Here is a 112428-nt window from a genome sequence, read left to right as displayed (position 1 = left end):
ATAACAAGGAATTCAGCCGGTCCTTTCGCGGGTACGATGAAGACGAAGTCAACGAATTTCTCGACCAGGTGATCAAGGATTACGAGGCCCTGATCCGTGAAAATAAAGAGCTGCAGAACCAGCTGCTGACCATTCAGGAACGACTCGACCATTTTGCCAATATAGAAGAAACACTGAGCAAGACGATTATCGTGGCGCAGGAAGCGGCGGACGAAGTTAAGCACAATTCGAAGAAAGAAGCGCAGCTCATCATCAAGGAAGCGGAGAAGAATGCGGACCGCATCATCAATGAGTCGCTGTCGAAGTCGCGCAAGATCTCCATGGAGATCGAAGAGCTGAAGAAGCAGGCTTCCATCTACCGCACCCGGTTCCGCACGCTGATCGAGGCGCAGCTGGAGCTGCTGAGCAAGGAAGACTGGAGCTCGCTGGAGCGGACGGAAGTCGAGCAGCCGTAACGAAACAGGCGGCCGGCCCCATATAGAGGGAAGGCACATGAAGGATGGTCGATACGGCCGGGGACGTACCCAAAAGTTGACGTCAGACCTGCTATCGGCTATACTCCATATAAAGTTAACATGAGCGAAAGCGATGACCGGGACGAGTAGTCCGTGTTCTGACCGAAGCCAGCGAACCGGGGAATGGTGGGAGCCCGGTCTTCGGCGCCGGATGAAGATCCCCCGGGAGCATCTCTTGAAAGCAACCAGTAAAGAGTATCGGCCGATCCCGTTATCGATCAAGGAGTGAAGACACTCCTGTTTCGCTCTGCGCATACAGATGTGCAGCTAGGCGATTTGGGGAGTTCTTAATCAGGGTGGTACCGCGAGACTTCTCGTCCCTATGGGATGACGGAGTCTTTTTTTGCTGCCAATGGGCAGCGGGGGAAGCCGATACGGACAAGTTGAAGGAGTGGAAGCAAGATGGATTATGGCAAAACACTGAATCTGCTGCAGACGGACTTCCCGATGAGAGGGAACCTGCCGCAGGCGGAACCGAAGATGCAGCAGCACTGGGAAGAGACGGACATCTACCGTCAGGTCCAGGAGAGCCGCAAGGGCAAACCGAAGTTCATTCTGCACGACGGGCCTCCGTACGCGAACGGGGACATTCATATCGGCCATGCGCTGAACAAAATCCTGAAGGACATCATCGTCCGCTTCAAGACGATGCAGGGCTATAACGCGCCTTATGTACCGGGCTGGGATACGCACGGTCTGCCGATCGAGCAGGCGATCGCCAACGGCGGCAAGGTCGACCGCAAGAAGATGAGCGTGTCCGAATTCCGCGACTACTGTAAGGCGTATGCGCTGGAGTGGGTGGAGAAGCAGAAAACCCAGTTCAAGCGACTAGGAATCCGCGGCGACTGGAACAACCCGTATATCACGCTGCAGCCGAAGTATGAGGCCCAGCAGATCCGCCTCTTCGGCGGGATGGTCAACAAGGGCTATATCTATAAGGGCCTGAAGCCGGTCTATTGGTCCCCGTCCTCGGAGAGTGCCCTGGCCGAAGCCGAGATCGAGTACAAGGACAAGACGTCCTCTTCGATCTATGTCGCCTTCGACGTAGCGGACGGCAAAGGCAAGCTGCCCGAGGACGCAGCGATCGTCATCTGGACGACGACTCCTTGGACGCTGCCGGCGAACCTCGGCATCTCGCTGCATCCGGACTTCGACTATGTTACGGTCGAGACCGGCGGACGCAAGTTCGTACTGGCGCAGGGCCTGCTCGAAGCCGCTGCGAAGGAGATCGGCTGGACCGACGTCAAGGTTCTCGCGACACATAAGGGCAGCGAGCTGGAGCTTGTGCTCTGCAAGCACCCGTTCTATGACCGCACGTCGCTCGTCATGACCGGAGAGCACGTTACGCTGGAAGCCGGTACGGGCTGCGTACACACGGCGCCGGGCCATGGAGAAGACGACTTCGTGATCGGCCAGCGCTACAACCTCGGAGTGCTCTGCCCGGTGGACGACCAGGGGCATATGACGGCCGAAGCGCCGGGCTTCGAAGGCCTGTTCTACGACAAGGCCAGCAAGGTGGTCATCGAGAAGCTACAGGAATCGGCGCATCTGCTTCACCAGGCGACGATCCAGCACCAGTACCCGCATGACTGGCGGACGAAGAAGCCGGTCATCTTCCGGGCAACGGAGCAGTGGTTCGCTTCCATCGACAAGTTCCGCAGCGAAATGCTCGAAGAGATCAAGAAGATCAACTGGACGCCGGAATGGGGCGAGATCCGTCTGCACAACATGATCGCAGAGCGCGGCGACTGGTGCATCTCCCGTCAGCGCGCCTGGGGTGTGCCAATCCCGATCTTCTACTGCCGCAGCTGCAACGAGCCGCTCGTGAACGAAGCGACGATCGAGCAGGTGGCGAAGATCTTCGAGGAAGAAGGCTCCAACGCCTGGTTCCTGCGCGAAGAGAAAGAGCTGCTGCCGGCAGGTACGGTGTGCACCAAGTGCGGACATGATCACTTCCGCAAGGAGACGGACATCATGGACGTATGGTTTGACTCCGGTTCGAGCCACATGGCTGTGCTTGAAGCGCGTGAAGACCTGCAGTGGCCGGCCGACCTGTATCTCGAGGGCTCCGACCAATACCGCGGCTGGTACAATTCCTCGCTGATCACCGGTGTGGCCGTGAAGGGGCAGTCCCCTTACAAGGGCATCCTGAGTCACGGGTTCACGCTCGACGGCGAAGGCCGCAAGATGTCCAAGTCGCTCGGCAACACGGTCGATCCGAACCAGGTGTGCAACAAGCTGGGAGCGGATATTCTCCGCCTGTGGGTATCCTCGACGGACTACCAGTCGGATGTCCGTATCTCCGATAACATCCTGAACCAGACGTCGGAGGGCTACCGCAAGATCCGCAACACGCTGCGCTTCCTGCTCGGGAACCTGTCGGACTTCAGCCCGGCGGCAGACCGCGTCTCCGTGCAGGAGATGAGCGAGCTCGATCGCTATGCGATGCTCCGTCTGAACCGGCTGATCGAGCGTGTGGTGGCGGCGTATGAGAAGTACGAGTTCCATGTGGTGTACCAGGCCGTTCACCATTTCTGCGCGGTCGAGATGAGCGCCTTCTACCTCGACATTCTGAAGGACCGGCTCTATGCCTCCCTTCCGCAGGATCCAGCACGCCGCGCCGCACAGACGGTATTATACGAAGCGCTCACGGTTATAACTAAACTGATTGCGCCGATCCTCCCGCATACCTCCGACGAGGTATGGAAGTACATTCCGGGAACGGACCTGCCAAGCGTTCAGCTGGCCTACATGCCGGAAGTGGACGCTTCCGTCTTCGACGAAGCGCTGGAGCGCAAGTGGGAGCAGCTTGGAGCGATCCGCGACGATGTGCTGAAGGCACTGGAAGAAGCGCGCAAAGAAAAGCTCATCGGCAATTCGCTCAGCGCCGCGGTTCATCTCTATCCAACCGCAGACACTGCCGCATTCCTCGGCGGCTTCGAGCGTCTGGATCTGCTCTTCATCGTCTCGGCGGTGGTCGTTCATGAAGCAGGCGAAGCAGCCCCTGAGGGAGCCCATGCGTTCAAGGGACTGTCGGTTCAGGTTGCGACAGCCGAAGGCGAGAAGTGCGAACGCTGCTGGATCGTGACCCCGGAGGTGGGTCACAGTGAGCAGCACCCGGCACTCTGCAAGCGGTGCGCCGGTGTGATCGAAGAGACGGCAGGCGTATAAGCGCGGAAGTCCAGGCAGGAAAGTAAAAAAACGAGCCGTTTCCCGGCGGGCCCGCTGACAGCAGCGGGCCCGGGAGCAGCTCGTTCTGTTGTTTTACCCCGGCACAGCTCAGGCCTGCCGGGACCTGGAGGAGGGATGCTTCCATGGAGTCGAACCGCATCGTACCGAATTCCGACACGCAGCGGCCCCCGCAGCCGGTAAGGCAGCAGGAGCTGCTGGAGCAGGTGCACGACAAGGTCACCGAGATTGCAGCCGGCATGGAGAAGAAGCAGATTGCCGAATATCTGCAGCTCATGAATGATCCGAAGCGTCTGCTCTGGCTGAATCTGATCAGCGGAGTGGCCCGCGGTGTGGGTATCGCCTTTGGTATCACGGCCTTTACCACGGGGCTCCTCTATTTGCTTAAAGGACTGGGAGCATTGGATCTGCCGATTATCGGCGGATTCATAGCCGATCTTATCGAGCATGTGCAGTACCAGATGCGCAGATACTGATATACGGGTTCCTTAGGCATCCTTAGAGGCATGTGCAGCCTTTACTGGTAGCTGTCCTCATCCTCGGGATCGGGCTCGAGGAGGCCGTACCCTTCACCATTGCGCATATAATTCCTGTAGGTGCCGTTGCGGACAACCGTAACCGCCTGGCCGTAAATGTCGGTGGCTACGAAGCTCTCGAACGCTTCGACGTAGCCGGCATTCTCATCCGCTTCAATCTCGATTTCGTTATAGCTGTCCGATTCGTTCGGATTCTCGGCATACGCCGGCGAGGTCGAGGAGCCGTAGCTCTCGAGGATCTGCCAGGCATCCTCTCCGTCAAAGCCGTTCTGGTCAGGCTGATCATCCATCGATGTACGGCCGAAAGGCGGATTCAAGAACTGCTCTTCCACCGGTCTCTCGAGCGGCTCCGGAGCCGGATGGGGGACGTGCTCGACGCAGAACATGGTTGTCGGTATCGCCTGCAGACGTTCGAAATCGATCGCCGCACCGCAGGACCGGCAGGTGCCGTATTCTCCGGCAGCCATCCGCTCCAAGGCTTCGTTCACGCCGGTGAGATGGCGCTCGGCATTCTCGAGCAGGGCGATGTCCTTGGACCGCTCGAACATCTCGGTTCCCATGTCCGCCGGGTGGTTGTCGTTCGTCGAGAGCTCGCCGGTCTGCACGCGGACGGAATCGCCGAGTCCGAAGTGTTCGTTCTCGTTCAGATGCTGCTGGAGCCAAGCCTGCTCTTCTTGGAGCTTGCTTTTCAACTGCTCAAACTGATCACGGGTCAGTGTGGGGTTCGGTTGATGTTCAGTCACCTTCAGCGCCTCCTTCAATACACTCGCACTGCCGTTATTTTTCACAGACCGGGCCCGTTTTACAATGCCAGATATTATGTCCTGGCGGGAGGGCGGCGGCCTTCTCTTCACAGGGAAGCATCGGTTTCACACCAGTGCCTGGCAGTTCACCTTGGTAAGGAGTTGTTATTTTGAAATACTACATTTACGCATTCATTGTGCTGCTTGTGGATCAGGCAACGAAGTGGATGATCGTGAGCAACCTGACGCTGGGCGAAACCGTACCGGTCATCGGGGAGTTCTTCCAGATCACCTCGCACCGCAACCGCGGCGCGGCCTTCGGGATTCTCCAGAACCAGCGCTGGTTCTTCCTGCTGATCACTGTCGGCGTAGTTGTCGGCGTTGTCTGGTACCTGCGCAAGATGCTGCGCGAAGGCAAGCGCCTGCTGCCTTTTGCCCTCTCGCTGCTGCTGGGCGGGGCCCTGGGGAATTTTATTGACCGGGCGCTGTTCGGGGAAGTCGTGGATTTTCTCTATTTCCACTTCCGCTTCTCCTTCTTCGGCTACCCGGTGGATTATCCGTACCCGATCTTTAACGTGGCCGATATGGCGATCGTGACCGGGGTGGGGTTGATCTTCCTCGATTCGATCCTGGCGTGGCGCCGGGAGGCACGGGAAGCCAGAGAGATGAGCGCAAGACAAGCGGAAAGCGGGGACATTCAGCCATGAGAGAACAAAACGAAGATGAACTTCAGATAAGCGGGCAGTGGGCTGAGGAAGGCGAAGGTGCGCTCGAGTGGAACGTTGGGCCGGAGGAGGCAGGTGAGCGGATCGACAAGTTCCTCGCCGAAATGCTCGAGGACGGACTTGACGTCTCCCGTACCCAGCTCCAGCAGTGGATCAAGGACGGTCACGTGACGATCAGCGGCCGTACGGTGAAGCCGAATTACAAGCTGGCCGAAGGAGATCTGCTGAAGCTCGTTGTACCGGAGCCGCAGGAGCTTGAGCTGACGGCCGAGAATATTCCGCTGGACGTCGTCTATGAGGATTCCGACGTGATCGTCGTGAACAAGCCGCGCGGGATGGTCGTCCATCCGGCGCCGGGGCACTACAGCGGCACGCTCGTCAACGCGCTTCTCTATCACTGCAAGGATTTGTCGGGCATCAACGGCATCATGCGCCCGGGCATTGTCCACCGGATCGACAAGGACACGTCCGGCCTGCTCATGGCCGCCAAGAACGATCTGGCCCATGCCGGACTCACGGAGCAGCTCAAGGAGCACAGTGCGACGCGCAAGTACATCGCCCTCGTACATGGAAACGTCCCGCATGAGAACGGAACGGTCGATGCGCCGATCGGCCGTGATCCCAAGGACCGCAAGCTCTATACGGTCACGGAGAAGAACAGCAAGCATGCCGTCACTCATTTCATCGTGCTGGAGCGGTTCGGCGACTACACGCTGCTGGAGCTCAAGCTCGAAACCGGGCGGACGCATCAGATCCGTGTGCACATGAAGTTCATCGGCCACCCGCTGGTAGGGGATCCGCAGTACGGGCCGTCGAAGAGCAAGGGGATCCCGATGGAGGGACAGGCGCTGCATGCGGCGGTCCTTGGCTTCAAGCATCCGCGGACAGGAGAAGAGCTGCTCTTCGAAGCGCCGCTGCCGGATGATATGAACCGGCTGCTGGAAGTGTTGAAAATGAGGTAGAGGCGGGGAACGTGAAGTCATGGGAGAGCTGGAAGAGTATATTAATCCGAGACTCAAGGAGATTCAAATCTCGGGAATCCGCAAAATCGCCAACAAAGTGGCCGGTTATCCGGACGCGCTGTCGCTGACCATCGGCCAGCCGGACTTCCCGACGCCGGATCATATTCTGCGCGCGGCGGAGAAGGCGATTGCGGATCAGCGGACGGTCTATACGCCGAACGCGGGGCTCCCCGAGCTCCGCAAAGCTGCCGCGGCGTTCATGGACACCAAATACGGCCTGCAGTACGATCCGGTGGAGGAAGTGATCGTGACGGTCGGCGCCAGCCAGGCGCTCGACATCACGCTCCGCACGATTCTGCAGCCTGGAGCGGAAGTGATTCTGCCGGGGCCGATCTATCCCGGCTACGAGCCGCTCGTAAGACTCTGCGGAGGCACGCCGGTCTACGTGGACACCCGGCAGAACGGGTTCAAGCTGACGGCCGAGCTGCTCGAGCCTCATCTCACCGAGAACACCCGCTGCATCATTCTGTGCTATCCATCGAACCCGACGGGACGCGTGATGAGCGAGCGGGAGCTGGCCGACATGGCGGCGTTGCTGCAGGATCGCAAGCTGTTCGTCGTCTCCGACGAGATCTACAGCGAGCTGATCTACGATGCGCCGCACCGCTCCATTGCTTCGCTTCCGGGGATGCGGGAGAAGACGATCGTGATCAACGGATTGTCGAAGTCCCACTCCATGACCGGCTGGCGGATTGGCTTTACCTTCGCTCCGGCGTACCTGTCGCAGCATATGGTCAAGGCGCACCAGTACAACGTGACGTGCGCCAGCTCCATCTCGCAGTATGCGGCGATTGAAGCGCTCACGGCCGGCCGGGACGACGCGCTGCCGATGAAGGCCGAGTACATGAAGCGCCGGGACTTTGTCTATGATCGGCTGCAGGGGATGGGCTTTGACCTCGTGAAGCCGGAAGGGGCGTTCTACCTGTTCCCGTCCATCGAACGCTTCGGCATGCCTTCGATGGAGTTCACCCTGCGGCTCCTCGAGGAGAAGCGGGTGGCGGTTGTGCCCGGGGATGCGTTCTCGGTGTACGGCGAAGGACACATCCGGATCTCATACGCATACGCAATGAATGTGCTGGAGTCTGGGATGGAACGGCTGGAAGCCTTTGTGAAGGGGCTGTAAGGCTGCCTGCGCGATTAGCCATAGAGAAGCCGAGATTTAAAAATTCATGCAAAAACACCACACCATGCAGTGGAGCTGCTCGGTGTGGTGTTTTTGGTATATACAGTTAAGCGGAAAGAGGGGGTTCGCGTGAGGGTCCTCCGCTTCTACACTACTCTGCGGATCTCCACGTCAGATAGTCTGTCATCACGCTGACCGCCAGATCGATCGCCCGCTCGTCCGGCTCAATCTTCCCATGGTGCAGTCCGTACGGCGTACCGACGCCGAGCCAGAACATGAAGCCGGGTACGGCTTCGAGGAAATAGCCGAAGTCTTCGCCGGTCATCGCTTCCGTGCATTCGATGAGCTGAACGTCGCCGGCGCGCGTCTCCCGCAGCCAGGACATGAAACGCTCAGTGACCTTCGCTTCGTTGAACACCTGACGGTAGTTCGACCCGTAATCGATCTCGGCCCGGCAGCCGAACGAGGTTTCAATACCGGAGACCACCGCTTCGATCCGGGATTTCACGAGCTTCATCGATTCGGCGGAGAGGGTGCGGATCGTCCCTTCCAGACGCGCTTTCTCGGCGATGATGTTCTGCTTCGTGCCGGCTTCCATCCGGCCGATCGTAATGACGGCGGAGTCAAGCGGATTGATATTGCGCGAGATGACGGTCTGCAGCTGGCCGACGAGCTGGCAGGCGGCAACGATCATGTCGTTGGCGTTGTGCGGGAACGCGGCATGCCCGCCTTTGCCGATGAGGTCGATGAAGAGCTCCGAGGTGTTCGCGAAGAGAATCCCCGGCTTGGTCGCAATCGTACCGACCGGATATTCCGGAGCGATATGGAGCGCGAACATTTCGTCGGGCATCCAGTCCCGCAGCTCCTCGCTCTGCAGCATAGGCAGCGCGCCCCCCGGTCCTTCCTCGGCAGGCTGGAAGACGAATGTCAGGTTGTCTCGTATCCGGTTCCGGACGAAGTGGGAGAGGACGCCGAGCCCGATGGTCATGTGCAGATCGTGCCCGCAGGCGTGCATGAAGCCGGGATGCTCGGAGCGGAAGTCATAGCCGGTCTCTTCCTCGATCGGCAGGCCGTCCATGTCGGCGCGATAACCGTATCTCCGCTGCGGGTTCTTGCCTTTGACGTTCACCAGGATGCCGGTACGCCACGTGCGCACCTCGATGTGCTCCTGGGGAAGGGCTGCGATTGTATCCAGCAGATAGCGCTGGGTTTTGAATTCCTGATAGCCGGGCTCCGGAATGCGGTGCAGATCCCGGCGGATCTTCACGGAATCGAACGGTACGGTGGTCATAAGAGCTGCCTCCTCTGGGAGCTGGAGTAGTCGGGCCGGGTCAAGGATGCAGGGTTGGGGTTCACATCCTCGGGAAGCCTGCCGGCTTTCTGGCTCCATTATTTGCAAAAGGCCCGGCGCACGGGGCGTCAGGCCTTCTCTTGGAGCGGTTATAAAAGCGAAGGGAAGTTACAGCGTGCGCAGGTCCTTCAGGATTTCGGTCTTGGACTTCGTCTTGTCGTCAACCTTCTTGATGACGCGGGCTGGCGTACCGGCCACAACGCTGAACGGAGGCACGTCTTCGACAACGACGGCGCCAGCGGCTACGACAGAGCCTTCGCCTACGCGTACGCCTTCAAGGATAACGGCATTCGCGCCTACAAGCACGTCGTCTTCGATGACGACCGGCTGGGCGGATGGCGGCTCGATGACGCCTGCAAGGACGGAGCCTGCGCCGATGTGGCACATTTTGCCTACCTTGACACGGCCGCCGATGACAACGCCCATGTCGATCATCGTGCCTTCGCCGATGGAAGCGCCGATGTTGATGACCGCGCCCATCATGATGATCGCGTTATCGCCGATGCCGACCATATCGCGGATGACCGCGCCCGGCTCGATGCGGGCGTTGATGCCCTTGAGATCAAGCAGCGGAATCGCGGAGTTGCGGCGGTCGTTCTCCACCACATAGTCCTCGATCTTCGAAGCATGCTCGTCCAGCACGCTCTTGATGTCGGTCCATTCGCCGAACAGCACGCCGCTTGGGCCGGATACGAAAGCCTGGATGCCTTCAAGGAAAGCGATGGAAGCAAGGTCGCCCTTGACGTAGACTTTGACAGGGGTTTTCTTTTTGCTTGTCTTGATGAGGTTAATAACTTCTTCCGTATTCATTTCGATAGACATGAGGGGGTTACAGCTCCTTATGTAATAGTACGTACCAGGAAGCGAACCGGACCGGATGCGGCGGCGCTTCGAACCGCTTAAGATCAGCAGCGGGAAGGCCAGGGTTCGCGAACTACATCTTTTATAGCACAAAACACCCTTAATTGACAACTTATTCAGAAACCCCTTTTACTTTGGGGTTTCTTTCTTGTATGAAATCAGGGCGCTCACATCTCTGCTCACAATGCCGAAATATAAATAAGTTATCCACAGGTTTTGTTGGATTGAAGCTCATATTTCAAAGAAAGATCTGTGAATACTATGAGCAGCTTCGGTTCTCATTTTAGGGAGCACGTGAGCGTAAGTGGTAAGGACCGTCTCCACCTTGTCGCCTAAGATTTCAGCTACAGAGTGGACAGGGATGCCGCTGGCTAAGAGGGTTGTGGCGACGGTATGCCTTATATCATGGAACCTAATGGGAGGCAGTTTACTCGCTGCTATATCTTTTTGGAACACTTCCCGGACTGCCTTCGGATCCATCGGCTTATTAACTCGATTCGTGAAGAGTGCCGGTGTGCCTGGTTTAGGTTTTATCTCCAGAAGGAGCTGCGTGAGCTTCGGATGGATTTCAATGCTTCGAATTGAGTTCTCCGTCTTTGGATCATCGAACACCAATCCAACACCCCTCAGCTTCTTGAGAGCGCGCCTAACATGGACCTCATTTGTCTGTGGTGTTATATCGGAGTGGTATAAACCAGTAATCTCACCGATCCGCATGCCGGTTGAAAATGCGAGTGAATAAAAGGCATGCCGCTCCGTCCCTTTCATCGTCATCAAAAAGTGATTGACCTGCTCTGGCAGCCACACGTTCATCCGTGGGGGCTTATAAGCAAAGGGCTTCACTTCTTTAGCAACATCATACATTATAAGTCTTTTTATCATTGCGTGCTTGAAAGTTTTTCGGAGCACCATGCATACGTTTTTTATTGTGGCCTTGCCACGACCTTCGTCCAACAATTTTTTGTATAAGTTTTCAATATCGTCGTAACTGATTTTATCGATCCGCTTGTCGCCGAGTTTCGGAATGATCAAAGATACCATATGCATTTGCTGGTGGAAGGTGGGAGGGCGAACATCATACTTCACAACTTCTTCGTAATACCTCGTTATAAATTCCCCTAAAGTAACACTTCTTATTTTCTGCCCCAGCTGAATGTTCCGATTGATCTCTATCAGGGCCTGTTCGGCATCGGCATAAGTAGCCCTCGTCCCCGTTTCCTGCATTCGCTTCCCCGTCACTGGATGCCGACCTACGTCGATTACATACTCAAATTTGTCACCGCGTTCGCGGATCGTGCCCTTCAGTTTGACGGCCATCGAAAATTACCTCCACATTGAACAATATATCCTACGTAAAATTTGATGGTATCGTGTGTGTGCCATCTCTGGATCTACTCTGAATGTAGTTGCGATAAGTTCGATCGCTGAATGTTGGTCTCTCGGGAGTTCCATTTTACGAAGCAGGAGGAAAGGTATGCTCGCGTAGAGTACAAAGTTTTCTGCATCCCATTCTTGCCATTCCCGCATGAGAGGGTGCATATGTATTTGATTCCCCTCATGTCTCATTGCGTGGCCAAGTTCATGAAGGAATTCTTTAAAGTGATCACTTGGAGGGAGATTAAAATTCAAATAAATAATGAAACGACCTCCACATTCGTCGCTACAGCTAATAGGCGCGTAATCAACCCGAATCCCCAAAGCTGTTGAAATATACTCAACAGTCAATTGCTCTGGGCTAGAAACGTTGAGCCTTCGATAAAGCTCGTCCACGAAGTCTTCCAGGTGCGTGGTCTGATACTTTGTCAAATTCATGATCCACCTCGGCAGCGAGTCGTTTTTCGAATATACGTTCGCCTTTTGCTATAAAAGAAAAGCCCGAAGGCTTAGATTATTGTAAATTCAACTTGATTGTTTCCTTGGAGAAGAGATTCCATTTATAAATGACTTGGAGCTTAGGGTCTCCGATCGGTTGTTCAAAAACCAATTCCCCAGTGACCTTCCCGCCAGGAATTAACTTTCCAGTTTCTAAATTTGATGAGTGTGGATTGGTTATCTGTCCTTGGCTATTTAAAATGTCGAACAACCAAGGGTCATATGAAATTTCCTCATTGCTGCCATTCTCTATAGTCACGCTGACAATAACGAATTCTTTGCCCTTTGCCGGCTTCTCAAATTCGTTGATACGGGATTCTTTTCTGATGCTATTTACTTTGACTTTATGACCATGTATTACTCCGGTTTCACCGAGAGCATAGCCGTTAGCTGCTTTTTCTTCTTCGGCTTTTTTCTTAGCTTCTAATTCGGCGGCAGCTTTTGCTGCTTTTTCTTTTTCTTCATTCTCTGTCTTTATCTTCTGGGCTACTTCTTCAGGAGTTGGTTGGTAAGTGGATGTGGTCTCTACATCATCTTTACCGAGAGACATGAGCACGATGACGACCAAAATAATCGCGGACCAGGCAACAAAGTTCAAACAACCAGGTGTTTTTACTGGCTGCTTTGATTCTTTTGGTGGGCCTTCAACTTTAATAGGTGCGTGCTCAATTTTTCTTGTATTGTGATTTTCCAATTCGGCACCTCAATTATTTTTATTGCGCCTATCTCTTTCCTCAGCTTCTCTGATCATTATCTTGGCCCTAAAGAATGCCTTTATCTCCTCCTGATCCTCCGGGGACAGTTTATCCCATCCATTAAATTGGATGTTTCGACTCGGATCATCCAGGGGGTCGGTTGTAGTCTGGGCTGAATATTCAGATCTCCCTAGTAGGTAATCTGCCGACACTTCATATAGGTCTGCTAATTTCTTAAGGGTTTCGGTATCAGGGTCTCTGTAATCTCTTTCGTAATTAGATAGGACGGTGTTTGTTATTCCTAATTTCTCGGCAACGTATAGTTGCGACCAACCATTCCTCTCACGCTCAATCCTCAATCTTTTCCCTAAACTCATATACATTCCCGCCCATTGTTTTCATTTTCGATCCCCATTTTCTTTTCCATATGATATCAACAATTCACTTTGAGTGAAATAAAATCCACAAGAAGTTAAAATTATGGTTGACTTCCACGTTTAGTGAAACTATAATTTGGTTAACGGATTCCACGAAACGTGAAAGAGAGGCGGTGATAGAAAGATGTTGCTGCATGAAAAAATCAGAGCTCTTAGAAAATCCAAGGGGATGTCTCAAACCTTTATTGCAGAAAGACTAGATATGACTGTATCAAGCTATAACATGAAAGAAAACGGGAAAAGACCGATCAGTACTACCGAATTAGAGAGTATTTCTCGTGTTTTGGAGGTTCCAGCAACGGTTTTTTATGAGGAAAACTTCCACGTAAAGTAGAACACTTTTTTTGTTTAAGGGCGGTGACCTATGAAAGACGTTCAAACAGCGTGGTCAGTAGTCGAAGCGAAGTGCCAGGCGCTTCAAGTCATGGTAGGGCTTCAATCAAATCTGAACCGAGGCTACACGATCGAGGACGCGGTGGTGGACCTGGAGGAACTGCTGGAGATGCTGGACGGGATCGAAAGTGGAGCACGTATGAAAGGAGATGCGATTAGAGATGGCGCAAAATCAACCAACGATTTACGAGCATAAGGTGATGGAGCTATTGGGGAATTTGGCGGAGATGCTTCTTAAAAAGGAGCAGCCGCGGGAGCCATTCGCAGATTATCCGGATCTGCTGTCGGCGAACGACATCATTGAAATGACACGTTGGTCCACCAGCCACACATACTCGGTGATGAATCGGCCGGACTTTCCGCTGGCTAATGGGGGAGAAAAACCATACTGCGTACTCAAAGTGGATTTTATCAACTGGTTGAAGCGGGAAGTGCCTTGAAGGGTAGAGGAAAGCCCGTCTCCTAGGGCGACGGGCTGTGGGGGGAGGTGAGGGGGATGTGATCTGATAAACCAATCATAACCCCTCGGCTGACAGAGTACCATGCGGATTCAGCATAAATGGGAAAGGAGGTGAGCGCGATGATCTCCACACGGGAGGTAAGCGAAAAACTGCGCCAGCTCCGCATGAAAGCCCATTACTCGCAAGAGCAGCTGGCCGATTACCTAGCTTTGACTCAATCAACGGTTAGCCGGATCGAGAACGGAAAACAAGTTCCGGACGCCGTAACATACGAAAACTGGATGTGGGTGTGCAAGAACCCACCAAAACGATACCAATTCTATTATGACAGGGGGAACGCCCAATGCGTGAACTGATGACCGAAAACGACTGGCGTAAACAGATGCTCGCCTGGAAAAAGAATGTGACGGTAATCGAAGGCATGGAGCTGATCGACGTTCTGATCGCTGAATCCGATCGCGAAATGGAGCAGGCGGCAGAAATAGAAAAGACTCGCCTTGGGGGGCGAGCCTCGTTGAGATCCCGGTTAAGAGTCCTCGTGCTGTCATTTTACCACAGAACGGCTGTTCGTGGGAAGGGGGCGGCGCCGGATGCCTGACTCGATCATTTATGACTTCTACGAATGCCAGGAGTGCTGCCTGGGATATGCGATAGAAGCTGGCGAGATTGAAGAACCAGCTTGCCCCAGCTGCCAAGAGACGAATGCGCGTTACGTGATCACACGTGAAATCAAAATGAGCGAAGGAGTTGCATCCAAATGAGAATGGCAACCGGCATTGTAAGAAAGGTCGACGAGCTTGGAAGAATCGTGATCCCGATCGAGCTGAGAAGGACCCTTCAAATCGGCCTCGGCGATTCACTTGAAGTATTCACCAGCGAAGGCGAAGTAATCCTGCGGAAGTACTCCCCAGGGTGCACGATCTGCGGCGGTTTGGGCAAGCCCATGAAGGAGTACGCACCATTCAAACGGATATGCACCAGGTGCTCCAAGGCAATAGCTGATGATGCTTTCTATAGAGCGGATGAGAAAATCATCACCTCCGCAGTTTGACCATATCTGGTGAGGGTCCGGTACGCCGGACCTTCGGAGATGCGGCCAAGCCACATCGCAGTACATAGGGAAGGGTGAGAACAATGTAACGGGCTCGGTACTTTGACCGGGGCCGGACGGCAGATCCTCTGATAGATGGGGATCCCGGCCAATAAAAAAAGCCCGCTGGCAGGCGGGCCTTCGCAAAAATCAACTTGCCGCCAGTGTAACATGCTGGCGGACTCTACATCAAGGGGTTGAAAAATATGCCACTCAGGCAATCAAAATCCGATCTCATGAATCGCCTCGAAACTACGCTCGATGAGAACGAAGAGTACATTGGCAGCACTGTTTGGAAAGCTTTGGAGGCAGCATTTGACCATGTCGATGACGAGGCCGATGAGCTCGAGAGAGAGCTTGAAGAAGCACAAAACCGAATCGAAGAACTGGAATCCGCATTGGAGGCGCTAAGAGATGAAATCCGTTAAGGCAGTTAGTTGCAAAGCCACTGCAAAGCCGTTCTTTCTCCAAGGGAAGTCTTACCCGGTAGACGAGCAGTACGACAAAGTGCTCGTGCTCATCGATGAGAAGGGCAACTACCATCATGTGAATACTGACGGCGAGTACTTCGCCGATCACCTCAGACTGGAGGCGTAGCCAATGCAAGCTCTCAAGCTGGCCCGTGTGAAGGACATGCCAAAGGAAGACTGGCTCGAGTTTCGCAGAAAGGGAATTGGCGGCAGCGACGTTGCCGCGATCTGCGAGCTCTCCAAGTACAGATCGCCGATGGCGGTCTACCTGGATAAGATCGGCGAGCTGCCTCCCCTCGAGGATAACGACAAGATGAAAGCCGGACGGATGCTCGAGCCGCTGATCGCCAAATGGTTCACCGAAGAAACCGGGATCCGCGTCATGCAGCAGCACTCGATCTTCCAGCACCGGGAACACGACTTCATGCTGGCGAACATTGACCGCTGGGTTATCGGGAAAAACGAGGGGCTCGAGATCAAAAACACCTCCGAATACAACCGTGACGAGTGGGCCGGCGAGAAGGTACCTGTGGAGTACATGCTGCAGTGTAATCACTACATGGCCGTCACCGGGGCGGTTCGCTGGTATGTGGCCGTCCTGATCGGCGGCTGGGACTTCCAGTGGCGGGTCATCGAGAGGGATGAAGAACTGATCGGGAACCTGATCGAGATCGAGTACAACTTCTGGCATAACCACGTATTGGCCAAGCAGCCGCCCGCTTACGGACACCAGGATACAGGACTCCTCAAGGATCGGTTTCCAGAGTCGCGGCCCGGTTCGAATATCGAGCTCGGTGAAGAGAATTACGATCTCATGCGGATGGTCCTGGACAGCAAGAAGGCCCTCAAGAACGCCGAGGAGACTCACGAGACGGCAAAGAACCGCATGAAGGCCGTCATGGGTGATCATGAAATGGCCTGGTTCCAAGGCGAACCGGTATTCTCCTGGAAGTCCAATAAGAAGGGCGTCCGAAGCTTCAAAATTGTCGGAGGTGACGAATAACCATGGCAGCACCCGCTAAAGCAACAGATCAGAAAGACCTCAGCAAGGCACTGGCCAACAAGGCCGCGGCAGGAAATGGCCAGGGTAAGACGATTGCCCAGCTCTTCGATGAGATGAAGCCGGCTATCGCCCAGGCTATTCCCAAACACCTCACGCCGGAGAGGTTGTTGCGCATCGCAACGACCTCCATCCGGACCAACCCCAAATTGAAAGTATGCACCCCAGAGTCCCTGCTCGGCGCAGTTATGCAGTGCGCCCAGCTGGGCCTGGAACCCTCCATTTTAGGACATGCCTACCTGGTACCCTATCGCAACAAAAAGAAGGAAGGGAACAAGGAATACTTCGTCGACGAGGCGCAGTTCCAGATCGGTTACAAGGGACTGATCGAGCTGGCCCGCCGGACTGGCCATATTTCCAGCATCATGTCTCAAGCGGTTCACGAGAAGGACCTGTTCGAATACGAATACGGCATCAATGAAAAGCTCCGTCATGTGCCGGCGGACGGTGACCGCGGACCCGTTACCAAGTACTATGCTTACGCGAAATTCAAGGATGGCGGCTACTCCTTCATGGTTATGAGTAAACGGGACATCGAGCTTCACCGTGACAAGTTCTCGAAAGCTAAGTTCGGACCCTGGGTGGACCACTTCGATGAGATGGCGAAGAAGACGGTGCTTAAGGCCCTGATGAAATACATGCCAATCTCCGTGGAGTTTCAGAAGGCCGTATCGATGGACGAGACGACGAAGCGAGAGGTATCCGATGACATGTCTGAGGTTATTGACGTAACCGACTGGAGCGACACTGCTGAGGAGGCCGTCAACAACGGTGCGATCGATGTGGAAAGGGATCCCGATACTGGATTCCCGAAAGACGGAGCCGGCGACCTGAGTCAAGAGTTCTTGGACTTCGAAGATGGAAAGACAAGCTGACGTTTCTTTCGACGGACCACCCGTCATGAAGTCGATGATCCGGCAGGAACTCTGGGAGTTAGTGAAGGATCAACCGCAACGCTTCAAGCAAGAGGTCAAAGATTATTTTGCCCGGACTTACCCAGGATTTACGGTGGTCCGGGCTCATTATCCCTTTATTTATTTGCGGGATGACCGCGGGAGGAACTCATGAGCATTCTTAATGACGTTACGGTATTTGACTTCGAGACATCCGGACTGGATGCAGAAGGCTGCAGAGTAATCGAAATGGCCGCGATCCGCTGCACCAACGGCGAGATCGTTTCGCAATTTAATACGATTGTCCGTCAGAACATCCCCGGCGGACTCAGCCCCAAAATCATCGAGCTGACTGGAATTACACCTGGTCTACTCTCAGGTGGTATGGACGAGCTGCTCGCCTTCAAGATCCTGAGAAACTTGATCGGTGACAGCCTCCTAGTCGCACATAATGCCGCATTCGACCTGGCATTCCTCCACTACTCACTTATGCGGCTCTCAGGCAAGACATACAGTAATTCCTTCATCGACACCTGCACAATCAGCCGTGACAGGCACGTGTACCCTCATAAGCTCACTGACATGTGCGATCGCTACGATATTGCCCTCACAGGTGCTCACAGGGCGCTGAACGACGTTATGGCAACCTGGGAGCTGCTGAAGGCCATGGATGCTGAAGAGAGCGTTAGCGGGTATATCAATCGTCTCGGATACCTTAAGAAGTACGGGCCGCCTTCCTGGTCTCCTGATTACGCAACACTGGTACCTACAAACAACAGGTACGCGGGGTGATATGAGTGCCAGGCAGCTACCCCTTTCCAATATTCTCGGGTTTATTGGAGCCAACACACTACAAACAAATAGGTTCAGCACTGTGGCTATTCCTATGGTGCATTAGCTCCACGACCAAGGATATAGAAAGGGATGGAGTTACCTGGGGCGTGGTGCTAGGGAATAAGCCAATCCAGACGACTGAACTTTCCGAGATATTCGATGTGAACGAGAAAACCATCCGACGGTGGATCAAAGACCTGGAGACCCACGAATACATCAAGGTGACTCGAGCTCCAAATGGCCTGATTCTTACCGTCAAGAATTCGAAGAAATTCGCGGACAAAAATGTCCGATCACAAGTCGATGATAGGACAAAAATGTCCGATCAGTCCAGCAGTGATCGGACAGAAATGTCCGATCCCCCGGACAAAAATGTCCGATGCAATAAAGATATTACAGAGATATTGATTGATAGACTGATAGACGATCTCGACGATGAATTTTTGAGATCAAGGTGCGGGGTTCCGTCGTCCGTTGCAGCTTCCTTGTCTGCAAGCCAAATACACCTTGATCCAGAAACCATCGCACAGAGAGCCAAGACCCTTGAGGATTACTTCAATCAGCGCCGGAGGCGTTTGATCGGAAGTAACGCCGACTGGGAATCTGCTCTCGAGGTGGCACGCAAGCCCATTCCGCTGGAGTTTGCACTGTTTGGGATTGATCTAGCCTTCGCCAAGCACAACAAGTACAAGAAGCGAGTCCGGGAAAGCATCCGTACCTTCGCCTATTGCAAGACCGTAATCCTGGAATCATGGGACTTTGTTCAGGATAGCTTGAACCAGTCCTACGATCCGAGCGAGGTGGAAGAGCTCCGTCCTTCCGCACCGAAACCGGAACGTAAGAGCAAGCAGCAGAGGCAGCTAGAAGCACTCAAACGATTTGGTGAGGAGGAAAAAAAACGTGGACAAGCTTGAGTTATCGCAATTGCTTGTGAGAATTCAGCGGCGTTACCCGAATTACGAAGTTCCTGTCGATGATGACGACCTGGTGGAGTTCATCGAAGATCTGCACAGTGACCTGAAGGATACGCCGTATGATGTGGCCCTCTCAAACCTGAGACGATATGTCATCGCGGGAAACAAGTATCCGCCAGCGATAGCGGTGCTTATGCAGCCACTAGAACCTGAGCCAGACGAAATTGGACGCTACCACGATGCGCTGAAGCGAGAAGCACAGGAGCATCTGGCCAATCTGAAAGAATGGACCGCCAAAGCGGTACCTTGCCCGGACCACGTTCGGGAGGAAGTGAGGAGGGTACTGGATGCAGCACGCGAACGGCAACGGCTACACTGAGCAGCATTACAGCCTGGAAGCTGAGCAGGCTGTCCTAGGCGCAGCCCTTATTGATCCAGATACGATCGTCACGCTGATGGAAATTATTCAGCCAGATGATTTCTTTCTGGCAAAGCATCGCACGATCTATGAGTCCATGCTGGATATCGCCGATGCCGATGATCCGCTTGACGTGATAATCCTTGGAGATCGATTGCATCGCCGGAAAATGCTTGAGGAGATTGGCAACGTCTCGTACCTGACTGATCTGGCCAAAGCAGTGCCAACGGCAGCCAACGTTGAACACTACGCAAATATCGTCCGTGAGAAGGCGATCCAAAGACAGGCCAGGTCAGCCATTCGGAAGCTGGGTGCAGACGAGGAGTCAAACGCTGACGAGCTGATTGCTAACCTGCAGGGGACGGCCGAAGCGCTGTCTGAACGCAAGCCAAAGGGTAAGGCGTTCCGCATGATATCTGACGTAGCCGCAGTGGCCTTTGAGAACCTGGAGGTCCGCTACATGAACCGCCAGGCCGGAACCGGAGAAGTCACTGGCATCCCGTCGGGCTTCCCGGATCTGGACCGTATGACTTCCGGATTCCAGCGGTCTGATCTGATCATCGTCGCGGCCCGGCCGTCGGTCGGTAAGACTGCCTTCGCCTTGAACATCGCACAGAGCGCCGGCATCAAGACGGGCGAAACGATTGCTGTTTTCTCTCTCGAAATGGGGGCAGAGCAGCTTGTGCAACGGATGATCTGCGCCGAAGGAAACATCGACGCCAGCCGCGTGCGGTCCGGGAACATGGAGGGTGACGATTGGGAAAAGGTCACCATGGCCATTGGTCGGTTGGCTGGAGCGAATATCATGATCGACGACAGCCCATCTCTCACAGTGGCGGAGATCCGGAGCAAATGCCGGAAGCTCAAGAAGGAGAAAGGACTCGGTATGATACTGATCGACTACCTGCAGCTCATCTCAGGGACAGGCAAGCAGGAGAACCGTCAGCAAGAGGTATCCCAGATCTCCCGCACCCTGAAGCAAATTGCCCGCGAGCTGAACGTGCCGGTAATCGCCCTCTCCCAGCTGAGCCGAAACGTCGAGCAGCGTCAGGACAAGCGGCCTATGATGTCGGACATTCGGGAGTCGGGTTCGATCGAGCAGGACGCGGACATCGTCGCCTTCCTGTACCGGGATGACTACTACGACAAAGAGTCCGAAAAGAAGAATGTCATCGAGATCATCATCGCCAAGCAACGGAACGGCCCGACTGGAACCGTGGAGCTGGCCTTCCTGAAGAACTACAACAAGTTCGTCACCCTGGACCGTTCTCATCAGGATCAGGCGAAAGAGCAGCCAAAGTCACCACCACGGAAGCCGCCGGCAGGCACACCTAAGCGGCGGACATGGGGTGCGTAGAATGGACAAGATTCAGCTTTACTGGATTGCCGTCGATCCGGTGCATGACTTAATGGTTCGCTATGAGGCTGCGCGAGAACTGCAGCAAACTCGATCGAAAGGAGAATCTCAATGTATAGACTCACGTTCAACGGAAGACCGTTCGGCTCCCCCTATCACAACGAGCAAGCTGCCTGGGGTGCTTACCTCCGGATGAGGCAGTGCATCCAAGGACTTTGGTACAAGAAGGTGGACGCATGATTGACCCATTGTTCCAGACGAAATATCGATTTGTGATCCACATCGATGGGACCCCGCTCGGGGAAGTATTTGTTCTCGGCGGCAGGTATATCTTAGCGCGGAAAGTTCGGCGCGGGCTCAGCTGCGTAAGGGCGGTGGGAAATTGAGGCCATACAAGTTCAGGGCTTGGGACAAAACAACGGGCATGATTCACTTTGACTTCGATGACCTGTATTACAACACGGCAACGATTAACCATGGCGTTTACGATGTGCCGGTTATGCAATTTTCTGGTGTCATAGACCAGGAAGGGAAAGAGATTTTCGAAAGGGACATCATTATCTGCGCTTGGGGCAAGTCTTCCGAAGTCGGTGTCGTGGAATTCAAGGACGGCTGCTTCAAAGTGACCGGATTGAAGAGATTCTTGGATATCCCGCTCTACTTGCGGTACCCGGATCACAAAGTTATCGGAAACATCTATGAGAATCCTGAGCTGCTGGAGGTGAAACCGCATGGATCCGAATTTGAAGGCGGCCATCAAAAGAGTGATCGATGATCTCGAGACTAAGGCACGACGGCAGGAAAGGCAGTTAATTCCTGGCGAGTCGGTCGCTTACGCCAATGGTTTTATGACCGGGAAGATGTCCGGCATGATGCTAGCTGTCTTGGAGCTCGAGAAGGTGCTGCAGGATGCCTAGATACATTGGGCTTGACCCCAGCACGAAAACCGGATACGTGGTCCTGGATGAGGACGGCGAGATCTGGGAGGCCCGCGAAATTGAGGGAGCGGGAAAGGTGGATCCGGGAAGGATGCATGACCTGATTTGCCAGGTGAGCCGGCTGATTCAGCCAGGCGACCGGGTTGCGATAGAGGGTTTCGGATTTGCCAGCCAGCGCGGCTTTGAGATGGGCGGCATTGGCTGGGGAATCCGGCTCAACCTCTTCGCCAGAAAGATCGGATATACCGAGGTAGCTCCATCTCAGCTGAAGAAATTCACGGGTTCCGGGGGGAACGCCGGGAAGGAAGCGGTCGCGGTGGAGGTATACAAACGCTGGGGATTCCAGCACAAGAGCAACAACGTCACCGACGCCTATGTGCTCGCTCAGATCGTCCGGGCAATGCACGAGCCGGTGAAGCTGATCAAGGTCCAGCAGGAAATCATACAAAAATTGAGAGGATGATCACCATGTTCGCAAATATCAAAGCCAAGCTGCTGAAAGTAGACCTTAGAAAAGGTGGCAAGAAGATCCTGGTGTTCGAGAGCACCGTCCGGATGAGCGCTGGCGAGCTGGAGGCCTTCAACGAGATGATCGACCAGGAGGTAGCGCTGGCCGTTGACTCTCAGGTGATCTCCTACCGGGTGCGGATGAATGCGAAGACCAACGAGCCGGTCGTCAAGTACAAGGTGGACGAAACGGGTGTCGTCAGCGAGGTCAAGGAGGAAGGCAAGCAGGTAGAGATGGACCTGGGCCTCCCGCCAGAGAAGCAGCAGATCAAAGAAGAAGCGGCGGAGCTCCCGCGCAGCGTCGTTGAGGAATTCATCATCGCGGGCCTGGCGCCTCAGTACTCCGATTTGAACTATGACTTCATCGAGATCGTAACCCGGCGAGCAGACGGCGACAGTTACCTCCGCCTTGCTTCCGACCTGAACGTGTCGACTGGCCGCCTGGCCGAGATCCTGGACGAGTACTGCGGCCGTGTGGCTCCCCTTGCCGCTAAGTGGAACGAGTGGCGAGAAGGTAGGCTACAGGCTGAGAGAGAGGTCGCTCAAGCGGTGGAAGAGGTCATTGAGCAGACCACAAAGCAGGATCAGCAGCCGGCGGAAGACGGTGCTCCGGACGAATCCGGACAGGCTTCCGAGGCCGTCAGCCAGGAGGCAGGCGCTGGTGATGCAGCTGCCGGCGCCGCTGACGACGGATCGGAGCCAAGCAAGGAAGCCATCGAGGATTACATCCTGCAGGAGAAGCCCCGCTTCGATGACGTCGAATTCGACCCGGAGCTCTTCCAGTACAAGAAGGAATCCGGACGCACCTGGATGGAGATCGCCGCTCAGTACGGCGTAAACTCCTCGAAACTGCAGTCTGATTGGGGACAGTACAAAAAGCGTGTGGCCGAGAAACTGAAACAGAACGGAGCGGCGTAAGTGGAGAACGATAAGAGGATCGAGCAGCGGATGCTCAGTATTCAGGAGAAAGAAGAAGATATCATCTGGATCAAAGGGCAGCCATTTTTGGTCCAGCGAGCCACTCCGGATGATGTCGATAGAGTCAACAAAGGCATGATCTTCGACTAAGGAGGGTGCGCTATGAAACAGCTCAAAAAGCCGTCACGAGCACAGAAGAAGTTCATCTCTCAATCCAAGCTGAACCCTGATAACTGGTTCATTGAACGAGACTCCTCAACGGAAATGGTTCTGGTTCACCGGCACACATCGACTCTGAAACGGATCCGAAAGACAGGCTAGGGTAATTCAATATCACAGCGGGAGGCGCCAGCCTCCCCAGGAGGTGCGCTATGAAGCGGCAGCTCTCAGCAAGAGAGGCAAAGGTACTGGAACTCGTACGCATCCACAAAACTCAATCTGGGGTGCGCAAAATTACAGGGGATAACTCTAAAGCGATAAATACTCTTCTGAATCGGCTCGTTAAGTTTGGCATGCTTGAAAAAAGCGGTGTTCGTAAAAAAATGGAGTACCGAGTGTTGGATGTCCCCTATGAGGTTATTGAGAAGCGCATACCAAGGGTACCGGCGGATCGCCCTCGGAACCTGCCGGTTAACGAAGTATGCCTAACGGAACTGGTCGGCTCGTTCAGTCTAACAGAGAAGCAACGGTCTGACCTGCAGGCTTATAGATACACCGAAAGTCGTAAGCAGCTCGCCCGCCGGCTCGGTATATCGAAGACGCATCTCAATTTTGAGCTCATGAAGATCGGAGGTACCAAATGAACAACGAACAGGTGCAAGAACTGAAGGAAGGACTCCAGGTGATTATCTCGCAGGGACTCGTGCTTCAGCTCGTTAAGGTCTCTGAGCTGCAGGAGATGGCGGACACGATCGAGCGGCAGGCGAAGGAGATCAAGCGCCTCTCCACCATCGAGCAGGCACTCCAGGATTACTTCCCACGAGAAACCGGTACAGCACGGGACGTGTTCAACTGGGTCGAGTCGGTAAGTGGGTACCTGGAGGAATGACCGTGGATGCATTCCATCTTCCAGCTTACCACAACGTGAGCGGTACTGGTGGTTCTGGCACTGGTCCTCGCCTTTCTCATCCTCTTACTGAAGATGGGGGTCAAGGATACTAAAGACGAGGATCCCGATATTTAAAGTTATCTCGCTGAAACGAGGGGTTCCAATGCAGCTGCTTAGAGAAATTGTGGTGGATAACTTCGCCGGCGGCGGCGGAGCGAGTACAGGCATTGAACTAGCGATCGGTCGCAGCGTTGATGTAGCAATTAACCATGACCCTGCGGCGATCGCCATGCATGAGGCAAATCATCCGGAGACCGAGCATTATTGTGAATCGGTATGGGACGTGGACCCGAGGCAAGCAGCAGCTGGTCGTCCGGTAGGGCTTGCCTGGTTCTCACCTGACTGCAAGCACTTCAGTAAAGCCAAGGGCGGCAAACCAGTAAACAAGAATATTCGGGGCCTTGCATGGGTTGCATTGCGGTGGGCTGCAACTGTCCGCCCGCGGGTGATCATTCTCGAGAACGTCGAGGAATTTACATCTTGGGGGCCGTTAAAGGACGGTCGGCCGGACCCGAAGCAGAAGGGCCGTACTTTCAGGTCATTCGTCAATGCCTTACGCCGGCAAGGCTACGAGGTGGAATGGAGAGAGCTTCGAGCCTGTGATTATGGAGCACCAACTATCCGGAAACGACTCTTCCTGATCGCCCGTTGCGACGGTCGCCCGATCGTCTGGCCGCAGCCTACACACGGGAACCCGGAAAGCCTGCCGGTGAAGGCGAAGAAGCTGAAGCCATGGCGAACAGCGGCGGAAATCATCGATTGGTCGATTCCATGCCCCAGCATCTTCGAACGGAGTAAGCCGCTTGCCGAGAACACTTTACGTCGAATAGCCCGGGGCATTCAGAGATTTGTGATCGACAACCCGGAGCCGTTTATCGTTCGCATCGGCCAGACTGGTTTTGGTGGTGATCGGCTTCAGTACAAGGTGAACGATCCCCTAACTACGGTAACGACTAAGGCAGAGCACCTTCTTATCAGCCCATCCCTAATACAAATGGGGTACGGGGAGAGAAAGGGTCAAGATCCCAGAGTACTGGACCTCGACAAACCGGTGGGCACAGTTACAGCCGGGGGAAATAAATTCGCGGTAGCTGCAGCGTTCCTCGCCAGGCATTTTGGTGAATCGGTAGGCAGCTCTATGAAGGAGCCGACCGGAACCGTAATGGCCGGCGGCGGAGGCAAAACAGCCATCGTCACAAGCAACTTGATCAAGCTACGCGGGACCTGCCAGGACGGCCAGCCGGTAACCGAACCTATGCCAACCATTACGGCAGGGGGGCTGCATGTAGGAGAGGTCAGGACCTTCCTGATGGCCTATTACGGTACCGGAATTGGCCAAGAACTCAAGGACCCACTGCATACAGTGGTGACCAAAGATCGGTTCGGCTTGGTTACAGTGGAAGGACAAGATTTCCAGATCGTCGATATCGGCATGAGAATGCTCGAGCCTCAAGAGCTCTTTGCGGCACAAGGTTTCCCGAAAGAGTACATCATCGATCGGGATGCAGTCGGCAAACGATATCCGAAGTCAGCCCAGGTTGCACGGTGCGGAAACTCAGTGCCGCCTCCGTTCGCTGAAGCCCTCGTGAAAGCAAACCTGCCGGAACTCTGCAGATCAGAGGTCCCTTACAAAGGAAGTCATCAACTGGAAATGCAGCTAGTGTAAGAAAATGAGCGCTCAAATACATGGGGAGGGAAAAAGGTGAAATTAGTTCAATACAAGATCATTCTTAAAAGCGGACAATCGATAATTTTTGAGAATGAAAATAGTATCGATAAGATGCTATCTAATATCTCTCTGAAAGAGGGAGCCGCGCTTCATGTGGGATCAAGGATGGTCATTATGTGTTCAGAAATTGCTGCAATAATTCAAACATCGGAGTAACGGACAAGTTTGAATACGGAGGGACATGGGAGGAATCCAATGCGAACGATCTATAAATATCCAATCGAGCTCCAGAACAAGCAGCTGCTTGAACTGCCCAAAGGTTCACGAGTACTCTCGGCCCAAGAACAGTATGGCGGGATCAATATCTACGCCCTGGTCGACACCGATCTGAAAGAAACCGAGAAGATCGTAATTTTACTTTATGGCACAGGGCACCGCATTACAGAAGATATCGAGGAATATCGGTTCCTGGACACGGTCAGCATGCACGGCGGGAATTTGGTAATACACGTTTTTACAGAGCAACTTTGACAACTGAACAAAGGGAGGCTTTTGTATGAATCACGTTAAGAACTTTCAGATCGAGGATATCGATGGTTGCGAGTTTGTTAAGTGCTCGTCGGTAGGCAACATGATGATCTCTTTTCACCGGGATGAAGACGGTTATGAGACTGGACATATCAGAACGGTGTATCCCGATGGATCACATGGATGGGTAACTCCGGAAAAAGCACAGAGCAAGCTTGATAGCGGCGAGTGGAAGGTCTACCGTATCGATAAAACAAGTCGGCAGATTCTTAGAGCAGCGGGATTCGAAGAGCACGTGATGGATCAGTGGTCTGACGCAGAGTGCGACGAGCAGCTCGAAGCAATCCAAGAATATCCGGAGGGATGAACAATGAAAGTGAAATCGAAGAAGCCAGTGGCGGCGGCCCTGAACAATACCGTAGTGGCCATGGTGAGTAACGGCAGCCTAACGATTTTCGAAGCACAGCAAGAGTTTGAAGGTGAGCAGGGCGCGGTGGTTCCAGCCAAGTCTATCTGGCTTAACACCTGGCACGCCAAGGTGCTGCGGGACTTCTTGCACGAGCATTTCATTTTCGAGGAGGATGGCAAATAATCATGTACACCATCGTATACCACAAGCATGCAACAGGAAACTACATCGCTAAATTCGAGAATCAGTCCGTCCTGGTCCTGCAGGGCGCCTTCCGGTCAATCACCGGCGTGAGCCCGCAGTCCTCCAGCGGCTGGACCGAAGTCGAGAAGCGGGAGCTTTCGAAGCTCGGATTCATCGTTAGATAAAAAAAGGCCCCGTCGATCTTGGGAGGATCGGCGGGGCTAGGATTTGAGTAGTAACGCACAACCACAGTATATCATACGGTGAGGGGTGCGGGGGATGAGTCAGATAAAGATCAAGAAGGGTACATTCCATCATGTGGAGTCGGAGCTTGCTGCTTACCACGAGACTAGAAAAGAGATCGTCCGGGTAAAGAACGAGCTGCTGAATGAGAAGTCCCCCGGATGCCCCGGGACGATGATCATGAAGCACCGGCAACTCGAGCAGATGCAGATGATTGTGGATGCAATCGAAGGCGTAGTCTTCCGGTTGACTCCGGACAAACAGGAGCTGGTGAAGCTCCGGTACTGGACCAACCCGCAGCTGCTTACCTGGGATGGGATAGCTCATAGATTATTCTGTAACCGAACGACGGCGATCCGGTGGCGCGACGAGATCGTGGCCGCCGTGGCCGAGCGTATTGGCTGGCGATAAAGATGCGACTTTTATGCGACTTTTGAAGGCAAATTCGTTGGTAACATGGCATTACAGCAGCTGATTCACCGCTGCGGGTAATGCCTAATGGACCCATATCACCTCAGGCACTCGGTCATGCTGTGGGACTTGTTCCTTAGACGCCAGTCGTCAGGGGTGTGATATGAGGTGGGGTGAAATGCCCCACTTTAGGGATCGACTTGTCTCCCTAAACAAGGGACTTTGTCCCTTGCTCAGTGACGGTGGATCCACTGAGGAAGGGATAAAGCAATTTTTAGAAACCAAGTTAGAAGGTTTTTCCTCTTGATTGTCGAAGACAATCGTAAAAGGGGAGATAGACTTGGAAAATCAGGAGAATAGTCAGAAAAAATCTCAGGAAATAGAGAAGATAATAATAACCTCGGAAAAACGTTGGCGAACACAAGACTGGGTTTGGCTAGTCTGTTTTTTACTCTACGCTCAAATTTTTACGGTGTTTTACAAAGAAATGGTAATGACCGTAGTCTCATTTGTATCCACGTTTGTATCCACAGCTCTCGGTGCAGTCGCAATTTACATTTCAGTAAGAGAAGCGACTAAGGGTGACGAAGTAAAGGACCAGATTAATCTTATCTTGGGTGAGTTACGAGAGAAGGTAAATCAGATGGATACAAAGCTAAATAATTTCGACCCTCGTGAATTTAATAAGGAAAAGGATTTGAAAATAGACGAAATTAAGAACAACATTAAAAGCGAGCTGGAAAAGGGGTTGTCTGAGGCGAAAACCATGAGCAAAGAAGATATAATGCTCATTGTTAATGATAAAGTCGAAGAGGCGACCAATGATCTTAAGACTTCTCTCACCATTAGGAATGATAAAGACCGCATGCAGCAAGCGTATCGGGATTACTTAAATAATGTTATTAGGGTTCGAAATGTAATAAAATCTCTGCCTCCGGGTACCAAAATAGGCACATCAAAAATTTACAATGCATTTCAAGGTTTATATAACATAGACGTAAGTATAGATATGATAAATGAGCAGGTGAAGAAGAGTCTAGAGGAAGGAATAATTATTCAACGAGAAGACGGTTTATATGTACGGAGTAATGAGTGATGCTTTCCGGCACCCAAGTGGGTGCTTTTTTCTTTTTCCTGGAGGTGGAGGTGAGAACCGTGAAGTCCCATATACGCTGGGAGTACATTTGCAAGTACAATGGCGAGCATGTCCTCGCGCTGTATGTGTGGGGGAAGTTCATGGGGCTGATGACAGGAAAACGAGCCCCGAGAATCGATTCTAAGGCGTGATGCTTGCCAATCTTATACATGTCCGATTTTACGTAGAAACGAGGAAATAGGCCTAGTTCTGAATGTGAGGTAACATCAATCGGAGGTGGTGATTCGTGTAAATGGATGCTGCTGAAAAACAACCCCATGCAAGATGTGGAGCCAAGACAAGAGGTGGCGGAACGTGTAAGAATGGCGCGATGGAAAATGGCCGTTGCAGGATGCATGGAGGTAAGAGCACCGGCGCACCGAAGGGCAACAAGAACGCCGTTTCCACCGGCGAGCATGAAGCGATATGGCTGGACGCACTCGAGGAAGATGAGCGCGTCTTTTTTAATTCAGTCAAGATCGACCCGCTCGAGCAGATCAACAACGAGATCCGCCTTCTCGAGATCCGGGAGCGGCGCATGCTGCAGCGGATCGCCAAGGTGGCTGGCGGATGGGAATCTGATGAGACCCAAAGTAAGCAGCAACTGGTGGCGGGGGCGGACGGCGAGACACTCAAGACCACCGAGAAGACGATCCGCAAGCGCTCGAAGCTGGACCGGATGCTGTCCATCGAAGACGCTCTGACCCGGGTGCAGAACAGCAAGACGAAGCTCCTGGAGATCAAGATCAAGCTGCTGAGCTCCGACGTACAGGATGAGGAGCTGCAGGATGACGGCTTCCTCGAGGCGCTGCGTGGCCAGGTGAGCGAGGTGTGGGACGATGGCGATCAAACGTAAGCAGTCCACCTTCCGCTGGAAACCCTTCTCCAAGAAGCAGATTCAGGTACTTACCTGGTGGATGAAGGGGAGCCCACATGCCGACAAACACGCGGTGATCTGTGACGGATCTGTCCGGGCCGGCAAGACGGTGGCCATGTGCTTCTCGTATGTCGCCTGGGCGACGGAAAACTTCGACGGGCAGCAGTTCGGCATGGCCGGCAAGACGATCGGGGCCCTGCGGCGGAACGTGGTCGGCCCGCTCAAGATGATTCTGCGAGGCCGTGGGTATAACGTCACCGATAAGCACGGCGCCAATTATCTCACGATCAGCAGGGGCGGCGTCTCCAATGACTTTTACCTCTTCGGCGGTAAAGACGAACGTTCCCAGGATTTGATTCAGGGCGTCACGCTCGCCGGCATGTTCTTCGACGAGGTTGCGCTGATGCCTGAGTCCTTCGTCAACCAGGCGACAGCTCGATGCTCGATATCGGGGGCTAAGTTTTGGTTCAACTGCAACCCTGCCGGCCCTTATCACTGGTTCAAGGTTGAATGGCTGGACAAGCTCGAGAAGAAAAATGCTCTCCATATTCACTTCACAATGGATGACAACCTTTCACTCGACGCTGAAACCAAGAAGAGGTACTTCAGCCAATATACAGGGGTCTTCTACAAACGTTACATCCTTGGGCTGTGGGTGATGGCCAGTGGCGTAATCTACGACATGTTCGATGCAGAAGTGGGCGGAAAGCACGTCGTGAAGACGGTCGAACGCCGGTATATGAAGTACTATGTCAGCTGCGACTACGGCACGCAGAACCCGATGGCTTACGGCTTGTGGGGCCTCTCCCAGGGCGTTTGGTACAAGATCGATGAATTTCACTATGACGGCCGCAAAGAAGGCAAACAGAAGGACAACGAAGAGTATTATGCAGAGCTAGTCAAGTTCGTTGGGGATGCTCCGGTGAAAGGCATCATCATTGACCCATCGGCTGCCTCCTTCATTGCCACAATCCAGAAGCACGGCCGCTTCGGCGTGATCAAGGCAAAGAACGACGTGCTCGAGGGCATCCATGCGGTGGCCATGGAGCTGAACGCCGGCACGATCAAATACAACGATATTTGCAAGGAGACGATCCGAGAGTACAGCTCCTACATTTGGGACGAGAAGGCTGCGGATCGGGGCGAGGAGAAGCCGGTCAAGCAGAACGACCACCATATGGACGGAGACCGGTACTTCGTTTACACGATCGTCCACAAAGGAGCCAACCCGCTCGATCGCATGCGGCGGCTTTCGGCATCATGACAGGAGGTGAGACTTTGAGTAGGGAAAAAGCAGAATTTAGGCTCGACAACATGCGGAGCGGGTACAACGCCTACCGCACCGACTTCCTGGTGGGCCACGGCAAGGGCGGCACAAAGGATGCCCTCACCCGGCAGCGCATTAACATGAACCGGCGCAAGCTATCTCACCAGGAGCTGCTCAACTACTATGCATCGAATCAAATTGTCCAAAACATCGTGGATATCCCATCCGAAGACATGACGCGAAGCTGGATTACCATCAAGATGAAAGACCTAAGCCTGCAGGATAAGCTCATGCGGAAGATGAGAGATCTCAAATGCAAGGAGTGTTACTGTGACATGCGGCGGTATGAACGGCTGCACGGTGACGGTTTCGTCTCTATCGGTGCGTCTCAAAAATCGCCCTTCACCCTGGAACAGCCGCTCGAGGAGAAGCAGCTGCTTCGCATCGATTACTTGCATGCCTTCAGCTCCTACAAGGTCAACAATTTCATCCTCAACGAGGATATGTTCTCGCCAGGCTACGGCCAGGTGGAATACTTCCAGATCAACCGACGGAGCAAGATCGGAGAGCAGATCCTTGCCGGCATTGATACGAGCGGGGAAATTCACCGCAGCCGAGTATTCCATGATCAAACCCGCCGCTTGGAGGATGAATACCAAGGGCAATCCATCTTAGAGCCGATGTGGGACGTGCTGAGCGTGTTTGATACGGCGCTTTGGTCTGTCGGTCAGATCCTCTACGACTATACGTTCAAGCGGTATAAGTCCGACGGCGTGAACCAGATGACCAGGGAAGAAAAGGCCGAGTTTCAGATGCTTGCTGACTTTATGTTCCGCACTGAGGCGCTCGCTATCATAGGCGAGAACGAGGATATTGATAAGGTCACCACGAACGTGACCGGCATCAACTACCTGTTAGACTTCGTGTGGGAGTCGCTGAGCGGTTCGGCCAAGATGCCGAAGAGCGTCATCAAAGGGCAGGAGGCAGGCACGATCGCCGGCGCGCAGTACGACGTCCTGAACTACTATAGCCGGATCGCAGCCGCCCAGGAGACGGAGCTGCGGCCGCACATCGAGCGGCTGATCCGGTACCTACTGATCGCCGACGGGGAGCTCGGCGGCTCGATCGACCCGGACTCCCTTGATTGGGAGGTCGTCTTCAACCCGCTCTGGAACGTGGACCAGGAGACGGACGCCAAGATCCGCAAGCTGCAGGCGGAAACGGATGAGAAGTATATCGCATCAGGAGTGCTGACAGAAGACGAGGTCCGGCAACGGCGATTCGGCAGCTTAGGCGGGGCGGCACCAGGAGCGGAGACGAAGGATACGGAAGTGCCCGAAGAGAAGCAAGACGGCCTTTCGGAGGAGGAATGGCGCACCCTGATGGATAACCACGACGCCAGGATGCGGGATCGGGGGTGACACCGGTGGCAAGACGACGGCTTAAGCCCATCCCCACCCGCTTCCCTGACATCGTAGCCCGGAGCCATGCGGCTGCCGTGTCCGGCCTGATCAGGGAGATGCACAGCGGCACGCTGGACATTTTCAACCGCATCCTGAAAGAGGAAGTTCGCCGATACCAGCAGGATAGCGCCCGCTATGACGGCCCGCTCGAAACGATCTTGGCTGCTCTGCAGCTTGCCAAGGATCGAGCGAAGACCTTCATATTCACGCCGCAGCGCATCACAAAGCTGGCCGAGCTGTTCGTCGGCCGAATCAACCAGTACAATAAGCGAAACATCGGAGACCAGGTGCAGCGGGTGGTTGGAATCGATCCAACCGTCCAAGAGCCCTGGCTCGATTCTTTTATGCGGGCATCGGTGACCGAGAACGTCGGGTATATCACCAAGATCATGGAGGACTACTACGCCAAGGTCGAGGCAGCTGTCCTGCAGGGCGTGAAGAATGGCCAGAGCCTGCGGCAGCTCACCGGCGAGATCAAGAAGGCGGCCGACGTCAGCTACAGCAAGGCCAAGTTCATCGCTGTGGACCAAACGGGCAGCATCCTCGGTCAGATGACAGCCAAGCGACACCAGGCAGCCGGGATCCGCAAGTTCAAATGGTCTACATCCCACGACGAGCGGGTCCGGCCGGAACACCGTGGATACGATGGTAAGGTGTACGAGTATGGCAAGCATAAGCTTCCCGGTACCGACTACCGCTGCAGGTGCGTGGCGATACCGGTCTTCGATGATGACGACGAGGATGTAGTCGCGGCGGCGGATTCCCCGCAGGAGACGGAAAGTGATATAATAAAGAACGCCCGTGTCTTCCAGACAGCCAATGAGGTCAAGGAATGGGAGAAGAAAGTCGCGCCTGCCTACCTGAAGAGCCTTAATGCACTAGAAACCAGCGCCATAACGAAATATACCGGCAGCGCTTATTCGACGATCAACAAGAGCCTGCGAGCGGGGAATCCGCCTGATGATCTCGTGAACAACATCAGCTCGGGGCTGCGGAAGTTCGAGCTGGAAGAGCACATCACTGTTTACCGCGGACTTTACAGCAACATTTTCGGACCTGTCGATGAAATGGTAGGCCTTGAGGTAACAGATCCGGGTTACATGAGTACCAGCTTGCTCAGCTCAACCAGTTTCTCGGGCACAGTGAAGATGGAGATCAAGGTGCCGGCCGGATCAAGGGGAGCCCTCGTAAATCCGATTAGCCTGTTCCAGGATTCGGAGTATGAATTCCTCCTCGATAGGAACAGCACAATAAAGATCGTCGAGGCTTCCAAGGACGCATCGGGCGTTATACAAATCCTAGCGGTGGTGAAGAAGAATGAGTGAACATGAAGTACCGAACCCGGACAAATTCATGTGGAAGAGTGCGGAAGGTTTGATCATCAAACGGCCAGAAAAGAAGCCGAAAGACGAACCGCCAAAAGATGATAAGAAGGAATGAAGGTCGCCCAAAAGGAGCGGCCTTTTTTGTTGCCCAAAAACCAGGAGGGATAACGATGATCAGCGTTCGAATTTCCCAAGTATTAGGTGAATACGAGACAGAAACCTGGACAGAGATCCATGATTCGTCTCCGGAAGAAAGAAAGGAGATTATTGAGAGTATCCGTAGATCACTCCTCAATATCTACCCGCCTAAGGAGATAACCATCAGTACCGAAGATATGACAGCGGAAGAGCTCACGGAGCTGAGGAAGCCTTGGGTCGGAACATTAAAGCCATGGGAAGACGCACCCTCCTTGGGTAAAATGCATGTCGGTGAAGCTATTATCCCGAAAGGAGGTGAAACAACGATGGAAGAATTAGCAGTAGGACGCCTTGTTCACTATGTCATGCCTGATGGTAAAACACATCGGCCGGCAATGGTCGTGCAGGTGTGGAACAAAAAAGGTATGTCGAATCTGCAGGTGTTTACGGATGGTCAAAACGACTATCAAAGACACGGACTCCAATTCCGCGGTAATCTCGCTTGGGTTGGGTCCGTTTCTTTTTCTGAAGGAAAAGAGGCTAATACCTGGCACTGGCCGGAGCGGGCCTAATATAAGTAGTTGCAGGGGAGGTGACCACCTGACATGAAACCAACCGTAGGACGGATTGTCCATTACCAAAGCTATGGCACTCCGGGCGGAGAATACAAAAGCGAGCCGCGCGCAGCCATTATCACCGGCGTCGTGGATGAGAAAATCGTGCATCTTTGCGTGTTGAACCCTACCGGTCAGTTCTTCAACCTGAACGTGATTCAGGGAGACGGACCAGGCCAGTGGAATTGGCCGCCGAGAGTATAATCCCCCGCCCTGAAGGGAGGTGATAACCAATCATGAAGCTGCAAAGATATGACCGCGCCATGGTGCTCGACTATCAGGAAGACGCTGCCGGCTACTTAACGGTGCAGGCTGCTATCACCCGCCCCGGGGTGTTTCCCTACCGGCGCGGCGACGGTGGGATTCAATTCGAAGCCAAGTTACCGGAAGACATCCTCTCAGAAGCCGTCGTACAGAGCGCTCGAGCTAAGCCGGTCACCGATGAGCATCCTCCCGAGCCCGTCACCCTGGATAATATCCAGAAGTACTCCCGGGGCATGAGCCATACGGATAGTCGCGTGGACGAAGATAAGATCAAAGTGACGTTGACGGTGACGGACAGGGCACTGATTGAAGGAGTACGCAGCGGGAAGAAGCGGGAGATCAGCATTGGCTTCGAGACCGACCTGATCCAGGAGCCCGGGGAGTACATGGGCCAGCGTTACGACGCCAAGCAGACGAACATCGTGATCAATCATATCGCGATCGTGGCCCGGGGCCGCGCCGGCCCGCAGGTGGCAATCCGCGGGGATTCCGCCTTTGAGATTGATGAAGAAGACATTAACGAAGGAGGCCAAACGATGGCAAAGTACACGATTGACGGCAAAGAGTTTGAGGTGCCGAGCGAGGTGAAGAGCAAGCTGGATGCCTTGGAGGCCCGCCTGGACGCAGCCAACACGAAGGTCGGCGAGTACGACAAACTGCAGGGCCGTTATGACGCTCTGGAGGCAGACCTGACGACGACGAAACAGCAGCTCGAAGAGGCAAAGAAAACCGCCCTGACGGAAGACAAGCTGGACGCAGCTGTGGCCGCTCGTGTTGCCCTCCTGGATGGAGCGCGCAAATTCCTTGGCGACGCCTTCGACTTCACCGGCAAGAGCGACCGTGACGTGAAGGTGGCAGTAATCCAGAAGGTCAAGGGTGCTGACTTCAAGGCCGACGGGAAGAGCGACGATTACATCAACGCCTTCTATGATGCGTCGGTAGAGCGGGCGCGCACTGATGGCTTCTCCTCCACCGGCGCGAATAGCGTGTTCACCGCCACGGTCAGCACTGATGCGCAGGATGAGATCGCCAGACTGCGCGCAGAACGCCTGAATATCAAAAACAAGGAGGCGAATTAATCATGCCTATCACGAATTATGACCAGTACATGCCCGAGGCGATCGGTAAAGGCCGTATCGCTCAGTATCCTGAGCACCGTGCGGACACCCTGGGCGCCAATGGAGTGATCGGCTGGGGCCGTGCTGTGCAGCACACAGCGACGAACAAGAACCGCGGTGAGGTTTACAACGGTACCAGTAAGGTCGTAGGCATTGCCATTGCCAACCATTATGGCGAATACCGGGTGACGAACCTCCATAACGAGATCACCGGCCAGTATGAGAACAACGACGCTGCCTCCGTGCTGCGCAAAGGTGTGATCTGGGTCCAGGTGCTGGAAGACGTCGTCAAGGGCGACCTGGCCGTCGCAGATAATGCGACTGGTGACTTCCGGCCGTCCACCACGGCAACTGCCGGCAAGTCCGCAGTCATCGGGGAGTTCAAATCCTCGGCCACGGCCAACGGCCTGGCTCAGCTCGAAGTAAATCTGCCAAACCAATAATGGAGGTGTTCCCTGAATGATTAACCAAGTAGCATTCCGAGGCATGGACCTCGAGGCAATCGACCGCACGATCTATATGCCGAAGGCTGAAGAGCTTACCGCCCGCCGTCTCATCAATGTGAAGAGCGACATCCCTGCCGGTGCTGAAACCTATGCATATGACGTCATGACCCGCTCCGGGGTGGCTAAGATCCTGGCGAATAACGCCGACGATGTACCCCTCGTCGATGTAGACATGCGGAGGGAGTATCAGCGCATCTACTCGATCGCGACTTCCTTCGCATACAACGTCCAGGAGCTGCGCTCCGCTCAAATGACCGGGCAGCCGATCGACGCAACGAAAGCGGGTGTCGCTCGCCGCGCCGTCGCTGAGAAAGAGAACCGCCTGGCCTGGATCGGCGACGCCGACTTCGGGATCCAGGGTCTGATCAATGCGACTGGCATCCAGACGACAAACGTTTCCCAGAATGTTAATGGCACGAGCACCAAGTGGAAGGACAAGACGGGTGAAGAGATCGTGGAGGATGTTCGTATCGTCCGCGCGCTGATCTCGGTGCTCCCCGGGCACATGACGTCTCCGCTGACTATGGCCGTTCCTCCGACACAGTACGAGATGCTGAACAGCCGCTACAACGAGTTTGATTCCCGTACGGTCCTGCAGGTGATTCAGAGCTACAACTGGTTCAGCTCGATCGACCGGGCTCCTGAGCTGAAGGGCGCCGGCACGGGCGGCACGGACTCCCTGCTGATCTTCGACGCTTCCCGCGAAGTCATGGAGCTGCTGATTCCTATGGACATGACCCGTCATGATCCGGAGTGGAAGTTCCCACGCTGGAAGTTCGCCGTGGAAGAGCGCTGCGGCGGGGTTGTAATCCGCTATCCTATGGCTATTGCGAGAGGAGATGGAATCTAATGCTGGTTCATAACAAAGGAAATTATGTACGCAATCAAAACGGAATCCGTCTGGTGCCTGGCGTCAACAACATCTCTGAAGAGGACTGGGAAGAGTTTATCTCCCACCCGCTCAATCAGAAGCTGGTGGATGAGGGCGAGCTCGTTCCGCAGCAAAAGATTGTGGAGCGTGTGGAAGGTGCGACGGTTACGCGGGAACTGAAAACGGCAGGCCTTGTAGATATGACTGCAGCTGATGCCGTCGCTCTTATCAAGGACACTCACTCCCGAGATCTGCTCGCTAGTCTCCGGGAAGAAGAGGCTGCCGGCCAGAACCGCAAGACGGTAATCACAGCTATCGATAAGCAGCTTGCCGATATCGAGAAGTCCTTTGAGGAAGCCCGCAACAAAAAGGACGAAGCTGATCAGGACGAAGAATAGGAGGATGATGGCTAATGCCAACAACTCCAGATAGGGTGCGGGCGATCGCTTCGCACCTTGGCGCCCTGACGGATCCGCAGCTGCAGCTCTTCATTGATGACGCCATGATCGAGATCGCAGCCTTCCCGGCTGAGAAGATTGTCGGCTATGAGGACCGGCTGCCACGGTACCTGGCTGCGCACCTGGCGAGTATGAACGTCCGCCGCTCGACCTCCCAGCAGGTCGGGGACATGAAAGTCACGTACGACTCCGGTACTGGCGCCAAGGGCGAAGGCCTAGCCTCCACGCCATACGGCCAGGAGTACCTCCGGCTGCTGGATCTCTTGGACCTGAAGCCGCCGGAGACTGGCCCGGGGCTCGGGCTGATGGTGCTCTGATGGCCAGGGTTACGATCAAGGACACCAACCGGATCCCGGACGTTATCCGGACCATCCGGGCATTGAACAGGAAGGCTATCGAGATCGGGGTGTTCGGATCCGACAATTCGTTCATGGCCATGCTGGCCAGCGTCCACGAGTTCGGCCTGACCATCAAGGCGAAGAAGCGGTTCCTGACGATCCCCACGGCTCTGGCCGGGGATAAGAAGGCGCGGGACTTCAATGATTTGAGATTCGTGCCCATCGACGGAGGTCGTAAGGGTCTTTTGGTGCGGGATCGACAAAGGAGCGGGAGGAAAGGTGCCCGGTCGGAGATCATGTTTATCTTGGTCCCGTCGGTGAAAATCCCCGAACGCTCCTTTATTCGTTCCACCACCGACGCGAAGGAGCCGGAGTGGAGCAAGCTGGCCGGGAGGTTCCTGGCCGATGTGCTGGACGGGAAGATGAGTGTAGATACGTTCTATGAACGGCTCGGGGCCCGCATCGTCGGGGACATCCAGGAGGCAATGCGAGACATGGAGCCTGAGAACACCCCGATAACCCGCTCCAGGAAGAAGAGCAGCAGCCCGCTCATTGATACCGGCCGACTGCGGCAATCCGTAACGTGGAAGGTGGTGAGCACCTGATGCCGCATTTTGATTTTGCTGAAGTGTTCGGCGAGTGGGGGAAGAAATTCCACCGCTTCCCCAAAGGCGGGGGGTATTACGACTATGCCGACGGCGGGAAATGGGTGCCGGGGTATGGCGCACCGGTAGAGATGGAAGGGATCATCGTTCCAATGTCATTCGAAGAGCTGCAGCTGGAGACTGGCGGCACGTACACCCGGGACGACCGGAAGATCTACGTGCGACTGCCGGCTGAGCTGGCCATCGATGACCGGATTATGCATAAGGGCTTGGAGTACCGGGTGCTCGAGGCCAAGCCCTATGATGAATATTCCGATCACCGGGTCTATATCGCCAAACGAGTAAGCACGAAAGGACGTGGGCCGGATGCTTGATCTAAGAGCGATTCGTTCGATGATCGTGGCCGGGCTGCATGCCAAGCTGCAGCAGCCCGTGATCCGCGCCGACGAAGATGGAGAGGTTCCGCCCTACCCTTATGTTGTGTACAGCCTGACATCGCCTTACATCGATATTTTCGGTAAGGATATCGAGCAAGTCGTCGGCGAGAACCTGGAGCGTGTGCGCACGGTGGAGCTCGTCGCCTCCTTTACGGTCTACTCTGAGGACATCGATGAGGCCGAAGAGCTGTGCATGCGGATCCTAGACCACTTCAACCGGGAAGACCGCGACGCGCTGGCGGAGCAGGGTTTAGTGGTTGTGCGTAGCTCAGACGTTCAGAATCGGAGCGTGGCGCTCGTTGAGCACTATGAACGCCGCTATGGTGCCGACGTCAGGTTCAGGGCCTTAGATTGGCACGTAGCGCCCGGAGAATTTATCGAGCAAGCAGAAATTACAGAAGGGAGTTGAAGGCATTGCCTTTAAAAGACGTGAAAGTCACGATCAGCCTCTCACGGCCGGCGGGCCTGATCGGCTTCGGCAAGCCGCTGATCATCGGTCCGAAGACTGGCGGCCAGGCATACAAGAATTACAGCGACCTTACCGCACTGGTGGCTGATGGCTTCGCGGTAGGCAGCGAGGTATACAAAGCGGCGGCAGCTGTTATGGGCCAGGGAGATAACCGGCCGCAGGTGTTCGCGGTGGCTGCCTACGATAGCGGTGGTACGAGCGACGCGCTCGATGTGCTGACGGCCAATTACAGCAAGGACTGGTACTTCCTCATCAGCACCTCGACGGTGAAGACAGAGGTCATCGAGCTTTCGAACTACGTTGAGGGCCAGGGCCGCAAGCTCTTCGTTACCCGGACAAGCAGCTTGACCGACCTGGCAGACCTCAAGGCCACGGGCAATGAGCTGACCTTCGTCATGTACCACAGTGATCCGGATGAGGTTGCAAAGTATCCGGATGCTGCTTGGGTAGGTCGGGTAGGCAGCCGCACTGTCGGTACCGTGACCTGGAAGGGGCAACGGCTGGTCGGGATCTTGCCGGATGACCTGGATGCAGCGGGCCTGCAGGGCGTTCACGACAACGGCGGGAATGCTTACGTGACTAAGTCCGGCACGCCGGTAACGAGCGAAGGACAGGTGCTGACGGGCGAGTACATCGATGTCATCATGGGCAACCACTGGGTGGCGGCGAACATCGAGGAGCAGGTGCAGGCGCTCTTCAATAGCGGCGAGAAGATCAGCTACACGAACGGCGGAATCTCGCAGATCGAGAGTGTCGTGCGGACGGTGCTGGGCATCGCCTACCGGCAGGAGATCATCGCCGAGGATGCTGATGGCATCCCGCTCTACTCCACCGACTTCCCTACTCGCGCCGAAACAACGGCGATCGACCGGGCGGAGCGGATCCTGCGTAACGCAAAATTCACTTACGAGCTGGCCGGGGCGATCCATGCAGCAGAGATCACCGGCACGGTTAGCGTATAGGGGGTGTGAGTATTGAAGAACGTAAGCACGTTCAATGCGAAAGACGTTGCAATAACAGTTAACAACATCTTCCTGACTGGCGTTGCTGAGGACTCTTTCGTCACCGCTAGCAAAGATGAGGACGAATTCACGACCAGCGTCGGAGCCCAGGGAGACGTAAGCGTGTCAGAGGTAAACAACCCGCTCGGGACGATCACCGTTACTCTCCAGCAATCCTCCCCGTATGTCGAATACTTGAACCGCCTGGCCGTTAGCAAGACGATGGTTCCTATCTGGGTGTTCTATAACGGGCGTCCAAAGGAGAAGATTGGCGGAACGCAAGCTCGAATCAAGCGTCCGGCTGCAGTGAATTATTCGGATGATGCAACAGATAGCAATCGGTCCTTTGAATTCCAAGTGTTTGATTATACTCAATAATCTGGGGCCCAGATGGGGCCTCTTTTTGAAAGGGGAAATACGCATGCAGCGTAGACAGATGAAATATACCGCTGGCGGGATCGAGTTCACGTTTCAGCACCCAGGGTTGCGGCTGGCCGCAAGGATCAAGGATACGAGCCGCGATCAGTACGGTCACCTGGCAGACGAGCCGCTATTCACTCAATTAATGGAGCACGTCATCGTTTTTCCTAAAACCACGTGGGAGTGGTGGGATGCGGAGCCAGAGCGGGAAGACATTATGAAGGAGGTCTTCGCAGAGGCGCTGCGATTTCTTATCGTCCGGCCTAAAGATGAGCCAGCAAGAATGGGAGAAGAAAGCGGAGAGAAACTGGCTGTTCTGGAGACCGGTTCTTGAGACTGGCGGAATCTCCTATAGTGATGCTTTCTCAATGGATATGGATGAGCTGAACGAGGCCAACGCGGCCGTCACAATCTGGCAGAGGCTGAAGGCAAAGAGAGGTGACTTTTGATGGACAAGTACCTGCGTAAACTCGCCCTTTCCGTCGCCTGGGAGATTGAGGATGGCCCTCTACGTAAAGCCAATAAAGCATTGGATGAGCTCAAACGAAGGATGGGAGACGGAAGCGCGAAGAAGTTTGAACGTGAGCTTGCCGCGGCTGGGTCAAAAGCTACTCAATCCAGCCGATCCATGGATAAGCTTACAAGTAGCATCCGCCAATCCAGCTCAGCTATGGATTCCCTGAAGAAGAGTGCATCGAGTGCCTTCCAGAGTGTCCAAAGAGTTGAGGGGTCTGCTACTGGCATGCTTCGGAATACCGCATTGGGTGTTGGTGTTGCCGCGACAGCGGGAGGCGCTCTCTTTGCAAGCAATTCAATGAGCCGGGCTCTGGACTTTGAGGCACAGATTTCAACGATTAAGGCCCTTACTGGTGCATCAGATGAGGCAATAAAGTCAGTTGAAACTCTCGCTTTAGAGATGGGGGAGAAAACAAAGTATTCGGCACTCGAGGCAGCTAAGGGTATCGAGGAGCTCCTTAAGGCCGGAATGCAGCCGGCAATCGTGCATGCTGGAGGATTGGAGGCCGCGCTAAACCTGGCCACCGCAGGCGGACTTGGCTTGCAAGAGGCTGCTGAGACTATGGGGACTGCGCTTAACGCCTTCAAAAAAGACGGGATGACTGCTGCCGACGTCGCAAATATATTAGCAGGCGCAGCCAATGCTTCTGCGACAAGTGTCCACGATCTCAGTTATGCGCTCGCTTCAGGCGGGGGCGTTTCCAACATGCAAGGGTCCACTTTTAGAGATTTCATCTCGGGGGTGGGGATACTCTCGAGCGATGGAACAAAACAAGGATCTGATGCCGGCACGAGCATGAAGTCATTCATGATGGCACTCCAAGCGACAGGTGACAAAGATATCGCCCTCTTTGATCATCTGGGGCTTGGCAACGGTAAAAACAACAAGTTTTATGACAAAGGGAAGCTCAAAGATTTGGCTGGCCTCGCCCAGGTGCTACAGGATACTTTCAAGAATATGAACGAGCAGGATCGCTCCTACTACATGGAAGAGATCTTCGGTTCGGACGGCATTCGTGCAGCAGCCACCCTGTTTAAAGCAGGTGCCAAAGGGGTCAAGGAGTTTCAAGACCAGATGAGTCAAGTGACAGCTCTGGAAGTAGCCACGGAGAAAATGAATAACGGGCGAGGAGCCATTGAGAAGTTCAAGGGCGCACTCGAAACTCTGCAGATCCGGGCAATGAAGCCCTTCCTACCTTTTGTCAAAGACCTGTTTAATTCCCTAGGAAGTGCTATTGAACGTAACGAGGATAGGATCATCACTGCTACGACTCGAATCGCCGATTATGTGCGGGATACTTATATCGATAATCAAGAATTCCGAGACATGAGTATTGAAGCGAAAGTCGATTTTGTATTTAACAATATTGAAGATGCATTCATGGCATGGTACGAAAAATCCGGCAGAGAAAAAGCGTATAACATCTCTAGGGAGATTACGAGTACACTTGCAACCTCTCTCGCTGAGGCTTCGGGCCCGCTTACGCAAATTGGCGTAATATTAGGCGCCGGCATTGTAAAGGGCGTGGCACAGGGGGTCGCTGATGCTGCAAAATCTGTACCTATACTTGGACCTTTGGTGCAAGAGGTAAGTACGGGAGTCAGTGATCTTTTCCAAGCGATTGGGGATGTAAAGAGCACCTACGATGCCGCTGTAACAATGGTCAATAACCATTATAACGGGTACGGTTCGACCGCAAACTCTGAGGCATACAATGCCGAACAGATGGAGATTGGTCGCCAATTTGACGGTTCTCATGAAGACGGACATCCGTACATCCCATTTGATGGATATCGGGCGGAACTCCATAAAGGAGAGCGGGTGCTCACGGCTGAAGAGAATCGAGCATACAACTCCGGGCAAACACCTGGCGGGGGCATGCAGTTGCCTCCGATTGTGCAGAACTTTTACGGAAATACGAGCCGGGAGGACGCATACAGCGGGGCCATGGCAGCCCTCGATGAGTTTGCGCGCAGCTACATGAGACGAAACCCACAACGGGAGTTGAGATAATATGGCGACGCTGAACGGAATCGAGATCCATGTGGTCCAGGAGCGGGTGCCTTTTGAAGTCCAGATACCGACACGGCCTGTCGAGAAGGGCAAGGATATCGCCGACCACATCAAAAAGACGGCCAGGCGCCTATCCCTCACCGGCGAAGTCGTTGGTCCGGATGCCGGCGATAAGAGGAATCAGATCTGGGCCATGGCCGAGCGTGGTGACCTGGTTGTGTATGATGGACGGAACGCTGCCTATACCATGCTGATTAAGGGAATGCCGACCGAGCATGATTATAAGATTGCCAACGGCTTACGCTTCTCGCTGGAGCTCGAGGAGGCTCGGATCGTCACGGTGACCCAGTCGGTACCGGAGTCCACAGACCCTACCGGCACGGCGGCCGCGGCGACCGGCAACCAAGGCATGCAGCAGCTCGAGCAGAAAACCAGCGAGGTGTATGCGACCATCAAGTCCGGGGATACCTTCTGGAGTCTCTCTGGCACGTTCAAAACGACCACGGCAGCCATTCAGGCGCTGAACCCAGGAGTGGATCCGCGGAAGCTGCAGGTCGGGCAGAAAGTGAGAGTGGTGTAAATGTACCGGCTGAACATCAACAAGGCCGCGATCCCCTATCGATTCGAAGTGGTGATCGCAAACGTCCGGTACCAGTGGGAGATCCGCTATAACGACATGTTCGACTTCTTCACGGCGGACCTTTCTGCCGGCGGAGAGCTGCTCGTTGTGGGTGAGCCCCTGGTGTATGGGTCTCCCCTCTTCCAGTCCATAGCAGATGAACGCTTCCCCCGCTTCACGATCACTCCCCTAGACCCGAGCGGCATCGTCGAGACGGTCACCTGGGGCACACTGCAGGAGACAGTCTTCCTGGAGGTGGAGCCGTGACACAGATCAACGCATTCGGACGTGAGGTGGAGGTGCTGGTTGGGGACCTGCGCTTCTATATGGACGGCCAGAGCGGGCTGGACATCGAATTCGACGTCCCTTTCGACGACGACGTGATCCCAAACGAGGCGACCGTGACGATCTACAACGTCTCCGCCGACACGTACAACAGGATCACTGCCGGCCAGCAGCTGGTCATCAATGCCGGGTATCGTGGCGACCGGGGAAGCATCTTCGTAGGTGAGGTATCTGAAATGACGCCGTTCCATGAGAAGCCGGACAGCCGCATCGTGATTAAAGGGATCGACAGCCACGTATACGTCGAGGCTCAGCTCGAAAAAACGTACGGCCCGGGCACAACCGGGAATACCATCATAACGGACCTGATCAGACAGCTCGGGCTGCCGGTCGGCAAGATAGAGCTCCCGGACGACGTCACGTATCCGCGGGGCTATTCGGTTTACGGCCGGATCGTTGACTCCCTCAAGCAGGTAGCGACGGACTGCAACGCCCTAGCCTTCATGGCGCGCGGCCAGGTGTATGTCTGCTCCCGCTTCTTCGGTGAAGAGACGGACTTCGTGCTGAGCGAGGAGACCGGGCTGATCGGATCGCCGCGGCTCACCATGGTTGACGTTGCAAAGACCAACCTGGATTATGTCGCAAAGCAGCCGAAGACGAAGCGGAAGCGGTCCACAACCGCCCGGGTCACCTACGGCAAGAAGGACGAGGAGCAGGAGGAGCAGTTCACGGTCCAGAGCCTGCTGAATCACAGGTTCGGTACCGCGAAGATCCTGCAGGTGCTCAGCGTGAACTACAATTTCGTGTACCGCATTTGCCGGGGCCGGCATATCTGCAACGATTCAGAATTCACAACGGAAATGGAGCTGATGTGATGGGGGATTTCGAGAACATGCTTCGCAGCATGATTGACCGGGCGGTTCTTAACCTGCACACGGCCCAGCTTTGTCGGGTGCTCTCCTTCAATCCTGGGAGCCTGACGTGTGACCTGCAGCCGCTCTTCCAGCAGGTTCGGATAGACGGGACGGCCGTCACGCTTCCTCCGATCACGAATGCCCCTTGCTTGAGGCAGCGGTACCGAGTGGAGGGTGGCGAGGTCCGGGAGTATGAACCCCATTACCAGAAGGGCGACATCGTCCTCACGGTTGTCGCGGAGCGGGCGATCGATCACGTGCTGGCCGGGCAGCCGGCCGACCCGAAGATTAACAGGACGCACCACCTCTCTGATGCGATCGTAATAGGGGTGATTGGGTGAAGAGCTTCAAATTGAGCGAGGACGGCGACCTGGTCATCAAGAACGGCGAGCTGCAGATGGTCGAAGGCGACGAGGAGCTGCTGCAGTGCATCCGCATCGAGCTCTCAACCTACAAGGGCGAGTGGTTCCTCGACTCGAACATGGGTGTAGATTATTACGGCAAGATTCTCGTGAAGAACCCGAATTACGCTGTGATCAAGGCGGAGCTGACGGCAGCCATCCTGCGGGAGCCGCGGATCCGCTCGGTGGACCTGATTGAATTTGTCAATTTCGACCGGGCGAAGCGGGTGCTATCCATCAAATTTAAGGCGACGGCCTGGAATGGCCGGACGTTGGAGTCAAACGAGGTGATACCTGGTGCTGGATAGCAGCGGCTTTAAACGTAAGACGTATGCCGACCTGCTTGCAGAGGGCGAAGCAAAAGCCCGCGAGTTGTTCGGCGAAGATATCAATACATCAAGAATGTCGCCCGTGGGCATAATCTTGCGGGTTTTTGCTTGGTTTCTCTCCGTGCTGTGGATGGTTGCCGAGAAAGTGTACTTGTCCGCATTCGTGGACACGGCGGAAGGCGTCTCCCTTGACCGCCTCGGTGTCCAGGCGGGCGTGAAGCGGATAGTGAACACCTATGCCAGCGGGCCGGTTGAGCTGACGGGGACGGCCGGCTATACGGTAACCCCCGGGCTACTGGCACAAAAGCCCTCGGGCACGCAGTATGTGATCACGAATGCGGTCACGCTCGACAGCAATGGCAAGGGCATTACGACCGTGCAGGCCGTAAACCCGGGGAGCAGCGGGAACGCAGACGTCGGGGAGATTAGCGTCCTGGTCAATCCGGATGCGAACCTCACTGCTATAACAAACCTTGAGGCCATCGAGAACGGGGCCGACCGCGAAAGCGACGCAGCATTCCGTGCCCGCTTCCGGACCTCCCGGGCAGCTCGCGGATCCGCGACGCTGAACTCCCTGCAGGCTGCCGTCGCTGCCCTGCCCGGCGTCCGAGCTGTAAAGGTAGTCGAGAACGAAGAAGAAGTGCCTGATAGTGAAGGACGACCTCCCAATTCCTTTGAGACCTATGTCTTGGGCGGAGAGCAGGCTGCTATCGCCCGGGCCATCTTTGACAACAAAGCGGGCGGAATACGGACCTGGGGAAGCATTACCCAACAAGTTGCGGACATATCCGGCACGCTGCGGACCATTCGCTTCAGCCGGCCGACGACGGTTCCAATCTTCGCCAACCTGCAGGTGGAGACAAACTCCTCGGCAGCCTCTAACGTGGCCGATCAGGTGAAAGATGCCATCGTGCAGTACATCGGCGGAGAAGCTGCGGACGGCACGGTGTACGCTGGGGGTACCATGGGAGAGGACGTCCTGTGGGCGAAGATCATCCGGGCCGCATACACCGTCACAGGCGTGGAGAACGTGCATGGAGGCATCGGAACGACCGCCGGCAGCTACTCCACGAATGACATCGCGATCCAGGAGCAGCAGGTGGCACAGATCAATGCTGCAGGTATCGAGGTGACGGTGACATGAGCTTTTGGGAGCAGATGAGGAGCCGTCTTACTGACGTTTACAAAAAGAACCCGGAGAGCAACGTCAGTAAGCTTTTAAGACTGGCCGCGGAACCCATGGACGAGATTGAGGCTGTGCTTTGGCAGATTCACGCCTGGCGTGACCTTGACCAGGCAGAGGGCACTACGCTCGATCTGATCGGCTCCAACGTCGGACAGCCGCGCGGCGTCGTAAGCGACCCGATCTACAGGGCCCTGATCCGGTCGAAGATCGCCAGGAATCTTTCAACCGGGACGCTGGATTCGATCATCGAGGTGCTTGCTCTGGCATTGGACACTGATCCGTCCACGATCAAGCTAGAGGAGCTGTGGGAGGATGAGGTGGATCCAAAGCCGGCAGCGATCCGGGTGGCCGATCTCCCTATCGATCGACTTGACGTTATGGGGCTCACGACAACACAGTTCCTTCAGCTGGTAAAGAGCGTGGCAGCTCCGGGCGTTCGAGTAGAGACGGTAAGCTTCGCGGGAACATTCGAGCTCACTGAGGTAGGGGCCCCAGATTCTATCGAGCTGGGTCTGAGCGATGATAACAGGACGACGGGCGGCACGCTGGGTAATGTATATGCCGGGGATGACGCGCCTGATCTGCCGATCTAAGAAAGGAGGATCAATATGCCTTTTACTTCCCCGCTTGCAGAGTGGCTCAATCCAGGTGTAGAGCCCTCGGAGACGGAAAAAACTGAAGGTTACCAGCTTGGAGACAGAGTACCGGCCAACTGGCTTAATTGGCAATGGCAGAGAACATATGCCGCACTTGATGAGCTGCAGAAGAATGCAGTTCATAAGAGTGACTTTGACCAGCCACTAAAGAAGGCCGACACGGTACAATTTGGCCGGCTATCTGTAATAAAATCCGGCGACAATGCTTTATTTACCCTTAAAGCGACTGGAGCTTCTGGACGTGATGTAGTCCTTAACATGGAAAACGAAACGATGGGTACTGACAAATACCGGATCAAGCAGATTTTCAATACGGCAAATGACGGAATGGGCGGCGAGGGTTTTCTTTTTCGGGCGGTAAGGCCGAGTGATAACCGGACAGTTGACTGGAAGTTAAGTGGTGAGTCCGGAGATATCTGGACAAGCGGGCGTCACCTCAATGTTGGTACCGGGTTTTCACTAAACCTGAATGATATGCCTCTTTATATCCGCAGCATCAACGGGACCGACACAAATCACTTCATCCGATACTTCGATGAGATTTCAACTAAGAGTATTGATGGTGTACGAATTGGTGGCAACCGAGGGCTTCAGTTTGGAACGGTTGATCATGGGGCGACAAACGGAGGGGTCTTCTACCCCGTTGTAACCATAGCGAACGACTACACAAATATCTCTCTCGATGTTCGCCGTAAACCTGGACGTCAGATAGCCGCAAACACATTCGATGGGATCCCAGCAGGAGTAAAACTTGGGGCATATCTCGTTAACTATGAGGATTCTACTTCATCTGTAGGAGCTATTGTGGCCAATCGTTACGCGAATGACGATACGAGCATCTTCGAGGCAGTGAGCCTTTTCAACGGATGGAACCCGATGTTTTCAGTACGCGGACGAGGGCAAGTGAACGTGTACGGTAAAACGTTCCTCCACAACGGAGCCGCCCAAAATCCGATGAATAGCGCACCTGCAATTTCAGTGGCGATCGGCGATAACGATACAGGATTCAACTGGTCCCAGGACGGGCAGATGGAAATCTACGCAAATAACCAGGTAACTGCTTGGTGGAACACTGGACAATTCCGCGTGGAGAAAGCCTTCAGCGTCGGCGGCACGAAGTCAGCATTCGTGCAGACGGCCAGCCATGGTGAGCAGCTGCTATACGCTATGGAGAGTCCTGAAAATCGATTCGAGGACTTCGGTGAGGGACAGATCGGAGATGACGGATCCGTTGTGATTCAGATGGATTCTATCTTCCTGGAGACCGTCGAGATTAACGGGGACGATTACCAGGTTCATGTAACGGGGATCGACGGCAGCGGGTTTACCGTACCTGTCCGGGGAGTGGACAGCTTTACGATACACGGGCCAGCCGGGAAGAAGTTCATGTATCGGGTTCTTGCATGGCGCCTTGGTTATCACAACCTTCGTTTCAATTATGCTGCAGGATAGGAGGTAAACCATGAAAATCAAGATCATGTCTATCACTCAGAACTTTGATAAGGATGGGGAGCTCATGCAGTACCGAGTCACTTATCAGAAATTTGATGATGAGGGAAACATGCTTGCCTCCAATGCAATGCTGCTGCTCAAACCGGATGCGATCGGGCCGATCGAAACGGCAACCGTGGGGGTTCAAGGTTTTGTTACCGAAAGAATTAATCTTAAAGAGGGCATTTCCACTCAGGAGGAGAATCAGCGATGAAAGATGAGATCAAGCAACGAATCATGCAGATTCAAGCGCAAATGTATGTACTGCAGCAGGAGGAACGGGAATTGTACACAGCTCTTTCTGTACTGGAGAGGCAAGAGCAGATCGATCAAGAAAAGGGAACTGAAGAGAAGGCATTAGAAGCAAGAACCGAATAGCCGGCTGCTTGCTTTTTTGCATAAATCCAGAAGAAAGGCGTGATTTTGTTATGAGCAGGGTTAGGAAACGAACGCCAGTCAAAACAAGCTCTGGGAGATTAGTGCGCAATATACCCGGGGTTTTAGAGGGAGGGGGTGGAGGTGACGGAGGTGTTATCATTGCCCAACCGTTCAAAGGCAAGAAAATTATCCTGATCGGTAATTCTGTAGTTGCTGAACAGGACGTGCCTGACGGCCAGGGATGGTCTACCAAACTTGCGGCCAAATCAGGGGCGACCGTTATTAAATATGGATACCCGGGGAAGCCCTGGTCTTGGAAGACAGCCCTGGGCGCGACGAATACCTCGATCTATTCCAACAGAAATTCATGGGATAGGACCGGGGATGTGTACATTCTGTACTCTGGTGGCAATGATCCGCGTCTAGAGATCGCCAAGGGTGTTTATACAGATACCGCAACGGACAACAACCATATGGGAACGCTTAGGGCAACGGTGAACCTGATCCGGAGTTGGAATCCTAACGCTATCGTCGTCATTGCCATTTCCCTACCGCGGGATGGCCCACCGGGAGCGGTAGTGAAAAATGAGGACAAAAACCTCCTGGGTAACAGCCTCATGGACCATAACGCGGAGGCGCGGTTGCTCGCTTACGACTTGAAATGCCCAGTGTGGGACATGTTCGGCATCGGAATGGATTACTCAACGGACTACCAAACAGACCGTGTCCACCCTAATGCTGCAGGGTCCACGAAAATGGCTGATTCCGGAGTCGGATTCCTTGCAACGCTTAAGCCCCCAGCAGCAACGGATAACACCGCGCCGAATGTGCCGGCACGGCCTACACTGGTCAGCAAGACACATAACAGTGTCACGCTTTCCTGGACAGCAGTCACTGATAACCCTAATCCGGGAGGCGTCGGCGTAGCAAGTTACATCGTGGAAGGTGGGGTGTCACCCGTAACTGTTAGTTCCGGCACTCAAACTATCATTTCCGGTCTTAATCCAAATACCCCATACAACTTCACCCTGAAGGCCCGGGATGCGAACGGAAATACGTCCGCGGCATCTCCGGCGCTGGCCGTCACAACGGACGCAGCGCCGGCAGGCGGCGGGCCTACAGTGTACTTCCGGGATACGTTTAGCGGCGCTGATGGTTCACTCAATGCTCACCAGCCAGAGACCGGGGCACCATGGGATACCTCGGTAGCAACTACGCCGGCGAACTGGCAACTCGTAGGCGGTGCAGTAAAATACACCGGAACCAGCGGAGACAAGATTCTCATCGAATCAGGCGCGCCTTCGGGGGATTACACACTCCTATATAACGTTTATGCAGCCGGCGGAAAACAGGGCTTCATCTTCCGTGGCCTGAACGGCACTAACTACCTCTACGTTAGGTACGATGCTGCTGCAGCGGGGAAAGAGCTCAAGCTGTATAAACGCAGTGACGCCACGGGAGCCGCAACTACTACAATGCTGCACGAGGTGGCTGCTACAATCAACACGACCAGCAGCCATGATATCAAGATCGTAGTATCGGGTAACAACATCAAGGTGTACCTCGAAGGAAGTGCGACGGCTGCTATGGACTTCACGCTCGCCGCAGCGGATGCGACGGAATACGCGGGCCGAACCAAAGTAGGGATGTATGCAGGCGGGGAAAATACCAGCCAATGGAACGAGCTCACTGTACAAAGCAACGCTGCGACAAGCACTCCTACAACGGATAACACTGCGCCGAATGTGCCGGCACGACCTACACTGGTTAGTAAGACGCATAACAGTGTCACGCTTTCCTGGACAGCGGTCACTGATAATCCCAACCCGGGAGGCGTCGGCGTAACGAATTACATCATCGAAGGCGGCCCTACGGCGGTTACAGTGGGTACGGGAACACAGACGACCATCCCAGGATTGAACCCGGAGACCCTGTACAACTTCACCTTAAAAGCCCGGGATGCGAACGGAAACACATCTACAGCTTCCCCAGCACTGGCCGTTACAACGGATGCAGCGCCGACAGGCGGGCCTACAGTGTACTTCAGGGATACCTTCTCTGGTCCCGACGGTTCGCTTGATGGGCATGCACCAGAAACCGGACAGCCTTGGGATACGTTGGTGGCTACCACGCCAGCTAACTGGCAGCTTGTCAGCGGTGCGGCAAAATATATCGGAACCACCGGGGACAAGATTTATAACGAATCAGGAGCTCCTTCCGGAGATTACACGCTCATTTATAAAGTCTTCGCGGCCGGAGGCAAACAAGGTTTCGTATTCCGTGGCCTGAACGGCACGAACTACCTCTATGTCAAGTATGATGCTGCAGCAGCCGGGAAAGAGCTCAAGTTATATAAACGCAGTGACGCGACTGGCACAGCAACCACCACGATGCTGCACGAAGTGGCCGCCACGATCAACACGACAACGAGCCATGAAATCAAAATCGTGGTGTCTGGTAACAACATCAAAGTGTACCTTGAAGGAAGTGCGACGGCTGCTATGGACTTCACACTTTCCGCAGGGGATGCGACAGAGTATGCCGGCCGAACCAAAATTGGTATGTATGCGGGCGGTGAAAACCAGTCGCAATGGAACGAAGTCACAGTTCAAAGCAATACAGCTTAATACCTCTAAACAAGTTGGCCTCGATCCGATCGGGGCTAATTTTTATGCCCCGAGGGGCTGAGGAGCGAGTATTAAATGATTAATGTAGTTGAGCAGGGAGCAGTTGTTGGCGGGAAGGAGGACTGCACTGCAGCTTTTCAGCGGGCCATTGACCAGGCGCGGGAAACTGGGGAGAAGATCAAGGTTCCCCTTGGTCCTTTTCTCATCAAAGGCCAGCTTAGCCGGCTGGACAATGTATTCTTCGAAGGAACTGCATCCAATAAACAGTACTGGCCGGAGTATGGCGACTTCTATTCGGGCGCCTCGGTTTTGGTTGGTGCAAACTCCAATGTGCTGTTCGCCGCAGATATAACGCGGGCCACGATCGACAACCTCTGCTTCGCGAATTTCGCCAAGATCGCGGAGAAGTCGAGCCCGCGTTCCATGCGTTTTCGGAACTGCTCATTCAAGGATATGGTGGTGCTCGATGCGCCTTCTGGAGAGAAGGGATCATATCATAATTACCGTTTTTTTGGCTGCGACTTTACCAATTACGGGGTCGACGCGATCTTCAAGGGCCGAATCATCGATTCGGTATGGAAAGACTGCACGTTCGTCGGCGCCTCAGCCTTTGACCTGGTCCAGGCCAAGGCGAATCTAATCGCTCATAATCGATTCGAGTGGATTGATCGGAGCTTCGCAATGGCACTATTTGCCTGCGAGTATAACCAGATCATCGAGAACTTTTTCGATCGGGTGGCCGGCAATGCGATCATCTTAAAGCAGCTGAACAAGCATGTGCATATCGCGGAGAATCTCTTCAACCGGTGCGGTAGCGGCCTCAAGTCTACGGGTCTGGCATTTGATCCCCCGCTCCCTGAGAAGTTCCTCTCGCACATCCAGCTCTTTGGCGAATATGAAGGAGTCTCCATCCAGAACAATGTCTTCTGCCGTGGGCCTGTTAGTGACAAAGTCGGCGGAGAGCTGGCTCCGAAGTATGTGCTCACCAAGGAGGCGAATACGGGGAACTGCAACGTGTCATTCAAAGGGAACACCTACGACTGCGGCTGCACGAACGACCTCATTTACGTGGAGGGCGACAAATACGAGCGGATCCAGCTGGATACCGACTCTGTGTTCGGTGAGCTAACGTCGGCGGTGGTCTCCCTGTCCAAGGTAAGCTCCGGCAGGATCACGACCTACAACGACAAGAAGGTGACCGTCAAAGAGATCCCCGAGAACCTCATCGTGCATAATGCTGGTGGGGAGATTTCCTTCGAAGCGGGCGGCGCGCAGCGTGGTGTGGTGTACGGTGGCCGGGTCGGCGGCCGCGGTCGTTTCACGCGGGATAAGATGCTCATGGAGAGCCTTGATTACATCCAGGTCACCGGAGGAGCAGCGTGGCGGAAGCTGGTCTACTCGATTCCGGTCAGTCGGGCGATGGCCGGAGCACCGATTACCTTCCTTGCCTCCTACCGAACAAATGGCACGCCGGACCTTACCGCGGAGGTAGTCGGCGAGGATGGGAAGATCCTCCGGAAGCTGAAAAGCCTCACACCCACGGCCTCCAATCTCCTTTACCGGGAGGTTTTCACCGTACCTGCAGGTTACGCCGGCACTGTGATCAAGGTGGTGCTGTACTGCACCAGGACGATGCCGCTGACCACCGGGTCCATTTTGAAAATCGATGCGGTGACGGCCGGCTACGGATACGCCACGAGCGACGCATTCGCTGACAAGTTATAGAGACAAGGCCCCGAGCCGATCGGGGCTATTATCATAGACCGAGAGGGGAGCGAGGGGATGACTCCGGATCAATTAGTTCAAGTGGAGCAAACGGCAAGACTCGCTGAAAGATATGGCGTAGCCCTGATACTGGCGATCGTTCTATTGGTCGTTGTGCTCTATGTCCTGCGGCTCTTCATGACCGGCAAGATCGTGCCGCGGGAACTGCTGGACAAGGCGGAAGAGGACCGTGATGAGCTAACCAAAACGATCAATGAGATCAGGGGGCCGTTAGAAGAGATACGCGACGTGGTTAAGAACTTGAAGAGGGATAAACCTAGGGGAGGATGAGGCGTCGTGATTATGCGATTATTGAAACGACTCGCCCCGTGGCTCCAGGACAAAGAGATAGAACTTAACCATGCATCCAGAAGAGTTTCTATCAGCATAGACCGCTATCGCGACGTGTCCCGGGAGCTGCAGGAGGAAATACAGCGGAACAACTTTTCGAAATACCTCATCTATGAAAAAGGAGAATAGCCATGATCGAATTCATCGACATGATGCTTTTGCTGCTGTACACCGTAACGCTCAGCAGCTCGATTTATATCATCTCCGCACATCGGAAATACTTTCTGGAGAGATTCAAGAAGGGTGTTGTCAGCGCATTTCTGCTGGCGATGCTCTTTTTTTTATCCGCCTATACCGTCAAGATGCTCGTGGCGGTCTGGATCCGGGCCTCGGAAGTCTTTGGATTTCGGAATCCTGACATTGAAGAATGGCAGCTACTCGCGTGGCTGCTCGCACAGGTGGGGACAACGGCGGGGCTGGTGATCCTCGCGGTCATGACCTACAAGAATAAATTCGACCTGTTCATCTGCCTGCGTAAGATCGACAAGAAAGGAGAGCAGCCATGAACAAGAGGGAATACGTTCAATCCATGAGGAGGACCCTATGAGCACAATCAAGCAAAAATTTATCCCTGCAGGGAGCAAGAATCGTCCAGGACGCAAGCGCCAGCCGCGCGGCGTCCTTTTTCATACCACGAACAACTGGAAGGACGGGGCGGGCGATGAAATGCATGGGGAGTATATGGCCACGGTCAAGGACCGGGTCGTCAGCTGGCATGTGACGGTCGATAAGGACAGTGCCACTCAGCACATTCCCTATGATGAGAATGCGTACCACGCCGGCGACGGTAATGGCGACTATAACACCTATTGGATCGGCGTGGAGATTGCCTGCGAGGCAGTGGAACCAGGAGAGCCGCTTGATCTGGCTACATACCGCAACGCGGTCGATGTGGTCGCCAAAATTATGCTTCAGCAAGGATTTACATCATGGGAAAATCTGCAACCGCACAAAGTGGTATACGGCAAAGATTGCCCACACCACACGTTATTTGATCGCGACAGATTCAAAAGGGATGTATTTGAAAGGATGGGGTTGAAGTTGCTTCCTGCGGTTGTGAAAGAACGGATCTACGCCCAGGGCGGCGTGCTCAAGCGCTGCGATGGGGATTACAAGATTAAGGCCACCGACGTCAGGTACCTGAAGCTTGATGGTAAAAAGCTTCGGTTTCAGTTTGTTGCCCGGACCGGCGCCAAGGTCTCTGAGCTGCTTGCGGAATACGGAGCGGATTTTGCAACCAATGCACCGTATTTCTGGGATGGCAAGGTGCTTGGGGATGCGGTAGCCGACGGCCAAGTGATTGCCCAAGCGTACGGCAAGATGCTCAGCTGGCACGAGTTTGGCGTCAAGGGCGGGCGGCCGCAGATTGGGCAGCTCGACCCGACGGTGAAGTGGGATGTGCTGGTGCAGGGAGCTCCTCTGCTGATTGAAAACGGCAACCCGTGCTGGGACTATTACCGGGTCCTCCAGGAAGTGCCCGATGACATCGGCACAAGCCGCGCGCAGCGGACCGTATATGGCATCGATGCGTCGGGCGACCTGCATATTGCCGTGGCAGACGGTCGGACGCAGTACGACCAGGGCCTGACGCTAGAGGAAGCTACGCTGTACATGCAGTCGAAGGGATGCACCTGGGCGCTGAACTTCGATGGCGGCGGCTCCAGCGTATTGGCCCAGAAGGGCAAGGGCAGCCTGGGTCAGAACCAGGGGGCCGGGGAGCGCATGGTGAACCATGCTCTGCTGATCTGGATCGTGGAGAACGAGCCGATCACGCCGCCGACAGTCTCGGGTGATGACTGGAAGCAAAGATCGGTCGCCTGGCTGAAAGAAGCGGGCGGTATTGAAGATGATCATTCGCCCGATGAACCGGTGACCTTCGCCGCGATGGCTACAGTAATCAAAAACTTAATTAATAAGGGAGCGATTTAATCATGATCATGGAAATCATTCAACCTCATATCACTGAAATTGCCCAGTCCGTTCTTACCATTGCCGCATTGATTGCACTTGCGGGCCTCAGGCAAGTCAAAAAGAAGGCTCTGGAGCTGTACAACGCGCAGACTACGGACTCCCAGCGGGAGGTCCTGAGAAAGGTTGGGGTTGAAGCATTCGCACATGCTGAGACCATATTTAAAGGGATGGGCGGAGAAGCTAAACTGTCCGCGGCATATGAGTATGCTTCCGATAAGCTCGAGCAAGTGGGTATCAATCTTTCCGCAGATGAAATCAAGGCGTCCATTCATAAAGCGTGGCTGGATCATAACGCAAAGGTTCAGCCTGCGAAGCTAGTGGATGCCGGCACAAGCAGCGACCAGAAAGTAATTTAACGATGAATCCCCCATTGGCTGCGGCTGGTGGGGGATTTTTTGTGTGTAATAAATTAAATGTTACACCGATAAATAAAGGAGGGAAGTGGAAAACTATTCTAATCAGGAGGCGATTATCATGGACAAGAATGTCAAAGTGGGCGACACAGTAGAAGTGGTATATCAATTGGAGACGCCCAGAGGATCAAAGGAAGAAGTGGCAAGAGGAGTAGTCGATCAGATTTCTGAGGAGTCGATCACGATAAGCTCTGAGGAAAGTTTTATATTCTTAGCACGGGAAAAAGTTAAATTTATTCGTGTTGTATAATTACCTCCGAATAGGGGGGGGCTTCTACCCGATCAAGAAAGACGTGCTGGATCGCAGTTCTGTTGGGTTGTTGTAAAACAAGCGCCCTGCCGAAATGGTGGGGCGCTTGTTTTGTGCTACTAATACATAAAATATCCTTTAGAATTCGCGTGAAACCATATTTCATGGCATAATGTCTACACTACATTCGAGGTGAAAAAGTGGATACAGCGATCGAGGGATTATTCGGATTTCTTGAAAAAATAGTAACAGCCCAACCATGGACTTTGACAGTGCTTGCTAGTCTGGTGATTTTGGGTGTCGCGGCGCTCTTCATCGTCGGTATTATGAGGGTGAGAAGCGGTGAAGAATTTACACTAGGTCCGATCAAACTTGCGCCTAACGCGAAAGTACAGGAGCTGACCACTGTAGTTGAACAGCATGTTAAAAACTTCAATACGCTTAATGAGGATGCGAAACAAAAAACTCAAATCCTCAAGTTGCTCGATCAGGCATATTTGGAAGTATCAGATTGCATATGTACAATAAAAACGATGAAAGAGTTTAATGACCGAAAGGCCGACATATATAAACTTATTCTGTATGGAATGGGTACTATCCTCACAAAAGAAAAAGCCAACGCACATAGAACCGCCATTTTCGTCGAAGAACCTGGCACCGGTAACCTAATGATTTACGAAGGTTTCGGTTTCAGCCCAGGCGGCAAAAAAAATCTTCGATTGCCTATTCATAACTCTGCTGCAGGGTATACATATAGAACTGGTGAAATTTACAGTGATGGAGACATAAGAGCAGAAGGGAAACAATTTAAAGTCAACCCCTTAGCGTCTCGTGTCTATGACTCCCTAATATGTGTACCTATCAAGAGTGGTGAGAAAATGATTGGGGTATTAAGCATTGATGGACAAGAAAAGAACTCTTTCTCGAAAGATGATGAAGTTTATATGACATATTTCGCGAATGCATTGTCCATCCTAATGCTTTTTGATAAAGTAATTCTTAAACAAACTGGGGAGGTTGATATCAATGGCCAAAGCACCTCAGGAATCCAGCTTGAGGGATCGTTACCATAACGGTGAAATTACTGTTGACGAATTCCTGCAAAAGCTTCTGAACGGAAAAGATGGAGACCGTAATCGAAGAAAGGCCGAAAGGCGGTTTAATTCTCTCGTTGCGGCATCCAGTGTATCTGCCGGAAGAAAGGACAGATAAACAAAAAAGGACCTTTGCGGATCTTCGCAAGGTCCTTTTTTGTTTATTTTCCAGCCTCCCAATGATCAGGGGGCTTCTTTTTCGTCTTTCGAAATAGGAGTCAGTTCCAACATCCTGGATCGAGCGCCTGCAAGTGCTATCCGGTAGATAAACGAGTTCTCGCCATGACGTTTTTTAATCTTCTCCAGTTCTTCCTTCATGAAGTCGATCTCCCTCTGCACTTCTGGTGGGTACATAGTCATTCTCCTTCGTTTCATCCTTTGACTCCCATATTTCCTCCACTGGCCGACCCAGCGCCCGAGCGATCCGGTAAGCAACCGGCAGCGTCGGTAAGGTGTGACCATTAACCAGCGCACTGAGCGCCGCCTTACTTAGCCCGACCCGCTCCGCAAAATCTTCCTGCCGGAACGTTCGATCCTTCGTCTTAATCTCCGCGAAAATGACCCTCAGGTTACAAACGATATCCACCCAAATCACCTCGCTAAATCTTTCCCCGAAGAATTTATAAATCCTTCCGCGAAAAAAGTCAACCGGACAAGATATATTGCCCAAGCCTTCGACAATATGCTGTATTACAAACCACGGAGGAGGCTGCACGATGGCAAAACGGAACGATGAGTACCTTGAGCGCGAAGCGAAACGGATCGGATATCAGAAGATGCTGACGGACCTTGCGGAGCTTATGGAGAAGGAGCTCTCCGAGGCTCAGAGAGTGGCGATCACCGACCAGCAGGAGAAACTCCGTGAGCTTCAGCTTCTTGGAGTAGCTCGCGGATCCACTCGCGGAGCTTGTGGAGTGGCTGTTATGAGTTGGCTGTGGCAAATCCTTTGGGCGGCCGGGGAGCGGGCAGGCCGGATCGATCCGGCGGAAGTATTGAACCAGCAGGCGGGATACGACATGCTAATATTTATTATCAGGAAGCTGGCTACCACCGTGCTCGTCTGGATCGGCATATCATGAGTGGTGGGTACCGGGAGAAATCACAGCGGTTCTTCGCCGGATCATCCGGACACCTGACCTGCAGGTGAGCTGGCAGAGGGTTAAAAGGGGGGAGGCTTTCGTGTTCTAGGGAGCACGGTTGAAGCAATAGAAATTTTCATGCTCACAACCGTGCTCACAAAACACAATCACACTTCAAGTAATTAAAATAATTATATGGAAGAAAGAGATGTAAAATACGCATTGTAAAAGGGTTGGAGGAAGTGAGCGAGTGTTCCACCTTTCATAGCATAAAACACCGGGGTCAGGCAATCCTGAGGGGGTGAAGATCGAATGAAGTCCTAACGAAGATTCGGGAAGTATTGACAAGCCGTGTCGAACGTGGGATAATCCTTGGTAACTGCATAGCACCTTTAAAAACAGTCCCGTGAGGCTGGCAAGGTGAACGATGAATCGGATTCTCCACTTGGAGTATTTCCGCTGGCGCTGCCATGCGTAGAAATCTCCCTGGGACGGTTCTGTTCGGGTGTACACATAACCTTGCCAATGACGGCAAGGTTATTTTATTTTCGCAGGAGTTTCAACAGGGCCTGAGGCCTTGAGAGATGAAGGAGGACGGACCGCGATGCTGCAAACCGAGCATGTGCTCATGGATGAAATCGCTGTGCGGCGGGCGCTCACCCGGATTGCCCATGAAATACTGGAGAAGAACAAAGGCTTCGAGAACTGCCTCCTGATCGGCATCCGGACCCGCGGGATTCACCTGGCCCGGAGAGTGTCCGAGCGGATCCGCGAGATCGAGGGCATCCCGGCGCCGGTAGGGGAAGTGGATGTCACGCGCTACCGGGACGACCGCATCGTCTCTCTCGAGACGGCGGTTACCGGAGGGGAAGAATCCGCTGCGGCCGACGGGCAGGAGAAGCTGGTCGTGCAGGGACGCAAGCTCATCTTGTTCGACGACGTGCTCTTCACGGGCCGGACGGTGCGGGCGGCGATGGACGCGCTGATGGACCTCGGCAGGCCCCAGATGATCCAGCTCGCGGTGCTGGTGGACCGGGGGCATAGAGAACTGCCGATCCGGCCGGACTTCGTCGGGAAGAACATTCCGACCTCCAAGCAGGAATCGATCGAAGTGAAGCTGTCCGAGGTGGACGGCATCGACCAGGTCATCATTACAGGACAGAGGAGGCCAACCGAATGACACAGCTCAGCGTACACACAGACAAGCATCTGCTTGGCACCAAAGGCATGACGGCCGGCGAACTGACGTCCATTCTGGATCGAGCGGCCTACTGGGAACAATATCCGGTGAAGGTATCGAACGGCCTGCAGGGTCGGTTCGTAGCGAATATGTTCTTCGAGAACAGCACGAGAACGCGCTTTTCCTTCGAGGTGGCCGAGAAGCGCCTCGGAGCGGAGGTGCTGAACTTCGCCGCCGCCGTCTCCTCGGTACAAAAAGGGGAATCGATCTATGACACGGTCCGCACGATCGAGTCGATGGGTGTCGACGCAGGCGTCATCCGCATGAAGCCGAACGGTCTGCTCGCCGAGCTCGCCCAGAAAATCAAGTTCCCGCTGATCAATGCGGGGGACGGCAACAACGAGCATCCGACACAGGCGCTGCTTGACCTCTACACGATGCGCAAGCAGTTCGGCGAGATCAAGGGCCTGAACGTGGCGATCGTCGGCGACATCCAGCACAGCCGGGTGGCCCGCTCGAACCTGTGGGCGCTCCAGGCGCTGGGTGCGAAGGTAAGCTTCTGCGCTCCGCAGGGGATGCAGGCTGCAGAGCTTGCCGGCCACGCCCCGTACGTGACGATCGATGAAGCGTTGAAGGCGGATGTGGTTATGATGCTGCGCGTGCAGCTCGAGCGCCACGAAGGCACGCTCTTCGGCTCGGCGGAGGAATACCGGGCGGCCTACGGACTCACGGTGGAGCGGGCGGCGCGCATGGCGCCCCACGCGATCATCATGCACCCGGCTCCGGTGAACCGGGGCGTCGAGATCGATGACGAGCTCGTCGAGTGCGAGAAGTCGAAGATTTTCCAGCAGATGAGTCACGGCGTACCGATCCGGATGGCCGTCATCGAAAGAGCACTGAGTTAAGAACCAGAGTGTATCCGGAGCTTGAACTAAGCTCTTCTACTATATAGAAGCTGTTGATAACAGGATCGGAGGTTCCCATGGGGATTTGGATAGTGAACGCCAGCGTGGTGGCAGCCGGCAGTGAGGTAACGAAGAAGCACATTCTGGTGGACGGCGGTGTCGTGGAACGCATCGTGGATGCGGAAGCGGGCCAGCCGGACACGGCAGGGCATACGGTGGTGGATGCGGCAGGCAAGCTGCTCGCCCCGGGACTGATCGACATGCACGTCCACCTGCGGGAGCCGGGCTTTGAGTACAAGGAGGACATCGCCTCCGGTACGCGCTCGGCCGCCAAGGGCGGCTTCACGACGATCGCCTGCATGCCGAATACCCGCCCGGTGATCGATACCGTGGAGACGGTGAAGTACGTGCTGGATAAGGCCGAGACGGAAGGGATCGTCCGCGTGCTGCCTTACGGCTGCATCACGAAGAATGAGCTCGGCCGCGAGCTGACGGACTTCGATGCCTTGAAGGAAGCCGGCGTCATCGGCTACACGGATGACGGCGTCGGAGTGCAGAGCGCGCAGATGATGAAGGATGCGATGGCGAAGGCCGCTTCGATCGGCATGCCGATCATCGCCCACTGCGAGGACAACACGCTCGTCGAAGGAGCGGCGGTATCCGAGGGCGCGTTCGCCCGTAAGCACGGCCTGAAGGGCATCCCGAACGAATCCGAAGCGATTCATGTAGGCCGCGATATTCTTCTTGCGGAAGCGACCGGGGTTCACTATCACGTCTGCCATGTGAGCACCGAGCAGTCGGTCCGCCTGATCCGCCATGCGAAGCAGTTCGGCATCAAGGTTACCGCTGAGGTGTGCCCTCACCACCTGCTCCTCTCGGACGAAGACATTCCGGACAGCATGGACGCCAACTGGAAAATGAACCCGCCGCTCCGCACCCCGCGTGACGTGCAGGCGTGCATCGAAGGTCTGGTGGACGGCACGATCGACATCGTGGTCACCGACCATGCGCCGCACAGTGCCGAAGAGAAGGCCCGCGGCATGCAGCTCGCACCGTTCGGCATCACCGGCTTCGAGACGGCCTTCCCGCTCCTGTACACGAAGTTCGTGGCGACGGGCGAGTGGACGCTGGAATTCCTCGTAGACAAGATGACGAAGCTGCCGGCGCAGGTGTTCGGACTGCCTTGGGGGAGGCTGGAGGCCGGCAAGCCTGCGGACCTCACGCTGATCGACCTGGAGACGGAGAAGGAAGTAAATCCGGAGGAGTTCCTCTCCAAAGGAAAAAACACGCCGTTCACCGGCTGGAAGCTGCGCGGCTGGCCGGCGCTGACGATGGTAAGCGGCCAGGTGGTCTGGTCCGCTGAGTAAGAAGCAGCGGGCAAGGACAATCACGCGGAGGGACCGGACGGACTGGATTGCTGCTTTAGTACGGTAACCCGACTCTCTGCTGAATATAGGCGGTAACCCTGCCAAGCTTAGGCGCATAACGTATCTAGGCGAATAATCGAGGTTTTGTGATCGAGAGACCAAGTTCTATGGGCATCTCTTCAGGAAGTCGGATCCGAAGCTAGCAGGTCCCTCGCGGGCCTATCGTTCGGGAACGCAACCGGTTTGGGAAGCCTTCGCACCACAAAGCCCTCTAGTGAAGAGGTACCCGGTGTATTTACGACAAAGGAGTGAGACTTCATGCAAGCAAGATTAGTGTTGGAAGACGGTACAGTGTTTACCGGCAAAGCATTCGGCGGTTCCGGCGACTCGGTCGGCGAGGTCGTTTTTAATACAGGAATTACAGGTTACCAAGAGGTTCTCTCCGACCCGTCGTACTGCGGCCAGATCGTCACGATGACGTATCCGCTCATCGGCAACTACGGGATCACCCGCGACGACTTCGAATCGATCCGCCCGTTCATCCACGGCTTCGTGGTGCGCGAGCATGAGGAAGTGCCGAGTAACTGGAGAGCCCAGTACTCGATCGACTCCCTGCTCAAGGAATACGACATCATGGGGATCTCCGGCATCGACACCCGGATGCTGACCCGCCGTATCCGTCACCACGGCGTTATGAAGGGCCTGCTCACCACTTCGAACAAACGCGTCGAGGAGCTTCTCGAGCAGATGAAGGCTGTTCCGCTGATGACCGATCAGGTGCCGCGCGTGTCGACGAACAACGTGTTCCACTGCCCGGGCACCAAGGAGCGCATCGTCGTGATCGACTTCGGCTCGAAGAGCGGCATTCTGCGCGACCTGACCAAGCGCGGCTGCGACGTCGTCGTGGTGCCTCAGAACACCACGGCTGAACAGATCCGCCGCATCGCTCCGGACGGCGTGCTGCTCTCCAACGGCCCTGGGGATCCGAAGGATGTACAGCATGCGGTGAAGACGGTATCCGAGCTGCTCGGTGAGTTCCCGATCTTCGGCATCTGCCTCGGGCACCAGCTGTTCGCACTGGCTGCCGGCGCGGATACCGAGAAGCTCAAGTTCGGCCACCGCGGAGGCAACCATCCGGTGAAGGATCTGGCTACCGGCCGCTGCTATATCACCTCCCAGAACCACGGCTACACGGTAAAGGAAGAATCCATTGCCGGCACCGAGCTGGAAGTAACGCATATCAACAACAACGACCGCACCATTGAAGGCCTGCGTCATAAGAAGTACCCGGCTTTCTCGGTACAGTACCATCCGGAAGCGGCTCCGGGACCGTTCGACTCGAGCTACCTGTTCGACGACTTCCTGCAGCTGATCCGCGACCATAAAGCCAACCATCCGAAGCTGCCTAGACAGGCGCAGATCGCCGCTACTTACCAAGCGGGCAGCACGGAGTATGCATCCGTATCGAAAGGGGAGCTGCACTATGCCGAAAAATAATTCGCTCAAAAAAATCCTCGTTATCGGTTCGGGACCTATCGTCATCGGACAAGCGGCGGAATTCGACTATGCCGGCACCCAAGCCTGCCAGGCGCTCAAAGAAGAAGGCTATGAAGTTGTTCTGATCAACTCCAACCCGGCCACGATCATGACCGATACGAACATGGCCGACAAAGTATATATCGAACCGATCACCCTTGATTTTGTAACCCAGATCATCCGCCAGGAGCGTCCGGACGGACTTCTCCCTACGCTGGGGGGCCAAACCGGCCTGAACATGGCCGTAGAACTGGCGCGCGCAGGCGTGCTTGAGCGTGAGAACGTCAAGCTGCTCGGGACCCAGCTGACGGCGATCGAGAAGGCGGAAGACCGCGATCTGTTCCGCGATCTGATGCGCGAGCTCGAGCAGCCGGTACCGGAGAGCGTCATCGTCACAACCGTACAGGAAGCGGTGGACTTCGCGAACGAGATCGGCTTCCCGATCATCGTGCGTCCGGCTTACACGCTCGGCGGTACGGGCGGCGGGATCTGCGCCAATGAAGAAGAACTGATTGAGACTGTCTCCTCCGGGATCCGGTACAGCCCGATCAACCAGTGCCTTGTTGAGAAAAGCATCGCCGGGATGAAGGAAGTCGAATACGAAGTCATGCGGGACGCGAACGACAACTGTATCGTCGTTTGTAACATGGAGAACTTCGATCCGGTCGGCGTACATACCGGCGACAGTATCGTCGTAGCGCCGAGCCAGACGCTGTCCGACCGTGAATACCAGATGCTGCGTTCGGCATCGCTGAAGATCATCCGCGCCCTGAGCATCGAGGGCGGCTGCAACGTGCAGTTCGCACTTGATCCGCATTCCTACCAGTACTATGTCATCGAGGTGAACCCGCGTGTCAGCCGTTCCTCCGCCCTGGCTTCCAAGGCGACCGGCTATCCGATCGCCAAGATGGCGGCGAAGATCGCGATCGGCTATACGCTCGATGAGATCGTGAACCCGGTAACAGGCCAGACGTATGCCTGCTTCGAGCCTACGCTCGACTACATTGTATCGAAGATTCCGCGCTGGCCGTTCGACAAGTTCACGGCGGCGAACCGGAAGCTCGGCACGCAGATGAAGGCAACGGGCGAAGTCATGGCGATCGGCCGAACGTTCGAGGAGTCGATCCACAAGGCGATCCGTTCCCTGGAGATCGGCGTACACCGCCTCTGCCTGAAGGATACCGACAAGCTCGACCAGGCGACGCTGGAACAGCGTCTGGTGAAGCCCGACGACGAGCGCATGTTCCTCATCGCCGAAGCGCTGCGCCGCGGATACACCGTGCAGCAGCTGCAGGATCTGACGAAGGTCGACTGGTGGTTCCTGCACAAGCTCGAGAAGATGATCCAGTTCGAAGCGGAGCTGCTCCAGCCGGAGCTGACGGAAGAACTGCTGCTTGAAGCGAAGCGCAAAGGCTTTACGGACCGTGCGATCGCCGAGATCCGTGCGGCAGCAGGCAAAGGGCTCAACCTGACGAAGGAAGCGGACGTTCGCTCCTACAGACTCGGTCTCGGTCTGAAGCCGGTCTACAAGATGGTCGATACGTGCGCAGCCGAGTTCGAAGCGACGACACCTTACTACTACTCCACGTATGAAGTGGAAGATGAAGTGAAAGAAACCGAGAAGCAGAAGATCGTCGTGCTCGGCTCCGGTCCGATCCGGATCGGCCAGGGCATCGAGTTCGACTACTCGACGGTTCACGCGGTATGGGCGATCCAGAACGCGGGCTACGAAGCGGTCATCATCAACAACAACCCGGAGACGGTATCGACGGACTTCAACACGTCCGACCGCCTGTACTTCGAGCCGCTCTTCTTCGAGGATGTCATGAACATCATCGAACGCGAGAAGCCGATCGGCGTTATCGTCCAGTTCGGCGGCCAGACGGCCATTAACCTGGCGGCACCGCTGGCCAAAGCCGGCGTGCGCATTCTGGGTACGGATCTCGAGAACATCGATGCGGCGGAAGACCGCAAGAAGTTCGAAGCACTGCTCCGCAAGCTGGACATCCCGCAGCCGCCGGGCGGCACGGTCACTTCCGTCGACGAAGCGGTGGGCATGGCTTCGCGCTTCGGCTATCCGGTTCTCGTTCGTCCTTCCTACGTACTGGGCGGCCGCGCGATGGAGATCGTCTACTCCGACGAGGAGCTCCTGAGCTACATGGAGTATGCTGTGACGATCAATCCGGAGCATCCGGTTCTGATCGACCGCTATATGCTCGGCAAGGAAGTGGAAGTCGACGCGATCTGCGACAAGGAAACCGTCCTGATTCCGGGCATTATGGAACACGTCGAGAGAGCGGGCGTTCACTCCGGCGACTCCATCTCGGTGTATCCGCCGCAGACCGTATCGGAGGAGCTCAAAGCGAAGATCGTCGATATCACGACGAAGATTGCCAGAGGCCTGCAGATCGTCGGTCTTGTCAATATCCAGTTCGTCATCTTCCAGGACGAAGTGTACGTCATCGAGGTGAACCCTCGTTCCTCGCGTACCGTGCCGTTCCTGAGCAAGGTTACGAAGATTCCGATGGCCAACATCGCCACCCGCGTCATCACGGGTGAATCGCTCGCGAGCATGGGCTACGAGACAGGTTTGTGGCCTGAAGACGACTATGTATCGGTCAAAGTGCCGGTCTTCTCCTTCGCGAAGCTGCGCCGTGTAGACACGACGCTCGGACCGGAGATGAAATCGACGGGCGAAGTCATGGGCCGCGACAAAACGTTCGCCAAGGCGCTGTACAAGGGCTTCATCGGCTCCGGTATGAAAGTGCCGCCGGCCGGTGCGATAATCGCAACGATCGCGGATAAGGATAAAGAGGAGGCGACGGAGATCTTCCGCGGCTTCGAACGGCTCGGCTACCGCATCATCGCAACTGGCGGCACGGCGCAGACGCTTGAGGATGCCGGTCTGAAGGTGACCCGCGTTCACAAGCTGAGCGAAGGCACGCCGAACATTCTTGATCTGATCCGCGGCGGTGAAGCACACTTTGTGGTGAACACCCTGACGAAGGGCAAGACACCGGAGCGCGACGGCTTCCGAATCCGCCGCGAAGCGGTGGAGAACGGCGTCGTGTGCATGACCTCGCTCGATACGGTGAAGGCGCTGCTCCACGTACTGGAGTCGATCTACTTCCAATCGACGGCTATGCCGGTCGTTCACGCTTAAATGATCTGAACCTGATTAGCACAGGATCCCCCGAGCCTTATGGGAGACTGTGCTAATCCCATGCTTGGGCCATGATTGCGGCCCGGCTTACATACGAAGGCCAAGAGGATTCATAGAAGGAGGCATTGCCGGATGTCGAACGCAGCACAGCGGATTATGGTGGCCCTGGATTATCCGCATGCGGAGCAGGCGCAAGCGTTGGTGGAATCCCTGGCGGGGATTCCCTGTTACATGAAGGTGGGCATGCAGCTGTTCTACAGCGCAGGCCCGGGGTTTGTCAGCAGCCTGAAGGAGAAGGGCTATCATGTCTTCTTGGACCTCAAGATGCACGACATTCCGAACACGGTCAAGGGCGGGGCGGAGAGCATCACGCGGCTTGGCGTGGATATGTTCAACGTGCACGCCGCCGGGGGACGGGCCATGATGGGAGCCGCCATGGAAGGCGTGGACAAGGCGCTGACGGGTCTTGGCCCGTCGGCGGTCCGTCCGGCGGTCATCGGCGTGACACAGTTGACCAGCACCTCCCAGGCGGTCATGAATGAGGAAATCGGACTTGCCGGCACGGTGGAGGAGGCAGTCCTCCGCTATGCCCAGCTGACCCGCTCGGCGGGACTCCACGGCGTTGTCGCTTCCCCGCTCGAGGTGGTGCGGATCAAGGAAGCCTGCGGCAGCGGCTTTCTTACCGTCACGCCGGGGATCCGTCCGGCAGGCTCGGATATCGGCGACCAGTCGCGCGTCATGACGCCGCCGGAGGCTTTTGCCCAAGGTACGGATTATGTGGTGATCGGCCGCCCGATCACAGGCGCAGCAGACCCGAGAGCGGCGCTGGAAGCCATCATTGCTTCGGTATCGGAATAATCGACAAGCCAATTAACAAGCCGTTAGAGCTCAAGGATAGAACCAGACACAGCCCATTCAAAGGAGACGATATCATGAGTCAAAAAACCATCGTTACAAGCCCAGCTCTGGCTGAGCAGATCGCTTCCGACCTTCTGAAGATCGGAGCCGTTGCGCTCCGTCCGCAGCAGCCCTTTACCTGGACGTCCGGCCTCAAGTCGCCGATCTACTGCGACAACCGGCTGACGATCTCCTATCCGGAGATCCGTGAGCGGATCGCCGAGGGCTTCGTTCAGCTCATCCGCGACAACTTCCCGGATGCGGAAGTCATTGCAGGCGCAGCGACAGGCGGTATTCCGCATGCGGCATGGGTCGCCCAGAAGCTCGGCCTGCCGATGGTGTACGTGCGTGACAAGGCGAAGGGCCACGGCAAGGAGAACCTGATCGAAGGCCATATCGAAGCCGGCCAGAAGACGGTGGTGATCGAGGATCTGATCTCCACCGGCGGCAGCTCGCTGAAGGTGGCACTGGCGGTCAACGACGCTGGCGCACAGGCACTCGGCGTACTCGGCATCTTCTCCTACCAATTCGAGAAGGCCGCAGCAGCGTTTGGCGAGGCCGGTGTGCCGTTCGAGACGCTGACGAACTACTCCGTCCTGCTCGATGTGGCCGTGAAGAACGGCAGTGTTCAGGAGAGCGACCTGCAGGCGCTGAGAGCCTGGAGCGCGAATCCGAGCGAGTACGGAAAGTAAGGCAAGCCGTTTAGCAAAAAGAGGCAGTCTTTCCGCTTAGCGGAGGCCGGCCTCTTTTTTCATGAGTTCACTGACCCAGGAGGGTACGAGAGCATGGGAGAGGGGGGGCCAAGTACAGCGGATTTCGAGACGAAATGGTACTGGTGGTGAACCTGCCGGCAGAACAGTCGGAGCCGGCTAAGCCAAAGTAAAAAACGCCTGTAAATCAGCTTGCTGGGCTGTTTACAGGCGTTTGGTGTTTGGGCTATCCGCTTATTGCTAGTCCACTATCCGCAATCCGCGAAAAGGCGGGGTGCAGAGGGAGACGCTTACTTGCGCAGCAGTGCCAGACGGTAGGCGTACTCGAAGAGGAACTCGAAAGCCTCCAGGTGCCGCTTGGCTTCGAAGGCATTGGCGCCCCAGGCGCAGATGCCGTGCTTGCGGATCAGGATGCCGGGAATGCGCGGGAGAATCGCCTGCTCCACGAGCTCGGCAATGCGCGGGATCTCCGCGTAGTTCGGCACGATTGGAATCTCGATCTGGGCTTCTTCCTCCCAGATGTTGAAGGCCTTAATGAGCTCGACACCGTCGATCGGCACGCTGCCCCGGTCCCCGTACAGCTCGGAGACGAGGTTATTGAAGACGGTATGCACATGGAAAATCGCGCCCGCCCCCGTGGCCCGGTAGATCTCGCAGTGAATCAGCGTCTCGGCGGACGGCTTCAGTCCCGTCGCTTCGATCGGCTTGCCGCTTTGGTCGACAAGCAGATAGTCGGAAGGGGTGTTCACCGACTTGTCTTTGCCGCTGGCCGTTACGGCGAAGGCGAACTGCTCGGGGGTGAATTCGCCGACACGGATGGACAGGTTGCCGCTCGTGCCCGGGAACCAATTGCGTCCCGCCAGGTATGTTTTGATATCGCGCAGCTCCTCGAACGCCTGCTGCTTGTCCTCTAATCGAATGGCGAGGCTCATCGTACCTTCAACTCCTCTAATCCCTGGATCACTTCATGGAACGTCTCGAACGGCTTATAATTCAGGCCGAGCTCCCGGCACAGGTCTACCAGGTGCGCACGCGCAAAGACCAGGTCGGCGAGCTTCGCCCCTTCGAAGTCGGTGATGCTGTCCCCGATCAGAATCCGCTCATACGACTCGGACGGATAGGAGCGGATAATCGCCGTCTTGCACATGCCGCAGTCGTTATGGCAGTGCTCATCGCACGCATGCGGCCACAAAATTTCGATGTGGGAACCGCTGAAGTCGCTGCCGTTGCAATAGATGTTCTCCTCGGGAATCGGAAACGGCGAGAGCACGGGATAGACGAAAAAGTCGATGCCGCCCGAGGTGACGAGGAAGGTGATGCCTTCCCGGCGGCAGTACTCCAGCAGCTCGAGGAAGCCTTCCCGGATCGTGACGTTGCCGATCGCATAGTCGGTAATCTCTTGGCGGCGCTCCGTAGGCAGCAGGGCGAACATGCGCCCCACGCCTTCCCGGACCGACACCCGCTTCGCCAGAACGTCCTCCACGATCGCATCCCAGCCCGGGGGCTCAAAATGCTTCATGATGGCGACGATGTTGTCGTTAACCGTGATGGTGCCGTCAAAGTCGCAGAAGATAACGCGCTGTTTGCTCATTCGCGGATCCCCCATGCGTCGATAGCCGCCTGCAGCTCCGGCCGACCGGCTGCGGCATACTCCCGGAGGGAGGTGCCGGCGAGGCAGCCGTCAATCGCCTGGCGGAACGCTCTGCCGCCGGCGGCAGCGCCCATCGGATGGCCGTGAACGCCGCCGCCGGCGTTCACGACGACATCGGTGCCGAAGTCCTTCAGAATCAGCGGCACAAGGCCCGGATGAATGCCTGCGGATGGGACAGGGAAGCTGGTCCTTAGACGGCCGAAGCCGGTGCCTTCGGCAGCGCCCGTGGTGTCGAGCAGCGCTTCCTTGATGGCCAGGTTCTCTTCCCTTGGCATCACGACGGAGCCGTAAGGAGAAGGGAACAAGACAAGATCCGCGCCGGCCAGCCTCATGAGCTTACCGAGCAGCACCTGCGCCGAGATCCCGTGGTAGGCGGACGGATAGAAGGCGCCGGCAAGGGCCGGGTGCGCCATGATCGGCACCTGAATGTCGGGGTGCCGGCTGAGCTCGCTGAGGGCGTCGAAGCCGTAGGCCAGCACGTTGAAGAGCAGGGCGTTGGCGCCTGCACCGATCGCCTGGCGGGCCTGGTTCACAAGGTCGAAGGTAGGACCGGTGAGGTTGGCGGCATAGAGCAGCTTCTGCCCGGTCTCCTTCTGTGCATCGGCGGCCGCCTGCATGCAGGCTTCCACGCGGCGCTCGATCGGGGTCAGCGGGTTCTCGAACAGGATCTCGTCGTCCTTGATGAGATCGACGCCGCCGAGCGCCTGCTGGTAGAACTGCTCCTTCAGTGCCGGAAGATCATGGCCGATGACGGATTTGAAAATGCTCATAAGCAGCGGCCGTTCCGGTACGCCGAGCAGCTCCCGGACGCCGCCCAGCCCGAAGCGGGGCCCCGGGAAGGCGGAGAGGAAATCATCCGAGAACGACAGATCGGTGAGCTTGATCCTGCCGTCCATGGAGAGCTTCCCGAACACGGTGACGAGCAGCGCCGGAATGTCCCGGGAAAAGTTCACGTCCGGATAGGCGATGGTGATGTCGGCGAAGCGCTCGCCGGAAGCGGCGTCCGCCGGCTCATGGACGTCGACCGAAACCACGCGGCCGAGATGGCGCTCCATCTCGGCTTTGCGCGCTTCGGGGAGGTCGGTCCAGGAGCCCACAGTGAGCCCTACGGCGATGCCGGTTGCTTTTTTGTGAAAGTCCGCCTTGTCGTCGTAGAGGCGGTAGGTTGCTGTGCAGTAGGCGCCGGAGGCAGCCTGGCTGAATTCGGAAGTCAATGCGGACACCTTCTTTCTGCGAAAATGCACGTGGATTGTGATGGAGCGGGGAGCGATAGCGCCCCGTGTTTATTTGCTGGAGGCGGTGACGGACTGGGAGATCGCTTCGCCCATCTCGCCCGCACGTTCCATTGCTCTGTGCATGCCTGCCATGAGGGCATCCTGGAAGCCGGCGCGTTCCATAACCTCGATGGCCGCCTGCGTCGTGCCGTTCGGCGAGGTGACCTTGCGCCGCAGATCGGCCGGTTCTTCCCCGGTAGCCTGCACCATCCCGGCGGCGCCGAGGAAGGTCTGGATCGTGAGGCGCCGGGACTCTTCCCGGGAGAGACCGGAGCGGATGCCGCCTTCCATCATCGCCTCCATCATGTAATAAACATAAGCCGGTCCGCTGCCGGAGAGACCTGTAATGGCATCGATCTGGTTCTCGTCGACGATGGCGACGATGCCGGTGGAAGCGAACATATCGGAAGCGAGCCGGCGCTGCTGCTCCGTCACGCTCTCCGAGAAGGCGATGCCGGTGGCGCCGAGACCGATGGTGCTCGAGGTGTTCGGCATCGTGCGGACGACCGCAAAAGCTTCGCCGCCGAGCAGCCCGTGAATGGTCGCGACGGACAGACCCGCGATCACCGAGACGATCAGCTGATCGGGGCGCAGCTGATTCTTCAGCGCGAGAATGCCCTCTACGGCATCCTTCGGCTTGAAGGCGAGTACGACAATGTCGGCCGAACGGACCGCTTCGTCCTTGGCGTTCTGCTCCAGGGCATACCGGATGCCGTACCGGGAATGAAGCTCGGCGAGCCGCTCCCCGTTGGAACGGTTGACGACGAACAGGCTTGCGCCCGGCACGCCGCCTTTGTCGATAAGTCCGCGGATGATGGCTTCGGCCATGGATCCGGCTCCTACGAATGCTATCTGCTGCTGTGGCAATCCTGTGGCCATGGGAATGATCATGCTCCTTTAGTATTCTTCGTTGTTGTGGTGCCGGCCTGTGCCCTGAGGGAGTCCGAGATGCTTCGGGGCTTAAGCGGCGTAAAGGGCGGTCCGCCGGCGAGAAAGGATGGGATAAGGCGCCGTACAGATGCCGCGTGAACTGCGCTGCGGAAGGCTGTAGTCCGGGGAAAAGGGACAAGTGCCCCGCTTATCCCCGGATCTGGCCGCTGCCCGTAATGCAGTATTTGCTGGACGTCAGTGCCGGCAGCCCCATCGGCCCGCGGGCATGCAGCTTCTGGGTGGAGATGCCGATCTCGGCGCCGAACCCGAATTCGAAGCCGTCGGTGAAGCGGGTCGATGCGTTATGGTAGACGGCGGCCGCGTCCACTTCCTGGAGGAAGCGAGCGGCGTGCAGCGTGTTCTCCGTGACGATGCACTCGGAGTGCATCGTGCCGTGAAGCCGGATATGCTCCAGAGCTTCATCGAGTCCGCTGACGATCCGCACGTTGAGAATATAGTCGTTGTATTCCGTATCCCAGTCTTCCTCGGTGGCGGCGGAGATGCCGGACACCAGCGTGCGGGCCTCTTCGTCGCCGCGCAGTTCTACGCGCTGCTGCAGGAACTGCTCCGCAATCATCGGCAGATGCTGTGCGGCGAATCCGCGGTGCACGAGCAGCGTCTCCATGGAGTTGCAGACCGACGGGCGCTGCACCTTGGCGTTAATGGCGATCTGCAGGGCCATGTCCGGCTGGGCGGATTCGTCCAGGTACGTATGGCAGACGCCTGCGCCGGTCTCGATGACCGGTACGGTCGCATTCTTGACCACGTTCTGGATCAGTGAAGCGCCGCCCCGCGGAATGAGCACGTCGAGCAGACCGTTCAGCTTCAGCATCTCGTCCACGGAGCTGCGGTTCGGATCCAGCACGAGCTGCAGGGCGAACGGCGGCAGGTCGGTCTGCTCCAGCGCCTGGTGCAGCACCTCTACGATGCGCTTGTTGGAGGACAGGGCGGAGGATCCGCCGCGCAGCACGACCGCATTGCCGGTCTTGAGGCAGAGGCCTGCCGCATCCACAGTCACATTCGGACGCGCTTCATAGATGATGCCGATCACGCCGAGCGGCACGCGCACCTTGCGGATGTGCAGGCCGTTCGGGCGGCTGAACGCCTCCAGCGTATCGCCAATCGGATCGGGCAGCGTGACGATCTGGCGCAGGCCTTCGGCCATCGCTTCGATCCGCTGCCGGTTCAGGGCGAGACGGTCGAGCAGGGAGGTGGAGATGCCGCTCTCCCGGCCGCGCTGCAGGTCTTCGGCATTGGCCGTGATGATCGACTCCGCTTCTTTCTCGAGACACTCCGCCATATACAGCAGGGCATGGTTCTTCTGCTCGGTGGTGAGCTGAGCAAGCAGGGGGGCGGCCTGCTTGGCCAGCCCCGCCTTCTGTTTCACTTCGCTGAGCGCTACTGCGCCTTCCAACTGGGACATCGCTGTCTCCTCCTCGATCGGGTTAATGGGTGCTGCCTATACGGGCCGTCAGGCCATTGCATTGCATAAGAGATCCGTCCGTTCTAATGGGCCGAATCCTTCGTCCGCAGCGACTGGGCCAGGGTAATCCACTCATCCCGGTGGATTACTTCGATGCGGGGCACCTCGATGCGGCGCAGCACTTCCTCTGAGCCGAGGCCGGCCGCCGCCTGCAGCTGCCATGATTCGTAGTTGACGACGCCGCGCCCGATGATCTGGCCGTTCACGCCGGCCACTTCGATCACGTCGCCAGGGTGGAATTCGCCCGAGACTTCGCGCACACCCGCTGGCAGCAGGCTGCGGCCGCCGCTGACGAGCGCCGATTCGGCCCCTTCGTCCACGGTAACCAGGCCCTTCGGCTGCGAGTGAAATCCGAGCCACTGCTTCTTCATCGGCAGGTTATGCTCGCTCGTATCGAAGTAGGTGCCCCGGCCGGTGCCGGCGGCTGCATTCACCAGGTCGCCGGGCTCGGTCACCCGGCCGACGAAGCAGGGCACGCCGCCCCGCATAGCAATCCGGGCCGCCTCGATCTTAGAGCGCATGCCCCCCGTACCGACCATGGAGCCGGAGCCCCCGGCGATGCGGTAGATATGCTCGTCGATCTCGGTCACGCGGTCGATGCGCTTGGCCTCGGGATTGTGGCGGGGATCCTCGGTGTAGAGGCCGTCGGTGTCCGTGAGGATAAGCAGCCGGCGTGCACGGACGAGGTTGGCGACAAGCGCGGAGAGCGTATCGTTATCCCCGAATTTGAGCTCGTCGACCGCCACCGTATCGTTCTCGTTGACGACGGGGAGAATGCCCCGCCGGAGCAGCTCCTCGATCGTCGCCTGGGCATTCTGGATGCGCCGGCGGTTCGAGAAGTCGGAGCGGGTCAGCAGAATCTGGCCGATGCCGATCCCGTACTCCGCGAAGGCCGCCTGGTAGGCCTGCATGAGCAGCGCCTGCCCGACCGATGCCGACGCCTGTTTCTCGTGGAGCAGCTTCGGCCGCACGGCATAGCCCATGGCCCGGAAGCCGGCGGCTACGGCACCGGAGGTGACAAGAAGAACGCGGTCCCCTCCGCGGTGCAGACGGGCAAGCTCCGAGGCGAAGAAGGCGATGGAATCCCGGTTCAGCCCCCCTTCATCCGAGGTCAGCGAGGAGCTGCCGATTTTGACTACGATCGTTCCCTGCATTGCATATCCCTCATTCCTTCAATCTTCAAACGTCAATCCGCGGCACAGCGGCCGGAATAAAACAAAAAGGCCCCGTCCTGTAAGGACGAAAGCCTTGACTTCCGCGGTACCACCTTAGTTGATGAATGATTCATCCGTCTTTCCATCCTCATAACGGCAGGGTGCCGTCCGGCTCATCACCGGCCGTTCAGGGGCGGGTTCGGCAAAGGTTCACGGTAAATTCTCGCAGCCAGTGGAATTTACTCTCTGAGCGTGAAGGGGCTCTCCTACTATTCCCATCATAACGTTTGGTTCTTCTTAGCATATCATGGGACCGCCGGATTTGTAAAGGCGGTGCGGCTTCACGATTCGCTTAAGAACGCGGCCGCATCAGCCGAACAGACGGAGCTTGTCGATCCGCTCCGCCGCTTCCTGCAGGCGGTCTTCGCCTGTAAGGAGGCCGAGGCGGACATAGCCTTCGCCGTGGGTGCCGAAGCCGATGCCCGGCGCGACGACGATCTTGGCTTCTTCGAGCAGCCGGTCAGCCAGCGATTCCGAGGTGTGCCCCTTGGGCACCGGAAGCCAGGTAAAGAAGGAGCCGGCCGGTTTGGCGGCCTTCCAGCCGATCCTATCCAGCGCGCCGAACAGGGCGTCCCGGCGTCCCTGATAGACGGAGACGAGCTCATGGACGCAGTCCTGCGGGCCTCTCAGCGCCTCGGCCGCCGCCACCTGGATCCCGCCGAAAAGGGAACAGTAGTAGTGGTCCTGGATCAGGTTGATCATCCGGACGATCTCGGGGTTGCCGAGGCAGAAGCCTACACGCCAGCCCGCCATGTTGTATGTTTTCGAGAGCGTGTAGAATTCCACGCCGACTTCCTTGGCGCCGGGGAACTGGAGGAAGCTCAGCGGACGCTGGCCGTCGAAGCCGACCGCCCCGTAGGCAAAATCGCTGGAGACGACAATCCCGTGCTTGGCCGCAAACTCGATCGTTTCCTTATAGAAGGATGCGTTCGCGACCGCCGCCGTCGGGTTGTTCGGGTAGTTGATGAACATGAGCTTGGCCTGGCGCACTTCCTCGGCGGGCAGGGCGCTGTAGTCCGGCAGGAAGCCGTTCTCCTCACGCAGCGGCATGAAGCTCATCCGGGCTCCGGCCAAAGCGACGCCGGACCAGTAGTCGGGATAGCCGGGATCGGGCACGAGGCACACGTCGCCGGGATTCAGCAGGCACTGGGCGATCTCAACGAGGCCGGTTTTGCCGCCGAAGAGAATGGCGACCTCCGTCTCGGGATCGAGGTCCACGCCGTAGTCCTCCTTATACCGCAGGGCGACGGCCTCCTTCAGGAAGCCGAAGCCGCTGAAGGGAGGATAGCGGTGATAGAGCGGATTCTCCGCCGCCTCCTGCAGCGCTTTGACGATATGCGCCGGCGTGGGACGGTCGGGATTGCCCTGTCCGAGGTTGATCACATCATGGCCGAGGGCGATCTGTTCGTTCGCCTTGCGTACGAGCTTCGAGAAGAACTGCGTCGGCAGCTCCTGCAGGCGCTGGGCGGGCTGCATGGGGAAGGCGCTGACCACGCCCGGTGTGGAAGAAGTCATATATATGTCACTCCAATGGTCTATAGAATGAAAGAAACAGCCTGAAAACGCAGGGGAGCATAGGCAAAAAGCCCGCTGCCTTAATTCACGGTCATCAGATAGGAATAATGTAACATGAAACGGCCGGAGTGTACACCGCCCCGGGAAGTTTTCCTGCCGGCAGCAGGGGGCAGGAGTCCGGACGGCATTGAAGTTCTCGAACTCATCCTCTATCATTAGAAGAAAACGATGGGGCGCACGGCCGGAAGCGGCGCCGTCCCAAGCTCAGAAAGATGGGAAGCTTATGACAAGCACAAAATGGAATCTCGCGCTCCTCCAGATGGACATCGCGATCGGGGAGCCGGACAACAACTTCGCGAAGCTCGAAGCCCTGCTGGAGGAGGCGGTGACAGGGGACGTCAAGCCGGACGTCATCGTCTTCCCCGAGATGTGGAACACGGGCTATGCGCTCGAGCAGATCCGTGAGCTGGCGGACCGGGAAGGAGAGCGGACCCGGGCGCTCTTGTCGGCGTTCAGCCGGAAGCACGGCGTGCTGATCGTCGGCGGCTCGGTGGCCGACCTGCGGGAGGACGGCGTGTACAACACGATCTACTCCTATGACCGCGAAGGTGAGCAGGTAGGTGCGTATTCCAAGATCCACCTCTTCCGCCTCATGGATGAGGAGAAGTTCCTGCTCAGCGGCAGCGAGGTGGGCCGCCTGGAGCTGGACGGGGTGCCGGCCGGCGCGATGATCTGCTACGATATCCGCTTCCCGGAGCTGGCCCGCAGGCTCGCACTCGGCGGCGCCCAGGTACTCTTCGTGCCGGCGGAGTGGCCGAAGCCCCGGCTGCACCACTGGCGCACGCTGCTTACCGCCCGGGCGATCGAGAACCAGATGTTCGTCGTCTCCTGCAACCGGGTGGGCATCAGCGGCACGACGGAGTTCTTCGGCCACTCTATGGTAATCGACCCTTGGGGCGAGGTGATCGCTGAGGGGGATGAATCCGAGCGGATCATCCGGGCGACGATCGACCTCGGTCTCGTCCCTGAGGTGCGCAGCCGCATTCCGATCTTCGAGGACCGCCGTCCCTCCCTGTACCAGGAATAACCGTGCAGGCCGGAGGGCAGGGCGGACGGCAGTCACGCATAAGAGAGAGCAGACAAGGAGCCTTCCGGCTTGGCCGGAGGCTTTTTTCGTTACATTTTTTCCGTTACACCTATTTGAGTTTGAATCCTGTAAGCGCTTATTGACCGCCTGCGAATAGGATCTATGAACGCAGGGGCGGCCGCGTCCGCAGGACGTATTCACGGCAAGCTGATACAGCTTTCCCTTATTGCAGAGCGGCCTCCCTCATCACATCGCGGAACGTCTCGATGAAGGCTTCCACCGCTTTGGACAGGTAGCGTCCCTTGCGGGAGGCGATAACCAGGGTCCTTGTCGGCCGGCCGGCGAGCGGGCGGTACACCGGGGAGAGCTCGCCTCCCCCGCGCCGGCGCACCATGCGGGGGATGAAGCTGATGCCCATCCCGGCAGCGACGAGCGCCTGCACGGTATCGATGTTGGAGCTCTCGAAGACGATGTTCGGGGAGAAGCCTGCCTGGTGGCAGAGCTCAAGCGTGATCTGGCGGAAGCCCTGGCCCTTCTTCAGCGCGATGAAGGGCTCGCTCTGCAGCGAAGCGACGTCGAAGCTGTCGGAGGGCTGGCTGCCGAGCGCCAGCGGATGGCCGGGCGGCAGCGCGAGCACGATTTCCTCCTCGATGATCGGCTCCGCCGCGAGCGTTTCGTCGAACAGGGGAATGGAGAGCAGAGAGATGTCCACCTGGCCGATCCCGGTGAGATGCTCGAGGTTCGCCGAGGTCTCCTCAACGAGCGTGATCTCGATCTCCGGATAGCGCGCCTGGAAGACGGGCAGCACGAACGGGAGCACGTGGGCTCCGGTGATCGGCAGGGAGCCGACGACGAGCTTGCCCTTGCGCATCTGTGAGATGTCCTCCATCTCGCGTCTCAGCTGCTCCACCATATCGAGGATGGCCTGGGCTTTCTCCACGAAGAGGGAGCCGGCATGGGTTACCTCGACGGAGTTGGTCGTACGCTGGAAGAGCAGTACACCGATCTCCTTCTCGAGCTTCGAGAGCTGCTGGCTGAGCGAGGGCTGGGCGATATGGAGCTTTTCGGCGGCGCGGGAGAAATTCTTGTCGATGGCGATCTGCAGGGCATACTGCAGCTGGCGGAGTTCCATAAGGAGGCCTCTTTTCTATAAGGAATGGTTGGAGTGACCTGGTACTATCTTTATAATCAAATCCTATGAATGTTATAGATATTATATCTTGGAACAATGAATAAGGAAATGGTACGATGGGTTTACAAAAGAGACGACTTATTAATTGAGGTGGAACCAATGGCCAAAACCATGTTCGAGAAGATTTGGGACAATCACGTAATTCAATCGGAGCCGGGCAAACCGAGCATCATTTATATCGACCTGCACCTGGTCCACGAAGTAACCTCCCCGCAAGCGTTCGAAGGCCTTCGCCTGAGCGGCCGCAAGGTGCGCCGTCCGGACCTGACCTATGCGACGATGGACCACAACGTACCGACGAAAGACCGCTACAACATCACCGACCCGATCTCGAAGCAGCAGATCGACACGCTGTCCAAGAACTGTGCGGACTTCGGCGTCACGCTCTTCGACCTCGACTCCATCGACCAGGGTGTCGTTCACGTTATGGGCCCTGAGCTCGGCTTGACGCACCCGGGCAAGACGATCGTCTGCGGCGACAGCCATACCTCGACGCACGGTGCTTTCGGCGCCCTCGCATTCGGTATCGGCACCTCCGAGGTCGAGCACGTGCTCGCTACCCAGTGCCTCCAGCAGTCCAAGGCGAAGACGCTTGAAGTGCGCATCAACGGCAAGCTGAAGCCGGGCGTCACGGCGAAGGACCTGATCCTCGGCGTCATCGCCAAGTACGGCACGGACTTCGCAACGGGCTACGTTATCGAGTACACCGGCGAAGCGATCCGCGGCCTGTCCATGGAAGAGCGGATGACCGTGTGCAACATGTCCATCGAAGCCGGCGCAAGAGCGGGCCTGATCGCTCCGGACCAGACGACCTTCGATTACCTCCGCGGCCGCCAGTACGTACCGCAGGGCGAAGCGTTCGAGGCAGCCGTAGCCGCATGGAAGCAGCTCTCCACGGATGAAGGCGCACAGTACGACTGGGTTGTTGAATTCGATGCTGACTCCCTGATCCCGCAGGTCACCTGGGGCACGAGCCCGGGCATGGGAACCAGCGTAACGGCGACGGTACCGAATCCGGCTGATTTTGCCACCGAGAACGAGCGCAAGGCGGCTGAGAAGGCCATTGAATACATGGGCCTCACACCGGGCACGCCAATGACGGAGATTCCTGTCGACTACGTGTTCATCGGTTCCTGTACGAACGGCCGGATCGAAGACCTGCGCGCCGCTGCGGCGGTTGCCCAAGGCCACAAGGTTTCTCCTAATGTTACGGCGATCGTGGTACCGGGTTCGGGCCGCGTCAAGATCCAAGCCGAGAAGGAAGGCCTCGACGTCATCTTCACGGAAGCGGGCTTCGAATGGCGCGATGCGGGCTGCTCGATGTGCCTCGCGATGAACCCCGACGTTCTGAAGCCGGGCCAGCGCTGCGCTTCGACGTCCAACCGGAACTTCGAAGGCCGCCAGGGCCGCGACGGCCGGACGCACCTCGTGTCTCCTGCGATGGCGGCAGCCGCTGCAATCGAAGGACGCTTCGTAGACGTGCGCGACTGGCAGTTCAAGGTCAAGCAAGAAGCGTAAGATTTGAATCGAATTCATCCGACTTGGACTTATAGATATCGAATGTAGAGGAGTTATCACAATGGAAGCTTTCAACCAGCATACCGGCCTCGTGGCTCCGGTGGACCGCGTGAACGTGGACACGGACGCGATTATCCCTAAGCAGTTCCTGAAGCGCATTGAGCGCTCCGGCTTCGGCCAATTCCTGTTCTACGAATGGCGCTTCGACCAGAGCGGCGCCGAGATTCCGAGCTTCAGCCTGAACCAGCCGCGCTACCAAGGCGCGTCGGTCCTGATCTCCCGCGCCAACTTCGGCTGCGGCTCCTCCCGTGAGCACGCGCCTTGGGCGATCCAGGACTTCGGCTTCCGCGTTGTGATCGCGCCGTCGTATGCCGACATTTTCTACAACAACTGCTTCAAGAACGGCATCCTGCCGATCAAGCTGAGCGAGGAGCAGGTGGAAGAGCTCTTCCAGCGCACGGCTGCGCAGGAAGGCTACCAGCTGACCGTCGATCTGGAGAACAAGACGATCACCGACAGTCAAGGCCTGAACATCGCGTTCGATCTTGACGAGCACCGCCGCCAGTTCCTGCTGCAGGGACTCGACGATATCGGGCTGACGCTCCAGCATGCCGACAAGATCACCGCTTACGAGCAGGCACACGAATCCCGCCTGTCCTACAACCGTTAATATCTACGGACCCGTTGTCCCTTCCTTTGTGAAGCGGCCGGCGGGTTCTTTTTCATTGTCCAGCCATCATTGAATCTTGGCAAATCCGGGTATCCTAAGGCCCAAAGAGCGTGAGCCGGACGCGGAAAAAGGTGACAAAAAGAGTACGTTTGACCCGTTTATTATGAATGAAAATGGGTGAATTGTCATGGAGTGGAAATGGATCCGCTCGCATTTTGTCTTCTTTGTGAAAATTGCCATACGCTTTTTCATTTCTTAATTCGGTTGTGTATAATACATCTGAAGCAGGTCAGAAAGGGTGTACGGACTATGGCATGGAACAAAATCGGCGTCGTCGGCGCCGGCACAATGGGACAAGGAATAGCCGAGATGCTTGCAGGCAAGGGCCTGGAAGTCGTACTGGTAGAGCGTACAAAGGAAAAGCTCGACCTTGCGCTCGAGCAGCTCGAGATTTCACTTGATAAACAGATGGAAAAGTGGGCGATTACGCCTGTCGAGAAGAAACTGATTCTTTCGAGAATCCATAAAGAAACGTCGCTGGAGAGCTTCGCCGACTGCGATCTCGTCATCGAGACGATCAGCGAAGATCTGGATCTGAAAAAAGAAGTGTTCCGCGTTCTGGACGAGGTATGCCCGCCGAACGTGGTGCTGGCCAGCAATACGTCGACGCTCAGCTTGACGGAGCTTGCGGCCGAGACCAAGCAGCCGGAGCGGGTGATCGGGCTGCACTTTCTGTACCCGGTATCGAAGATTCACATGGTTGAGATTATCCGCGGACTCCGAACAAGCGAAGATACCTTCGCCCAGACGAAGCAGTTCGTTGAGGACACGATCCAGAAGCGGGGCATCCAGGTGTATGAATCGCCGGGCTTCGTCACCACGCGCCTCATCTGCGTGCTGATCAACGAGGCGCTCCATGTGCTGTCCGAGCGTGTGGCGGAAGCCGCCGACATCGACAGCGCGATGCGCATCGGGTACGACTTCCACTACGGTCCGCTCGAGATGTGCGACCGCTTCGGGCTGGATTCGGTCCTTGCAGCCATGGAGCGGATGTTCCGCGAATTCGGCGACGTGAAATACCGTCCGGCGGTCATCCTGAAGCAGATGGTGCGCGCAGGCCACCTCGGGATGAAGACGGGACAAGGCTTCTTCCGCTATGATAAGGATGGTGACCGGATATGATTGTTCTCGTAATTAACGCGGGGAGCTCCTCGCTCAAATTCCAGCTGTACCAGATGGAGGACGAATCCGTCTTGGCCAAGGGCCGCGTAGAGCGGATCGGCATGGAGTCGGCAATCGTCACCATCGAGCCTACCGGCAAGCCGGAGGTGCGCGAAGTGCGTGAAATTCTCGAGCACACCACCGCGATCCGCAAGGTGCTCGACATGATCGTGCATCCGCAGCACGGCGTGCTGAAGTCCGTCAGCGAGATTGAAGCGGTCGGACACCGCGTCGTCCACGGAGGCGAATCGTTCTCGAGCTCCGTGCTCGTCACGGAAGAAGTGAAGCAGGAGATCAAGCGCCTCTTCGACCTCGCCCCTCTGCATAACCCGGCGCATATGCTGGGCATCCACGCAGTGGAAGCGAACATGCCGGGGGTGCCCCAGGCGGTTGTGTTCGATACGGCCTTCCACCAGACGATGCCTCCGGTATCGTACCTCTATCCGATTCCGATGGTGCTCTATAAAAAGCACAAGATCCGCCGCTACGGCTTCCACGGCACGTCGCACGGATACGTCAGCGAACAGGCGGCGAAGTTCCTCGGCCGACCGCTGGAGGAGCTCAAGCTGGTGACCTGCCATATCGGCAACGGCGCTTCCTGCACGGCTGTCGACGGCGGCAGGTCGGTGGATACCAGCATGGGCATGACTCCGCTGGAAGGTCTCATGATGGGTACGCGCAGCGGCGACATCGACCCGGCGATCGTGCCGTTCACGATGGCCAAGGAAGATCTGACACTGAGCGAAGTGAACTCGATGCTCAACAAGCACAGCGGCCTGCTCGCCATCTCGAATATCGGCAGCGATATGCGGGAGATCGCGGAGGCGATGGAAGCCGGAGACCGCAATGCGGCACTGGCCTTCGAGATGTACGAGTACCGGCTCCGCAAGTACATCGGCTCCTACGCGGCGGCGATGAACGGTCTGGACGCCATCGTGTTCACCGCGGGGGTCGGCGAGAACTCCGCGCTGCTGCGCGCGGCCGTATGCCGCGGGCTGAGCTTCCTCGGCATCGATTTCGACGAAGAGGAGAACGCCCGCCGCTCGCCCGAAGACCGTGCCATCACGAAGCCGGGCTCCCGGGTGCAGGTGCTCGTGATTCCGACCAATGAAGAATTGGTCATCGCGCGCGACACCTACGGCTTGATTTTGAACCGCAATCATGTAGAATAAGAAGACGGACAGGAGCGCAAACGTTTGTTCTGTAAACGGGCTGCGTCCTGCAGAGGAGAGCGGGTTGCCTTCCCTTCGGGGACAGGGCCCGTTTTTCTCGGTCTTCCGGGGTAGTTGTAACGGTTAGCGAACAAGGAGGAGATCAAACCAATGAGCCGTACATTGTGCACCATCCGCGAAGCGGGCAAGCATGTGGAACAGACGGTGACGATCGGCTGCTGGCTGCATAACATCCGCTCCAGCGGCAAGATCCGGTTCCTGCAGCTGCGGGACGGGTCGGGATTTATGCAGGGTGTGGTTGTGAAGAGTGAAGTGCCCGAAGAAGTGTGGGAGAATGCGGGCATGCTGACGCAGGAGAGCTCCCTCTACGTCACCGGGGTCGTTAAGGAAGATACGCGCAGCAAGGGCGGCTTCGAGCTGACGGTCACGGGGCTGGAGATTATTCAGATTGCCAGTGACTATCCGATCACGCCGAAGGAGCACGGGGTGGACTTCCTTATGGACCACAGGCATCTATGGATCCGTTCTCCCCGGCAGCGGGCCATTCTGGTCGTGCGTGCTCAGATTATCCGCGCCGTGCAGGATTTCTTCGACGAGCGGGGCTTCCATCTGGTCGATCCGCCGATCCTGACGCCGTCCTCCTGCGAAGGAACGACGAATCTGTTCCATACGAAGTACTTCGAAGAAGACGCTTACCTGACACAGAGCGGGCAGCTCTATATGGAAGCGGCTGCGATGGCGCTCGGCCGGGTCTACTCGTTCGGACCGACGTTCCGCGCAGAGAAGTCCAAGACCCGCCGCCACCTCATCGAGTTCTGGATGATCGAGCCGGAGATGGCTTTCGTGACGCATGAGGAGAACCTGGAGATCCAGGAGCAGTTCGTCTCGCATGTCGTGCAGTCGGTGCTGAAGAACTGCCGCAAGGAGCTCGAAACCCTGGAGCGCGATATCTCGAAGCTGGAGAACATTCAGGCGCCGTTCCCGCGCATTACATACGACGAAGCGGTGGAGTTCCTGAAGAAGAACGGCCACGAGTTCGAATGGGGTGAAGACTTTGGCGCACCGCACGAGACGGCCATAGCCCAGAGCTACGACAAGCCGGTGTTCATCACCCACTATCCGACCGAGATCAAGGCGTTCTATATGAAGCCTGATCCGAACCGCCCCGAGGTGGTGCTCTGCGCCGATATGATCGCGCCGGAGGGCTACGGGGAGATTATCGGAGGCAGCCAGCGGATCGACGATCCGGAGCTGATGGAAGAGCGCTTCCTGCAGCACGAGCTGTCGAAGGAAGCTTACCAGTGGTATCTGGACCTGAGAAAATACGGCTCGGTTCCCCACTCCGGCTTCGGCCTCGGCCTGGAGCGCACCGTAGCCTGGATCTGCGGGCTGGATCACGTCCGCGAGACGATTCCGTTCCCTCGTCTGCTCTACCGTCTGTACCCTTGATCCCGCGGCCGGCATAGAAAAGGGAGAGGGGCAGGGTATGAGATCAAGTCAAGGAACGAACAAGGAATTGTCAGCGGCGCTTCTTCTCGGCTGGAAGGACGGCCAGGTGGATGTGCCTTACTGGCTCCTCCAGTATTACTCGCGCCTGCGCCTGCAGGAGGCGGAGGTCATGCTGATTCTGCATGTCATGGCCTTCAAGCAGAAGGAGCAGAAGGATTTCCCGACGCTCGAGGAGATCCAGTCGAGGATGTCGCTTCCGCCGGAGAAGGTCATCGCCGCGCTGCAGAAGCTGCTCAAGGAAGGGCTGCTGCAGATCGACGAGGAGATGGATCCGGCATCCGGGGTGCACAGCGAGAAGTACAACTGGACACCGCTCCTGGAGCGGCTGGCGGAGTGCCGGCTGGAGGATCTCCAGGAGGAGAAGGCGTCCCGGCGGATCCGTCCGGGAGCCGCTGCCGGTGCAGGCAGCCGGGACGTGTTCACGATCTTCGAGAAGGAATTCGGCCGTCCCCTGACGCCGATGGAGCTTGAATCGATCGCGGGGTGGCTCGACAAGGACGGCCATCCGGAGGAGCTGATTCTTGCCGGGCTCAAGGAAGCGGTCTTTGCCGGCAAAGTGCATTTCCGGTACATTGACCGGATCCTGCTCGAGTGGCAGCGCAACCGGATCACGAGCGTGGAGCAGGCAAAGGAGCATTCGCAGAAATTCCGCTCGCGTTAATCTCGGGTGAACTAGTGAAGCAGCAGGTTTGTCCATAAATATCAATAAGACCCCCTTCGCTCTTGGGTAGAGTGGAGGGGGTCTTTGCTGTGCCGCAATCGGGCTTCTGTATTCAATTCGCAGGCCAGTTTCGCCGGCAGCCTTACACCTTGAAACGGTTCATGAGCCCGCTCAGCTTGCTGCCCATGTGTTCGAGGCGCTCGGCCGCGCCGCTGACCTCGCCCATGCTGATCTGGACATTATCGGTAAGCTTCACAATCTCGGTGATGCCCTGCGAAGAGTGGCGAGCCGTCGAGGCCATATTGTCCACCGTGGCGGCCACTTCCTCGCTGCCGGCAGCCATCTGCTCGCCTACGGCGGACATTTCGCGGATCTGGTCATTGATATTCTCGAAGGCTTCGAGGATCTGGCGGATCGTCGTTTCCGTCGAAGCGACGACGGAGAGGCCGCGGGAGATTTCCTGTTCGGAGAGCTGCATGGCACTCGACGCCTGCTCGGAGTTCGTACGGATCTGCCCGATCACATCGCCGATCTTCTGGGCCGAATCGCCGGATTGGGTGGCAAGCTTGCGGATCTCGCTGGCCACTACCGCGAAGCCTTTGCCCTGCTCGCCGGCACGGGCCGCCTCGATGCCGGCATTGAGCGCCAGCATGTTCGTCTGCTCGGAGATGCCGCGGATCGACTGGATGAAGCCGCTGATCTCCTGCGTGCGGCCGACGAGCTCGTGAATCGTTGCCGTCAGGGTGCCGAACGATTCGCGGATGCGTCCCATCTGCGCGTTCATCCCCGAGAGGTCTTCGCGGGAGCGGACGGCCGAACCGGCGGCTTCCGCAGCTTCCGACGATGCCGATGAGGACGTCTCTGCGATCCGCAGAATGCCTTGGGTCATCTCGTCAACGGCTTTGGCGCTCTCGGCTGCCGCAACCGATTGGGTCCGCATGCCCGAATCCATCGACTGCAGGTTCTGCAGGATGAGGGCGTAGTCGTTCCTTGTGCTCTCCATCTGGCGCTGTACCACTTCGATCGAAGCCTGAACCTGGTCGGAAGTCAGCTTAACCTCGGAGACCAGCTTCTGCAGGGCTTCCCGCATCCCATTCATCGGGACGCCGAAACGCTTCATCGAACCGAGGCGTTCGAGGTTGATATCCTGGGTCAGGTCGCCATTCGCAATATGGGAGATGAACCCTTCGATCTCACGGAAGGGCTTGGCGTAAGTCATGAAGTTGGAGACGCCGACGACAGTCGTGCCGAGGCCTACCAGCAGCAGAAGGCCGAGGTTCTCCAGGGACAGCAGTTTTTCACCGGTAAAGAGACAGTTGACAAGAACGGCGGCGGCACCGATCGTTACGCCTTGTCCGAACGTCCGCAGACAGTATTTTACCAAGGTCCTCATAATTTCTTTGTTAGCGTCCATATCTTGCTGCACTCCTTTGGTTATTATATGTAATTTTCCTGCGAGAGGAAATCATAGCCAAAAAAAATTTCGGGCTCATGTAACCTTTTATCGGCGGCATCCGTCTATTCTATTAGTACTGTAACAATTTGTCATTTTCCCAGACTCATAGACGGCCTGCACGGGAGGGCGGCCGTGTGCCGCTCCCGCCGCGGGCGTCTTGCAGCGCGGTGATCCGTGCGCTTGGAGAAGGACTGGAGGAGGATTGTGATGATGTCTTGGCTGCGGAGAAAACAATCTACAGCAGAACCCGGAGGCTCATCCGCAGCTGAAGCAGGGGCTAGAACTGCGGTGAACCCGGCCGATGGTTCAGCGGAGGTCCCTCCGGCGGAAGAGGGGGGGCTGCCCGAGGTGGACACGGGTACTCCGCTGCTGACCGTCAGAGGGGTGGAGCGTTCTTTTGCCGTAGGAGGGGACACGCTCCATGTGCTCAAAGGCATCAATATGGAGCTGTACCCGCTCCAGCTTGTGATGCTCAAGGGCCGGTCGGGCTCAGGTAAAACCACACTGCTCAATCTTATTGGGGGATTGGACCAGCCGAACCGGGGAGAGATCCTGTTCAAGGGCCACCCATTTCACAGCAGCAGCGACGACAAGCGGACGTACATACGAAGACAGGATATCGGTTTTATTTTTCAATCGTTTGCCTTAATGCCCCTCTTGTCCGCTTGGGAGAACGTGGAATTGTCGCTGCGCATGGCCGGTGTGCCGAGAAGCGAGTGGAAGGCGAGAATCGCCCACTGCCTGGAGCTTGTGGGACTGACGAAGCGGATGCATCACCGTCCCTTCGAGCTGTCCGGCGGTGAGCAGCAGCGAGTGGCGATTGCGAAGGCGATTGCCCACAAGCCGAGCCTGCTGCTGGCCGACGAGCCGACGGCGGAGCTGGATTCGCAGATGGGCGCTCAGGTGATGGCGGTGTTCCGGGAGATCATCCGCACGGAGCGCACAACGATCTGCATGACAACACATGATCAGACCATAATGGAGGTTGCCGACCGTGTATTCGAAATGGTGGATGGTAAGTTCATCGGCAGGGATGCGGGCTGAACGAAGTGAGGCCCCGAAGGGGGCCGTGCGATTTCTTGGAGGGCGTCGGCTGCTGATCGGCTGCCTGGCCGCTGGGCTCATGCTGACATCCGGCTGTTCTCTCCTGCCGAAGGAGGCCGATGAAGAAGTGTTGCCGGAGATCAAGCCTCCGCAGCTGTCGAAGAAGCCGGAGTATGAGGTGAAGACGCAGACGCTCGAGACGAAGGTCCGGGGCTCCGGCAAGCTGATGGCGACCGTGGAGGAGGATTTGTACTTCACCGACGAGGACAACCGGCGCATCAAGAGCATCGCCGTGAAGACCGGCGACCAGGTGCAGGCCGGACAGGTCATCGCGGAGCTGGACGTGACCGAGCAGGAGAGCCAGCTGAAGCAGAAGCAGCTGCAGACCCGCAAGGACGAGCTCGCGATGATCGAGTCGCTGCGCAAGGCCGATGAGCTCACTTCGGAGGAGCTCGAGAAGGCCAAGATCGACTTCGAGCTGAAGCGCGAGGAGTTGAACAAGCTGCAGAAGACGATCGCCGGCGCGAAGCTTGCGGCGCCCTACAGCGGCACGATCGTGTCCGTCTATCTCAAGAAGGGCGACACGGCCAAGGCTTATGACGCCGTGGCGAAGATCGCCGATCTGTCGCAGCTGACTGTCGCCGCGACGATCTCCACGGACGATCTCAAGAAGGTCGCCGTGGGCATGGAGGCGGTCGTTGATATCAATGCCGCCGGCCAGCATAAGGGGAAGGTGCTGCGTCTGCCTGCGCCGAAGGACGAGAATGCGTCCGGCGGAGGCGGGGAGGGTCAGAGCGACGGCAGCGGGGATTCGAAGCCCGACTCGATCGACAACTACATGCTAATCGCCCTCGACGAATTCCCGCAGGGACTTGACCGCGGCAGGCCGCTCAGCGTGCAGATTATCACGCAGCGCAAGGAGAACACCGTGACGATTCCCGCGGCGGCGCTGCGCTCTTACGCCGGACGAAACTATGTCCAGGTGGTGGACGAGAAGGGCGCGAAGCGTGAGGTGGATGTGGAGATCGGCCAGCAGACCGCCACGGACGTGGAGATCCTGAAGGGCCTGACCCCGGGACAGAAAGTAGTGGGCCGCTGATGCTGATGCTGAGGTTTCTGCTCCGCAAGATGTGGAACACGCGCTGGCTCACGCTGAGCACGCTGGCAGGGCTGATCATGGCGGTTGCGTTCACCACCTCGATTCCGATGTATGCCGACGGCTCCCTGAAGCGGGTGGTGGCGAAGTCGCTAGAGGAGAAGAGCAGCGGCCTGCCGGCAGGCTCGGTGATGGCGCGCTATCAGGCGGCGGGCAGCGATAAGGCGGATGTGGCGGCTTTCGAGGAGGTGGACCGGTATATCCGGGAAGAGCTTCCCACGGAGATCGCCTTCCCTTATACCGCCTTCGTGCGGAGCCTGTCGATCCGTGCCTCCCAGCTGACGCCGGAGGATCCGTCGAAGGTCGATCCGAGCAAGCGGCGGCAGATGACGCTCATGGCGCAGAACGGCCTGCAGGAGCAGGCTGAGCTCACGCTCGGACAGTGGCCTGCGGAACAGCCGCAGGGAGGCGTCGTCGAGGTGGCCCTGCTCGAAGAGGCCCTGTACCGGGCGGATATGCATATCGGCGACGTGTTCATCTATCCGATCTCGGGGGGCAATGGTATTGCGCCGGTGAAGGTCAAGATCGCGGGCGCCTTCAAGCCGAAGAGTGAAGGCGATCCGTACTGGTACCAGGGGATGGAGGGGCTGCTCGGCACCTTCTTCATGAGCGAGGCGGGGTTCCAGGACTATATCCTGAAGAACAAAAAAATCCCTCTCAACCTGGCGAACTGGTATTACGCGTTCGACCTGAAAAATATTCAGACGAGCGACCTGTCGCCGCTTGAAGCCAAGCTCGAGCGGCTGGATATTGTGCTCTTCCAGAAGCTGAAGAACACCCGTGTGGATGTGTCGTTCATTCAGCTTCTCCAGGAGTTCAAGGTCCAGAGCCTGCAGCTGCAGCTGCTGCTCTTCACCCTGGCCGCGCCCATGATCGCGATGGTGTTCTACTACATTGTGATGAATGCCCGCCAGTCCCTGGACCGGCAGCGGACCGTGATCGCGGTCATCCGCAGCCGCGGCGGCAGCACGGGGCAGATCATCTGGATCTATCTGCTCGAAGGGCTGCTGCTCGGCGGGGCGGCCATGGCGCTCGGTCCGATGCTCGGCTGGTTCATGGCCAAGAGCATCGGATCGTCCAGCGGCTTCCTGACGTTCGTCGACCGTAAGGACGTGCCTGTCGGCGTCTCTGCCGAAGCGCTGCTCTACGGGGCGGCCGCGGTGGCCATCGCACTGCTGGCGAGCGTCATTCCCGCGGTCGTCTACGCGCGGGGCTCGATCGTCTCCTACAAGCAGCAGCTGGCCCGCTCGGACCGCAGGCCCTTCTGGCAGCGCTGGTTCCTGGATGTGCTGCTGCTCGGTCTAGTCGGCTACGGGTACTACCTGTTCGCCCAGCGGCAGGACCTGTTCCGGGCCACGGGAATGACGACCGACCAGCTGTCGGTGCATCCGCTGCTCTTCTTCATTCCGGCCCTGTCGATCATCGCGCTCGGCCTGTTCTTCCTGCGGGTGTTCCCGTGGCTGCTGCGCCTGGGCAACTGGCTCGGCAAGCGGCTGCTGCCCGTCCCCGTCTATCTGACGTTGACGCAGCTGTCCCGCTCGTCGACCGCCTATTACCCGCTGATGCTGCTCCTGATCCTGACCCTGGGGCTCGGCGTCTATAACGCCTCCGCGGCGCGGACGATCGACCTGAACTCCACCGACCGCATCCACTATGCCTACGGGACGGATGTGATCATGCGCGCGGAGTGGGAGGCCGTGCCGCTCGAGCTGCCAACAGCGCCGCAGGGCGGCGGCCAGGGCCAGGGCCAGGGCGGGGGACAAGGCCAGCCGGGAGGAGCCGGGGGCCAGGGAAGCCAAGGCGGACAGGGCGGAGGTCAGCCCGGAGGTGCCGGAGGCGGCGAGAACACCCAGGTGAAGATGCGCTACATCGAGCCGCCGTTCGCCGTGTTCCGGGAGCTCGAAGGCGTGGAGCACGCCGCCCGTGTGCTCACCACGAAGGGCAACGTCGTGCTGTCGGGTAAGACGCTCGGGCAAGGCATGCTTATGGGCATCGACAACGTCGACTTCGCCGAGGTGGCATGGTTTCGGCCCGACCTGTTCCAGTCGCATCCGAACAACTATCTGAATCTGCTTGGGGAATACGAGCAGGCAGTGATTATCCCGGACTCCTTTGCGGAGAAGCATCACCTGAAGCCGGGCGACCTGCTGAACATTACGGTCTCACAGCAGCCCGTCGAGTTCATCGTCGTGGCCACTGTGCCGTACTGGCCGAGCCAGTATCCGGATGAAATGCCGTTTTTCATCGCGAATCTCGATTATATCTTCGATCAGGCTCCGGTTACGCCTTATGACGTGTGGCTGAAGATGGAGGAGGGCGCCAAGGTGGCACCGCTGCTTGAAGCGCTGAGTGCGAAGAAGGTCGGAATCGCGACGGTGAAGGATGTGCGCAACGAGCTCATCATCCAGAAGAAGCATCCGGCCCGCGGCGGCGTCTTCGGCATTCTGAGCCTGGGCTTCCTGGTCTCGGCGCTCGTCTCGCTGATCGGCTACATTCTGTATTGGTTCTTTAATCTCTCTTCGCGCGTCGTTCAGTTCGGTGTGCTGCGGGCCATGGGCCTCTCACGCAGACAGCTGACCGGGATGCTGCTCCTGGAGCAGATCTTTACGGCGGGTCTGGCCATCGGCCTCGGCTTCGGGATCGGCAAGCTTACGAGCTATCTCTTCCTGCCGTTCCTGCAGACGGCGGAGAACGTGAAGACGCAGGTGCCGCCGTTCCGGGTGATCTTCGATACCCGGGATACGAGCCAGCTGTATATCGTAGTCGGGGTTATGATGCTGACCGGTGCAATGCTGCTGCTCCTGCATATCCGGCGCCTGCGCGTGCACCAGGCCGTGAAGCTCGGAGAGGAGAAGTGAATTCATGATTCACTGCGAAGGGTTGGTCAAAATCTACAAAACCGACGACATCGAGGTCGTCGCACTGCAGGGGCTCAACATCTCCGTCGCGCAGGGCGAGCTGATGGCCATTATCGGCAACAGCGGCAGCGGCAAGTCCACGCTCCTCAATATTCTGGGCGGCCTGGACCGGCCGTCTGCAGGCCAGGTGCAGGTCGGCGAGTGGAACCTGCTCAAGATCTCGGATGAGGAGCTCGTGCAGTACAAACGCAAGACCGTAGGGTTCATCTGGCAGAACAACGCGCGCAACCTGGTGCCGTATCTGACGGCGCTGGAGAATGTGGAGATGCCGATGATGCTCAGCGGCGCTTACGACCGGGCCTATGCCAGGCAGCTGCTGGAGTGGGTGGGGCTCAAAGAGCGGATGAACAATAAGCTCCAGCAGCTCTCGGGCGGGGAGCAGCAGCGGGTGGCGATCGCCATTGCGCTGGCCAACCGGCCGTCGATGCTGCTCGCCGACGAGCCGACCGGCTCGGTCGATACCCGAACGTCCGATCTCATCATGGATATCTTCCGCCGGCTGAACACCGAGCTTGGCGTAACGGTCGTGATCGTCACCCACGATATGGCTCTGGCCGGCAAGGTGGACCGGGTCGTTGCGATCCGTGACGGCATGACGAGCACGGAGTTCATCAAGCGCAATCCGAACCTGGATGAAGCGGAGCAGGAAGCCGCCGCGGCATTCGGCGTACACGAGGAATACGTGGTCCTGGACCGCGCGGGCCGGCTGCAGATCCCGCGGGCCTATCTGACCGCTCTCGGCATAGAAGGGAAGGCGTCCATGGAGTTCGACGGCGAGAAAATCATCATCCGGACGCCGAAGGAGCTCGGGTGAAGGCCATCTCCCGAGCCTTTGCTCAGCCAAGTTTAAGTTCCGCCTATCAGATTTTCTGCGTTTTTATTACGGACCCTGCCATTCTATCCTATACCCATTCCTATAAAGGAGCTGTACCGATGAATTCCATGATCAAACGGGGCGCCCTGCTGTCCCTCAGTGTGTTAATGACGATGCCCCTGGCGGCTTGTATGGATCAGGGCGGCAAAGACAAGGATACCCCGCGCACCCTGCGCATAGGCACGATGAATTACACCCCGGATGACGAGTGGTTCCGTCAGCGGTTCACCGAGCTGTACGAGTTTGCGAACAAGAACATCACGATCGAGATGGTTCCGCTGATGGACGAGAGCGTGATGTACGGGCCGCCGAAGGAAGGCGAGAAGCAGAAGAGCCCGATGGAGATGATGAAGGAGAAGATGACCGGCCCGAATCCGCCGGACGTGGTCATGGTCAATTTCGAGCAGATGCCCGAGCTTATCGAGAACAACCTGCTGAAGCAGCTCGACCCGATGATCACCAAGGACAAGTTCGATACGAGCGATTATGTGCCGGCGGTTATTGAAGGCATCAAGAAGGCGGGGGACGGCAAGATTTTTGCGCTGGCGCCGCTCTTCAGCTCCTCGGCCCTCGTCTATAACAAGAAGTTGTTCGATGAAGCCGGAGTTACGTACCCCACGGACAAGATGACCTGGGATCAGGTCTTCGACCTGGCGCGCCGGGTGGCGAAGGGCGAAGGCAAAGACCGCAAGTACGGCTTCTCGTTCTCTACGTACAACAGCGGCGATAATAACTACTATGCTTCCCAAATCTATTCGGCTCCGCTGCAGCTCAAGATGTTCGACGACGCCGGGGAGAAGATGACGGTGGATTCGGATCAGTGGGAGAAGGTCTGGAAGACGATTCAGGGACTGCAGACCGAGAAGCTTACACCTGAACCGGTGGACCAAGAAAAAATGCGTCAGGCGATGATGGCGGGCAATCCGGAGGAGTATATGCCCTATCAAGGTGATGATTTCCTCTCTAGTAAAGTGGCGATGGCGGTGATAAACTACCATCAGATTGACCAGATTGCCAATGCTATGAAGCATTCCCAGAATATGAAGAACTTCACACCGTTCGACTGGGATGTCGTCACCCTTCCTGTTCATCCGGAAGAGCCGAATGTCGGCGGCAGCATCTATATGGAAGGCCTGATGGCTGTCAACAGCAACGCACAGAATCCGGATGATGCCTGGGATTTCGTTAAGTTCGTGAACGGGGAAGACTGGGCGCGTCTGAAATCCGGCGGCCAGAACTCGCTGGTTGCCCGTCAGAAGTACATTAAGCAGAAGGATGGGGCGGAGTTCAACATCAAGGCGTTCACGACGCTGCTCCCGGTGTCGAATCCGGACAATTCCAAGCTCTATACAGAGAAGCCGTATATCGGACAGGTGGCGCAGCTCGGCCAGATGAAGTTCCAGGAGGTGGTCAGCGGCAAGCTGCAGGTGCGCGAAGCGCTCAAGCAGTGGCAGACCGAAGGGGATGCGATGCTGCAAAAGCTGAAGGAGAATCCGAATGCCCAGATCGATATGGGCATGGGCAAGTAACGAAAGGCTGCTAGTTACGGATATTTTGTTTGATTTTGTTTGAACCGCACAGGGAGGTACAGCCAGATGAAACGTAAATCCAAATCGTATCGTACGGGGGTCATGCTGCTTACGGCAGCGCTGGCCCTCGGGTCAGCCCTGCCGGGCTTCGCGGCAGAGAGCGGCAGCAGTACCGCCTCCACCGGCTCGGCCGCCGTTCTGTCGCTCGGCAGCGCTCCAGCGATCGGGCAGGTGAAGATCAGCGAGAGCGCCTCGTTCGAGCTCAAGAACCTGACGATGCTGCCGGAGCCGGGCAACCGCACCGTCACCTTCACGGTGACCGTACATAACGACGGGGACAGCGAGCTGCTCTTCATCGATTACTGGGTGCGCATGCGGACCAAGAGCGGGCAGCAGATCTCCGTCCGCCTCCTTCCGCAGGACAAGGAGAAGAACCGGATTGCCGCCAAGTCAAGCGAGGACATCTCCTTCTATGCCACGGTCAATGAGAAGACGGCTTTGACCGATCTCATCTTCGATGTCATCCGGTGGGACTTCTCGCAGCCGAACTTCGAGAGCAAGCTGGGCGAGGTGGCCGTACCGGAGACCTACAACCTCGTGACGCCGGCGGATGGTTCCCATACGATCGATCTGGCCGGCAATCCGGTCAAGTCTTCGATCAAGAAGGTGCTGCTGAGCAAGAACGAGAAAAACTATACGCCCACCGTGGTGCTCACGCTGGAGAATACGGGAACCCAGAGCAGGGCGCTTCCCGCCTATCAATACCTTCTGAGAACCTCGGAAGGGTATATGTATCCGCTGGATGCCAAGGGGATCAAGGACCTGGTCATCAATCCCAAGGTCACCAAGGATATCGAATTGACCGGCTCGGTTCCGAACTCGGTGTCTACCGAGGGCTGGCAGCTTGTTATCGTCCAGAACGCCGCCGACCTCAAGCTGAACCTGCCGATAGCCTTCTATGCCCTGCCGGCCGTCACGAAGGCGGAGGGGGCGGATACGGGCAAGGAGTACAGCTTTACGAATGAAGAGGGCACGTATACCGCCCAGCTGAAGACGGTGCAGCGCCTCCCTTGGGAGGACGAGGATCTGCTCACCGCGGGCATTACGCTGACGAACAAAGGTCCCGAATCGCTGCCGATTCCGAATCTGTCAGGCTACTTCATGCTTGAGGATAAAGTGAAGGTGGACGTTAAGCTGGTACAGACGGACAACGTGATCGGACTTGCGCCGAATGCGTCGGCCTCCTTCCAGTTCGTCGGGAAGATCCCTTACACGTACGAATTCGGCACGGTGAAGCTGGTGCTTCAGGAGAAGAAAGGGGCGGACACCGGGACAGGCTCCTCCGGCAAGGACTCCGGCAGCAGCTCGGACTCCTCCGGAGAGACGAGCGATCTGCTGGAATTCACGCACCGCTCCGAACTCATGAATATTCCTTATACGAACATCGGCGATACGTTCAAATCGGCGGCCGTCGGACGGAGCGTGAACTACAAGATCCGCTCCATCACCACCTACCCCGGGGAGACGTCCGATCTCCTTACGGCCCAGCTCGAAGTGACGAACACCGAGAAGCGGTTCACGGATCTCGCGAAGCTCGTGGCCCAGTTCAAAACGTCGGACGGAACGGTCTTCCCGGCATCCGTGTCCGAGGTGAAGACGAAGGTCGGACCCGGCAACCCGGCGCTGCTTACGCTGTCCGCCACGATTCCGAAGGGCTCTCCTTCGGTCGGCATGCATGTCATCATCGGAGATGCCGTTACAGGCGAGAAGCTCGCGGAGGGCGAGGAGAGCAAGCCGGAAGCGTATGTGAATGCGTCGGCTTTCTGGCTGCCTGCCGAGAACTTCACCGTACAGGACAACGTCAAGAACATTGCGCTGGCTCCTTATGAGCTGACGTTTGGCAACGTCCGTACCACGATGGACCAGACCGGCATCCAGCTCAAGTTCGATTATGACCTGGTCAAGAAGGAGCCGGCCGTCGTCAATATGGAAGGCCGCAAAATCATCCTCGAAGTGGAGGATGAAGCAGGCAAGTTCAAGTTCTCCCGTGAATATGATGGAAAAGACTTCGAGGGCACGGCCGCCAAAGAAGGAGACTCCGGGGTGCAGAGCGAGGAAGGCCGGCTGACGGTCGGTTCGCACAAGAATCAGGAGATCAAGGTGAACGATCCGGATGCCATCTATGCCATCTCATTCATCAAGCACTACAAGCTGAATGTCTACGATTCGTTCCAAGGACAGAAAAAGCTGATTGCCTCCAAGCGGATTCAATGGTTTACAACCATGGAATAAAACGGTTAACAGAAACTTAATGTTCCCTTGAGAAACTTATCGGACCGCTGCTGCGTAAACACGAAGCAGCGGTATTTTTTGGTATATAAGAATTTATTTCTCGCAAGAGCTCGATCCTGTCATCTTTTATATCGTATAAACGCGCATTGTCCTTAAAGGACGGCGAAGCCGTTGATCTGGTGGGATTGGATCGTGTGACTTAGGGGGGCGCGACGGGCAGCCGGCCGAGATGGAGCCGTAGGAGCGTCCGATGGAGGGGCGGTGGTTCACAGGGAATAAGGTAAGCTTAGCCCGGCCTGGAAGGGCCGCAGAGCGGGAGGCGTGGAAGCGGAGGCATGGGGAAGGCAATAGTCAAGATTGGGTTAAGTTGGTAAGGAATATATTGACAGTCAAACTGCCCATGAATTATGTTATTAACGTTAACAACTTTCTTAACGATCATAACATCGCAATCCGAGGAGAATGGAATGAACAGACCGCCCCATGAGAAGACCTTTGCCGAGGTACGCCGATCATTCAGCAACCACATGTCCCTGGCTTTTGAGAGTGAAGGCTTTTCTCCTCTGGTAGGAAGGATTTTTGCCCTGCTTCTCTTCTCGAAGGAACCGATGAGTCTTCAGGATTTGTCCCAGCATCTTGGTGTTACGAAAGCGGCCGTCAGTGTGCAGGTCAGAGCCTTGGAGAAACACTGCATGTGCCAGAAGGTGCCGACCGGCAGTGACCGCCGGGATTATTATTACATAGCGCAGGATTTCAGTTTGACAGCCATGAGAACCAATAAGCAGAAGATTCATTCGGTCAAGGAGCAGTGCGACTCGATCCTTGCTTCCCTTGAGTCGCTCAGCACGATCGGGCAGGAGGAGCGCCCTGCGTTCGAAGAGTCCAAACGCAGGTTTCTCGAGATGTCGGCGATGTACCAGCTTTTTTTGGCCCGGATGGAAGGCATCGAGGAAGAATGGATGGAGCTGAGGGAGCGGCTGTTTAGAGAGGAGGAAGGAGTGGAGGGGATCGGCTGAAGACAGCAGCGGCCAGCGTGAGGAAAATTTTTCCGAGTTTTGAAGGGGTGCCGGAACGGGCTCCGTCTAAAAGGTAGTCAGCCATTGTAATGGAGGAATAGAAAGATGAATTCATTAACTAACTTTTCAATGAAGAACATCACGGCTGTCATCATCATTGTGCTGCTGCTGTTCGGGGGCGGTGCTTATGCGACGACTACGCTGAAGGTGGAGAGTCTGCCGGATATCTCCTTTCCGGTAGTTCTCATTAACACAACCTATGTGGCTCCGCCTAAAGATGTCATGGAAGACGTGACGAAGCCTCTTGAGAAGGCCGTAGCTGGGCTGGACGGGTTGAAAAACCTGACTTCCACGTCGAGTGACAACTTCTCCACCGTGGTGATCGAGCTCGAGCAGGACGAAGACCCGGAGGAAGCGAAGCGGGATGTCGAGAGCCTCATCGCGAACGTCGACCTGCCGCAGACCTCCGAGAAGCCGACAGTCACCACCTTCGGCTTTGCCTCCCAGCCGGTCTACTATCTGGCCGTATACGGCGAGAACAACATGAACCAGCAGGAGCTCGACAAGATCTATAAGGACGTCATCCTTCCCGGCTTCAACACCATCAAAGGGATTGACCACGTGGATTCGATCGGAAACCAGGAGGCGGTGCTCACCCTGAAGATGAATGCGAACGCGATCAACAGCTACGGCCTGACGCCGGCCAGCGTATCGCAGAGCATCAAGTCCGCCATCATGACAAGCCCGGCAGGCACCGTCGATTTTAACGGCAACTCGCAGATGGTCCGGGTGAAGAGCGACCTGAACACGATCTACAGCCTCGAGAACATGAAGCTGACGACCCAGAGCGGAACTACGCTTCTGCTCAAGGATATCGCCAAGGTAGAAGCGATTACGGAATCCACGTTCAACGCCCGGCTGAACGGCAAGCCTGCGATCGGCGTCAACTTGTTCAAGACGAAGAACGCGAATGCGATCGAGTTTGCTGCCGAAGCGGATGCACTCATGGCCCAATGGAAACAGCAGTATCCGAACATCACGTTCAAGACGATCTACAACTCGGCGGTAGATATCCAGAAGTCGGTGAACGGCATGGTCAAAGAAGGAGCGCTCGGGGCGCTGCTCGCTTCGGTCATGATTCTGATCTTTCTTAGAAATGTTCGGATGACCTTGATTGTTTTGGTCTCCATTCCGTTATCGATCATGGTGACGCTGCTCATCATGGCTCCGCTCGACATCTCCCTGAACATCATGACCCTCGGCGGCATCGCCATTGCGATCGGGCGGGTCGTCGACGACAGTATCGTCGTTATCGAGAATATTTACAGCCAGCTCGTGAAGGCGCAGGAGCGCGGCGAATCCGTCATCAAGCTCGCTACGGCCCAGGTGGCATCAGCCATTACTTCATCTACGATTACCACCGTCGGCGTATTCGCACCGATTGCCTTCGTCAGCGGGGTGCTCGGGGAGATTTTTCGCCCGTTCGCCATTACGCTGTCCGTGGCGCTGCTGTCTTCCCTGATCGTGGCGGTGACCGTTATTCCGATGCTCGCCAAGCTCATGGTCCTGAAATCCAAGAACATCAAGCATCACGACGAAACGCAGGTAGGCAAGTTCTCGGGCGGGTACCTCTCGGTTCTGAGATGGTCCCTCAATAACCGGAAGAAGACGATGCTGCTGGCGGTGATCGCATTCGTGGTTTCCGTGGTCGGCACCGTGCCGTTCCTTCCTACGGAATTCATGCCGAGCAGCGATTCGGACCGCCTGATGCAGATTCAGCTGAAGATGCCGCGCGAAACTTCCTTCGAGACGATGGACCTGAAGGTGCAGGAGATCGAAGCGATGATGCGCGAAGCCAAAACCGCATCCGGTGAGCCGATCTATGACTATGTGGAATCCCTCATCGGGTATAACGACGATGATGAGCGGATCGCTTACCGTTCGCAGTTCTTCGCCGCCACCAACGAGGGAGTCAATGCGAAGGACGTGACGCAGGACCTCAAGGAGCAGATTCTGTATTTGCTGCCCAAAGGCTCCGAGGTGGACACCATTCTGCTGTCGGCCGGGGGCCCTCCATCGTCGGGCGAGGATTTCTCTTATCAATTGAAAGGGGAGGAAACCGAGTCCCTGATCAAGGGTGCCCTTGCGGTCAAGGAGAAAATGAAGGAATTCCCTGAACTGATCGATATCGAAGACAGCCTCAGCGAATCGAAGAATGAAATCGAGATTAACGTCGACCAGAACAAGGCGAGATTGTATAACCTCTCTTCCGCCCAGCTGATCGAAAACGTGCGTTCCTGGATCGCCGAAGAGAAAATCGGGGATCTCAAGTTCGATAATACGACCTTCGAGACGAAGATCATGCTCGATAACAACGATAAGAACTCCGTGGAGAAGATCGGCAGCTTCCTGATCACCACGCCTTCCGGTGCGGTGTTGAAGCTCAGCGATCTGGCCAAAATCCGGCAAATCGAGGCGCCGGCTTCCATTGCCCGTGAGATGCAGGATGTATTTGTGCGTGTAACGGCGAAGATCGATTCGGCGGATAAAGGCGGGGTGAGCGCCAAGGTGTCTGAAGCGCTGAAGAGCGTTGAGCTGCCGGATGGCGTACGGGCCGAGGTGAAAGGCGTCACCGACGACATCCAGGAAAGCTTCCAGCAGATGTTCGTGGCCATGGGGGCTTCCGTCTTCATCGTGTATCTGGTCATGGTGCTTGCTTTCGGCAACGGCAGTGCGCCGTTCGCCATCCTGTTCTCGCTTCCGCTTGCAGCGATTGGCGGACTTCTGGGCCTGCTGGTGACCGGCGAATCCATCAATATCACTTCCCTGATCGGATTCCTGATGCTGATCGGTGTCGTGGTCACGAACGCCATCGTGCTGGTCGACCGGGTGCAGCAGCTGCGCGAAGCGGGCTATAGTGTCCGGGATGCGCTGATCGAGGCGGGGCTGACACGGCTGCGTCCGATCATCATGACGGCCGGAGCGACGATCATCGCCTTGATGCCGCTGGCCCTGGGGCTGTCGGAGGGCACGCTCATCTCCAAGGGGCTTGCCGTGGTGGTTATCGGCGGTCTCACGACCTCGACCCTGCTGACGCTCCTTGTGGTGCCGATCGTATACGAGATGATCGAGAACTTCAAGCGGCGGATGGCACGGTTGTTCCGCAGGAAGCCGGCCGAGGCTGTGCCCCCGTCTCCTGTGACGCCCCACTGATCCCACGAATGAAGATACCGGGTCATATCATAGATAAGCTCAAGGGAAAAAGGAGAGTTTGGCGATGAATCGGATGAAGAGAAAGTCCAAATCGATGAAACCTGCCGTGAAAGTGCTGGGGGCCGCGGTCTTGTCCGCAGCACTTCTGGCCAGCTGCTCGGCAGCCAAACCGGAGGCGGCTCCGGCTGCGGCGAATGCCGAGGCGCAGATCAAGACGGTCAAGGTGGCTCCGGTCGAAAAGCAGAAGATTGGGGACCCGCTTGAGCAGGTGGCAGACGTCGCTTCCTCCATTCAGCTCGATGTCCTCACGAAGTCGGGCGGGGACGTGCAGGCCATCATGAAGAAGCGCGGCGACATGGTCGAGAAGGGAGAGGTCATCTTCCGGATGGATCCGACCGATGTCCTGATCCAGAAAGAGAAGGCGCAGATCTCGCTGAACAGCTCGCAGGAGCAGATCGCGAAGGCGAAGGCAACGCTCTCGGATAGCCGTAAAGAGCTGCAGAACGGGATTACCAAGCTGGAGCAGGCCATCAAGGATGCCGAGAAAAATTACAATAAAATGCGCAATGACTACGATCTCGGGCTCGTGACCAAGATCCAGCTGGAGCAGGCCGAAACGCAGCTGAGCAGCCAAAAGCTGGATCTGGAGGCCAACCGCAGCAAGCTTCAGACCCTCGACAGCACGAACAACTTCATCGAGCTGGAGCAGGGGATCCAGACGGCCAACGTGACGCTTCGCGAAGCGGACCGGACCCTCGGCAACATGGAAGTGAAGGCGGCCGTCAGCGGCGTGCTGACCGACCTTCCGATCCAAGAGGGCATGACGCTCAGCGCCGGCTTCAGCGCGGCGAAGATCCAGCAGCTCGATCCGATCAAGATCAAGGCGGAGCTGGCGGAGGATGCGGCCAACCTGGTCCGCGGCAAGAGCGAGCTCATCTTCTATATCCCGGGTGTTGTGGACAAAACCGCAGCCAAAGTGAGCTACCTGGCGGACGTGATGAGCGGCGATACGAAGGCCTATTCCCTGGAGCTGGAAGTGCCGAACGCCGACCGCAAGCTGAAGCCGGGCATGAAAGCGCAGATTCAGCTCACCGGGGAGAACGAGCAGATGGTCGTTGCCGTTCCTACCCTGAGCGTCGTTCGCGAAGGCGGCGACACCTTCGTATTCGTCCTCGCAGGGGACCAGGCGGAGAAGCGCAAGGTGCAGCTCGGCCGGCTGAATGAGACGATTCAGGAGGTCATCTCCGGCGTCAAAGAAGGGGAGCAGCTGATCATCTCCGGCCAGAACCAGCTGAAGGACAAAGAGAAAGTTCAGCTGGCGAAGTAAACGGGCCGAGCAATCCACAAAGGATCCGACAGGAGGAGAACCAAGTGAACCGCAAACTGAAAATAACCGTAGCATCCGTTATACTCTCCGCATCTCTCATCAATCCCAGCTATGCCGCGCTAGCCGCCGAAGCGCCCGCTGCCGAATCGGTCGTGCCGGCCGTCGTGAGCTATAAGCTGACGGACCTGCTTGATTTTGAAGTCAAGGCCGTCTTGAACGAGAAGGTAGAGGAAGGGACCCGGCTTGGCGTCGTCGTACGGCTCAAGAATAACGGCAGCGGCGTAACACGGGTACCGGATTATGAGCTCCGCGTCAAATCCAGCGAAGGCACGGTATACACGCTGCAGCCGAGCGCCGGAAGCCCCAAGTCGATTCAGCCGAAAGCGACCACCGAGGTCGGCTACATCTCCGTAGTGGACCGCACGGATGAGATCACGCTGACCGAAGTCAACTGGACGGACGTGGACGTCTACGTCTATCCGAAGAAGGAAACCGTCATCGTGGCCGCCCCGATTACCGGCACTGTATGGCAGGGGAGCGAATCGCTTATCACCGACCCGAAGGCCGTGAAGAAATGGTCCGACACGTTCGTCATCCCTTCGCTGACTTCTCCGATCCAGTACACGCCGGTGAATATCAAGAAGGAATCGACGCAGAACGGCACGGTCTTCGTCGTGCAGCTGCTCGCTTACAATCCAACGGCGAAGAAGGAAGAGATGCCGGCGTTCGTCATTGACGGCAGGAATGAAGAGAAGGTGTTCTCCGGCTCCCGTGTGGAGCAGGGAACCTTGTCCCTGCAGCCGAAGGAAGAGAAGTACATCCATTTCGCCATCCCAACGGATCAGGATACGGTGCTTACTTCGCTGAACGTGCTGACGCAGGAGCAGTTCGGCGGAGCGGCAGCGGCCTCTGACGCCTCGGCTTCGACGGCTGCGGCGGCCTCGGCAGGCTCGTCCGCCGGTACGGATGCCGGTGCGAGCGGCACCGATGCGGCGGCCTCCGGCGTGGATGCCGGTGCTGCAAGTGCTGCAAGTGCGGGGACAGCAGCTGCTGTGAACACGGCCCGCAGCGGCTACTATGTGGGCCGGCTGAACATTCTGCTGCCGGCCGGGCCGACGGATACGAAATTTGTGCCGTACAATATCGGCGACGTCATGCAGTTTGACAAGCGCAGCGAGCTGATCCCGGCGGAGCTGGATGTGTCGGTGGCCCAGTTCGATATGTTCGAGAACACGGAAGAAGGCGCGAAGACCGTAACCGCGAAGTTCAAGGTGTACAACAAGAGCGATAAGCCGGTGGCGGTGCCTGCTTTCCAGGCCGATCTTGTCAGCAGTGACGGATACGAGTACAGCGGGGCGAGACAGAAGATTTCTACAGCCCAAATTCTTCCGAAGTCGGCGATTACGGTTAGTTATTCTTATGCCGTACCGCTGTCCGAGCCGGGTACGGGGCTGGGCGTGAAGGTACAGGATATGAAGCTGGCGGCGCCTTACAAAACGACCATTGCGGCTTATAAACTTCCGCTTCAACCGTCGGGTGATATCAACCAGACGATAGTGGCATATCCTTTTGAAATTAAATTCAAGTCACTGAATCTGTCTCACACCTTCAGTGCCGAGGGATATGTTTACAGTGCCAAGCCGAACTTGGAACTGAAGCGTCAGGATCTCGTGCAGCTTGATGCAAGCTCCACAGGCTTGATGTTCGAGCTTTATGACGCCCTTGGCAACTTCATCGGATCGGCTACCAAACCGTTCGTCGGGGAAGGTCGTCTGCTTCCAGGAGAGAATAAATTTACTTTCAGCGGCGTAAGCCCGCAGGGAGTTTTCCCACTTATCGTCAAAGTGTACGAAACCTTCACGACCGAAAACGGCGGCGTGGCGAAGCGTCTTGTAGGTGTTCAAAAGCAATAATTCATAGCAGTAAACTAAGTACTTATAGATTCATCATTCCAGCAGAGCCGGTCCAAAGGGACCGGCTTTTTGGTCGGTTCATGTCAGCATAGACCGGGAGTTCGGGGGCTTGCCAAATCGGGAGGCTGAGAATCATCCGGAATTAGGGTTGCATGATGATCAGCACACAAAAATCCGCCCCTTCCAGGGCGGATTCCAAGGAATACTATTATCTTATGAGAGCACAAACTCGCTGACCGTCTTCCACACGCCGTTCTGCTCCTGGCGCAGCAGGGCAAACCGGTCAATCGTGCACTGGAGGTCGAGTGTCCTATTCTTCAGGCTCGATAGGACATCGTGGAGCTCATCGTCGCCAAGCTCCTGGGCAACCGTAAGATGGGGCGTATACAGGTAAGGCTTCTCCGGTACGGGCCGCGGCAGACCTTGGGAGATCGCCTCGTGGAGCCGGCGCAGCGGCTCGGGGTCGGAGAGGGCCATATAGATTACATTGCTGGCCGGATAGAAGCTGGAGAACCGGTTGAAGTGGAGCTGGAACGGCTGCCAAGCACCGGCGATGGAATGGAGAACCGCTACCGCATCATTCAGCTGTTCGTGCGTCCACTCCTGTTTTTCGTACACCGTGAGATGCGGACGGATCAGAAAATCACGGGGATCATATCGTTTGCGCAGCGGAGCCGCGACCTCGGCAATCTCTTGAGACGGAAATACGGCGATACCATAGAACATGGGATTCCCTCCTTTTATTTATTATAACGCCTGCTGGGCAGCCATTCCAAGGGAAAAACCTTCCGTGGAAAAAGATGTCCCGTTTCCCTGCACGAGCCTAATGCAAGCGTTATCATCGTATGTTATAATGAACGCATTCCGGTATAAGGGGCGATCTCCATGAAACGTCAGGTTCACAGCATCGAAGTTAAAACCGCCGTCTATCAGAAGCTGGAAGAGCGCGGAGTCACCATAGAAGACATAGCTGAGATCGTTCGGGAAATGCAGCTGCCTTACCAGCCCAGCCTGACATTGGAGGAGTGCGTGGAATCCGTGCACGCGGTGCTGAAGAAGCGTGAGCTCCAGCATGCCATACTGGTCGGGATCGAACTGGACGTCCTAGCCGAGAAAGGGCTGCTGACGGAGCCAATCCAGTCGATTATCGAATCGGATGAAGGCCTGTTCGGGTGTGACGAAACGCTGGCGCTCGGATCGGTATTCGGCTATGGCAGCATAGCCGTCACCACCTTCGGCCACCTTGACAAGCATAAGATCGGCATCATCAAGCGGCTCGATACCAAGAACGGCAAGCAGATTCATACCTTCCTCGACGACCTCGTCGCGGCCATCGCATCCTCCGCTTCCTCCCGTATTGCGCATCACCAGAGGGATCTCGCAGAGAAGGAAGGCGTAGTGGCCTACATTGCGGGGCCGGAGGAGAACGCAAGCTGACGGTGAAAGGTACACTGGAATCATCGTATCATCATACTTCTACATTACACCATACGAAGAAGCTTCTCTCCCAAATAAGGAAGCTTCTTTTTGGTTATGCTAAGAGCAGGAATTCATCAACGGCTGGCAAGCGGAGTGTGAATCAATGAACTGGATCTATTGGGTGAAATTATATGACAGCAAGTTTCAGGCCGGCTGTCTGGCCAAACGGATGGAAGAGGACTGGTGGATCTACGGGTATGAATGCCCGAGCGAGGTTCAGGTATTCCGTTCACGCAAAGGGCGGTTTGGCGTCCGGTATACGGTATAAATTTATACTTGACTCAGGAGTTTGGCATGGTGTATAGTTAATCCTGTCGCCATAAAGCAATGGATATTTTTACTGGCGCGGGGTGGAGCAGCCCGGTAGCTCGTCGGGCTCATAACCCGAAGGCCGCAGGTTCAAATCCTGCCCCCGCAACCAAACTTCCTGCCTCCATTTTGTGGGCCCTTAGCTCAGTTGGTTAGAGCGGTCGGCTCATAACCGATTGGTCGGGGGTTCGAGTCCCTCAGGGCCCATAGGCGCGAAACCCTTAATGTATAAGGGTTTTTTCTCTTTTATGGCCTTGTTGTTTTTGCTACCGAATGTAAGAAGGCGGCATAACGCTGAGAAATGATATGAAAGCGCCCTGACCGAAAATGGTGGGGCGCTTTTTGTGCGTTAACGTATCTTGATCGTACCAGGGCCCTCTTCGCCTCAGTTCAACACAAAAAGCCCAAGCCTGCGCTTGAGCTTTTCGGTCTGATTGCCATTTGAACCAGCCGGTTCCCTTGAACCGCGTGATCGCTTTGCTCCAGTTGTTTGAAGAGTTAAATCTTAAACTGGCTCACGATTTTTTGTAGATCATCGGCTAAGCCGGCAAGTGCCTGTGCGGACGAAGAGATTTCCTGCATCGAAGCGAGTTGCTCTTCAGTTGCCGCCGAGATGTTCTGCGTTATGGAAGCCGACTTATGGGCAACACCCCGAACATCATCGATAGATGTATTTACGTTAGTGGCGCCGCCGGCCAATTTTTTCAGCGCTTCAGAAATGCCTTCGATCTGTGTAACGACACCGCTGACGGCTTGGTCAATCTTTTGGAACGAGCTGCCTGCATGATTCACGACGTTCAGACCGGCATTCACTTCTTGCGAGGCCTTCTCCATCGTCTGCAGCGTAAGCCCTGTATCCTGCTGAATCAGCTGAATCAGACGGGAAATTTGTTCAGTCGATTGATTAGATTGCTCCGCAAGCTTCCTTACTTCTCCCGCAACAACAGCAAAGCCTTTGCCATGTTCGCCGGCCCGTGCTGCTTCAATCGCAGCATTGAGAGCGAGCAGATTCGTCTGGGCTGATATGCCGGAGATCACATTCGTAATTTGCTCGATTTCGTTGGAACGCTCATTGAGCGATTTTACGGCGTCGAACAGGCTGTTTACATTGGCGTAGATTGAATTCATCTGAGTCGTCACTTCCAAAATGGCTTGGTTGCCTTCGGATGACATCTGGGACGCGTGCAGGACGTCGTGCTTCATTTTCTCCGTATTATCCGTGATGGTCTGCGTGTAACCGGTCATATCCGTGATGGCTGAAGAACTGTCCTCGACTTTTTCCACCTGCAGCTCGGTTCCGGCAGCGAGCTCTTGAATCGTTGTCGCGATGTGCTCGGACGCCTGGCTGTTCTGCTCGGCGCTGGCGCTCAGTTCCTCGGACGTGGAGGCTACAATGTGGGATGAGGATTGAACCGTACCAAAGATCGATTGCAGCTTAGCCGTCATATTGTTGAAGGAAGTAGTAAGCTCACCGATCTCATCTTTGGAACGGTAGCTGCCTTTTACCGTAAAGTCACCGTTTTCCGCTTCGGTTAAGAGGGCCTTCACCTCTCTTACTGGTTTGACAATCATACGCGTAATCACGAAGCTCAGGATGACTAGAATAAGGATGGCTGCGATGCCAGTATAAAAGACTTGGCTCTGCGTGCGTCCTTTGCTTTCTTGGTTGGCTGTATTGATTCCACCGGCGTCTTCAATTTTCATCTTCTGCAGCTGCTTTAACGTATCATTCACAAGTTTGCGATTGGCTTCGACCGATTCTGCGTAAATGGCGTAGGCTTCCGCATTCTTGTTCTGATCGGCCAAAGCAATGACTCGATTTCTGCTCTCCGTCAATGCTTGGGCATGCTTTTTATATTCGGCAATGAGGGTCCTTTGCTCTTCACGTAAATTCGTCGACTCCAACTGTTGAATCATTCCGTCAATCTCGTCCCAGGCGGATGTGATCTCCTCAATCAATTCCTGATTCCGGGCAGGATCCGTAGTGGTCATCAGCTCAAGCGTATAGGCGTCGCTTGCCCGCGCGTTGACCCGGATCTGCATAACCGTATTGAGCGGCAGCAGGTTCTGCTGATACATAATCTCGGAATTCTCGGCCATCTTAGTAATATTCGCTAATCCCAAGTATCCTACATATCCAAGAGCAATCACGCTTACGGTTAAGATAATCATGAGTTTTTTAAAAATGTTAAGGTTCTTTAGCAGTTTCATCATGATGCCACCTTTTTATTTTATTAGGTCTATCCAGCTAAGTATATCGGCAGAAACATGCGAAAGTTGAAGTCAGTCATTCTGGAAGAAGTTCTCTTCGAAGAACCATCTTACAGACGGCCCTTTTCGTTTGTTCGGAAATAAAAAAAGAAGACGGCCCATGGCGATGGGTCCGTCTCTAAGAAGCCAACAAGAAAGCCCTGTTTAAAATTGGCTTTCCTGTATGGAATGGTTTAGTTGGTTCAGACTGATCTGGATGTATGTTTGATCTTTCTGAGTAAAACCTATCAGCAGCCCTGTTAAAGGTACTGTAAATTGGTAAAAACGGGCTCTTTGAACGAATGTCCCGTTTACATCCCCTTTATAATGCTGCAGCAGCTGATACATAAATGATTCTCCCAGCCTGATATATCCAAAGTCCATAGCAGGGTCTCCAAATTTTAAACCCAAATCGATGATACCTTTAAATTGATAAGATTTTGGATCAATAATAATATGATCCTTTTTCATGTCACCATTGATAAAACAGGGCTGGAACTGAAAATTCCGGTCATCATTGAGAAAGCTTTCATAAAGCCAAGCAATCCATTGATTTTGTCTATGTTCTAAATAGGGACATACGTATTTGATTATTGTTTTGTAATGCTGTTTCCAATGAAATTTAAAATATTCCGATTTTGATAGTTCGATTGGAAAGTAGGCGCTGCCAGGAAATAAATGAATTCCATACAGTACGGTAGCCACATGTTTAGAGATACTGGATAGTTTATCTTCAGGTACTTGAGTGGAGAGAGGGGGCTTGAGTTGATCTCCCACTATCATAGGGTAACTTACATAAGGGATAGGGTCATTTTCAATGATGTCATACTGAGGAATATGAGGGACCCAATTTATTAATCGAGGCATGATGAGCTGTTCAAGCAGTATGTGATGATGAGCATCCTTATGTCCTTCTTTGGGGAAGCGAAAGACCCTTGGATCGGGTCCATCCTTGTCGATGATCATGACATCATTTGCTGAACCGGTAGTATTCAGGTCGAAGGGTTTATTTTCAATAAGATGCGGATGCTTTTGTTTTATGATGCTTATTACTTTCTCGATATGGGACATGAGTTCCCCCCCTACCCATTTCAACTCACAAGCTGGATACGGCTAATGGTTACAATAAGGTATGCATTCGGTTTGCAAATTGAATAGATAGGAGTACAAGGACGGTCGAAATGGACTTTTTCAATCTTAACGAATACGAACAACAGTCTGCAGAGGCAGAACGGTTCAATCGATTAAGCAATGGAATGTGATATTTGTATAGATATCAGGTAAAATTAACCGAGGGTTCGCTGAACGATGATAAAGAATGCGGGTCTATTGAAAACGAAATGAGGTCAAAGGATGAAGACAGAACACAAACGAGCTGCTTTAGTAGTAAAGGTTTTGCGGGGACTAGCGGTAATCCTCGGTGGATTCATCACTGCCTACGGACTTGAGGCCGTCTTGATTCCAAACAACGTATCCGACGGCGGTGTTACAGGTTTAAGCATCGTTGGATTCGAGCTTACCGGATTGCCGCTAGGACTGTTAATCGCGGTTCTTAATATTCCGTTTATATTTCTAGGATACAAGCAAATCGGAAAAAGCTTTGCATTTTATTCTGTGATCGGTATTGCTTCTCTGGCCGTCGGCACGGTTGTTCTGCATCATATCTCGCCTATAATTGAAGGAGATACACTTCTGGTAACCGTTGTCGGAGGGATTATTATCGGTTTTGGCATGGGTTTGGCATTACGGAATGGCGGCGCATTGGATGGGATCGATATGTTAGCCGTACTGCTTTCTCGAAAATTGCCTTTCGGTACAAGTGATCTCATCCTATTCCTCAATATGTTTGTGTTCATCGTCGTCTCGACTGTATTCGGTCTTCAAGGGGCTCTGATGTCGGCTATTGCGTATTACATAGCTTCTAAAGTGATTCATATCGTTGAAGAAGGATTAAGCGGCGCCAAAACGTTTAAGATTATCACCAAACATCCTGAAGTCATGGTTGAGACCATTCGGGACCGCTTAGGGCGCGGTGCTACATATAATCTCGTGCAAGGCGGATACTCCAACGAGCAGTTCAAAGAAATTACCTGCGTCATTAACCGGCTGGAAGAAAGCAAAATGAAAGAAATCATTTATGAGATTGACTCGAGTGCCTTTGTTATGGTGTACGATGTTGCCGAAGTAAAGGGCGGAAGCTTCAAGAAACAAGACATTCACTAAAGAAGCATGGCGGTCCTGCAGCTCCACAGCGGTAGGGCGCAGCTCTAAAAATTTACAATGGGCTAACCTTATGGGAATGAGTATCTTGACCGATAATTTAGTTAAACAGTAAAACCATTTGCCATCACAAATGTAGAGATACCTTCATGAGGTACTCCTATCCCGATCTCTGGCAATGAACTACGAGGTGAAGTCAACCATGGCCGGCTGGATCTATTTTCTATCGCTCCTTAGTTTTTTGATTCCGATTGGTTTCTTTTTTATATAGCGGTAGAGATATGTTGGCGCAATCACACGATACTGAGCAGGCTGTCTGCCGGTTTATTTTATTCTGCCATGCTCCTGTTTGCATCCTCTTTATTGGCCAATCTTATTCCAACGACATATATACAAGTTGTTACGATGGGTTGAAGTTTATTCCAAGCGCTTCGAACATTGGTCTTCCTGGAAGATCCTGCTGCTTAGCTATTGGCCGGCTTTTTACTCCGGACTGTTCATCTTTCCTTCTTCCTATGTACATATTGCATATTTAGAAAGGGGGCACTGGAAGGATATACTGACCAAGCGCAGGAGCCTTTATCATCATCATGGTTAGCGTTCAGCATCTGGCGATGGTTGTTCGGGGGTCTCCCTCCTGGTGGTTTTCTTTCGGCTGGCAGCAGGTCCTTGATTTTATCCCATTGGTCATCACGGATTTCGTATCGTCCCGCATAAATTGACGGATGTTATCCCTATTCACTTCACTTTTACTCTCTATAGATCGGTGGTTCCCACATGCTGAATGGCTACAAAAACATCATGGAAGAAATCGTTGAAACCTTTGTCGATGTTTTGTTAACCGGACCGGAATATCAAACGTTTTGTAAGTGCAAAAAATGTAGAAACGACACCATAGCTTACTCGCTGAATAGTTTACCTCCTCAATACGCTACGAATGATGTGAACAGAGACAGAATTTTTGAGCGATACAGCAGTAATGACATGAGAGCGTGGATTAACAAACGTATTATTATTGCTGTTCATTTGGTTGCGAAGTTCCCTAAACATGAACTTTCCA

At 55.9% G+C, this 112428-nt stretch carries 127 protein-coding genes, 2 tRNA genes and 2 other annotated features (2 of these 131 only partly in view); of the genes, 107 read left to right on the top strand and 22 right to left on the bottom strand.

Annotation, left to right across the window (positions count from 1 at the left end; genetic code table 11):
• The 3 genes from ACP26L_RS25895 to ACP26L_RS25885 all read left to right on the top strand — a co-directional run.
• Nucleotides 1–455: the 3' portion of a DivIVA domain-containing protein gene (locus ACP26L_RS25895; RefSeq protein WP_013917737.1), read on the top strand. The gene continues 25 nt to the left of window position 1, outside the view; 455 of the gene's 480 nt are visible here — the last part of the coding sequence; its start codon lies off the left edge, out of view; it ends in the stop codon at nucleotides 453–455.
• A gap of 124 nt (nucleotides 456–579) precedes the next feature.
• Nucleotides 580–840 (top strand) — a binding site (T-box leader).
• Between the two features lie 77 nt (nucleotides 841–917).
• Nucleotides 918–3686, top strand: coding sequence for an isoleucine--tRNA ligase (ileS, locus tag ACP26L_RS25890; RefSeq protein WP_426447670.1), 2769 nt, complete (start codon nucleotides 918–920; stop codon nucleotides 3684–3686).
• A 143-nt stretch (nucleotides 3687–3829) separates the two neighbouring features.
• Nucleotides 3830–4180, top strand: a complete 351-nt coding sequence (locus ACP26L_RS25885; protein WP_426447668.1) for a DUF5665 domain-containing protein — start codon at nucleotides 3830–3832, stop codon at nucleotides 4178–4180.
• 41 nt (nucleotides 4181–4221) lie between these two features.
• Here the strand turns inward: ACP26L_RS25885 and ACP26L_RS25880 are convergent, their stop codons facing one another.
• Nucleotides 4222–4983: a TraR/DksA C4-type zinc finger protein gene (locus ACP26L_RS25880; RefSeq protein ID WP_426447667.1), complete on the bottom strand. Its 762-nt coding sequence runs from the start codon at nucleotides 4981–4983 to the stop codon at nucleotides 4222–4224.
• Between the two features lie 170 nt (nucleotides 4984–5153).
• Between ACP26L_RS25880 and lspA the strand changes: the two genes are divergently transcribed.
• From lspA to ACP26L_RS25865, 3 genes are read left to right on the top strand one after another with little or no spacing between them, the layout of a single operon-like run.
• Entirely contained in the window at nucleotides 5154–5690 is a 537-nt protein-coding gene (gene lspA / locus ACP26L_RS25875) for a signal peptidase II (RefSeq protein ID WP_426447665.1), read from the top strand.
• A complete protein-coding gene (locus tag ACP26L_RS25870; RefSeq protein WP_426447664.1) occupies nucleotides 5687–6670 on the top strand; it encodes an RluA family pseudouridine synthase in 984 nt (327 codons plus the stop codon). Before lspA ends, ACP26L_RS25870 begins: the two co-directional genes overlap by 4 nt.
• A gap of 19 nt (nucleotides 6671–6689) precedes the next feature.
• Entirely contained in the window at nucleotides 6690–7853 is a 1164-nt protein-coding gene (locus ACP26L_RS25865) for an aminotransferase A (RefSeq protein WP_426447662.1), read from the top strand.
• A gap of 151 nt (nucleotides 7854–8004) precedes the next feature.
• Here the strand turns inward: ACP26L_RS25865 and ACP26L_RS25860 are convergent, their stop codons facing one another.
• The 6 genes from ACP26L_RS25860 to ACP26L_RS25835 form a co-directional block, all read right to left on the bottom strand.
• Complete coding sequence (locus tag ACP26L_RS25860) at nucleotides 8005–9144, bottom strand: N-acetyldiaminopimelate deacetylase (RefSeq protein WP_426447660.1); 1140 nt, start codon at nucleotides 9142–9144, stop codon at nucleotides 8005–8007.
• Nucleotides 9145–9312: 168 nt separating this feature from the next.
• Complete coding sequence (dapD, locus tag ACP26L_RS25855) at nucleotides 9313–10026, bottom strand: 2,3,4,5-tetrahydropyridine-2,6-dicarboxylate N-acetyltransferase (RefSeq protein WP_426447658.1); 714 nt, start codon at nucleotides 10024–10026, stop codon at nucleotides 9313–9315.
• Between the two features lie 270 nt (nucleotides 10027–10296).
• Nucleotides 10297–11382, bottom strand: a complete 1086-nt coding sequence (locus tag ACP26L_RS25850) for a tyrosine-type recombinase/integrase (protein WP_426447656.1) — start codon at nucleotides 11380–11382, stop codon at nucleotides 10297–10299.
• Between the two features lie 6 nt (nucleotides 11383–11388).
• Nucleotides 11389–11877: an ImmA/IrrE family metallo-endopeptidase gene (locus tag ACP26L_RS25845; protein ID WP_426447655.1), complete on the bottom strand. Its 489-nt coding sequence runs from the start codon at nucleotides 11875–11877 to the stop codon at nucleotides 11389–11391.
• A 76-nt stretch (nucleotides 11878–11953) separates the two neighbouring features.
• The gene (locus ACP26L_RS25840; protein ID WP_426447653.1) at nucleotides 11954–12631 is read right to left on the bottom strand and encodes a DUF4352 domain-containing protein; all 678 of its coding nucleotides are present in this window, start codon (nucleotides 12629–12631) and stop codon (nucleotides 11954–11956) included.
• Nucleotides 12632–12640: 9 nt separating this feature from the next.
• On the bottom strand, nucleotides 12641–13009 hold the full coding sequence (locus ACP26L_RS25835; protein WP_426447651.1) for a helix-turn-helix domain-containing protein: 369 nt from the start codon (nucleotides 13007–13009) through the stop codon (nucleotides 12641–12643).
• 184 nt (nucleotides 13010–13193) lie between these two features.
• Here ACP26L_RS25835 and ACP26L_RS25830 point away from each other — a divergent pair, with 184 nt between their 5' ends.
• From ACP26L_RS25830 to ACP26L_RS25485, 70 genes are all read left to right on the top strand, one after another.
• The gene (locus ACP26L_RS25830; protein ID WP_426447649.1) at nucleotides 13194–13403 is read left to right on the top strand and encodes a helix-turn-helix domain-containing protein; all 210 of its coding nucleotides are present in this window, start codon (nucleotides 13194–13196) and stop codon (nucleotides 13401–13403) included.
• Between the two features lie 30 nt (nucleotides 13404–13433).
• Complete coding sequence (locus ACP26L_RS25825; protein WP_426447648.1) at nucleotides 13434–13658, top strand: hypothetical protein; 225 nt, start codon at nucleotides 13434–13436, stop codon at nucleotides 13656–13658.
• A complete protein-coding gene (locus tag ACP26L_RS25820; protein WP_014371614.1) occupies nucleotides 13624–13902 on the top strand; it encodes a hypothetical protein in 279 nt (92 codons plus the stop codon). Before ACP26L_RS25825 ends, ACP26L_RS25820 begins: the two co-directional genes overlap by 35 nt.
• A gap of 140 nt (nucleotides 13903–14042) precedes the next feature.
• On the top strand, nucleotides 14043–14279 hold the full coding sequence (locus ACP26L_RS25815; RefSeq protein ID WP_426447646.1) for a helix-turn-helix domain-containing protein: 237 nt from the start codon (nucleotides 14043–14045) through the stop codon (nucleotides 14277–14279).
• Entirely contained in the window at nucleotides 14267–14521 is a 255-nt protein-coding gene (locus tag ACP26L_RS25810; protein WP_426447644.1) for a hypothetical protein, read from the top strand. The genes ACP26L_RS25815 and ACP26L_RS25810 overlap by 13 nt, the downstream gene beginning before the upstream one ends.
• Nucleotides 14514–14684 (top strand): hypothetical protein, encoded by a 171-nt coding sequence (locus ACP26L_RS25805; RefSeq protein WP_426447642.1) that lies wholly within the window; start codon nucleotides 14514–14516, stop codon nucleotides 14682–14684. The genes ACP26L_RS25810 and ACP26L_RS25805 overlap by 8 nt, the downstream gene beginning before the upstream one ends.
• Nucleotides 14681–14974 (top strand): AbrB/MazE/SpoVT family DNA-binding domain-containing protein, encoded by a 294-nt coding sequence (locus ACP26L_RS25800; protein ID WP_426447640.1) that lies wholly within the window; start codon nucleotides 14681–14683, stop codon nucleotides 14972–14974. Before ACP26L_RS25805 ends, ACP26L_RS25800 begins: the two co-directional genes overlap by 4 nt.
• Before the next feature lie 275 nt (nucleotides 14975–15249).
• A complete protein-coding gene (locus ACP26L_RS25795) occupies nucleotides 15250–15441 on the top strand; it encodes a hypothetical protein (protein WP_426447638.1) in 192 nt (63 codons plus the stop codon).
• Nucleotides 15428–15610: a hypothetical protein gene (locus ACP26L_RS25790; protein ID WP_426447636.1), complete on the top strand. Its 183-nt coding sequence runs from the start codon at nucleotides 15428–15430 to the stop codon at nucleotides 15608–15610. The genes ACP26L_RS25795 and ACP26L_RS25790 overlap by 14 nt, the downstream gene beginning before the upstream one ends.
• Nucleotides 15611–15613: 3 nt before the next feature.
• Complete coding sequence (locus ACP26L_RS25785) at nucleotides 15614–16486, top strand: YqaJ viral recombinase family protein (RefSeq protein ID WP_426447634.1); 873 nt, start codon at nucleotides 15614–15616, stop codon at nucleotides 16484–16486.
• A gap of 2 nt (nucleotides 16487–16488) precedes the next feature.
• Nucleotides 16489–17418, top strand: a complete 930-nt coding sequence (gene recT / locus ACP26L_RS25780; protein WP_426447633.1) for a recombination protein RecT — start codon at nucleotides 16489–16491, stop codon at nucleotides 17416–17418.
• A gap of 25 nt (nucleotides 17419–17443) precedes the next feature.
• Entirely contained in the window at nucleotides 17444–17611 is a 168-nt protein-coding gene (locus tag ACP26L_RS25775; protein ID WP_426447631.1) for a hypothetical protein, read from the top strand.
• A complete protein-coding gene (locus ACP26L_RS25770; protein WP_426447629.1) occupies nucleotides 17608–18228 on the top strand; it encodes a 3'-5' exonuclease in 621 nt (206 codons plus the stop codon). The genes ACP26L_RS25775 and ACP26L_RS25770 overlap by 4 nt, the downstream gene beginning before the upstream one ends.
• Before the next feature lie 203 nt (nucleotides 18229–18431).
• Nucleotides 18432–19184 carry a hypothetical protein gene (locus ACP26L_RS25765; protein ID WP_426447628.1) on the top strand — a complete coding sequence of 251 codons (753 nt, stop codon included), beginning with the start codon at nucleotides 18432–18434 and terminating at the stop codon, nucleotides 19182–19184.
• Nucleotides 19171–19563: a hypothetical protein gene (locus ACP26L_RS25760; protein WP_426447626.1), complete on the top strand. Its 393-nt coding sequence runs from the start codon at nucleotides 19171–19173 to the stop codon at nucleotides 19561–19563. Before ACP26L_RS25765 ends, ACP26L_RS25760 begins: the two co-directional genes overlap by 14 nt.
• A complete protein-coding gene (gene dnaB / locus ACP26L_RS25755; protein ID WP_426447624.1) occupies nucleotides 19532–20959 on the top strand; it encodes a replicative DNA helicase in 1428 nt (475 codons plus the stop codon). Before ACP26L_RS25760 ends, dnaB begins: the two co-directional genes overlap by 32 nt.
• A 111-nt stretch (nucleotides 20960–21070) precedes the next feature.
• A complete protein-coding gene (locus ACP26L_RS25750) occupies nucleotides 21071–21199 on the top strand; it encodes a hypothetical protein (RefSeq protein WP_426447622.1) in 129 nt (42 codons plus the stop codon).
• A 184-nt stretch (nucleotides 21200–21383) separates the two neighbouring features.
• Nucleotides 21384–21734 carry a YopX family protein gene (locus ACP26L_RS25745; RefSeq protein WP_426447620.1) on the top strand — a complete coding sequence of 117 codons (351 nt, stop codon included), beginning with the start codon at nucleotides 21384–21386 and terminating at the stop codon, nucleotides 21732–21734.
• Nucleotides 21691–21876 carry a hypothetical protein gene (locus ACP26L_RS25740; RefSeq protein ID WP_426447619.1) on the top strand — a complete coding sequence of 62 codons (186 nt, stop codon included), beginning with the start codon at nucleotides 21691–21693 and terminating at the stop codon, nucleotides 21874–21876. The genes ACP26L_RS25745 and ACP26L_RS25740 overlap by 44 nt, the downstream gene beginning before the upstream one ends.
• Nucleotides 21869–22360 carry a hypothetical protein gene (locus tag ACP26L_RS25735; RefSeq protein ID WP_426447617.1) on the top strand — a complete coding sequence of 164 codons (492 nt, stop codon included), beginning with the start codon at nucleotides 21869–21871 and terminating at the stop codon, nucleotides 22358–22360. Before ACP26L_RS25740 ends, ACP26L_RS25735 begins: the two co-directional genes overlap by 8 nt.
• A 5-nt stretch (nucleotides 22361–22365) precedes the next feature.
• Entirely contained in the window at nucleotides 22366–23322 is a 957-nt protein-coding gene (locus ACP26L_RS25730; protein ID WP_426447615.1) for a 2-methylcitrate dehydratase, read from the top strand.
• Nucleotides 23323–23472 (top strand): hypothetical protein, encoded by a 150-nt coding sequence (locus ACP26L_RS25725; protein WP_426447613.1) that lies wholly within the window; start codon nucleotides 23323–23325, stop codon nucleotides 23470–23472.
• 12 nt (nucleotides 23473–23484) lie between these two features.
• A complete protein-coding gene (locus ACP26L_RS25720) occupies nucleotides 23485–23643 on the top strand; it encodes a DUF6906 family protein (protein ID WP_426447612.1) in 159 nt (52 codons plus the stop codon).
• Between the two features lie 50 nt (nucleotides 23644–23693).
• On the top strand, nucleotides 23694–24125 hold the full coding sequence (locus ACP26L_RS25715) for a hypothetical protein (protein ID WP_426447611.1): 432 nt from the start codon (nucleotides 23694–23696) through the stop codon (nucleotides 24123–24125).
• Nucleotides 24122–24370: a hypothetical protein gene (locus tag ACP26L_RS25710; protein ID WP_426447609.1), complete on the top strand. Its 249-nt coding sequence runs from the start codon at nucleotides 24122–24124 to the stop codon at nucleotides 24368–24370. Before ACP26L_RS25715 ends, ACP26L_RS25710 begins: the two co-directional genes overlap by 4 nt.
• Before the next feature lie 163 nt (nucleotides 24371–24533).
• On the top strand, nucleotides 24534–26096 hold the full coding sequence (locus ACP26L_RS25705; RefSeq protein WP_426447607.1) for a DNA cytosine methyltransferase: 1563 nt from the start codon (nucleotides 24534–24536) through the stop codon (nucleotides 26094–26096).
• A gap of 36 nt (nucleotides 26097–26132) precedes the next feature.
• Entirely contained in the window at nucleotides 26133–26315 is a 183-nt protein-coding gene (locus ACP26L_RS25700; protein WP_426447605.1) for a hypothetical protein, read from the top strand.
• Between the two features lie 39 nt (nucleotides 26316–26354).
• Nucleotides 26355–26630: a DUF7352 domain-containing protein gene (locus ACP26L_RS25695; protein WP_426447603.1), complete on the top strand. Its 276-nt coding sequence runs from the start codon at nucleotides 26355–26357 to the stop codon at nucleotides 26628–26630.
• 25 nt (nucleotides 26631–26655) lie between these two features.
• The gene (locus ACP26L_RS25690; protein WP_426447601.1) at nucleotides 26656–26994 is read left to right on the top strand and encodes a hypothetical protein; all 339 of its coding nucleotides are present in this window, start codon (nucleotides 26656–26658) and stop codon (nucleotides 26992–26994) included.
• Nucleotides 26995–26997: 3 nt separating this feature from the next.
• Nucleotides 26998–27219: a hypothetical protein gene (locus ACP26L_RS25685; protein WP_426447599.1), complete on the top strand. Its 222-nt coding sequence runs from the start codon at nucleotides 26998–27000 to the stop codon at nucleotides 27217–27219.
• A 2-nt stretch (nucleotides 27220–27221) separates the two neighbouring features.
• On the top strand, nucleotides 27222–27404 hold the full coding sequence (locus ACP26L_RS25680) for a hypothetical protein (RefSeq protein WP_426447597.1): 183 nt from the start codon (nucleotides 27222–27224) through the stop codon (nucleotides 27402–27404).
• A gap of 94 nt (nucleotides 27405–27498) precedes the next feature.
• Nucleotides 27499–27873: a transcriptional regulator gene (locus ACP26L_RS25675; protein WP_426447595.1), complete on the top strand. Its 375-nt coding sequence runs from the start codon at nucleotides 27499–27501 to the stop codon at nucleotides 27871–27873.
• A 340-nt stretch (nucleotides 27874–28213) separates the two neighbouring features.
• Nucleotides 28214–28969, top strand: coding sequence for a hypothetical protein (locus tag ACP26L_RS25670; RefSeq protein ID WP_426447593.1), 756 nt, complete (start codon nucleotides 28214–28216; stop codon nucleotides 28967–28969).
• Nucleotides 28970–29261: 292 nt separating this feature from the next.
• Nucleotides 29262–29864, top strand: a complete 603-nt coding sequence (locus tag ACP26L_RS25665) for an HGGxSTG domain-containing protein (RefSeq protein ID WP_426447591.1) — start codon at nucleotides 29262–29264, stop codon at nucleotides 29862–29864.
• Nucleotides 29848–31149, top strand: a complete 1302-nt coding sequence (locus ACP26L_RS25660; protein WP_426447589.1) for a PBSX family phage terminase large subunit — start codon at nucleotides 29848–29850, stop codon at nucleotides 31147–31149. Before ACP26L_RS25665 ends, ACP26L_RS25660 begins: the two co-directional genes overlap by 17 nt.
• A 14-nt stretch (nucleotides 31150–31163) precedes the next feature.
• Entirely contained in the window at nucleotides 31164–32573 is a 1410-nt protein-coding gene (locus ACP26L_RS25655) for an anti-CBASS protein Acb1 family protein (RefSeq protein ID WP_426447588.1), read from the top strand.
• A gap of 5 nt (nucleotides 32574–32578) precedes the next feature.
• Nucleotides 32579–33940 (top strand): ADP-ribosyltransferase, encoded by a 1362-nt coding sequence (locus ACP26L_RS25650; RefSeq protein WP_426447586.1) that lies wholly within the window; start codon nucleotides 32579–32581, stop codon nucleotides 33938–33940.
• Nucleotides 33933–34055: a hypothetical protein gene (locus ACP26L_RS25645; RefSeq protein ID WP_426447584.1), complete on the top strand. Its 123-nt coding sequence runs from the start codon at nucleotides 33933–33935 to the stop codon at nucleotides 34053–34055. Before ACP26L_RS25650 ends, ACP26L_RS25645 begins: the two co-directional genes overlap by 8 nt.
• Nucleotides 34056–34110: 55 nt before the next feature.
• Nucleotides 34111–34650: a hypothetical protein gene (locus ACP26L_RS25640; protein WP_426447582.1), complete on the top strand. Its 540-nt coding sequence runs from the start codon at nucleotides 34111–34113 to the stop codon at nucleotides 34648–34650.
• Nucleotides 34651–34683: 33 nt separating this feature from the next.
• The gene (locus ACP26L_RS25635) at nucleotides 34684–34896 is read left to right on the top strand and encodes a hypothetical protein (protein ID WP_426447580.1); all 213 of its coding nucleotides are present in this window, start codon (nucleotides 34684–34686) and stop codon (nucleotides 34894–34896) included.
• 32 nt (nucleotides 34897–34928) lie between these two features.
• Complete coding sequence (locus ACP26L_RS25630; protein ID WP_426447578.1) at nucleotides 34929–36035, top strand: DUF2213 domain-containing protein; 1107 nt, start codon at nucleotides 34929–34931, stop codon at nucleotides 36033–36035.
• 2 nt (nucleotides 36036–36037) lie between these two features.
• A complete protein-coding gene (locus tag ACP26L_RS25625; RefSeq protein WP_426447577.1) occupies nucleotides 36038–36517 on the top strand; it encodes a structural cement protein Gp24 in 480 nt (159 codons plus the stop codon).
• Nucleotides 36518–36533: 16 nt separating this feature from the next.
• Complete coding sequence (locus ACP26L_RS25620) at nucleotides 36534–37430, top strand: DUF2184 domain-containing protein (RefSeq protein ID WP_426447575.1); 897 nt, start codon at nucleotides 36534–36536, stop codon at nucleotides 37428–37430.
• Entirely contained in the window at nucleotides 37430–37849 is a 420-nt protein-coding gene (locus ACP26L_RS25615; RefSeq protein ID WP_426447573.1) for a hypothetical protein, read from the top strand. The genes ACP26L_RS25620 and ACP26L_RS25615 overlap by 1 nt, the downstream gene beginning before the upstream one ends.
• Before the next feature lie 14 nt (nucleotides 37850–37863).
• Nucleotides 37864–38226, top strand: coding sequence for a DUF4054 domain-containing protein (locus tag ACP26L_RS25610; protein WP_426447571.1), 363 nt, complete (start codon nucleotides 37864–37866; stop codon nucleotides 38224–38226).
• The gene (locus ACP26L_RS25605; protein ID WP_426447569.1) at nucleotides 38226–38852 is read left to right on the top strand and encodes a hypothetical protein; all 627 of its coding nucleotides are present in this window, start codon (nucleotides 38226–38228) and stop codon (nucleotides 38850–38852) included. Before ACP26L_RS25610 ends, ACP26L_RS25605 begins: the two co-directional genes overlap by 1 nt.
• Nucleotides 38852–39226 (top strand): hypothetical protein, encoded by a 375-nt coding sequence (locus ACP26L_RS25600; RefSeq protein WP_426447567.1) that lies wholly within the window; start codon nucleotides 38852–38854, stop codon nucleotides 39224–39226. Before ACP26L_RS25605 ends, ACP26L_RS25600 begins: the two co-directional genes overlap by 1 nt.
• Entirely contained in the window at nucleotides 39219–39698 is a 480-nt protein-coding gene (locus ACP26L_RS25595; RefSeq protein ID WP_426447565.1) for a phage neck terminator protein, read from the top strand. The genes ACP26L_RS25600 and ACP26L_RS25595 overlap by 8 nt, the downstream gene beginning before the upstream one ends.
• A gap of 5 nt (nucleotides 39699–39703) precedes the next feature.
• The gene (locus tag ACP26L_RS25590; RefSeq protein WP_426447563.1) at nucleotides 39704–40720 is read left to right on the top strand and encodes a DUF3383 family protein; all 1017 of its coding nucleotides are present in this window, start codon (nucleotides 39704–39706) and stop codon (nucleotides 40718–40720) included.
• Between the two features lie 12 nt (nucleotides 40721–40732).
• Nucleotides 40733–41137, top strand: a complete 405-nt coding sequence (locus tag ACP26L_RS25585) for a phage structural protein (protein ID WP_014371572.1) — start codon at nucleotides 40733–40735, stop codon at nucleotides 41135–41137.
• Nucleotides 41138–41180: 43 nt separating this feature from the next.
• A complete protein-coding gene (locus ACP26L_RS25580) occupies nucleotides 41181–41513 on the top strand; it encodes a hypothetical protein (RefSeq protein ID WP_426447562.1) in 333 nt (110 codons plus the stop codon).
• A gap of 114 nt (nucleotides 41514–41627) precedes the next feature.
• Complete coding sequence (locus ACP26L_RS25575) at nucleotides 41628–43709, top strand: phage tail tape measure protein (protein ID WP_426447560.1); 2082 nt, start codon at nucleotides 41628–41630, stop codon at nucleotides 43707–43709.
• Nucleotide 43710: 1 nt separating this feature from the next.
• Nucleotides 43711–44289, top strand: coding sequence for a phage baseplate protein (locus ACP26L_RS25570; RefSeq protein WP_426447558.1), 579 nt, complete (start codon nucleotides 43711–43713; stop codon nucleotides 44287–44289).
• Nucleotides 44290–44595, top strand: a complete 306-nt coding sequence (locus ACP26L_RS25565; RefSeq protein WP_426447556.1) for a phage baseplate plug family protein — start codon at nucleotides 44290–44292, stop codon at nucleotides 44593–44595.
• The gene (locus ACP26L_RS25560) at nucleotides 44592–45488 is read left to right on the top strand and encodes a phage protein (protein ID WP_426447554.1); all 897 of its coding nucleotides are present in this window, start codon (nucleotides 44592–44594) and stop codon (nucleotides 45486–45488) included. The genes ACP26L_RS25565 and ACP26L_RS25560 overlap by 4 nt, the downstream gene beginning before the upstream one ends.
• Nucleotides 45489–45505: 17 nt before the next feature.
• Entirely contained in the window at nucleotides 45506–45868 is a 363-nt protein-coding gene (locus ACP26L_RS25555) for a Gp138 family membrane-puncturing spike protein (protein WP_426447552.1), read from the top strand.
• Entirely contained in the window at nucleotides 45865–46236 is a 372-nt protein-coding gene (locus tag ACP26L_RS25550; protein WP_426447550.1) for a DUF2634 domain-containing protein, read from the top strand. Before ACP26L_RS25555 ends, ACP26L_RS25550 begins: the two co-directional genes overlap by 4 nt.
• A 115-nt stretch (nucleotides 46237–46351) precedes the next feature.
• Nucleotides 46352–47401: a baseplate J/gp47 family protein gene (locus ACP26L_RS25545; RefSeq protein WP_426447548.1), complete on the top strand. Its 1050-nt coding sequence runs from the start codon at nucleotides 46352–46354 to the stop codon at nucleotides 47399–47401.
• Between the two features lie 95 nt (nucleotides 47402–47496).
• Complete coding sequence (locus ACP26L_RS25540; protein WP_426447547.1) at nucleotides 47497–48036, top strand: hypothetical protein; 540 nt, start codon at nucleotides 47497–47499, stop codon at nucleotides 48034–48036.
• A 15-nt stretch (nucleotides 48037–48051) separates the two neighbouring features.
• On the top strand, nucleotides 48052–49551 hold the full coding sequence (locus tag ACP26L_RS25535) for a hypothetical protein (protein ID WP_426447545.1): 1500 nt from the start codon (nucleotides 48052–48054) through the stop codon (nucleotides 49549–49551).
• Nucleotides 49552–49561: 10 nt separating this feature from the next.
• Nucleotides 49562–49804, top strand: a complete 243-nt coding sequence (locus tag ACP26L_RS25530; protein ID WP_426447543.1) for a hypothetical protein — start codon at nucleotides 49562–49564, stop codon at nucleotides 49802–49804.
• Nucleotides 49801–49968, top strand: coding sequence for a hypothetical protein (locus ACP26L_RS25525; protein WP_426447541.1), 168 nt, complete (start codon nucleotides 49801–49803; stop codon nucleotides 49966–49968). Before ACP26L_RS25530 ends, ACP26L_RS25525 begins: the two co-directional genes overlap by 4 nt.
• Before the next feature lie 101 nt (nucleotides 49969–50069).
• The gene (locus tag ACP26L_RS25520; protein WP_426447539.1) at nucleotides 50070–52595 is read left to right on the top strand and encodes a fibronectin type III domain-containing protein; all 2526 of its coding nucleotides are present in this window, start codon (nucleotides 50070–50072) and stop codon (nucleotides 52593–52595) included.
• A gap of 75 nt (nucleotides 52596–52670) precedes the next feature.
• Entirely contained in the window at nucleotides 52671–54320 is a 1650-nt protein-coding gene (locus ACP26L_RS25515) for a glycosyl hydrolase family 28-related protein (RefSeq protein ID WP_426447537.1), read from the top strand.
• Nucleotides 54321–54377: 57 nt separating this feature from the next.
• Nucleotides 54378–54650, top strand: a complete 273-nt coding sequence (locus ACP26L_RS25510) for a hypothetical protein (protein ID WP_014371558.1) — start codon at nucleotides 54378–54380, stop codon at nucleotides 54648–54650.
• Between the two features lie 191 nt (nucleotides 54651–54841).
• A complete protein-coding gene (locus tag ACP26L_RS25505) occupies nucleotides 54842–55216 on the top strand; it encodes a hypothetical protein (protein ID WP_426447535.1) in 375 nt (124 codons plus the stop codon).
• 37 nt (nucleotides 55217–55253) lie between these two features.
• A complete protein-coding gene (locus ACP26L_RS25500; protein ID WP_426447533.1) occupies nucleotides 55254–56639 on the top strand; it encodes a phosphodiester glycosidase family protein in 1386 nt (461 codons plus the stop codon).
• A 2-nt stretch (nucleotides 56640–56641) separates the two neighbouring features.
• Nucleotides 56642–57037: a phage holin, LLH family gene (locus ACP26L_RS25495; RefSeq protein WP_426447531.1), complete on the top strand. Its 396-nt coding sequence runs from the start codon at nucleotides 56642–56644 to the stop codon at nucleotides 57035–57037.
• Between the two features lie 118 nt (nucleotides 57038–57155).
• Entirely contained in the window at nucleotides 57156–57344 is a 189-nt protein-coding gene (locus ACP26L_RS25490; protein ID WP_426447529.1) for a hypothetical protein, read from the top strand.
• Nucleotides 57345–57544: 200 nt separating this feature from the next.
• Entirely contained in the window at nucleotides 57545–58417 is an 873-nt protein-coding gene (locus ACP26L_RS25485) for a GAF domain-containing protein (RefSeq protein WP_426447527.1), read from the top strand.
• Nucleotides 58418–58621: 204 nt separating this feature from the next.
• On the opposite strand, the gene ACP26L_RS25480 is transcribed toward ACP26L_RS25485, so the two are convergent.
• Nucleotides 58622–58756 carry a hypothetical protein gene (locus tag ACP26L_RS25480; RefSeq protein ID WP_426447525.1) on the bottom strand — a complete coding sequence of 45 codons (135 nt, stop codon included), beginning with the start codon at nucleotides 58754–58756 and terminating at the stop codon, nucleotides 58622–58624.
• On the bottom strand, nucleotides 58731–59024 hold the full coding sequence (locus ACP26L_RS25475; protein ID WP_426455087.1) for a helix-turn-helix transcriptional regulator: 294 nt from the start codon (nucleotides 59022–59024) through the stop codon (nucleotides 58731–58733). Before ACP26L_RS25475 ends, ACP26L_RS25480 begins: the two co-directional genes overlap by 26 nt.
• A gap of 130 nt (nucleotides 59025–59154) precedes the next feature.
• Here ACP26L_RS25475 and ACP26L_RS25470 point away from each other — a divergent pair, with 130 nt between their 5' ends.
• The 8 genes from ACP26L_RS25470 to pyrE all read left to right on the top strand — a co-directional run bounded on the left by ACP26L_RS25470 (nucleotide 59155) and on the right by pyrE (nucleotide 69257).
• A complete protein-coding gene (locus ACP26L_RS25470) occupies nucleotides 59155–59517 on the top strand; it encodes a hypothetical protein (protein WP_426447523.1) in 363 nt (120 codons plus the stop codon).
• Nucleotides 59518–60121: 604 nt separating this feature from the next.
• Nucleotides 60122–60697: a bifunctional pyr operon transcriptional regulator/uracil phosphoribosyltransferase PyrR gene (pyrR, locus tag ACP26L_RS25465; protein ID WP_426447521.1), complete on the top strand. Its 576-nt coding sequence runs from the start codon at nucleotides 60122–60124 to the stop codon at nucleotides 60695–60697.
• On the top strand, nucleotides 60694–61602 hold the full coding sequence (locus ACP26L_RS25460; RefSeq protein ID WP_426447519.1) for an aspartate carbamoyltransferase catalytic subunit: 909 nt from the start codon (nucleotides 60694–60696) through the stop codon (nucleotides 61600–61602). Before pyrR ends, ACP26L_RS25460 begins: the two co-directional genes overlap by 4 nt.
• A 77-nt stretch (nucleotides 61603–61679) precedes the next feature.
• Nucleotides 61680–62969 carry a dihydroorotase gene (locus tag ACP26L_RS25455; protein WP_426447517.1) on the top strand — a complete coding sequence of 430 codons (1290 nt, stop codon included), beginning with the start codon at nucleotides 61680–61682 and terminating at the stop codon, nucleotides 62967–62969.
• A 318-nt stretch (nucleotides 62970–63287) separates the two neighbouring features.
• The gene (gene carA, locus ACP26L_RS25450) at nucleotides 63288–64466 is read left to right on the top strand and encodes a glutamine-hydrolyzing carbamoyl-phosphate synthase small subunit (protein WP_426447515.1); all 1179 of its coding nucleotides are present in this window, start codon (nucleotides 63288–63290) and stop codon (nucleotides 64464–64466) included.
• Complete coding sequence (carB, locus tag ACP26L_RS25445; RefSeq protein ID WP_426447513.1) at nucleotides 64453–67668, top strand: carbamoyl-phosphate synthase large subunit; 3216 nt, start codon at nucleotides 64453–64455, stop codon at nucleotides 67666–67668. The genes carA and carB overlap by 14 nt, the downstream gene beginning before the upstream one ends.
• Nucleotides 67669–67800: 132 nt before the next feature.
• Nucleotides 67801–68526 carry an orotidine-5'-phosphate decarboxylase gene (gene pyrF, locus ACP26L_RS25440; protein WP_426447511.1) on the top strand — a complete coding sequence of 242 codons (726 nt, stop codon included), beginning with the start codon at nucleotides 67801–67803 and terminating at the stop codon, nucleotides 68524–68526.
• A 74-nt stretch (nucleotides 68527–68600) separates the two neighbouring features.
• Nucleotides 68601–69257 (top strand): orotate phosphoribosyltransferase, encoded by a 657-nt coding sequence (gene pyrE, locus ACP26L_RS25435; RefSeq protein ID WP_426447509.1) that lies wholly within the window; start codon nucleotides 68601–68603, stop codon nucleotides 69255–69257.
• A 308-nt stretch (nucleotides 69258–69565) separates the two neighbouring features.
• Here pyrE and ACP26L_RS25430 read toward each other — a convergent pair whose 3' ends face one another.
• From ACP26L_RS25430 to ACP26L_RS25400, 7 genes are all read right to left on the bottom strand, one after another.
• Entirely contained in the window at nucleotides 69566–70207 is a 642-nt protein-coding gene (locus ACP26L_RS25430) for a methylthioribulose 1-phosphate dehydratase (RefSeq protein ID WP_426447507.1), read from the bottom strand.
• Nucleotides 70204–70866, bottom strand: coding sequence for a 2-hydroxy-3-keto-5-methylthiopentenyl-1-phosphate phosphatase (locus ACP26L_RS25425; RefSeq protein WP_426447505.1), 663 nt, complete (start codon nucleotides 70864–70866; stop codon nucleotides 70204–70206). Before ACP26L_RS25425 ends, ACP26L_RS25430 begins: the two co-directional genes overlap by 4 nt.
• The gene (locus ACP26L_RS25420) at nucleotides 70863–72149 is read right to left on the bottom strand and encodes a 2,3-diketo-5-methylthiopentyl-1-phosphate enolase (protein WP_426455085.1); all 1287 of its coding nucleotides are present in this window, start codon (nucleotides 72147–72149) and stop codon (nucleotides 70863–70865) included. Before ACP26L_RS25420 ends, ACP26L_RS25425 begins: the two co-directional genes overlap by 4 nt.
• Before the next feature lie 60 nt (nucleotides 72150–72209).
• A complete protein-coding gene (gene proC / locus ACP26L_RS25415) occupies nucleotides 72210–73079 on the bottom strand; it encodes a pyrroline-5-carboxylate reductase (RefSeq protein ID WP_426447503.1) in 870 nt (289 codons plus the stop codon).
• Nucleotides 73080–73278: 199 nt separating this feature from the next.
• Complete coding sequence (locus ACP26L_RS25410) at nucleotides 73279–74571, bottom strand: glutamate-5-semialdehyde dehydrogenase (RefSeq protein WP_426455083.1); 1293 nt, start codon at nucleotides 74569–74571, stop codon at nucleotides 73279–73281.
• A 65-nt stretch (nucleotides 74572–74636) separates the two neighbouring features.
• Entirely contained in the window at nucleotides 74637–75767 is a 1131-nt protein-coding gene (proB, locus tag ACP26L_RS25405) for a glutamate 5-kinase (protein ID WP_426447501.1), read from the bottom strand.
• Between the two features lie 78 nt (nucleotides 75768–75845).
• Nucleotides 75846–76058, bottom strand: a binding site (T-box leader).
• Nucleotides 76059–76136: 78 nt separating this feature from the next.
• A complete protein-coding gene (locus tag ACP26L_RS25400; protein ID WP_426447499.1) occupies nucleotides 76137–77342 on the bottom strand; it encodes a pyridoxal phosphate-dependent aminotransferase in 1206 nt (401 codons plus the stop codon).
• A gap of 283 nt (nucleotides 77343–77625) precedes the next feature.
• Here ACP26L_RS25400 and ACP26L_RS25395 point away from each other — a divergent pair, with 283 nt between their 5' ends.
• Nucleotides 77626–78429, top strand: a complete 804-nt coding sequence (locus ACP26L_RS25395; protein WP_426447497.1) for a carbon-nitrogen family hydrolase — start codon at nucleotides 77626–77628, stop codon at nucleotides 78427–78429.
• 223 nt (nucleotides 78430–78652) lie between these two features.
• Here the strand turns inward: ACP26L_RS25395 and ACP26L_RS25390 are convergent, their stop codons facing one another.
• The gene (locus ACP26L_RS25390; RefSeq protein ID WP_426447496.1) at nucleotides 78653–79561 is read right to left on the bottom strand and encodes a LysR family transcriptional regulator; all 909 of its coding nucleotides are present in this window, start codon (nucleotides 79559–79561) and stop codon (nucleotides 78653–78655) included.
• 159 nt (nucleotides 79562–79720) lie between these two features.
• Between ACP26L_RS25390 and leuC the strand changes: the two genes are divergently transcribed.
• From leuC to ACP26L_RS25360, 6 genes are all read left to right on the top strand, one after another.
• Nucleotides 79721–81139 (top strand): 3-isopropylmalate dehydratase large subunit, encoded by a 1419-nt coding sequence (gene leuC / locus ACP26L_RS25385; protein ID WP_426447494.1) that lies wholly within the window; start codon nucleotides 79721–79723, stop codon nucleotides 81137–81139.
• Between the two features lie 61 nt (nucleotides 81140–81200).
• Entirely contained in the window at nucleotides 81201–81809 is a 609-nt protein-coding gene (leuD, locus tag ACP26L_RS25380) for a 3-isopropylmalate dehydratase small subunit (protein ID WP_426447492.1), read from the top strand.
• Between the two features lie 309 nt (nucleotides 81810–82118).
• Nucleotides 82119–82991: a 3-hydroxyacyl-CoA dehydrogenase family protein gene (locus ACP26L_RS25375; protein WP_426447490.1), complete on the top strand. Its 873-nt coding sequence runs from the start codon at nucleotides 82119–82121 to the stop codon at nucleotides 82989–82991.
• Complete coding sequence (locus ACP26L_RS25370; protein ID WP_426447488.1) at nucleotides 82988–84202, top strand: acetate kinase; 1215 nt, start codon at nucleotides 82988–82990, stop codon at nucleotides 84200–84202. The genes ACP26L_RS25375 and ACP26L_RS25370 overlap by 4 nt, the downstream gene beginning before the upstream one ends.
• A gap of 150 nt (nucleotides 84203–84352) precedes the next feature.
• Complete coding sequence (gene asnS / locus ACP26L_RS25365) at nucleotides 84353–85651, top strand: asparagine--tRNA ligase (protein WP_426447486.1); 1299 nt, start codon at nucleotides 84353–84355, stop codon at nucleotides 85649–85651.
• Nucleotides 85652–85688: 37 nt separating this feature from the next.
• The gene (locus tag ACP26L_RS25360; RefSeq protein WP_426447484.1) at nucleotides 85689–86372 is read left to right on the top strand and encodes a DnaD domain-containing protein; all 684 of its coding nucleotides are present in this window, start codon (nucleotides 85689–85691) and stop codon (nucleotides 86370–86372) included.
• A 142-nt stretch (nucleotides 86373–86514) separates the two neighbouring features.
• On the opposite strand, the gene ACP26L_RS25355 is transcribed toward ACP26L_RS25360, so the two are convergent.
• A complete protein-coding gene (locus tag ACP26L_RS25355; RefSeq protein WP_426447482.1) occupies nucleotides 86515–87786 on the bottom strand; it encodes a methyl-accepting chemotaxis protein in 1272 nt (423 codons plus the stop codon).
• 249 nt (nucleotides 87787–88035) lie between these two features.
• Between ACP26L_RS25355 and ACP26L_RS25350 the strand changes: the two genes are divergently transcribed.
• The 10 genes from ACP26L_RS25350 to ACP26L_RS25305 all read left to right on the top strand — a co-directional run bounded on the left by ACP26L_RS25350 (nucleotide 88036) and on the right by ACP26L_RS25305 (nucleotide 105110).
• Complete coding sequence (locus ACP26L_RS25350) at nucleotides 88036–88872, top strand: ABC transporter ATP-binding protein (protein WP_426447480.1); 837 nt, start codon at nucleotides 88036–88038, stop codon at nucleotides 88870–88872.
• On the top strand, nucleotides 88823–89971 hold the full coding sequence (locus ACP26L_RS25345) for an efflux RND transporter periplasmic adaptor subunit (RefSeq protein WP_426447478.1): 1149 nt from the start codon (nucleotides 88823–88825) through the stop codon (nucleotides 89969–89971). Before ACP26L_RS25350 ends, ACP26L_RS25345 begins: the two co-directional genes overlap by 50 nt.
• The gene (locus ACP26L_RS25340) at nucleotides 89971–92886 is read left to right on the top strand and encodes an ABC transporter permease (RefSeq protein WP_426447476.1); all 2916 of its coding nucleotides are present in this window, start codon (nucleotides 89971–89973) and stop codon (nucleotides 92884–92886) included. Before ACP26L_RS25345 ends, ACP26L_RS25340 begins: the two co-directional genes overlap by 1 nt.
• 4 nt (nucleotides 92887–92890) lie before the next feature.
• Nucleotides 92891–93760, top strand: coding sequence for an ABC transporter ATP-binding protein (locus ACP26L_RS25335; protein ID WP_426447474.1), 870 nt, complete (start codon nucleotides 92891–92893; stop codon nucleotides 93758–93760).
• 119 nt (nucleotides 93761–93879) lie between these two features.
• Nucleotides 93880–95349: an extracellular solute-binding protein gene (locus tag ACP26L_RS25330; protein ID WP_426447472.1), complete on the top strand. Its 1470-nt coding sequence runs from the start codon at nucleotides 93880–93882 to the stop codon at nucleotides 95347–95349.
• A 66-nt stretch (nucleotides 95350–95415) separates the two neighbouring features.
• Nucleotides 95416–97641: a hypothetical protein gene (locus ACP26L_RS25325; protein WP_426447470.1), complete on the top strand. Its 2226-nt coding sequence runs from the start codon at nucleotides 95416–95418 to the stop codon at nucleotides 97639–97641.
• A gap of 467 nt (nucleotides 97642–98108) precedes the next feature.
• Nucleotides 98109–98657, top strand: coding sequence for a GbsR/MarR family transcriptional regulator (locus ACP26L_RS25320; RefSeq protein WP_426447468.1), 549 nt, complete (start codon nucleotides 98109–98111; stop codon nucleotides 98655–98657).
• A gap of 105 nt (nucleotides 98658–98762) precedes the next feature.
• A complete protein-coding gene (locus ACP26L_RS25315) occupies nucleotides 98763–101870 on the top strand; it encodes an efflux RND transporter permease subunit (protein WP_426447466.1) in 3108 nt (1035 codons plus the stop codon).
• 64 nt (nucleotides 101871–101934) lie between these two features.
• Nucleotides 101935–103197, top strand: coding sequence for an efflux RND transporter periplasmic adaptor subunit (locus ACP26L_RS25310; protein ID WP_426447464.1), 1263 nt, complete (start codon nucleotides 101935–101937; stop codon nucleotides 103195–103197).
• Between the two features lie 44 nt (nucleotides 103198–103241).
• Nucleotides 103242–105110: a hypothetical protein gene (locus ACP26L_RS25305; RefSeq protein ID WP_426447463.1), complete on the top strand. Its 1869-nt coding sequence runs from the start codon at nucleotides 103242–103244 to the stop codon at nucleotides 105108–105110.
• A 213-nt stretch (nucleotides 105111–105323) separates the two neighbouring features.
• Here ACP26L_RS25305 and ACP26L_RS25300 read toward each other — a convergent pair whose 3' ends face one another.
• On the bottom strand, nucleotides 105324–105836 hold the full coding sequence (locus tag ACP26L_RS25300) for a 2'-5' RNA ligase family protein (protein ID WP_426447461.1): 513 nt from the start codon (nucleotides 105834–105836) through the stop codon (nucleotides 105324–105326).
• 159 nt (nucleotides 105837–105995) lie between these two features.
• Here ACP26L_RS25300 and ACP26L_RS25295 point away from each other — a divergent pair, with 159 nt between their 5' ends.
• From ACP26L_RS25295 to ACP26L_RS25280, 4 genes are all read left to right on the top strand, one after another.
• A complete protein-coding gene (locus tag ACP26L_RS25295; RefSeq protein WP_426447459.1) occupies nucleotides 105996–106547 on the top strand; it encodes a phosphatidylglycerophosphatase A family protein in 552 nt (183 codons plus the stop codon).
• 145 nt (nucleotides 106548–106692) lie between these two features.
• Entirely contained in the window at nucleotides 106693–106857 is a 165-nt protein-coding gene (locus tag ACP26L_RS25290; protein ID WP_426447458.1) for a hypothetical protein, read from the top strand.
• Between the two features lie 76 nt (nucleotides 106858–106933).
• Nucleotides 106934–107010: transfer RNA gene (locus ACP26L_RS25285), tRNA-Met, on the top strand.
• 21 nt (nucleotides 107011–107031) lie between these two features.
• A tRNA-Ile gene (locus ACP26L_RS25280) sits at nucleotides 107032–107105 on the top strand.
• 291 nt (nucleotides 107106–107396) lie between these two features.
• Here the strand turns inward: ACP26L_RS25280 and ACP26L_RS25275 are convergent.
• Together ACP26L_RS25275 and ACP26L_RS25270 are read right to left on the bottom strand one after the other, a co-directional pair.
• Nucleotides 107397–109109: a methyl-accepting chemotaxis protein gene (locus ACP26L_RS25275; protein WP_426447456.1), complete on the bottom strand. Its 1713-nt coding sequence runs from the start codon at nucleotides 109107–109109 to the stop codon at nucleotides 107397–107399.
• A gap of 204 nt (nucleotides 109110–109313) precedes the next feature.
• Entirely contained in the window at nucleotides 109314–110219 is a 906-nt protein-coding gene (locus ACP26L_RS25270; protein ID WP_426447455.1) for a phosphotransferase family protein, read from the bottom strand.
• A gap of 282 nt (nucleotides 110220–110501) precedes the next feature.
• On the opposite strand from ACP26L_RS25270, the gene ACP26L_RS25265 reads away from it, so the two are divergent.
• On the top strand, nucleotides 110502–111371 hold the full coding sequence (locus ACP26L_RS25265) for a YitT family protein (RefSeq protein WP_426447453.1): 870 nt from the start codon (nucleotides 110502–110504) through the stop codon (nucleotides 111369–111371).
• Between the two features lie 494 nt (nucleotides 111372–111865).
• Here ACP26L_RS25265 and ACP26L_RS25260 read toward each other — a convergent pair whose 3' ends face one another.
• On the bottom strand, nucleotides 111866–112066 hold the full coding sequence (locus ACP26L_RS25260) for a transposase (protein ID WP_426455081.1): 201 nt from the start codon (nucleotides 112064–112066) through the stop codon (nucleotides 111866–111868).
• A gap of 103 nt (nucleotides 112067–112169) precedes the next feature.
• Between ACP26L_RS25260 and ACP26L_RS25255 the strand changes: the two genes are divergently transcribed.
• Nucleotides 112170–112428 carry the 5' portion of a late competence development ComFB family protein gene (locus ACP26L_RS25255; RefSeq protein WP_426447451.1) on the top strand. It continues 11 nt past the right edge of the window, so the window shows 259 of its 270 coding nt (coding positions 1–259); the start codon lies at nucleotides 112170–112172; its stop codon lies off the right edge, out of view.

This window comes from Paenibacillus sp. S-38, from assembly GCF_049942825.1.
Taxonomy (GTDB): domain Bacteria; phylum Bacillota; class Bacilli; order Paenibacillales; family NBRC-103111; genus Paenibacillus_G.
Note: the sequence above shows the minus strand (reverse complement) of the source record. Positions and strands in the feature narration are given on the sequence as shown.

Excerpts from the sequence above, each read along its gene's own strand:
- ileS (WP_426447670.1), top strand. The coding sequence starts at position 918 with ATGGATTATGGCAAAACACTGAATCTGCTGCAGACGGACTTCCCGATG.
- ACP26L_RS25885 (WP_426447668.1), top strand. The coding sequence starts at position 3,830 with ATGGAGTCGAACCGCATCGTACCGAATTCCGACACGCAGCGGCCCCCG.
- ACP26L_RS25870 (WP_426447664.1), top strand. The coding sequence starts at position 5,687 with ATGAGAGAACAAAACGAAGATGAACTTCAGATAAGCGGGCAGTGGGCT.
- ACP26L_RS25865 (WP_426447662.1), top strand. The coding sequence starts at position 6,690 with ATGGGAGAGCTGGAAGAGTATATTAATCCGAGACTCAAGGAGATTCAA.
- ACP26L_RS25860 (WP_426447660.1), bottom strand. The coding sequence starts at position 9,144 with ATGACCACCGTACCGTTCGATTCCGTGAAGATCCGCCGGGATCTGCAC.
- dapD (WP_426447658.1), bottom strand. The coding sequence starts at position 10,026 with ATGTCTATCGAAATGAATACGGAAGAAGTTATTAACCTCATCAAGACA.
- ACP26L_RS25850 (WP_426447656.1), bottom strand. The coding sequence starts at position 11,382 with ATGGCCGTCAAACTGAAGGGCACGATCCGCGAACGCGGTGACAAATTT.
- ACP26L_RS25845 (WP_426447655.1), bottom strand. The coding sequence starts at position 11,877 with ATGAATTTGACAAAGTATCAGACCACGCACCTGGAAGACTTCGTGGAC.
- ACP26L_RS25835 (WP_426447651.1), bottom strand. The coding sequence starts at position 13,009 with ATGAGTTTAGGGAAAAGATTGAGGATTGAGCGTGAGAGGAATGGTTGG.
- ACP26L_RS25830 (WP_426447649.1), top strand. The coding sequence starts at position 13,194 with ATGTTGCTGCATGAAAAAATCAGAGCTCTTAGAAAATCCAAGGGGATG.
- ACP26L_RS25825 (WP_426447648.1), top strand. The coding sequence starts at position 13,434 with ATGAAAGACGTTCAAACAGCGTGGTCAGTAGTCGAAGCGAAGTGCCAG.
- ACP26L_RS25820 (WP_014371614.1), top strand. The coding sequence starts at position 13,624 with ATGGCGCAAAATCAACCAACGATTTACGAGCATAAGGTGATGGAGCTA.
- ACP26L_RS25815 (WP_426447646.1), top strand. The coding sequence starts at position 14,043 with ATGATCTCCACACGGGAGGTAAGCGAAAAACTGCGCCAGCTCCGCATG.
- ACP26L_RS25810 (WP_426447644.1), top strand. The coding sequence starts at position 14,267 with ATGCGTGAACTGATGACCGAAAACGACTGGCGTAAACAGATGCTCGCC.
- ACP26L_RS25805 (WP_426447642.1), top strand. The coding sequence starts at position 14,514 with ATGCCTGACTCGATCATTTATGACTTCTACGAATGCCAGGAGTGCTGC.
- ACP26L_RS25800 (WP_426447640.1), top strand. The coding sequence starts at position 14,681 with ATGAGAATGGCAACCGGCATTGTAAGAAAGGTCGACGAGCTTGGAAGA.
- ACP26L_RS25795 (WP_426447638.1), top strand. The coding sequence starts at position 15,250 with ATGAATCGCCTCGAAACTACGCTCGATGAGAACGAAGAGTACATTGGC.
- ACP26L_RS25790 (WP_426447636.1), top strand. The coding sequence starts at position 15,428 with ATGAAATCCGTTAAGGCAGTTAGTTGCAAAGCCACTGCAAAGCCGTTC.
- ACP26L_RS25785 (WP_426447634.1), top strand. The coding sequence starts at position 15,614 with ATGCAAGCTCTCAAGCTGGCCCGTGTGAAGGACATGCCAAAGGAAGAC.
- recT (WP_426447633.1), top strand. The coding sequence starts at position 16,489 with ATGGCAGCACCCGCTAAAGCAACAGATCAGAAAGACCTCAGCAAGGCA.
- ACP26L_RS25775 (WP_426447631.1), top strand. The coding sequence starts at position 17,444 with ATGAAGTCGATGATCCGGCAGGAACTCTGGGAGTTAGTGAAGGATCAA.
- ACP26L_RS25770 (WP_426447629.1), top strand. The coding sequence starts at position 17,608 with ATGAGCATTCTTAATGACGTTACGGTATTTGACTTCGAGACATCCGGA.
- dnaB (WP_426447624.1), top strand. The coding sequence starts at position 19,532 with ATGCAGCACGCGAACGGCAACGGCTACACTGAGCAGCATTACAGCCTG.
- ACP26L_RS25750 (WP_426447622.1), top strand. The coding sequence starts at position 21,071 with ATGTATAGACTCACGTTCAACGGAAGACCGTTCGGCTCCCCCTATCAC.
- ACP26L_RS25745 (WP_426447620.1), top strand. The coding sequence starts at position 21,384 with ATGATTCACTTTGACTTCGATGACCTGTATTACAACACGGCAACGATT.
- ACP26L_RS25740 (WP_426447619.1), top strand. The coding sequence starts at position 21,691 with ATGGATCCGAATTTGAAGGCGGCCATCAAAAGAGTGATCGATGATCTC.
- ACP26L_RS25735 (WP_426447617.1), top strand. The coding sequence starts at position 21,869 with ATGCCTAGATACATTGGGCTTGACCCCAGCACGAAAACCGGATACGTG.
- ACP26L_RS25730 (WP_426447615.1), top strand. The coding sequence starts at position 22,366 with ATGTTCGCAAATATCAAAGCCAAGCTGCTGAAAGTAGACCTTAGAAAA.
- ACP26L_RS25720 (WP_426447612.1), top strand. The coding sequence starts at position 23,485 with ATGAAACAGCTCAAAAAGCCGTCACGAGCACAGAAGAAGTTCATCTCT.
- ACP26L_RS25715 (WP_426447611.1), top strand. The coding sequence starts at position 23,694 with ATGAAGCGGCAGCTCTCAGCAAGAGAGGCAAAGGTACTGGAACTCGTA.
- ACP26L_RS25710 (WP_426447609.1), top strand. The coding sequence starts at position 24,122 with ATGAACAACGAACAGGTGCAAGAACTGAAGGAAGGACTCCAGGTGATT.
- ACP26L_RS25705 (WP_426447607.1), top strand. The coding sequence starts at position 24,534 with ATGCAGCTGCTTAGAGAAATTGTGGTGGATAACTTCGCCGGCGGCGGC.
- ACP26L_RS25695 (WP_426447603.1), top strand. The coding sequence starts at position 26,355 with ATGCGAACGATCTATAAATATCCAATCGAGCTCCAGAACAAGCAGCTG.
- ACP26L_RS25690 (WP_426447601.1), top strand. The coding sequence starts at position 26,656 with ATGAATCACGTTAAGAACTTTCAGATCGAGGATATCGATGGTTGCGAG.
- ACP26L_RS25685 (WP_426447599.1), top strand. The coding sequence starts at position 26,998 with ATGAAAGTGAAATCGAAGAAGCCAGTGGCGGCGGCCCTGAACAATACC.
- ACP26L_RS25680 (WP_426447597.1), top strand. The coding sequence starts at position 27,222 with ATGTACACCATCGTATACCACAAGCATGCAACAGGAAACTACATCGCT.
- ACP26L_RS25675 (WP_426447595.1), top strand. The coding sequence starts at position 27,499 with ATGAGTCAGATAAAGATCAAGAAGGGTACATTCCATCATGTGGAGTCG.
- ACP26L_RS25665 (WP_426447591.1), top strand. The coding sequence starts at position 29,262 with ATGGATGCTGCTGAAAAACAACCCCATGCAAGATGTGGAGCCAAGACA.
- ACP26L_RS25660 (WP_426447589.1), top strand. The coding sequence starts at position 29,848 with ATGGCGATCAAACGTAAGCAGTCCACCTTCCGCTGGAAACCCTTCTCC.
- ACP26L_RS25645 (WP_426447584.1), top strand. The coding sequence starts at position 33,933 with ATGAGTGAACATGAAGTACCGAACCCGGACAAATTCATGTGGAAGAGT.
- ACP26L_RS25640 (WP_426447582.1), top strand. The coding sequence starts at position 34,111 with ATGATCAGCGTTCGAATTTCCCAAGTATTAGGTGAATACGAGACAGAA.
- ACP26L_RS25635 (WP_426447580.1), top strand. The coding sequence starts at position 34,684 with ATGAAACCAACCGTAGGACGGATTGTCCATTACCAAAGCTATGGCACT.
- ACP26L_RS25630 (WP_426447578.1), top strand. The coding sequence starts at position 34,929 with ATGAAGCTGCAAAGATATGACCGCGCCATGGTGCTCGACTATCAGGAA.
- ACP26L_RS25625 (WP_426447577.1), top strand. The coding sequence starts at position 36,038 with ATGCCTATCACGAATTATGACCAGTACATGCCCGAGGCGATCGGTAAA.
- ACP26L_RS25620 (WP_426447575.1), top strand. The coding sequence starts at position 36,534 with ATGATTAACCAAGTAGCATTCCGAGGCATGGACCTCGAGGCAATCGAC.
- ACP26L_RS25615 (WP_426447573.1), top strand. The coding sequence starts at position 37,430 with ATGCTGGTTCATAACAAAGGAAATTATGTACGCAATCAAAACGGAATC.
- ACP26L_RS25610 (WP_426447571.1), top strand. The coding sequence starts at position 37,864 with ATGCCAACAACTCCAGATAGGGTGCGGGCGATCGCTTCGCACCTTGGC.
- ACP26L_RS25605 (WP_426447569.1), top strand. The coding sequence starts at position 38,226 with ATGGCCAGGGTTACGATCAAGGACACCAACCGGATCCCGGACGTTATC.
- ACP26L_RS25600 (WP_426447567.1), top strand. The coding sequence starts at position 38,852 with ATGCCGCATTTTGATTTTGCTGAAGTGTTCGGCGAGTGGGGGAAGAAA.
- ACP26L_RS25595 (WP_426447565.1), top strand. The coding sequence starts at position 39,219 with ATGCTTGATCTAAGAGCGATTCGTTCGATGATCGTGGCCGGGCTGCAT.
- ACP26L_RS25580 (WP_426447562.1), top strand. The coding sequence starts at position 41,181 with ATGCAGCGTAGACAGATGAAATATACCGCTGGCGGGATCGAGTTCACG.
- ACP26L_RS25575 (WP_426447560.1), top strand. The coding sequence starts at position 41,628 with ATGGACAAGTACCTGCGTAAACTCGCCCTTTCCGTCGCCTGGGAGATT.
- ACP26L_RS25570 (WP_426447558.1), top strand. The coding sequence starts at position 43,711 with ATGGCGACGCTGAACGGAATCGAGATCCATGTGGTCCAGGAGCGGGTG.
- ACP26L_RS25565 (WP_426447556.1), top strand. The coding sequence starts at position 44,290 with ATGTACCGGCTGAACATCAACAAGGCCGCGATCCCCTATCGATTCGAA.
- ACP26L_RS25555 (WP_426447552.1), top strand. The coding sequence starts at position 45,506 with ATGCTTCGCAGCATGATTGACCGGGCGGTTCTTAACCTGCACACGGCC.
- ACP26L_RS25540 (WP_426447547.1), top strand. The coding sequence starts at position 47,497 with ATGGACGAGATTGAGGCTGTGCTTTGGCAGATTCACGCCTGGCGTGAC.
- ACP26L_RS25535 (WP_426447545.1), top strand. The coding sequence starts at position 48,052 with ATGCCTTTTACTTCCCCGCTTGCAGAGTGGCTCAATCCAGGTGTAGAG.
- ACP26L_RS25530 (WP_426447543.1), top strand. The coding sequence starts at position 49,562 with ATGAAAATCAAGATCATGTCTATCACTCAGAACTTTGATAAGGATGGG.
- ACP26L_RS25525 (WP_426447541.1), top strand. The coding sequence starts at position 49,801 with ATGAAAGATGAGATCAAGCAACGAATCATGCAGATTCAAGCGCAAATG.
- ACP26L_RS25515 (WP_426447537.1), top strand. The coding sequence starts at position 52,671 with ATGATTAATGTAGTTGAGCAGGGAGCAGTTGTTGGCGGGAAGGAGGAC.
- ACP26L_RS25510 (WP_014371558.1), top strand. The coding sequence starts at position 54,378 with ATGACTCCGGATCAATTAGTTCAAGTGGAGCAAACGGCAAGACTCGCT.
- ACP26L_RS25505 (WP_426447535.1), top strand. The coding sequence starts at position 54,842 with ATGATCGAATTCATCGACATGATGCTTTTGCTGCTGTACACCGTAACG.
- ACP26L_RS25500 (WP_426447533.1), top strand. The coding sequence starts at position 55,254 with ATGAGCACAATCAAGCAAAAATTTATCCCTGCAGGGAGCAAGAATCGT.
- ACP26L_RS25495 (WP_426447531.1), top strand. The coding sequence starts at position 56,642 with ATGATCATGGAAATCATTCAACCTCATATCACTGAAATTGCCCAGTCC.
- ACP26L_RS25490 (WP_426447529.1), top strand. The coding sequence starts at position 57,156 with ATGGACAAGAATGTCAAAGTGGGCGACACAGTAGAAGTGGTATATCAA.
- ACP26L_RS25480 (WP_426447525.1), bottom strand. The coding sequence starts at position 58,756 with ATGAAGGAAGAACTGGAGAAGATTAAAAAACGTCATGGCGAGAACTCG.
- ACP26L_RS25470 (WP_426447523.1), top strand. The coding sequence starts at position 59,155 with ATGGCAAAACGGAACGATGAGTACCTTGAGCGCGAAGCGAAACGGATC.
- pyrR (WP_426447521.1), top strand. The coding sequence starts at position 60,122 with ATGCTGCAAACCGAGCATGTGCTCATGGATGAAATCGCTGTGCGGCGG.
- ACP26L_RS25460 (WP_426447519.1), top strand. The coding sequence starts at position 60,694 with ATGACACAGCTCAGCGTACACACAGACAAGCATCTGCTTGGCACCAAA.
- ACP26L_RS25455 (WP_426447517.1), top strand. The coding sequence starts at position 61,680 with ATGGGGATTTGGATAGTGAACGCCAGCGTGGTGGCAGCCGGCAGTGAG.
- carA (WP_426447515.1), top strand. The coding sequence starts at position 63,288 with ATGCAAGCAAGATTAGTGTTGGAAGACGGTACAGTGTTTACCGGCAAA.
- carB (WP_426447513.1), top strand. The coding sequence starts at position 64,453 with ATGCCGAAAAATAATTCGCTCAAAAAAATCCTCGTTATCGGTTCGGGA.
- pyrF (WP_426447511.1), top strand. The coding sequence starts at position 67,801 with ATGTCGAACGCAGCACAGCGGATTATGGTGGCCCTGGATTATCCGCAT.
- pyrE (WP_426447509.1), top strand. The coding sequence starts at position 68,601 with ATGAGTCAAAAAACCATCGTTACAAGCCCAGCTCTGGCTGAGCAGATC.
- ACP26L_RS25430 (WP_426447507.1), bottom strand. The coding sequence starts at position 70,207 with ATGAGCCTCGCCATTCGATTAGAGGACAAGCAGCAGGCGTTCGAGGAG.
- ACP26L_RS25425 (WP_426447505.1), bottom strand. The coding sequence starts at position 70,866 with ATGAGCAAACAGCGCGTTATCTTCTGCGACTTTGACGGCACCATCACG.
- proC (WP_426447503.1), bottom strand. The coding sequence starts at position 73,079 with ATGGCCACAGGATTGCCACAGCAGCAGATAGCATTCGTAGGAGCCGGA.
- proB (WP_426447501.1), bottom strand. The coding sequence starts at position 75,767 with ATGCAGGGAACGATCGTAGTCAAAATCGGCAGCTCCTCGCTGACCTCG.
- ACP26L_RS25400 (WP_426447499.1), bottom strand. The coding sequence starts at position 77,342 with ATGACTTCTTCCACACCGGGCGTGGTCAGCGCCTTCCCCATGCAGCCC.
- ACP26L_RS25395 (WP_426447497.1), top strand. The coding sequence starts at position 77,626 with ATGACAAGCACAAAATGGAATCTCGCGCTCCTCCAGATGGACATCGCG.
- ACP26L_RS25390 (WP_426447496.1), bottom strand. The coding sequence starts at position 79,561 with ATGGAACTCCGCCAGCTGCAGTATGCCCTGCAGATCGCCATCGACAAG.
- leuC (WP_426447494.1), top strand. The coding sequence starts at position 79,721 with ATGGCCAAAACCATGTTCGAGAAGATTTGGGACAATCACGTAATTCAA.
- leuD (WP_426447492.1), top strand. The coding sequence starts at position 81,201 with ATGGAAGCTTTCAACCAGCATACCGGCCTCGTGGCTCCGGTGGACCGC.
- ACP26L_RS25375 (WP_426447490.1), top strand. The coding sequence starts at position 82,119 with ATGGCATGGAACAAAATCGGCGTCGTCGGCGCCGGCACAATGGGACAA.
- ACP26L_RS25370 (WP_426447488.1), top strand. The coding sequence starts at position 82,988 with ATGATTGTTCTCGTAATTAACGCGGGGAGCTCCTCGCTCAAATTCCAG.
- asnS (WP_426447486.1), top strand. The coding sequence starts at position 84,353 with ATGAGCCGTACATTGTGCACCATCCGCGAAGCGGGCAAGCATGTGGAA.
- ACP26L_RS25360 (WP_426447484.1), top strand. The coding sequence starts at position 85,689 with ATGAGATCAAGTCAAGGAACGAACAAGGAATTGTCAGCGGCGCTTCTT.
- ACP26L_RS25355 (WP_426447482.1), bottom strand. The coding sequence starts at position 87,786 with ATGGACGCTAACAAAGAAATTATGAGGACCTTGGTAAAATACTGTCTG.
- ACP26L_RS25350 (WP_426447480.1), top strand. The coding sequence starts at position 88,036 with ATGATGTCTTGGCTGCGGAGAAAACAATCTACAGCAGAACCCGGAGGC.
- ACP26L_RS25340 (WP_426447476.1), top strand. The coding sequence starts at position 89,971 with ATGCTGATGCTGAGGTTTCTGCTCCGCAAGATGTGGAACACGCGCTGG.
- ACP26L_RS25335 (WP_426447474.1), top strand. The coding sequence starts at position 92,891 with ATGATTCACTGCGAAGGGTTGGTCAAAATCTACAAAACCGACGACATC.
- ACP26L_RS25330 (WP_426447472.1), top strand. The coding sequence starts at position 93,880 with ATGAATTCCATGATCAAACGGGGCGCCCTGCTGTCCCTCAGTGTGTTA.
- ACP26L_RS25325 (WP_426447470.1), top strand. The coding sequence starts at position 95,416 with ATGAAACGTAAATCCAAATCGTATCGTACGGGGGTCATGCTGCTTACG.
- ACP26L_RS25320 (WP_426447468.1), top strand. The coding sequence starts at position 98,109 with ATGAACAGACCGCCCCATGAGAAGACCTTTGCCGAGGTACGCCGATCA.
- ACP26L_RS25315 (WP_426447466.1), top strand. The coding sequence starts at position 98,763 with ATGAATTCATTAACTAACTTTTCAATGAAGAACATCACGGCTGTCATC.
- ACP26L_RS25310 (WP_426447464.1), top strand. The coding sequence starts at position 101,935 with ATGAATCGGATGAAGAGAAAGTCCAAATCGATGAAACCTGCCGTGAAA.
- ACP26L_RS25300 (WP_426447461.1), bottom strand. The coding sequence starts at position 105,836 with ATGTTCTATGGTATCGCCGTATTTCCGTCTCAAGAGATTGCCGAGGTC.
- ACP26L_RS25295 (WP_426447459.1), top strand. The coding sequence starts at position 105,996 with ATGAAACGTCAGGTTCACAGCATCGAAGTTAAAACCGCCGTCTATCAG.
- ACP26L_RS25290 (WP_426447458.1), top strand. The coding sequence starts at position 106,693 with ATGAACTGGATCTATTGGGTGAAATTATATGACAGCAAGTTTCAGGCC.
- ACP26L_RS25275 (WP_426447456.1), bottom strand. The coding sequence starts at position 109,109 with ATGAAACTGCTAAAGAACCTTAACATTTTTAAAAAACTCATGATTATC.
- ACP26L_RS25270 (WP_426447455.1), bottom strand. The coding sequence starts at position 110,219 with ATGTCCCATATCGAGAAAGTAATAAGCATCATAAAACAAAAGCATCCG.
- ACP26L_RS25265 (WP_426447453.1), top strand. The coding sequence starts at position 110,502 with ATGAAGACAGAACACAAACGAGCTGCTTTAGTAGTAAAGGTTTTGCGG.